106 protein-coding genes and 1 tRNA gene (1 of these 107 cut by a window edge) are annotated in these 114,466 nt (G+C 58.4%); 48 read left to right on the top strand and 59 right to left on the bottom strand.

Annotation, left to right across the window (positions count from 1 at the left end):
* Positions 1-80: the 3' portion of a hypothetical protein gene (locus tag RBB49_RS16880; RefSeq protein ID WP_306144020.1), read on the top strand. It extends 169 nt beyond the left edge of the window; the window shows 80 of its 249 coding nt (coding positions 170-249); its start codon lies off the left edge, out of view; it ends in the stop codon at positions 78-80.
* A gap of 99 nt (positions 81-179) precedes the next feature.
* Positions 180-533: a hypothetical protein gene (locus RBB49_RS16875; protein ID WP_306144019.1), complete on the top strand. Its 354-nt coding sequence runs from the start codon at positions 180-182 to the stop codon at positions 531-533.
* 70 nt (positions 534-603) lie between these two features.
* Here the strand turns inward: RBB49_RS16875 and RBB49_RS16870 are convergent, their stop codons facing one another.
* The 9 genes from RBB49_RS16870 to RBB49_RS16830 all read right to left on the bottom strand — a co-directional run bounded on the left by RBB49_RS16870 (position 604) and on the right by RBB49_RS16830 (position 11,472).
* The gene (locus tag RBB49_RS16870) at positions 604-1,614 is read right to left on the bottom strand and encodes an FAD:protein FMN transferase (RefSeq protein ID WP_306144018.1); all 1,011 of its coding nucleotides are present in this window, start codon (positions 1,612-1,614) and stop codon (positions 604-606) included.
* Positions 1,611-2,159, bottom strand: coding sequence for a nitrous oxide reductase accessory protein NosL (locus RBB49_RS16865; RefSeq protein ID WP_306144017.1), 549 nt, complete (start codon positions 2,157-2,159; stop codon positions 1,611-1,613). Before RBB49_RS16865 ends, RBB49_RS16870 begins: the two co-directional genes overlap by 4 nt.
* On the bottom strand, positions 2,156-2,986 hold the full coding sequence (locus RBB49_RS16860; protein WP_306144016.1) for an ABC transporter permease: 831 nt from the start codon (positions 2,984-2,986) through the stop codon (positions 2,156-2,158). Before RBB49_RS16860 ends, RBB49_RS16865 begins: the two co-directional genes overlap by 4 nt.
* Positions 2,987-2,989: 3 nt before the next feature.
* Positions 2,990-3,895 carry an ABC transporter ATP-binding protein gene (locus RBB49_RS16855; RefSeq protein WP_306144015.1) on the bottom strand — a complete coding sequence of 302 codons (906 nt, stop codon included), beginning with the start codon at positions 3,893-3,895 and terminating at the stop codon, positions 2,990-2,992.
* The gene (locus tag RBB49_RS16850; protein ID WP_306144014.1) at positions 3,892-5,175 is read right to left on the bottom strand and encodes a nitrous oxide reductase family maturation protein NosD; all 1,284 of its coding nucleotides are present in this window, start codon (positions 5,173-5,175) and stop codon (positions 3,892-3,894) included. Before RBB49_RS16850 ends, RBB49_RS16855 begins: the two co-directional genes overlap by 4 nt.
* Before the next feature lie 3 nt (positions 5,176-5,178).
* Positions 5,179-7,089 (bottom strand): TAT-dependent nitrous-oxide reductase, encoded by a 1,911-nt coding sequence (gene nosZ / locus RBB49_RS16845; RefSeq protein WP_306144013.1) that lies wholly within the window; start codon positions 7,087-7,089, stop codon positions 5,179-5,181.
* A gap of 29 nt (positions 7,090-7,118) precedes the next feature.
* Complete coding sequence (locus tag RBB49_RS16840; RefSeq protein WP_306144012.1) at positions 7,119-9,332, bottom strand: NosR/NirI family protein; 2,214 nt, start codon at positions 9,330-9,332, stop codon at positions 7,119-7,121.
* A gap of 130 nt (positions 9,333-9,462) precedes the next feature.
* The gene (locus RBB49_RS16835) at positions 9,463-10,704 is read right to left on the bottom strand and encodes an NnrS family protein (RefSeq protein WP_306144011.1); all 1,242 of its coding nucleotides are present in this window, start codon (positions 10,702-10,704) and stop codon (positions 9,463-9,465) included.
* A gap of 519 nt (positions 10,705-11,223) precedes the next feature.
* Complete coding sequence (locus tag RBB49_RS16830) at positions 11,224-11,472, bottom strand: hypothetical protein (protein ID WP_306144010.1); 249 nt, start codon at positions 11,470-11,472, stop codon at positions 11,224-11,226.
* 235 nt (positions 11,473-11,707) lie between these two features.
* Here RBB49_RS16830 and RBB49_RS16825 point away from each other — a divergent pair, with 235 nt between their 5' ends.
* The gene (locus tag RBB49_RS16825) at positions 11,708-11,941 is read left to right on the top strand and encodes a hypothetical protein (protein WP_306144009.1); all 234 of its coding nucleotides are present in this window, start codon (positions 11,708-11,710) and stop codon (positions 11,939-11,941) included.
* Positions 11,942-12,111: 170 nt separating this feature from the next.
* Here the strand turns inward: RBB49_RS16825 and RBB49_RS16820 are convergent, their stop codons facing one another.
* Positions 12,112-12,375: a hypothetical protein gene (locus tag RBB49_RS16820; RefSeq protein ID WP_306144008.1), complete on the bottom strand. Its 264-nt coding sequence runs from the start codon at positions 12,373-12,375 to the stop codon at positions 12,112-12,114.
* A gap of 537 nt (positions 12,376-12,912) precedes the next feature.
* Here RBB49_RS16820 and RBB49_RS16815 point away from each other — a divergent pair.
* The 8 genes from RBB49_RS16815 (at position 12,913) to RBB49_RS16780 (ending at position 20,271) form a co-directional block, all read left to right on the top strand.
* On the top strand, positions 12,913-13,314 hold the full coding sequence (locus RBB49_RS16815) for a hypothetical protein (RefSeq protein ID WP_306144007.1): 402 nt from the start codon (positions 12,913-12,915) through the stop codon (positions 13,312-13,314).
* A gap of 429 nt (positions 13,315-13,743) precedes the next feature.
* Positions 13,744-14,814 (top strand): putative urea ABC transporter substrate-binding protein, encoded by a 1,071-nt coding sequence (locus RBB49_RS16810; RefSeq protein ID WP_306144006.1) that lies wholly within the window; start codon positions 13,744-13,746, stop codon positions 14,812-14,814.
* 69 nt (positions 14,815-14,883) lie between these two features.
* Positions 14,884-15,705 carry an ABC transporter permease gene (locus RBB49_RS16805; protein WP_306144005.1) on the top strand — a complete coding sequence of 274 codons (822 nt, stop codon included), beginning with the start codon at positions 14,884-14,886 and terminating at the stop codon, positions 15,703-15,705.
* Positions 15,702-16,535: an ABC transporter ATP-binding protein gene (locus RBB49_RS16800; RefSeq protein ID WP_306144004.1), complete on the top strand. Its 834-nt coding sequence runs from the start codon at positions 15,702-15,704 to the stop codon at positions 16,533-16,535. The genes RBB49_RS16805 and RBB49_RS16800 overlap by 4 nt, the downstream gene beginning before the upstream one ends.
* Before the next feature lie 9 nt (positions 16,536-16,544).
* Positions 16,545-17,783, top strand: coding sequence for an agmatinase family protein (locus tag RBB49_RS16795; protein WP_306144003.1), 1,239 nt, complete (start codon positions 16,545-16,547; stop codon positions 17,781-17,783).
* 4 nt (positions 17,784-17,787) lie between these two features.
* The gene (locus tag RBB49_RS16790) at positions 17,788-18,270 is read left to right on the top strand and encodes a hypothetical protein (protein ID WP_306144002.1); all 483 of its coding nucleotides are present in this window, start codon (positions 17,788-17,790) and stop codon (positions 18,268-18,270) included.
* Complete coding sequence (locus RBB49_RS16785; protein WP_306144001.1) at positions 18,267-18,479, top strand: hypothetical protein; 213 nt, start codon at positions 18,267-18,269, stop codon at positions 18,477-18,479. The genes RBB49_RS16790 and RBB49_RS16785 overlap by 4 nt, the downstream gene beginning before the upstream one ends.
* A gap of 142 nt (positions 18,480-18,621) precedes the next feature.
* Entirely contained in the window at positions 18,622-20,271 is a 1,650-nt protein-coding gene (locus tag RBB49_RS16780) for an alpha/beta-hydrolase family protein (RefSeq protein WP_306144000.1), read from the top strand.
* Positions 20,272-20,273: 2 nt separating this feature from the next.
* On the opposite strand, the gene RBB49_RS16775 is transcribed toward RBB49_RS16780, so the two are convergent.
* Positions 20,274-21,215, bottom strand: a complete 942-nt coding sequence (locus RBB49_RS16775; protein ID WP_306143999.1) for a patatin-like phospholipase family protein — start codon at positions 21,213-21,215, stop codon at positions 20,274-20,276.
* Between the two features lie 229 nt (positions 21,216-21,444).
* Between RBB49_RS16775 and RBB49_RS16770 the strand changes: the two genes are divergently transcribed.
* Positions 21,445-22,653, top strand: a complete 1,209-nt coding sequence (locus RBB49_RS16770; RefSeq protein WP_306143997.1) for a mandelate racemase/muconate lactonizing enzyme family protein — start codon at positions 21,445-21,447, stop codon at positions 22,651-22,653.
* 48 nt (positions 22,654-22,701) lie between these two features.
* Here RBB49_RS16770 and RBB49_RS16765 read toward each other — a convergent pair whose 3' ends face one another.
* From RBB49_RS16765 to RBB49_RS16710, 12 genes are all read right to left on the bottom strand, one after another.
* Positions 22,702-23,766: a BMP family ABC transporter substrate-binding protein gene (locus tag RBB49_RS16765; protein ID WP_306143996.1), complete on the bottom strand. Its 1,065-nt coding sequence runs from the start codon at positions 23,764-23,766 to the stop codon at positions 22,702-22,704.
* A 101-nt stretch (positions 23,767-23,867) separates the two neighbouring features.
* On the bottom strand, positions 23,868-24,782 hold the full coding sequence (locus RBB49_RS16760) for an ABC transporter permease (protein WP_306143995.1): 915 nt from the start codon (positions 24,780-24,782) through the stop codon (positions 23,868-23,870).
* Entirely contained in the window at positions 24,775-25,863 is a 1,089-nt protein-coding gene (locus RBB49_RS16755; RefSeq protein ID WP_306143994.1) for an ABC transporter permease, read from the bottom strand. The genes RBB49_RS16760 and RBB49_RS16755 overlap by 8 nt, the downstream gene beginning before the upstream one ends.
* A complete protein-coding gene (locus RBB49_RS16750) occupies positions 25,863-27,374 on the bottom strand; it encodes an ABC transporter ATP-binding protein (protein WP_306144126.1) in 1,512 nt (503 codons plus the stop codon). The genes RBB49_RS16755 and RBB49_RS16750 overlap by 1 nt, the downstream gene beginning before the upstream one ends.
* 93 nt (positions 27,375-27,467) lie before the next feature.
* Positions 27,468-28,478, bottom strand: coding sequence for a xanthine dehydrogenase accessory protein XdhC (gene xdhC / locus RBB49_RS16745; protein ID WP_306143993.1), 1,011 nt, complete (start codon positions 28,476-28,478; stop codon positions 27,468-27,470).
* On the bottom strand, positions 28,475-30,814 hold the full coding sequence (gene xdhB, locus RBB49_RS16740) for a xanthine dehydrogenase molybdopterin binding subunit (protein WP_306143992.1): 2,340 nt from the start codon (positions 30,812-30,814) through the stop codon (positions 28,475-28,477). The genes xdhC and xdhB overlap by 4 nt, the downstream gene beginning before the upstream one ends.
* Positions 30,798-32,279: a xanthine dehydrogenase small subunit gene (xdhA, locus tag RBB49_RS16735; protein WP_306143991.1), complete on the bottom strand. Its 1,482-nt coding sequence runs from the start codon at positions 32,277-32,279 to the stop codon at positions 30,798-30,800. Before xdhA ends, xdhB begins: the two co-directional genes overlap by 17 nt.
* 3 nt (positions 32,280-32,282) lie before the next feature.
* Positions 32,283-32,633, bottom strand: a complete 351-nt coding sequence (gene uraH, locus RBB49_RS16730; RefSeq protein WP_306143990.1) for a hydroxyisourate hydrolase — start codon at positions 32,631-32,633, stop codon at positions 32,283-32,285.
* Positions 32,634-32,725: 92 nt separating this feature from the next.
* Entirely contained in the window at positions 32,726-33,685 is a 960-nt protein-coding gene (locus RBB49_RS16725; RefSeq protein ID WP_306143989.1) for a LysR family transcriptional regulator, read from the bottom strand.
* A 15-nt stretch (positions 33,686-33,700) separates the two neighbouring features.
* Complete coding sequence (locus RBB49_RS16720; RefSeq protein ID WP_306143988.1) at positions 33,701-34,678, bottom strand: quinone oxidoreductase; 978 nt, start codon at positions 34,676-34,678, stop codon at positions 33,701-33,703.
* Positions 34,679-34,771: 93 nt separating this feature from the next.
* The gene (locus RBB49_RS16715; protein ID WP_306143987.1) at positions 34,772-35,488 is read right to left on the bottom strand and encodes a phosphatidylcholine/phosphatidylserine synthase; all 717 of its coding nucleotides are present in this window, start codon (positions 35,486-35,488) and stop codon (positions 34,772-34,774) included.
* Positions 35,489-35,671: 183 nt separating this feature from the next.
* Positions 35,672-36,592 (bottom strand): DUF2182 domain-containing protein, encoded by a 921-nt coding sequence (locus RBB49_RS16710; RefSeq protein ID WP_306143986.1) that lies wholly within the window; start codon positions 36,590-36,592, stop codon positions 35,672-35,674.
* Between the two features lie 202 nt (positions 36,593-36,794).
* Here RBB49_RS16710 and RBB49_RS16705 point away from each other — a divergent pair, with 202 nt between their 5' ends.
* A complete protein-coding gene (locus tag RBB49_RS16705) occupies positions 36,795-37,997 on the top strand; it encodes a UbiH/UbiF family hydroxylase (protein WP_306143985.1) in 1,203 nt (400 codons plus the stop codon).
* A 25-nt stretch (positions 37,998-38,022) separates the two neighbouring features.
* On the opposite strand, the gene RBB49_RS16700 is transcribed toward RBB49_RS16705, so the two are convergent.
* Together RBB49_RS16700 and RBB49_RS16695 are read right to left on the bottom strand one after the other, a co-directional pair.
* On the bottom strand, positions 38,023-38,439 hold the full coding sequence (locus RBB49_RS16700) for a DUF1801 domain-containing protein (protein ID WP_306143984.1): 417 nt from the start codon (positions 38,437-38,439) through the stop codon (positions 38,023-38,025).
* Positions 38,440-38,515: 76 nt separating this feature from the next.
* Positions 38,516-39,469: an AEC family transporter gene (locus RBB49_RS16695; protein WP_306143983.1), complete on the bottom strand. Its 954-nt coding sequence runs from the start codon at positions 39,467-39,469 to the stop codon at positions 38,516-38,518.
* A gap of 223 nt (positions 39,470-39,692) precedes the next feature.
* Here RBB49_RS16695 and RBB49_RS16690 point away from each other — a divergent pair, with 223 nt between their 5' ends.
* The 3 genes from RBB49_RS16690 (at position 39,693) to hspQ (ending at position 42,218) form a co-directional block, all read left to right on the top strand.
* The gene (locus RBB49_RS16690) at positions 39,693-40,658 is read left to right on the top strand and encodes a lysophospholipid acyltransferase family protein (protein WP_306143982.1); all 966 of its coding nucleotides are present in this window, start codon (positions 39,693-39,695) and stop codon (positions 40,656-40,658) included.
* A 93-nt stretch (positions 40,659-40,751) separates the two neighbouring features.
* On the top strand, positions 40,752-41,792 hold the full coding sequence (locus RBB49_RS16685; RefSeq protein ID WP_306143981.1) for a CoA ester lyase: 1,041 nt from the start codon (positions 40,752-40,754) through the stop codon (positions 41,790-41,792).
* Positions 41,793-41,894: 102 nt separating this feature from the next.
* A complete protein-coding gene (gene hspQ / locus RBB49_RS16680) occupies positions 41,895-42,218 on the top strand; it encodes a heat shock protein HspQ (RefSeq protein WP_029065428.1) in 324 nt (107 codons plus the stop codon).
* A gap of 76 nt (positions 42,219-42,294) precedes the next feature.
* Here the strand turns inward: hspQ and RBB49_RS16675 are convergent, their stop codons facing one another.
* A complete protein-coding gene (locus RBB49_RS16675) occupies positions 42,295-42,906 on the bottom strand; it encodes an invasion associated locus B family protein (RefSeq protein WP_306143980.1) in 612 nt (203 codons plus the stop codon).
* Between the two features lie 266 nt (positions 42,907-43,172).
* On the opposite strand from RBB49_RS16675, the gene RBB49_RS16670 reads away from it, so the two are divergent.
* The 4 genes from RBB49_RS16670 (at position 43,173) to RBB49_RS16655 (ending at position 49,123) form a co-directional block, all read left to right on the top strand.
* Positions 43,173-45,044: an extracellular solute-binding protein gene (locus RBB49_RS16670; RefSeq protein WP_306143979.1), complete on the top strand. Its 1,872-nt coding sequence runs from the start codon at positions 43,173-43,175 to the stop codon at positions 45,042-45,044.
* Positions 45,045-45,068: 24 nt separating this feature from the next.
* Positions 45,069-46,700 (top strand): class I adenylate-forming enzyme family protein, encoded by a 1,632-nt coding sequence (locus RBB49_RS16665; RefSeq protein ID WP_306143978.1) that lies wholly within the window; start codon positions 45,069-45,071, stop codon positions 46,698-46,700.
* Positions 46,701-46,944: 244 nt separating this feature from the next.
* Positions 46,945-48,126: a hypothetical protein gene (locus tag RBB49_RS16660; RefSeq protein WP_306143977.1), complete on the top strand. Its 1,182-nt coding sequence runs from the start codon at positions 46,945-46,947 to the stop codon at positions 48,124-48,126.
* Positions 48,127-48,457: 331 nt separating this feature from the next.
* A complete protein-coding gene (locus RBB49_RS16655; RefSeq protein ID WP_306143976.1) occupies positions 48,458-49,123 on the top strand; it encodes a DsbA family oxidoreductase in 666 nt (221 codons plus the stop codon).
* 87 nt (positions 49,124-49,210) lie between these two features.
* Here the strand turns inward: RBB49_RS16655 and eno are convergent, their stop codons facing one another.
* Positions 49,211-50,485, bottom strand: coding sequence for a phosphopyruvate hydratase (gene eno, locus RBB49_RS16650; protein WP_306143975.1), 1,275 nt, complete (start codon positions 50,483-50,485; stop codon positions 49,211-49,213).
* Between the two features lie 139 nt (positions 50,486-50,624).
* Positions 50,625-51,461 (bottom strand): 3-deoxy-8-phosphooctulonate synthase, encoded by an 837-nt coding sequence (gene kdsA, locus RBB49_RS16645; RefSeq protein WP_306143974.1) that lies wholly within the window; start codon positions 51,459-51,461, stop codon positions 50,625-50,627.
* A 378-nt stretch (positions 51,462-51,839) separates the two neighbouring features.
* Here kdsA and galU point away from each other — a divergent pair, with 378 nt between their 5' ends.
* On the top strand, positions 51,840-52,739 hold the full coding sequence (galU, locus tag RBB49_RS16640) for a UTP--glucose-1-phosphate uridylyltransferase GalU (protein ID WP_306143973.1): 900 nt from the start codon (positions 51,840-51,842) through the stop codon (positions 52,737-52,739).
* Positions 52,740-53,151: 412 nt separating this feature from the next.
* Positions 53,152-53,586, top strand: a complete 435-nt coding sequence (locus tag RBB49_RS16635; protein ID WP_306143972.1) for a DUF4864 domain-containing protein — start codon at positions 53,152-53,154, stop codon at positions 53,584-53,586.
* A 22-nt stretch (positions 53,587-53,608) separates the two neighbouring features.
* Here RBB49_RS16635 and tgt read toward each other — a convergent pair whose 3' ends face one another.
* From tgt to coaD, 5 genes are all read right to left on the bottom strand, one after another.
* Positions 53,609-54,760 carry a tRNA guanosine(34) transglycosylase Tgt gene (tgt, locus tag RBB49_RS16630; RefSeq protein WP_306143971.1) on the bottom strand — a complete coding sequence of 384 codons (1,152 nt, stop codon included), beginning with the start codon at positions 54,758-54,760 and terminating at the stop codon, positions 53,609-53,611.
* A gap of 5 nt (positions 54,761-54,765) precedes the next feature.
* The gene (queA, locus tag RBB49_RS16625; protein ID WP_306143970.1) at positions 54,766-55,842 is read right to left on the bottom strand and encodes a tRNA preQ1(34) S-adenosylmethionine ribosyltransferase-isomerase QueA; all 1,077 of its coding nucleotides are present in this window, start codon (positions 55,840-55,842) and stop codon (positions 54,766-54,768) included.
* Between the two features lie 181 nt (positions 55,843-56,023).
* A complete protein-coding gene (locus RBB49_RS16620) occupies positions 56,024-56,497 on the bottom strand; it encodes a peptidylprolyl isomerase (protein WP_306143969.1) in 474 nt (157 codons plus the stop codon).
* Between the two features lie 39 nt (positions 56,498-56,536).
* On the bottom strand, positions 56,537-57,019 hold the full coding sequence (locus tag RBB49_RS16615) for a peptidylprolyl isomerase (protein ID WP_306143968.1): 483 nt from the start codon (positions 57,017-57,019) through the stop codon (positions 56,537-56,539).
* 93 nt (positions 57,020-57,112) lie between these two features.
* Positions 57,113-57,619, bottom strand: coding sequence for a pantetheine-phosphate adenylyltransferase (gene coaD / locus RBB49_RS16610; RefSeq protein WP_306143967.1), 507 nt, complete (start codon positions 57,617-57,619; stop codon positions 57,113-57,115).
* Positions 57,620-57,780: 161 nt separating this feature from the next.
* Here coaD and RBB49_RS16605 point away from each other — a divergent pair, with 161 nt between their 5' ends.
* Positions 57,781-58,197: a phosphopantetheine adenylyltransferase gene (locus tag RBB49_RS16605; protein WP_306143966.1), complete on the top strand. Its 417-nt coding sequence runs from the start codon at positions 57,781-57,783 to the stop codon at positions 58,195-58,197.
* 97 nt (positions 58,198-58,294) lie between these two features.
* Here RBB49_RS16605 and gyrA read toward each other — a convergent pair whose 3' ends face one another.
* Both gyrA and RBB49_RS16595 read right to left on the bottom strand, forming a co-directional pair.
* Complete coding sequence (gyrA, locus tag RBB49_RS16600; protein WP_306143965.1) at positions 58,295-61,135, bottom strand: DNA gyrase subunit A; 2,841 nt, start codon at positions 61,133-61,135, stop codon at positions 58,295-58,297.
* Positions 61,132-61,272 carry a hypothetical protein gene (locus tag RBB49_RS16595; protein ID WP_306143964.1) on the bottom strand — a complete coding sequence of 47 codons (141 nt, stop codon included), beginning with the start codon at positions 61,270-61,272 and terminating at the stop codon, positions 61,132-61,134. The genes gyrA and RBB49_RS16595 overlap by 4 nt, the downstream gene beginning before the upstream one ends.
* Before the next feature lie 77 nt (positions 61,273-61,349).
* On the opposite strand from RBB49_RS16595, the gene RBB49_RS16590 reads away from it, so the two are divergent.
* Positions 61,350-61,985: a MarC family protein gene (locus RBB49_RS16590; protein ID WP_306143963.1), complete on the top strand. Its 636-nt coding sequence runs from the start codon at positions 61,350-61,352 to the stop codon at positions 61,983-61,985.
* Here RBB49_RS16590 and RBB49_RS16585 read toward each other — a convergent pair.
* Entirely contained in the window at positions 61,982-62,359 is a 378-nt protein-coding gene (locus RBB49_RS16585) for a hypothetical protein (protein ID WP_306143962.1), read from the bottom strand. The two genes, RBB49_RS16590 and RBB49_RS16585, sit on opposite strands and share 4 nt — an antisense overlap.
* A 148-nt stretch (positions 62,360-62,507) precedes the next feature.
* Between RBB49_RS16585 and RBB49_RS16580 the strand changes: the two genes are divergently transcribed.
* Entirely contained in the window at positions 62,508-62,840 is a 333-nt protein-coding gene (locus tag RBB49_RS16580; RefSeq protein ID WP_306143961.1) for a TraR/DksA C4-type zinc finger protein, read from the top strand.
* On the opposite strand, the gene RBB49_RS16575 is transcribed toward RBB49_RS16580, so the two are convergent.
* Positions 62,824-63,357, bottom strand: a complete 534-nt coding sequence (locus tag RBB49_RS16575) for a hypothetical protein (RefSeq protein ID WP_306143960.1) — start codon at positions 63,355-63,357, stop codon at positions 62,824-62,826. The two genes, RBB49_RS16580 and RBB49_RS16575, sit on opposite strands and share 17 nt — an antisense overlap.
* A gap of 68 nt (positions 63,358-63,425) precedes the next feature.
* Complete coding sequence (guaA, locus tag RBB49_RS16570; RefSeq protein ID WP_306143959.1) at positions 63,426-64,982, bottom strand: glutamine-hydrolyzing GMP synthase; 1,557 nt, start codon at positions 64,980-64,982, stop codon at positions 63,426-63,428.
* A 233-nt stretch (positions 64,983-65,215) separates the two neighbouring features.
* Between guaA and RBB49_RS16565 the strand changes: the two genes are divergently transcribed.
* Positions 65,216-66,418 (top strand): lipopolysaccharide assembly protein LapB, encoded by a 1,203-nt coding sequence (locus RBB49_RS16565; RefSeq protein ID WP_306143958.1) that lies wholly within the window; start codon positions 65,216-65,218, stop codon positions 66,416-66,418.
* A 43-nt stretch (positions 66,419-66,461) separates the two neighbouring features.
* Here the strand turns inward: RBB49_RS16565 and RBB49_RS16560 are convergent, their stop codons facing one another.
* The 5 genes from RBB49_RS16560 to RBB49_RS16540 all read right to left on the bottom strand — a co-directional run bounded on the left by RBB49_RS16560 (position 66,462) and on the right by RBB49_RS16540 (position 72,102).
* Positions 66,462-67,754, bottom strand: coding sequence for an RsmB/NOP family class I SAM-dependent RNA methyltransferase (locus RBB49_RS16560; protein WP_306143957.1), 1,293 nt, complete (start codon positions 67,752-67,754; stop codon positions 66,462-66,464).
* A 51-nt stretch (positions 67,755-67,805) separates the two neighbouring features.
* A complete protein-coding gene (gene guaB, locus RBB49_RS16555; protein ID WP_306143956.1) occupies positions 67,806-69,308 on the bottom strand; it encodes an IMP dehydrogenase in 1,503 nt (500 codons plus the stop codon).
* Positions 69,309-69,456: 148 nt separating this feature from the next.
* Complete coding sequence (locus tag RBB49_RS16550) at positions 69,457-69,810, bottom strand: hypothetical protein (protein ID WP_306143955.1); 354 nt, start codon at positions 69,808-69,810, stop codon at positions 69,457-69,459.
* 34 nt (positions 69,811-69,844) lie between these two features.
* The gene (locus RBB49_RS16545; protein WP_306143954.1) at positions 69,845-70,555 is read right to left on the bottom strand and encodes an RlmE family RNA methyltransferase; all 711 of its coding nucleotides are present in this window, start codon (positions 70,553-70,555) and stop codon (positions 69,845-69,847) included.
* 2 nt (positions 70,556-70,557) lie between these two features.
* On the bottom strand, positions 70,558-72,102 hold the full coding sequence (locus RBB49_RS16540; RefSeq protein ID WP_306143953.1) for an exopolyphosphatase: 1,545 nt from the start codon (positions 72,100-72,102) through the stop codon (positions 70,558-70,560).
* A gap of 418 nt (positions 72,103-72,520) precedes the next feature.
* Here RBB49_RS16540 and RBB49_RS16535 point away from each other — a divergent pair.
* Positions 72,521-72,594 (top strand) — tRNA-Gln (locus RBB49_RS16535).
* 405 nt (positions 72,595-72,999) lie between these two features.
* On the top strand, positions 73,000-73,572 hold the full coding sequence (locus RBB49_RS16530; RefSeq protein ID WP_306143952.1) for a hypothetical protein: 573 nt from the start codon (positions 73,000-73,002) through the stop codon (positions 73,570-73,572).
* Between the two features lie 67 nt (positions 73,573-73,639).
* Here RBB49_RS16530 and RBB49_RS16525 read toward each other — a convergent pair whose 3' ends face one another.
* The gene (locus tag RBB49_RS16525) at positions 73,640-74,377 is read right to left on the bottom strand and encodes a DeoR/GlpR family DNA-binding transcription regulator (RefSeq protein ID WP_306143951.1); all 738 of its coding nucleotides are present in this window, start codon (positions 74,375-74,377) and stop codon (positions 73,640-73,642) included.
* 155 nt (positions 74,378-74,532) lie between these two features.
* Here RBB49_RS16525 and RBB49_RS16520 point away from each other — a divergent pair, with 155 nt between their 5' ends.
* Positions 74,533-76,950: an FAD-dependent oxidoreductase gene (locus tag RBB49_RS16520; RefSeq protein ID WP_306143950.1), complete on the top strand. Its 2,418-nt coding sequence runs from the start codon at positions 74,533-74,535 to the stop codon at positions 76,948-76,950.
* Between the two features lie 103 nt (positions 76,951-77,053).
* Positions 77,054-77,902 carry a choline kinase family protein gene (locus tag RBB49_RS16515; protein WP_306144125.1) on the top strand — a complete coding sequence of 283 codons (849 nt, stop codon included), beginning with the start codon at positions 77,054-77,056 and terminating at the stop codon, positions 77,900-77,902.
* On the opposite strand, the gene RBB49_RS16510 is transcribed toward RBB49_RS16515, so the two are convergent.
* The gene (locus tag RBB49_RS16510; RefSeq protein ID WP_336623428.1) at positions 77,889-78,629 is read right to left on the bottom strand and encodes an inositol monophosphatase family protein; all 741 of its coding nucleotides are present in this window, start codon (positions 78,627-78,629) and stop codon (positions 77,889-77,891) included. The two genes, RBB49_RS16515 and RBB49_RS16510, sit on opposite strands and share 14 nt — an antisense overlap.
* 243 nt (positions 78,630-78,872) lie before the next feature.
* On the opposite strand from RBB49_RS16510, the gene RBB49_RS16505 reads away from it, so the two are divergent.
* From RBB49_RS16505 to RBB49_RS16485, 5 genes are all read left to right on the top strand, one after another.
* Entirely contained in the window at positions 78,873-79,805 is a 933-nt protein-coding gene (locus RBB49_RS16505) for an ABC transporter substrate-binding protein (protein ID WP_306143949.1), read from the top strand.
* Between the two features lie 117 nt (positions 79,806-79,922).
* The gene (locus RBB49_RS16500; protein WP_306143948.1) at positions 79,923-80,936 is read left to right on the top strand and encodes a glycine betaine/L-proline ABC transporter ATP-binding protein; all 1,014 of its coding nucleotides are present in this window, start codon (positions 79,923-79,925) and stop codon (positions 80,934-80,936) included.
* Entirely contained in the window at positions 80,933-82,918 is a 1,986-nt protein-coding gene (locus RBB49_RS16495; protein ID WP_306143947.1) for a proline/glycine betaine ABC transporter permease, read from the top strand. Before RBB49_RS16500 ends, RBB49_RS16495 begins: the two co-directional genes overlap by 4 nt.
* A gap of 3 nt (positions 82,919-82,921) precedes the next feature.
* A complete protein-coding gene (locus RBB49_RS16490) occupies positions 82,922-83,797 on the top strand; it encodes a phosphotransferase (RefSeq protein WP_306143946.1) in 876 nt (291 codons plus the stop codon).
* An 8-nt stretch (positions 83,798-83,805) separates the two neighbouring features.
* The gene (locus RBB49_RS16485; RefSeq protein WP_306143945.1) at positions 83,806-86,238 is read left to right on the top strand and encodes an FAD-dependent oxidoreductase; all 2,433 of its coding nucleotides are present in this window, start codon (positions 83,806-83,808) and stop codon (positions 86,236-86,238) included.
* Positions 86,239-86,293: 55 nt separating this feature from the next.
* Here the strand turns inward: RBB49_RS16485 and ppk2 are convergent, their stop codons facing one another.
* Complete coding sequence (ppk2, locus tag RBB49_RS16480) at positions 86,294-87,292, bottom strand: polyphosphate kinase 2 (RefSeq protein ID WP_306143944.1); 999 nt, start codon at positions 87,290-87,292, stop codon at positions 86,294-86,296.
* Between the two features lie 249 nt (positions 87,293-87,541).
* Positions 87,542-88,660 (bottom strand): isopenicillin N synthase family oxygenase, encoded by a 1,119-nt coding sequence (locus RBB49_RS16475; protein WP_306143943.1) that lies wholly within the window; start codon positions 88,658-88,660, stop codon positions 87,542-87,544.
* Positions 88,661-88,989: 329 nt separating this feature from the next.
* Here RBB49_RS16475 and RBB49_RS16470 point away from each other — a divergent pair, with 329 nt between their 5' ends.
* The 6 genes from RBB49_RS16470 to RBB49_RS16445 all read left to right on the top strand — a co-directional run bounded on the left by RBB49_RS16470 (position 88,990) and on the right by RBB49_RS16445 (position 94,637).
* On the top strand, positions 88,990-90,102 hold the full coding sequence (locus tag RBB49_RS16470; RefSeq protein ID WP_306143942.1) for a PotD/PotF family extracellular solute-binding protein: 1,113 nt from the start codon (positions 88,990-88,992) through the stop codon (positions 90,100-90,102).
* A gap of 151 nt (positions 90,103-90,253) precedes the next feature.
* A complete protein-coding gene (locus tag RBB49_RS16465; protein WP_306143941.1) occupies positions 90,254-91,366 on the top strand; it encodes an ABC transporter ATP-binding protein in 1,113 nt (370 codons plus the stop codon).
* Positions 91,363-92,385, top strand: a complete 1,023-nt coding sequence (locus RBB49_RS16460; protein WP_306143940.1) for an ABC transporter permease — start codon at positions 91,363-91,365, stop codon at positions 92,383-92,385. The genes RBB49_RS16465 and RBB49_RS16460 overlap by 4 nt, the downstream gene beginning before the upstream one ends.
* Entirely contained in the window at positions 92,382-93,188 is an 807-nt protein-coding gene (locus tag RBB49_RS16455; RefSeq protein WP_306143939.1) for an ABC transporter permease, read from the top strand. Before RBB49_RS16460 ends, RBB49_RS16455 begins: the two co-directional genes overlap by 4 nt.
* Positions 93,189-93,207: 19 nt before the next feature.
* Positions 93,208-93,825, top strand: a complete 618-nt coding sequence (locus RBB49_RS16450; protein ID WP_306143938.1) for a cysteine hydrolase family protein — start codon at positions 93,208-93,210, stop codon at positions 93,823-93,825.
* On the top strand, positions 93,825-94,637 hold the full coding sequence (locus RBB49_RS16445; protein WP_306143937.1) for a hypothetical protein: 813 nt from the start codon (positions 93,825-93,827) through the stop codon (positions 94,635-94,637). Before RBB49_RS16450 ends, RBB49_RS16445 begins: the two co-directional genes overlap by 1 nt.
* 9 nt (positions 94,638-94,646) lie before the next feature.
* Here RBB49_RS16445 and RBB49_RS16440 read toward each other — a convergent pair whose 3' ends face one another.
* On the bottom strand, positions 94,647-95,444 hold the full coding sequence (locus RBB49_RS16440) for an MBL fold metallo-hydrolase (RefSeq protein WP_306143936.1): 798 nt from the start codon (positions 95,442-95,444) through the stop codon (positions 94,647-94,649).
* A 292-nt stretch (positions 95,445-95,736) separates the two neighbouring features.
* On the opposite strand from RBB49_RS16440, the gene RBB49_RS16435 reads away from it, so the two are divergent.
* Entirely contained in the window at positions 95,737-96,669 is a 933-nt protein-coding gene (locus RBB49_RS16435) for a LysR family transcriptional regulator (RefSeq protein WP_306143935.1), read from the top strand.
* Here the strand turns inward: RBB49_RS16435 and RBB49_RS16430 are convergent.
* Together RBB49_RS16430 and RBB49_RS16425 are read right to left on the bottom strand one after the other, a co-directional pair.
* Positions 96,642-98,030: an MmgE/PrpD family protein gene (locus RBB49_RS16430; RefSeq protein WP_306143933.1), complete on the bottom strand. Its 1,389-nt coding sequence runs from the start codon at positions 98,028-98,030 to the stop codon at positions 96,642-96,644. The two genes, RBB49_RS16435 and RBB49_RS16430, sit on opposite strands and share 28 nt — an antisense overlap.
* A 1-nt stretch (position 98,031) precedes the next feature.
* On the bottom strand, positions 98,032-99,456 hold the full coding sequence (locus RBB49_RS16425) for a M20 family metallopeptidase (protein ID WP_306143932.1): 1,425 nt from the start codon (positions 99,454-99,456) through the stop codon (positions 98,032-98,034).
* Positions 99,457-99,752: 296 nt separating this feature from the next.
* Between RBB49_RS16425 and RBB49_RS16420 the strand changes: the two genes are divergently transcribed.
* From RBB49_RS16420 to RBB49_RS16400, 5 genes are all read left to right on the top strand, one after another.
* The gene (locus tag RBB49_RS16420) at positions 99,753-101,279 is read left to right on the top strand and encodes an ABC transporter substrate-binding protein (protein ID WP_306143931.1); all 1,527 of its coding nucleotides are present in this window, start codon (positions 99,753-99,755) and stop codon (positions 101,277-101,279) included.
* Positions 101,280-101,378: 99 nt separating this feature from the next.
* Entirely contained in the window at positions 101,379-102,296 is a 918-nt protein-coding gene (locus tag RBB49_RS16415; RefSeq protein ID WP_306143930.1) for an ABC transporter permease, read from the top strand.
* A 4-nt stretch (positions 102,297-102,300) separates the two neighbouring features.
* The gene (locus RBB49_RS16410) at positions 102,301-103,209 is read left to right on the top strand and encodes an ABC transporter permease (RefSeq protein WP_306143929.1); all 909 of its coding nucleotides are present in this window, start codon (positions 102,301-102,303) and stop codon (positions 103,207-103,209) included.
* Between the two features lie 15 nt (positions 103,210-103,224).
* Complete coding sequence (locus RBB49_RS16405) at positions 103,225-105,246, top strand: ABC transporter ATP-binding protein (RefSeq protein ID WP_306143928.1); 2,022 nt, start codon at positions 103,225-103,227, stop codon at positions 105,244-105,246.
* A 108-nt stretch (positions 105,247-105,354) separates the two neighbouring features.
* Positions 105,355-106,353 (top strand): helix-turn-helix domain-containing protein, encoded by a 999-nt coding sequence (locus RBB49_RS16400; protein WP_306143927.1) that lies wholly within the window; start codon positions 105,355-105,357, stop codon positions 106,351-106,353.
* Between the two features lie 171 nt (positions 106,354-106,524).
* Here the strand turns inward: RBB49_RS16400 and RBB49_RS16395 are convergent, their stop codons facing one another.
* From RBB49_RS16395 to RBB49_RS16370, 6 genes are all read right to left on the bottom strand, one after another.
* Entirely contained in the window at positions 106,525-106,956 is a 432-nt protein-coding gene (locus tag RBB49_RS16395) for a hypothetical protein (RefSeq protein WP_306143926.1), read from the bottom strand.
* Positions 106,953-107,585: an ABC transporter ATP-binding protein gene (locus tag RBB49_RS16390; RefSeq protein WP_306143925.1), complete on the bottom strand. Its 633-nt coding sequence runs from the start codon at positions 107,583-107,585 to the stop codon at positions 106,953-106,955. Before RBB49_RS16390 ends, RBB49_RS16395 begins: the two co-directional genes overlap by 4 nt.
* Positions 107,582-108,307, bottom strand: coding sequence for an ABC transporter permease (locus RBB49_RS16385; protein WP_306144123.1), 726 nt, complete (start codon positions 108,305-108,307; stop codon positions 107,582-107,584). Before RBB49_RS16385 ends, RBB49_RS16390 begins: the two co-directional genes overlap by 4 nt.
* A gap of 27 nt (positions 108,308-108,334) precedes the next feature.
* On the bottom strand, positions 108,335-109,264 hold the full coding sequence (locus RBB49_RS16380) for an ABC transporter substrate-binding protein (RefSeq protein WP_306144122.1): 930 nt from the start codon (positions 109,262-109,264) through the stop codon (positions 108,335-108,337).
* Positions 109,265-109,414: 150 nt separating this feature from the next.
* Positions 109,415-110,425 (bottom strand): PQQ-dependent catabolism-associated beta-propeller protein, encoded by a 1,011-nt coding sequence (locus RBB49_RS16375; RefSeq protein WP_306143924.1) that lies wholly within the window; start codon positions 110,423-110,425, stop codon positions 109,415-109,417.
* 21 nt (positions 110,426-110,446) lie between these two features.
* Positions 110,447-111,571 carry an ABC transporter substrate-binding protein gene (locus tag RBB49_RS16370; protein WP_306143923.1) on the bottom strand — a complete coding sequence of 375 codons (1,125 nt, stop codon included), beginning with the start codon at positions 111,569-111,571 and terminating at the stop codon, positions 110,447-110,449.
* A 192-nt stretch (positions 111,572-111,763) separates the two neighbouring features.
* On the opposite strand from RBB49_RS16370, the gene RBB49_RS16365 reads away from it, so the two are divergent.
* Positions 111,764-112,270 (top strand): DUF3280 domain-containing protein, encoded by a 507-nt coding sequence (locus RBB49_RS16365; RefSeq protein WP_306143922.1) that lies wholly within the window; start codon positions 111,764-111,766, stop codon positions 112,268-112,270.
* Between the two features lie 63 nt (positions 112,271-112,333).
* Here the strand turns inward: RBB49_RS16365 and RBB49_RS16360 are convergent, their stop codons facing one another.
* The 3 genes from RBB49_RS16360 to RBB49_RS16350 all read right to left on the bottom strand — a co-directional run bounded on the left by RBB49_RS16360 (position 112,334) and on the right by RBB49_RS16350 (position 114,363).
* Positions 112,334-112,915, bottom strand: a complete 582-nt coding sequence (locus tag RBB49_RS16360) for a PQQ-dependent catabolism-associated CXXCW motif protein (RefSeq protein ID WP_306143921.1) — start codon at positions 112,913-112,915, stop codon at positions 112,334-112,336.
* A gap of 1 nt (position 112,916) precedes the next feature.
* Positions 112,917-113,759 (bottom strand): substrate-binding domain-containing protein, encoded by an 843-nt coding sequence (locus tag RBB49_RS16355; protein WP_336623427.1) that lies wholly within the window; start codon positions 113,757-113,759, stop codon positions 112,917-112,919.
* Between the two features lie 79 nt (positions 113,760-113,838).
* Complete coding sequence (locus tag RBB49_RS16350; protein ID WP_306143920.1) at positions 113,839-114,363, bottom strand: c-type cytochrome, methanol metabolism-related; 525 nt, start codon at positions 114,361-114,363, stop codon at positions 113,839-113,841.
* Between the last annotated feature and the right edge of the window lie 103 nt (positions 114,364-114,466).

Below are 114,466 nucleotides of genomic sequence, written 5' to 3'. Positions count from 1 at the left end.
GAATTCCCGCCACCTGGTGGGCCGCCAGATGGGTGCGTGGATTGATGGACGAGGCTGACGGGAAGTCGTTTTCGGACTGACGCACGATACCAAAAACCGGTTCGGTAACATCCTGCCATGGCAAGGAGCCGATTTTGACAAACACGCCGACGAAAAGCACCGTATCTGCGCCTGTTGCCTTGTTCGCAATCGTCTTCGGCTTCTTGACAATTCTGTCTGGCGGACTCGTTCTTTTCGGCGGCAACGAGATCACGGAAGCGGCCGGAAACATCGTTCAATTTGTGCTTTGGTTCAATTTCTTCGCCGGTTTCCCATATGTAGCCGCAGGGTTTGGATTGTTGCGAAACCGCCACTGGGCGGTTTGGTTGTCGATCGCTATCCTTGCCTGTTCCGCGACAGTACTGGCTGGCCTGGTTTTGCATATCGCGATGGGGGGCGCCTATGAACTCAGAACACTCGTGGCGATGCTGTTCAGAACGGCCGTCTGGGCCCTGATTGTGCTGACCGCCCGCAGTCGCACATTGCGTCGATGACGACAAAAAAAAAAGCTGTTGTGCAGGAAAAGGTGCCGGTATTGCTATGCGCGGCCCTTTTCCCCTGGTGCTACGCCGACAACCAGGACGTGGACCCATCATCGCGCACGACAAATGCGCGTGCAGGCCGGAAACCTTTCAACGCATGCAGCAGCTGAGTTTCACCGCTGACGAGTGCGGCTGTTGAAAGCGCGTCCGCGAGTGCTGCGCTCGGTGCAACAACACTCGTGGCCGCCAGGCCGGTGTCGACGGGATGTCCGGTTCTTGGATCCAGAATGTGGGAACGCGATCCGTCCGGATCGAATGTCGTTCCTAGGCGTGCCGAGCTTGCAACCGCCGCGTTGGCAAGATGAATTTCCGATCGTGAGCCGGTCAGGAACGGATCTGGGTGAAGCGTGACCGGCCACCCGCTTTCGTCAGGCCCATTCTTTTCGGATGCGGTGCCTCGAGCCGCGATTTCACCGATCTCCACGACCATGTTCACACAGTTTTCCCGCTCCAAAATCGCTGTGACGCGGTCAGTTACAAAACCTTGAGCGATACCGTTGAGTGTCATCGCCATACCGGTCTTCATAAAGCGGATTTCGTCGGGACGGACCCGGACACGGTCGAACCCGACGCAGGCCAACGCCGCTTTGAAGTCGCCAGTCTGATCTCCGGTGGCGAGACGCGCATAATGGCTCCAGAGCGGCTGAACCGTCGGATCAAAAGCGCCTTGCGTAGCGAAGTGTGCGCTTTGCGACAGACTGAGAATCTCCAGCATTTCCAGGGATGGGGCATAAAGTTGCCCGGTGCTGTTCAAGCGGTTCAACTCGCTTTGTGGCTCGTAGAGACTGAATATGCTCTCCAGTCTTCTGATTTCCGCCTCGATCGTGGTGAACAGTCTCCGGGCTCTCCCGGCGTCGTCGTGCAACAGATTGATTTCGGCTTTCGCACCAAGCGCGATCCCGCGCCAGGTGTGAAGCGCAGGTTCAGCACTCGCCTTTTGCAAGGGCAAAACCGTCCCTGCGGCAACCGCCGCGCTGATCGTGATGAAGCGACGGCGGCTCAGTCGTCCAGGTGCAGAAACTGGCTGGTTCATTGCCCCACCCCATCGGCATGATCCGGCTTCAGTTGTGCGTTTGACGAGAGCTCAACCGGCGCCAATACGTAGTCAACAGGGATATCATGGAGGCGAAGGATGCGGCCGCCGTTGGCGGCGGCGAATGCCTTTGCGCCCTCTTCAGTTCCGAACGGTATCGTCTCGGGCGCGCCCATCCCGCCGGTCTGTCTGCTGCCAACGACAAACCAGGCCGCCTCTGCTTCGATCCAGTTTTCAAAACCCGGCTCCTTCCAGCTGCGCGCCACTGCCATGTCGTTGACGTAGATCGCGGCGATGTTTTTGGGTTCTTCCGGGGAATGCATGAAGGCAACCGCATCCCTCACCTGTGTGAACCAGAATGGAAACGGATTTCCGGTGAGATGGATCTGTGCCTTCGGACCGTCGTGCTCAAGGACTGTCATCTGACAGTAGTGCCCCGCGGCCTCGGGTGTCAGGGCAATAGCCGCCGGTTTCACAATCCCAACCTCTTCCTGGCACGCTGCGAGGAGCCCGAGCGCAAGGAGAACAATGAACCTTCGTTTCATGGCGTGATCCTCCGGATGAGTGTGGCCGACGCTGCCAGCGCGGCGCCGGCGAAGACAACCAGCGACACAAGTGCGAATGCAGGATCGAACGGCAATGTTTCCGCAACACCTGCCATGCCTCCAACAAGGTCACTGGCCCCAAGTGCCGCCAGATTGAAGAGCCGAAAAGCATCGGCCGGGTTCAAGAGAACCGCGTAAGGGAAAACCTGCGATGCGAATATGCCTCTCGGATTGGCGACAAGTGCGCCCAAAAGTGCGAGGTCGTAAAGAACAACGAGGAGGAGCCAGGCGGCGATCGCCAATGCAGCGGCCGTTCCCGACTGACGGGTCAGCGCGCTCAGCACGTAACCGAGTGCAAGAAAACAGATGCCGAGGAGCACGGATGTTGCAATCAGCCGTGTGAAGTCTGTCAGCCCGGATAGCGAACCGGTTCCCGATGCCACGAGGACAAGAGCCGTAAGGCCGTAGCCCGCGACTAGAGCAATAGTGAGCACGAACGCATGCCCGATGGCTTTTCCAAACAAGAACTCCGTGCGCGAAATCGGGCAGGAGAAGGTCATGAGCAAGGTGCCGCGCTCGATCTCGCCGCAAACCGCATCAAAGGCGAGCAGAAGCGCGATCAGGGGAACGAGATAAACGGACAGGCTTGCCAGAGAGGCGACAGTGATCGTCAACCTGTCTATTCCAAGTGTTCCCGCCGGCGCGGACCCAAGCAAGGCCAGAGCCAGCGAGAAAACCGCGAGTATCAGTGTGGCCAGCAGGACCCAGCGGTTCCTGATGCCAATCCGGACTTCCTGTTGTGCGATCGTGAGAATTCGGGAGAACATGGCTCATGCCTCCTTTCGCGATGTGTCTGAAAAATGCCGGTACACGTCATCGAGGCTCGGCGCATGTACATCGACATCCTCGACCAGATTGCCGAGCGCACTTATCGCCGAGAGCGTCCGGACCTTCTCGTCCATGCCACAATCCAGCTCCACGGATCGTCCGTTCATTTTTCCTGCCCCGAGATGTTCGGCCACTTCCCGAACCGCCCCCGGTTTCGTCCAGACCTTCAACCTGATCGGAAGGCCGGCCCGGGCTCGCAATGTGCCGAGTTCGTCATCGGCGACGAGTTTCGCCTTTGACAGGATCAGGACCCTGTCTGTCCGGGCTTCCAGTTCCGTCAAGGCGTGAGACGACAGCAGGACGGTCGCGCCCTGATCGGCTATTTCGCCGATCAGTTCGTAGACATTCTGTCTGGAAATCGGATCCAGACCCGTGGTCGGCTCGTCGAGAAGAACCAGCTGAGGCTTTCCGATCAGCGCCTGTGCCAGGCCAAGACGCTGGCGCATGCCTTTCGAATAGGTGTTCACCCGCCGTCTTGCGGCATCGGCAAGACCGACCCTCTCCAGCAACTGAAGGGAACGGGCAACATTCTCGCCCTTCAGGCGCGCATAAAAGCGGATGATTTCCGCGCCGGTCAGAGCGCCGGAAAACGCGACTGACTCGGGTAAGTAAGCTGCTCCCTGCCGGGACACCCTGCTGCCGGGAGAGGACCCGAGAACGGAGATCTCGCCGCCGTCCCGCTTCAGGAAACCCAGGATCATCTTGAACAGCGTGGTTTTCCCGGCACCGTTGTGCCCCAGAAGCGCAACCCGTGTGCCGGGTTCAAGTTCAAACGACACCTGGTCGACGGCGACGTGGCTTTTGAAGCGTTTCGTGACCGAGCGAACAGCAAGGGTAGACCGGGTCATCCCTGAACTCCTGCATTTGGCGTATGGCGAACGGGCGGATGCATCAACGGGGCGTTGTCGACGATCCCGCCCGGCAACAGGGCCGGAAACTGGGACTGCGTCCAACGCAGGAGCTGAACGGCAGGACTGCCGATCAGCAGCTTGGCGGACGGCTGCGTCCACAGAACCTGGTCGACCATGTCGTTAGGCCGGTACGCGGTGTCAGCGAGACCATCGCCATTCATGTCGAATGCAGCGTGGTCGCTCCAGTAGTTGCCGCGCCCGTCCGTGCTCCAGTCGAGCATTCGGCTGCCGACATACTTCACCTGTGTCCTGTTGCGGACGAAGGCATTGCCCTGGAATGTGTTCCTGGCCGATCCCGCCGTGAAATGGATGCCGATCGGACAGCCTTCAAAGTGGTTGTCCGATACGCTGTTCTTGTTGGCGTTGTACATGAAGAGGCACTTCTCACCGCCACCGGACACAAGGTTGCCCGAGATCCTTGCCCGGTTGGCGTAGTTCAGCATGAGGCCGTGGTTGCGATCGCCGATCGAGACATTGTTGCGAACCGTCAGGCGGTCCGAAAACATAAGCGCATATCCAATGTCGTTGCCTTTGGAGACATTGTCCTCGATCACGCCGCTGTTGCCGTGCATGTAGTGGACGGCGAACCGGAGTTCCTCGAAAAGATTGCCGCGGAAGGTGTCCCTATGGCTGGTATTGACGAAGACACCGTCCCGGCCGAAACGGATGGTGTTGAATTCCGCAAGCAGATCCGGTGCATTCCAGACATAGATGCCGTTGCCGCGCTCGTTCCGGCGCAAATCTCGCCGGCCCTCTATGAGATTGTTCGAGACAATGGCGTTGCGCGCGCCGTGAACGTCCACTCCGGTCAGATTGTCGATGATACGGTTGTTTCGAACGACGGCGCCGTGCGCCTTCTTGGTCAGCTTGACGCCGGCATCGAGCGTTTCATGTGAGAGTCCTGACCCGGTCAGGGTCAGCCCCTGGATCGTCGCACCCGGCACGGTCACGGTAATTACGCTCCCCTCGCCGTTGCCGACGATACGGGCCTTGCCGCCACCGTCGAGCGTCACCGGCCTGTCCACCGTCAACGGGCCGGCATGATCGCCTGGCGCAAGCCGGAGGATGTCCCCGGCTTGCGCGTCTTGCAGGATTTGCTGCAACGCGCCCTCCCTGGCCGGAACTGTCCAGTCTGCAGCTGCCAGCGGTCCACAGCCCGCAACAACTGTACAGACCGAAGCGATGCCGCGAGCCAGAATTCGCAGGGCGCATTGCATGTCTCAAGCTCCCCTGGGTTCAACAAACATGCGACCGCGCATCTCCATGTGGAGCGCGTGGCAGAACCATTGGCAATAGAACCAGTGGACGCCCGGCCGTTCGGCGATGAACGTGACCGACGCGGTCGCCTGGGGCCCGACTTCCATCGCGACACCGTAATTCGCGAGGCAGAAACCGTGCGTCAGGTCATCGATATCGTCGATGTTGGTAACATAGACCGTGACCTCGTCGCCCTGCTTCACCGTGAATTTCTCGAGGCTGAATGTTGGCGCGACGGAGTGCATGTAGACGCGCACCTTGTTGCCGTCACGAATGACATCGGCAGCGTATTCGAGGTCGACACCGTCCGCTTCGGCCTGCTTGATGGCATCCACGAAGCTCGGATCGGAGCGGTCCCAGACAATCGCCGGGTTCACCTTCGAGCGATGCACGATAATGCTGTCATGCGGCTCGGCAAAAGTCGGGCCGTCGTGAACCACCGTCATTTCGTCGCCCGATATGTCGATGAGCTGCTCATTCTCCGGTTTCAGCGGACCGACGTTCAAGAAACGGTCCTTGGAGAATTTATTCATCGAAATCAGCCATTTGCCGTCTGCTTCTGCAGTCTCGCCCATAGATGTGGAATTGTGACCCGGCTGATAATGCACATCGACCTTGGATATGATCGGATCAACGGCTTCACCCGCATAGGCCTGAATGGCCTTGTCCATGTTCCATTTCACCACCTGGCTGTCCAGGAACAGCGTCGTGAAACAATTGCCCTTGCCGTCAAACGCGGTGTGGAGCGGCCCGAGGCCCAGTTCCGGTTCACCGACGATTGCCGAGCGCGGGTCGGCATTGTCGTCGAACAGCGCATCAAGTTTGGTGACATCGATGATCGACACTGTCGGAGACAATTTGCCATTGATGACAATGTGCTTCTTGTCCGGCGCAGCGTTGCAGCCATGCGGGCTGTTCGGTATCGGGATGTAGCGCGTGAACTGGGACTTGGCTTCCTTGCGTCCATCGACGACCGGAACACCCTTCATCTCCTGGTAGTTGCCAGCGGCAACGGCTTCTTCGATCGCCTTGATGTTGAAGACGACGCAATGATCCAGTTCGTTTTCAGTCATCTCGGCAAGGTTGGTGCCCATTTCCGAGTTGTAGCTTGTTGAGAACGCATATTTGCCCTGATAGTCCGCGTCCGTGTTGTCCAGGTTGCCGGAAACGATCACCTGCCAGGCAACTTTCATTTCGTCGCCGTCGATGGCGGTGAAGATGCAGGCATACTGATCTGGATCGTCCAGAATGCTGCCATCGTTGACGAGCGGAGCTTCGTGTTCACCGTTGGCAAAGATGTAGCCGGTGCGTGGATACTTTTGCGGGCGCATGCCGTGGATGTCGTGCGCATTTGGGATCTCGATGATCTTGTCGCACTTCATCGTGGTGCAGTTGATGCGCGCAACCCGCGTGTTCGCCTTGTCGTTTGCAAAGATGTAGCGGCCGTCATATGTGCCATCCGTGAAGGACATGTGCGGGTGGTGCAGATCGCCGTTGTCATAGGTGACCTTGCCCTGCGCCGCCAGATAAGCCTTCGTTTCCGGCAGGAGACCTTCCGTGAGAACCTTCAGTGATTCATTGGTCTGGCCCCAACCCGTTGCCGAGCAGCGGTTGAAGACCGGAATACGCATCAGTTCACGCATGGACGGAACGCCCAGAATGCGAACTTCGCCAGTCTGACCAGAGGACCAGAAGCCGTAGTACTCGTCGAGTTCACCCGGCGCCATTTCGAATTTCTGATGATCGCCTTGAGCCAAGGCGGGTTGGGCTCCGGTCACGGCAACAGCACCCATTCCGGCCACGACGGCCGTTTTCGCGGTTCCTCCCAAAAGGTCCCGGCGGGAAACGCCCATATGGTTTTCTTTCTCCTTCATGGCTGATCTCCTTGTTTGCCCTTTGAAGGTTAGACAACCGGCTCCGGCGTGACCGTTTTGGCCGTCGCCTCCGGTTTTCCAAGCCCGGTCTGCTTTTCGAAACGCCGCCTCTTGGCGAGCTTCTTGATGCAAACGGGACATTTCTGATCGTGCTGATAAAGAACCTGGCAATGCAGGCAGTTCAGGCACTCGTTTGGATTGATGTTGCCTTCCGGATGGATGGCCTGGACCATGCACTCCTTGGCGCAGCGGTGGCACGGATTGCCGCAGTCGCGGTAGCGCTTGAGCCAGTCGAACATTCTGAGCCGCGCAGGAATCGCGAGAGCCGCGCCGAGGGGGCACAGATACCGGCAATAAAACCGCTCGATGAAGAGACCGGCTGCCAGCAGGGCCACGGCGAACAGAACAAAGGGCCAGGCGCGCTGGAATTTCAGGATGATCGCAGTCTTGAAAGGCTCGATCTCGGCGTACTGCTCCGCGCCGTCCAGCGAATAAAGCGACAGTCCGAAGAGACCCAGGAAGATCATGTATTTGAGCGGCCAGAGGCGCTCGTGCAGACCCCACGGCATTTCGATCTGCGGGATCCGGACCAGTTTCGCGAGCCTGTTCGTCAACTCCTGGAGTGCACCGAAGGGGCAAAGCCAGCCGCAATATGCCCCGCGGCCCCAGAACAGGAGCGCGGCGGCAACGGAGAACCAAAGCAGGAAGACCAGCGGATCCATCAGGAATGCATCCCAGCTGAACTGGCCGGTCAGCGAGGAAAAGAACGCCATCACGTTGACGACCGAAAGCTGGGCGTTCTCGATCCAGCCAAGCCAGACCAGCGTGAACGTCAGGAACCCGATCCGGAACCAGAACGTGAAACGCTCGTGCCGGGTTACCTGCATCTGGAAGAAGAAAACCAGCGTGAGTACGATGATGGCGGCAGCCAGGATGGCAATATCGGTCTGGCGGTCCTTCCAGATCCGTTGCCAGAGCGGAGCGGCGTCCTCATCACCGGTCAATGACGCGGTGGCAACCGGCAGATCCGTCTGCTGTCCTGATGCCGAAACCGGCACCTCTTTCAGGTAGCTGTCCGGCAACCGGTATCCGAGGTCGAATGTCAGGAACACCTTGTCAATCGGCCCGACGGCACGCTGGACGAGGAGCTGGAGCCGAAAGTCCCTGGCGGGATCAAACCCGATATCGGCGGGAATGACGAAGAGGTCCATCTCGACAAAGGCGGGCGCGCCGTCCGCCGCGATTTCACCAACGCGGGCGTGCTGCTTGTCGAAGAACCGGGCTGAAACGTCGTCCTGGATCATCTGGATCCGGTCGAAGATGCCGCCCCGGACATACCCGGATCCCTTGAAGGAATAGCGCCCCCGCGACATCACGAGGAGCGCGTGCTCGCCGTCCTTCAGGCGTTTCTTGAGATTGGTGTATTCTGCGTCGCCTAGTAGAGAAAGACCGATTGTCGGAACGTCCGCAAGCGCCACATAAAGATCGATGAACGTATCGGTGTCCGGCCCCATTTCCGGGCGTGAAATCGCACGCCGGTCGCCCTGCTGCGCAAATGCGTCATTCACCTGCGCGACGTCCAACGACATTCGGCGCACGGATCCGTCGCCTGTCAGCGTCATCCAGTCAAGAATGTCCTGCCGTCCGGTATCTATCTCTTTCTTCGGCCCCGCCTCGGCGACTTGTGGCGCAAGACCGCCAAGACCGAGCAACCGGGCCACCTTCAAGCCCGCACGGACGATGGAGTCGTCGATCACCATGATGGTCACGGTTGCACCGGAAATGATGTCGAGTTCGTGCGCCGAACCGCCGCTTGCTGCTTCCGCCTTGAGATCGAGCCCGGCGTATCCTTCCGTGACGGCCCTGACCTTTGCCTCCGGTATCCCGATCAAAACGATCGGTTCGGAGTGTTTGACCAAGCGGACACCGGTCACAACCGCGTCCGGATCAACGCCCACAAGTGTATGGATCGGTTTGCCGGAATAGCCGGTGGTGGACACAAAGTCCGACGTCAGGAAAACCCAGCCGACGGTATCTGCCCCCTTGAGGGCCGGCACGACAGGCACGTCGTCTCGAAGCGGCCCGAAACTGTCCGCTCCCGGAACCATGTCTCCGGGCGATACCTTTTCAAGAAAGCGCTCAATTTCCGCGTCCGCCGCGCTGGCCACGGGCGCGGCCGCAATCGCAAGCGTCAAACAGACGGCCAGCCAGACGTATCGGAGTATAAAAGAAAGAGGATGCACGCTGAGCGCTCCCGCAAAGGTCAATCATGACGTTGGAGCGATTTTCGGGTTTCCACCCGGCGAGTGTCTTGACGATAGTCAAGCGCGGAAAAATTTGACCACGAAGTTCATGTTTCGAGGTGGTGCACGGTCACGTGTCGTGCGCGTCCGGGTGCCTCGGAGCCCTCGGCATCAGCAGGATCGGCGCGTAGATCCAGACAAAGAGAAAAAAAGCGCCAACCCAGAGCGCACCCGAGACAAGCATCACCGGAAAGTAGTCGAAAGCGAGCGTGCCGAAAGTGCGCACAAGTGCGGACGAAATCAGCACCAGATACGCCCACGCGATCGGCCGGGCCACCTTGAGCGGGCGTCCGCTGTGTCCCAGGGACGCGCGGGTCATCATGGCAAGCGTCATGCTGCCGATCGCACCTGCCGCCAGCAGATGAAGCGCTGAGGTTTCGCTCATGACGCCGAGAACAAGCGTGCTGCCGTAAACAAGATAACCGGTGGCGAGCAGCAGGAATGCGATATGTAGAATCCAGAGGATCGGAGCATGGCGCACCGCCCACCCGCGCCAACCGGCCAGGCGCAGCAGATTGGCGGCACCGGCCGCCAGGCAGAGCCAGCCAAGTACCGGAGATGGCACAAACGGAAAAGCGGCCAGCGTCGCCAGCGCGGCGAACAACATGCCGCTGCGTTCCAGCCAAATGCCCGACTGCGGCAAATCACCCTCATAGCCCTCCTTATTGAGGGCGTTGCGCGTGAAAGCCGGAACGACCCGTCCGCCAACGATGCAAATCATTGTTGCGCTTGCGAAAATTCCGATCCGGATACCTGATTCCGCATTCCCGCCTGCCCATCCGACCCAGTCCAGATGCATCAGCAGATTGCCGCCGAACAAAGCGCAAAGCAGAAACAGAAAGATCAGGTTGCGAATTTGTGACTTTCGCGCGAGCCGCCCGATGATTGCTGTGGCCAGGACCGGGATGAATGCCAGGTCGATCACCGCAACGATGACCGGATCAAAACTCGCCGAAAACCAGACAGCGAGACGGCCCAGCAACCAGATGAAGCCGCTGGCCATCACGAAACCTGCCCCTGCTTCCCGCGTTCCGGTCCAGTTTGGTACGGCCGTGTTGAAAAACCCTGCCATCACGGCCGCCGTGTATCCGTAGACCATCTCGTGTGCATGCCAAAGGTGCGGTGCCATCGACATGGGTTGGAATATGAACGCGCCACCCGCCGCGTGCACGCCCAGCCAGACTGTCCAGGCGAGCATGGCAAAGATCGAGAAGAGACCTGCTGAAAGAAAAAAGAAGCGAAACCCGGTCGTCAGCACAGTTGGAAGCCGATGCAGATGTTTGGCGTGTTGCGTGTGTGGGACTGCGGCCATGCTTGCGTCTTCCGGCACGTTTTCCTGCTATATGATCACCGGCTGCGCGACTGAGCAGTCCCGGGCCGGTTCGTATCTTCACAGGACTGGGCATGGCAGGTCTTGACTATCGTCAAGTTGACCGAAGCCATAGCTTAAAAGTCTGGAAAGACGGGCCATTCTCTTTCCGAACCCTCACGCCGATATGTGAATTGACCTGGGAAAGACTGCAGCACAATTGCCTAACCCAGGTTCCGGTTGCGTTGCACGCATTGCATACAGAGTGCTACCCAAAACGCCCCCGGGACGAGCTAGAGTTTTCGATTAACTGAGGTACTCCCCGTCTTTGGATCGCCCCGTGTCGGAATTTCAGGGGGTCTGGCTCAAAGGGCTGATGCCGCCGATGAGCCTTTCATGAGCGATATCGGCGGCTTGTTGCCGATCGCGCTGTGGGGCAGAATAGGCCTAACCGACCAAAAGGTATGATGAGAAGCAAGTTTTTGCTTTTACATGTGTGTCGCCTAACCCAACAATTTCCTCTCACAAAAACTGCGCAAGAAGTTTCCGGAGCGCGTCCTTGTGTTCGTTGCAGAAGGTGTCTACGGCGTCCGGGCCGTCTTCGTGATGGATACCGACGATCTCCCGGTCTCCGACCGTGTCGGACATGACGTGCGCCTGTGTCAGGTCGGGAATGTAGTGCCCGTCGTCGTCCTGTTTGGCCGGACGCAGAAAAAACTGTCCCTGCCGGATGCCCATACCTGCATCAATCACGTATTTGGTTCCGGTCATGGAGAGCCTTCCGGCGGGGCGTTGGAAATCCACTTCAAGCAACAACTGTTCTTTCACCTGCGCAGCATGTCCCAGGCGCCACCGCAAAAATTACAGTGTTCTGTTTTTAGGGCGGTTCTCGTCCTGCCGTTAAGCTAATTGCGCAGACTGTATCAGAAACCGAGACAGACTCGCGTTATGCAATTTCTAGGTACATACTTCTTTTGTGCAATCGAACTGGCAATAAGCTGGAAACATGTGCCTCAGCGAAGAAATCTCGGATCTCGAAAAAGCCCTTTACGACAAGCTCGCGCCGGGCAGGCACCAGATCAAAGTTGCCATGCTCGTGGCGCTTACGTTCGACGGCAAGACAATATCTTCGGATGAGATCGTCAACGCGGCCCTGGAGCGTCTGGTGCGGCGGGCAGACATTGAGTCTTTCGGAAACATTTTCAACTGGCGCCGCAGTGAAATCAGGCGTCTCAGCTAGCACCCAGAGCACTTTCCGACCAAATGGGATCATTTGATGAGGATATCCTCACCCGTTGTGAAACGCATTCAAGCGACAGTCATCTGGTTTGGCCGCAAAAAGCTCCAAAACGTCAAAAACCCTGAAAGTCGATAACACGGACGCGCCCTGTCGGCGCGCCCTCTTCTTCTTCAGCGAGCAGGAAGCTTGTGCTCGCGGACCGCATCGATCGCGCATTCGAGCCCCTCGCCATAGGGATGGCCGTGCCAGTTCGCACGCTCCTTGATGATGCCGGCAAGGATCTCCTCCGTCGTATCATGAGGGTCCTCGGTGGTGGCGCTCACGCGGCTCGTCAAAACGCCCACGATCTGGGCCAGGCCATTGAGCAGTCCCATCCTGAATTCCAGATCTTCCCAAACGATCTGCCCTGCACTGGGTCTGTCGGTCTCAGTCATAATGTGAATTCCTTTGTGGGTTTCAGGTCATCGGCGCGCGTTAGGGCCGTCCGTTGCGCGTGTTGCCGATTTCCCTTTGCAAGTCTTCCGCTGCGCAGGCCTCTGGTAACGGGCAGCCGGCAGGCGGATGGTGTGTGCTTCCCCACATGGCACAATTTATAGGTGTATCAGCAGCATTGGCGTTCCGCAACATGGCAGATCGTCGGGATTTGCGCACAAAAACCGGGGGGCAAAAGCCGGCTCCCCGCTACTTTGGGCGCCGATAACTGTCAGAAATTACTAAAGATTTGAGAGTCTCTCGGCTATCGTCGGTTTTGGGGTCGAGAACCCGGGCATGGTTTTGGCAAGAAGAATGCGATTCAATATCGTCAGAGTTTTCCTGAAAAGGATCAGCGAAAAACAATCAAAAAGTGTATCAATCGATTATCCTGCAGCTTTAGGGTGTTAAGCACTTTTCAAAAAATTGCTTGACGGTCGAGGCGATTCTTCGGTTTCGTATTGAAAGATCACACGTACCCCATCAACCGGTTTGCAGATATGACGCTTAATGTGCCGGTATCTCACGGCGAATTCTTTGATCGGCTGACGATCCTGGAGATCAAGCGCGAGAAGATCACTGATGCGGCCAAGCTTGAGATTGTCAAGGAAGCCCTGGCTGAGTACCGGTCCATCGTGTTTTGTTCAGTGCCCCGGGCCGCGGAAGTGTCTGCTCTCACGGACGAACTCAGGCAGGTCAATACTGCCCTTTGGGATCTGGAGAACCTTCTCAGGGAATTTGTCCGGCGGGGTGATTTCGGGACCGCCTTTGTGGAAGGGTCGAGCGCTGTCTTTAAGGTCCGGGACCGCCGCGCGGAGATCAAGTCCGAGATAGACAGAGTGCTCGGGTCCGACTTCTGCGAGATCAAGGACGACCAGCGTTCCGCAACGGGCGACAGTTGATCGCGGATAATCTTCGTTGCCGGCCTGTCCGGATCACGCTGATTGAAAAGTGCCCAGCAGTGCCTTTTTTTTAGACAGATCCGGTTTGCGGATCTTTCCAGTCTTGGACAAAGTGATTGCGCCTTTCCGGTAACACTCTGTTTTTCATCGCGATTTCGAAGGCTGGGAGCAACTGGCATCCAGATTGCTACGGATGTGGTGTGCAGCGCGCCTAGGGATCCGGTCGACCACGACGCAGGACCAAGAGGCGCAAGCCGGACAAAAACGGTCGTCGACCGGCATAGTCCGGTGACACGGCGGGACAAAAACCCGGGAGACTACTGCACGAGGTTTCGCGCGCGCGAACCTGCTCCCGGCCGTGCGCAAGAAACTCATGATTACAGCCCAACAGGTTCCTTCCGGCGGGCTTAAGACAGGAGACGCGCACGAATGTTGAAATCCATAGCCAAAGCTTCCCTCCTCGCGGCTGCGTTGACAATGCCGCTGTCCGTTGCATCGGTTCAGGCCGAAGAAAAGAAAGACTTCAAGGTCTGCTGGTCCATTTATGTCGGCTGGATGCCCTGGGGCTATCTTCAAGACAGCGGTATCATGAAGAAATGGGCCGACAAATACGAGATCGACGTGGAGATCGTGCAGATCAACGACTACGTCGAATCCATCAACCAGTATACGGCCGGTGAATATGACGGCTGCTCCATGACCAACATGGACGCATTGTCGATCCCTGCCGGTGGCGGTGTCGACACGACCGCGCTGATTGTCGGCGACTATTCCAACGGCAATGACGGCATCATCCTGAAAGACAAGGCCGAGCTTGCCGACATCAAGGGGCAGACCGTCAACCTCGTCGAACTGTCGGTCTCTCACTACCTTCTCGCCCGTGCGCTCGACACGGTGGGATTGGCCGAGAAAGACCTGACAGTGGTCAACACGTCGGACGCCGACATGATTGCCGCCTATGCGACAGCGGACGTGACTTCCGTCGTGACCTGGAACCCGCTGCTTTCGGAAATCGAGGCGCAGCCCAATGCCACCAAGGTTTTCGACAGCGCCGGAATTCCCGGCGAAATCATCGATGTCATGATGGTCAACACCGAAACGCTTGCCGACAATCCTGCCTTCGGTAAGGCGCTTGTCGGTGCCTGGTATGAGCTGATGTCGATCATGTCGTCCGACAGCGAAGAAGGGATTGCCGCACGCACGGCCATGGCAGAAGCGTCGGGCACGGACCTTGCCGGCTATGACGCGCAGCTGGCGACAACCAAAATGTTCTACACGCCTGCCGAGGCCGTCGAATTCACCAAGGCGGCCGAACTGCCGGCCACGATGAAATTCGTTGCCGAGTTTCTCTTCGACAAGGGCATTCTGGGTGAAGGCGCGCCGAGCCCGGAATTCGTCGGAGTGGCTTTCGCTGACGGCTCGATCTACGGCGATGCGAACAATGTGAAACTCCGGTTCGACCCGAGTTTCATGCAAATGGCAGTGGACGGCGCGCTCTAAGCGGTCCGCACCGACAATGACCCGGCCGTCGGGGCCGGGTCACCTGACCGCTCGCTGCAAGGACCTCCCATGCGCATTATCAACCGCAGACCGTCCCGGGTGACCGCCCTTGCCCTCGGCATGGTGCCGTTCGTCGCGACGATCGTCACATATGCGATCGCAAGCCATTACCGGCGGCTGGAAAATCCTGCCGACAAGCTGCTGCCTTCGATCGAGCGCATGGGCGAAGCGTTCTGGCGCATGGCGGCCGTTCCCGACCGGCGGTCCGGTGATCTTCTCTTGTGGGTCGACACGTTCGACAGCCTGTGGCGGCTTGGAACCGGGATGGCCGTTTCGACACTGCTGGCCCTGTGTCTCGGGATTGCGATCGGTTTCATTCCGCACGTGAGAAGCACGCTTGCCCCTTACCTGGCGACATTCTCCCTGATCCCGCCAATCACGATCCTGCCGATCCTCTTCATCACCTTCGGCCTTGGAGAGGTTGCCAAGATTGCGCTGATCGTGATCGGAACCGCTCCGGTCATGATCCGCTCGACCGCCCAGGCAGTTCTCGATATCCCGCGCGAGATGATCATCAAGGCGGAAACGCTCGGCGCGTCGGTCTGGCAGATGATCACGCGGCTTGTCCTGCCCCAGGTTCTTCCCAAGCTGATCACGGCGCTCCGGCTGGGTCTTGTGCCTGCGTGGATCTTCCTGATCTCGGCCGAGGCCATCGCGTCGACAACCGGTCTCGGATACCGGATCTTTCTTGTCCGGCGTTATCTCGCCATGGACGTGATCCTGCCTTATGTCGTGTGGATCACCCTCCTCGCCTTTCTTCTCGACAGGCTGCTCCTGCTGATTTCCAGACGCGCCTTCCGCTGGCATCACTTGGGGAGCGACGCGCTATGACGACGCCTCCTTGCAAACTCTCCGTAAAGAGTGTTTCCAAATTCTACGACGGCACGCCGGTGCTCGAACGTGTCGATCTTGATGTCGAGGCAGGTGCCTTTTGCACGATCGTCGGTGCGTCCGGCTGCGGCAAATCCACCTTCCTGCGCATGCTGCTCTCTCAGGAGCATCCGACCCGTGGATCGATTCAACTGGACGGTAATGATCTTCCCGAGGAACCGACACCCGACCGGGGTATCGTTTTTCAGAAATATTCTGTGTTCACGCACCTTACCGTTGCCGAGAACCTTATCCTGGCCCAGGAGTTCCAGACCTCGCGTCTTGCGGGGAAGCTGTTCGGCTCGCGGAAGCAGGCAGCCCTGTCGGACATCGAAGACCTGCTCGAGCGGATCGGGCTTTCCGCTGCCGCCGACCGCTATCCGGCACAGCTCTCCGGCGGAATGCAGCAGCGTCTTGCGATCGCACAGGCATTGATCAAGAAACCCAGCATTCTCTTGCTGGACGAACCGTTCGGCGCGCTCGATCCGGGCATCCGGCTGGACATGCACGAGTTGCTTCTCAATCTCTGGCGCGAACTCGGCATGACCATCTTCATGGTGACCCACGACATTCACGAGGCCTTCAAGCTGGGCACGCGGCTGCTTGTCTTCGACAAGATCCGGCACGACCCGCAGGCACCGGAAGCATTCGGGGCGACGATCACCTACGACTTGCCGCTCGAAGCTCCCGAGATATCCGACACGGCGGTTCAGCCGGACGACATCGCCGAAACCATTGGTGCCGGCGCATACCGCAATCCAGTCAACAATTCACAAACCAACCCCTCATGAGGAACGTCCATGACCATCTTTGATCCTTCCGGTCCGACGACACGGCACAAGGCTGCCGGGACCGCCACACGGCGGCCCACCGAACGGCATCACCATCCCGATTTCGACAAGCTGCAACTGCGCGGCTGGAAGTCCGCCGAAAAGGAAGGCACGTTGCCGAGCGCCGCCTGGGAAAAGGAAAAGGCATGGGCCCTGCGCATGGGCCTTACCGGTTCGGACAGCCTGACCGACAAATCGATCCCGACCTTTGCACGCGGAGAACTGCCGCACTATGCGGGCATCAACACGTTTCTGAAGGCACCTTACGTGGAAGACGTGACCCAGGTCGGTGCTTATGATGCGGCCATCATCGGCATTCCCTTCGACGGTGGGACGACATACCGGCCGGGAACACGCTTCGGTCCGCAGGGCGTTCGCAAGATTTCAGCGCTCTACACACCCTACAACTATGAAATGGGTGTCGATCTGCGCGAACAGATGACGCTGTGCGATGTCGGCGACATTTTCACCATCCCGGCGAATATCGAAAAGACCTTTGACCAGATCACACGCGCGGTTTCCCATGTCGCCTCGTCCGGTGCCCTGCCAATCATGATCGGCGGCGATCATTCCATCGGTTTCCCATGCGTGCGCGGCATTGCCGAATGCACGTCCAAACGGATCGGCATCGTTCACTTCGACCGGCATATCGATATCCAGGAAAAAGATCTCGACGAGCGCATGCACACAACCCCCTGGTTCCACGCAACGGACCTGGTGAATGTGCCGGCGGTGAACCTGGTCCAGATCGGCATCGGCGGCTGGCAGGTGCCCCGCGAAGGTGTCGAGGTTGCCCGCGAGCGCAACACCAACATCTTCACCATGCGAGACGTGGAAGAACTCGGCCTTGCAGAGACAGCCGCGCGGGCGCTGGAGCTTGCCTGGCAGGACGCCGATGCCGTCTATATTTCCTTCGATATCGACAGTGTCGATTGCGGCTTCGTGCCGGGAACCGGCTGGCCGGAGCCGGGCGGCTTCTTGCCAAGAGAAGCGCTGGAACTCGTTTCTCTTGTTGCAAAGGAAGGCATTTGCGGGCTTGAAGTGGTCGAGGTTTCACCGCCTTACGATTGTTCCGATATAACCGCGTTGCTGGCAACGCGCGTCATCGTCGACGTGCTCGGCACGCTCGTTTCCCACGGCAAGATGGGTTCTCACAAGTCGATCATCGACAAGCCGGTTTCGATCCCGGCCGGTCCGGATGTGGGGTAAGCCGATGCCGCATGATCATCATCACACCCGCAGTCATGATCACCATCACCACGATCACGATCATCATCATCACCACCATGGCCACAATCACGTGGGCGCGGATCATCTCCACTCGCATGTCCACGGTGCGTCCGACGCCGAACGGGCCGACGAACTGCAGGCCCTTGCCACAAGCTTCATCGACGGGTTCCGGTCAGCTGAAGACAAGACGAGCTACCTGAGACTGGCAGGTGTTCCTTTTCATCAGGCCGGCAAGGATGGTCTTGTTCAGCACCTCGTCGATGCAAAGATCGTTTCCAACTGGCAGATAGGCACCGCCTCCCCGGCCTTTGCCTCGCGTGAACTGGTCTACATGCCGTTCCCAGGTACGATGGTTTCGGAACGCGAAACCATGACGTTCACCTACGTTTCGCTGACCGAGCGTCTCGACATGGACTTGATCGATATCCTCACGAACAGACTGAAAACAGGAGACATCGCAGAATGAAACACCTCGTCACCGCAACGGCCCTTTCCCTGATCGCATCCCCTGCCCTGGCACATCCGGGTGACCACCACGAGGTCTCGGGCTGGTCCGAAGCCGTTCAGCATCTTCTGAGTTCTCCGTTTCACCTGGCGCTGGTCGCCGGTGCGATCGTGCTCGGGTTCGGCCTCCTGAAGGTGCGCTCTTCAAGACGTCGGTCCCAAAAGCACTGACTTCAACCGATTCCGGGTGGAAAACCCGTTTCCACCCGGGGTCGCACGGCGCCTTCGCAAAAACTCGATAGACAAGAGCGCATCTGTCGTGCTCATTCCTTGGGATCATCCGTCACATGCGTGATTTGGGACCGGGAAAGACATGGGGTTTGTGCAGGTCATTCGGAACGGACTGTCGGCGACCGCTCTTGTTGTTGCGGTAAGCTGCTTCGGGGCATCCCTCACGCCGTCCCTGATGCCGCGGGATCCGATGATACAGGCCGCGCTCGCGGCCGTTGCGGCCAGTCTCGGCTACGAAGTCGCGCTGCTGGTCCGCGCTCTTTGGCGCTACATGGAAATTCCGGACATCAAGGGTCGTTTCTTGTGGGTCTGGTGGGCCACGGCGCTCCTCATGAGCACCGGCATCCTTGTCTACTCCCTGTCAAAGGCCGCCTCCTGGCAAAATGCCACCCGCACTGCGGTTGATCTGCCGCCGCTCGATACAGCCGCACCCTTTTTCATTTTTGCCGTTGGCGGACTGATGTTTCTGGGCTTCTGGGCGGGCTTCAGACTGGCCGGTGTGCTCAGACGGTTCGTTGCCCGTCAACTTGACCGGATCGTGCCCCAGAAGGTCGGCGTGGTTCTTTCGATCGCCCTGGTGGGCTGGTTCTTCTGGGCACTGATCGACGGGGCGCTGGTTCGGTCCACCCTTCGGGCGGCGGATGCATCGTTCGAAGCGGCCGATGTGCTGATCGAGCCGAACATCGCGCAACCGCAGGACCCTTCTAAAACGGGCAGTCCGGCCTCGTTGGTCAAGTGGGACGAGATGGGACGTTGGGGACGCCATTTCGTGGCATCAGCTCCGGGTGTTCCGGAAATCTCCGAATTTCAGGACGGACCCGTTTTGGAACCCGTCCGCGTTTATGTTGGCCGCAGATCGGCTGATACAGCGGAAGCGCGGGCTGACCTGGCGCTTCAAGAGCTGATCCGCGTCGGCGGGTTCGACCGGTCCGTGCTCATCGTAATGGTACCGGTGGGCACCGGCTGGATGGACCCGGGTGCACATGACACGCTTGATTTCATGCTTGCCGGCGATGTCGCGACCGTCTCCGTGCAATATTCCTACCTGACCAGCATGCTCGCCCTGCTCGCGCATCCGGATTACGGCGTTGCCCAGTCCCGGGCCCTGTTCGACAGGATTTACGACTACTGGACCACGCTGCCGAAAGACAGCCGGCCCCAGTTCTATGTCCACGGTCTCAGCCAGGGTGCGTTCAATTCCCAGGCGACGCTCCCCCTCTTTGACATGCTGGGAGATCCGATCCAAGGAGCCATGTGGGCAGGGTCACCTTTCTTTTCCAGGTACTGGACCGAGGTGCGCGATCAGAGGAACGAAGACAGTCCGGCATGGCGGCCGACATTCGGCAATGGCTCGCTGGTGCGCGTCATGGATCAGTATGGCGGCCTTGACGGTGATTACCGGCCCTGGGGGCCGATCAGAGCCGTCTTTTTGAACTATGGCAGCGATCCTATTGTCAATTTCACATTCGACAGCGCGGTGCGCCCGCCGGCCTGGCTCAATCAGCCGCGCGCACCGGATGTTTCCGAGCGGCTCTCGTGGTTTCCCGTGGTGACGATGTTACAGCTCGCGCTGGATTCCATGTTCGCACTCGATGTGCCGAGGTTCGGCCACTATTACGTTGCGCCCGATTACATTGACGCATGGGCGGCTGTCGTGGAGCCGAAGGGTTGGTCAAAGGAGCGTGCGGACCAGCTCAAGGATATCTTCTCCAGACGCGGCCCTGCGTTCTGAACTCAGGTCTTCTCCAAAAGCGCTCCGAGTTCCCTCTTGAAGACGTCCTTGGCGGGCTCCGCTGCCTTGAGAATGTCTTCGATCTTGAAGAAATCCATCGTCTTGAACCTGCCGATCGGGGGCTCGATCAGGAGATCGGGCCGGGAGCATGCGAGCTTGGCGGCCACAAGGGAATGCAGCGTGATGGAAAATGAACCGATCCACGTGTCGAGACCGCTTGGGAGGCCACTCTTGTGTGAGTAGTCGCTGCCTGTAACGTCGATGCCGACGGTCAGGAGATCCTTATTCTGAAACACATCAAAGGGCGTCGGATTGACAAAGCCACCGTCAATCAGAACACGTCCCTCCAGCTCGACGGGCGTCAGCAGCATCGGCAGAGCTGAAGAGGCTGCAATTGCCGGCAGCAACTGGCCGTCTTCAAGCACGACCTGAGACTGGGTGTAGAAATCCGTTGCGATGATCTTGAGCGGAATTTCAAGTTCATAGAAGGTTTCGGCCATGGTGTTGGGAAAGACGGTCTCGAACAGAATGATCGGATCGATAATCGCGGGACGTACCACGTTGAACAGCGACGACCATGTGCGGCCGTCCTTCAGAAAGAGCTTCTGGAAGAGCTGGGTTTTTTTCGTGAAAAGCTCGACCGCGAATTCCCGGATTTCAACGCCGGACATGCCACCGGCATAAAGACCGCCAAGGATCGACCCCATTGAGGTTCCTGCCATTTCGGCCGGTTTGACGCCGAGCTCATCAAGGCCCTCAAGGATCGGGATATGGGCGAATGCCTTTGCGGCACCGCCTCCCAGAGCGAGTGCAAACCGGTCGGAAGGCTTTCGATCTGCGGTGCCGCCGGAGCTGTCCGATGTGGCCTGGGCGTGTTTCATGGTCTGAAGCGTTGTCCCTCCGGCAGCGATCGCGCCGAGCATGAGTTCGCGTCTTTGTATCATCGCTTGTCCTTCGCCACGCAAGAGCCACCGGGTAAGTGTTCTGGGCACGCGGTGGCCCTGCCGAGACGCCACCCGTACTCAATAGGTAGCTATCGCGCGCCCGGAATGCCAGCCGATATCGCCGCAACCGGCCTTGCAACGCGGCGGGACTTTGCAACAATGCTCTCGTGTTCCGACTGTCAGGGTCAGTGCATCGGATTTGAACCTCTTTTGAGAACAGGACAGTGCCTTGAAAATAGTAGCCGTTGAAACCCTGCGCCTTGAAGAGCATCCCAATCTGCTGTGGGTGCTGCTTCGCACCTCGGATGGTCAGACGGGGCTCGGCGAAACCTATTTCGGCGCCGGTCCCAGCGAAGCCGATGTGCATGACCGCATCGCTCCCATCCTTCTCGGCCAGGACGCGCGCCGGATCGAGTTTTTGAACATGAAGATGCAGCCTTACGTCGGCTTCACCGGAACCGGTGCCGAGATCAGGGCCGTTGCCGCCGTCGACGTTGCGCTCTGGGATCTTGCCGCCAGGTCTGCAGGCGTGCCGCTTGTCGACCTTTTGGGCGGACGAACACGTGAGCGGATCGCAGTCTACAATACGTGTGCGGGCCCTGCCTATGTTTCCAAGACCGCAGCCGTCAGGCCGGACAATTTCGGGACTGACGAAAGGTCCGGTGTCGGCGTGCTCCACGATGATCTCAATGGCTTCCTGAACCATCCAGAAGAGGTTGCCGCTTCCCTCATGGAGATGGGCATCTTTTCCATGAAGATCTGGCCATTTGATCTCGCTGAAGGCGCAGCGGACGGCATCGATATTTCACTGGCGGATCTGAAAAAAGGGCTGGAGCCGTTTGAACACATCCGTAAGGCCCACGGCGACAGGATGCGGCTGAAAGCGGAGTTGCATGGTCTCTGGAGCCTGAATGCGGCCAAGAAGATCGCACACGTCCTGGAACCTCTGGATATCGACTGGATCGAGGATCCGGTGTGGATGGACCGGACCGAGGACATCCGGAAACTGACGGAGAGTTCGCCGGTGCCCTTTGCCGGCGGGGAAACGCTCGCAAGCCTTGGCCAGTTCAAGGCGTTGATCGAGGACGGCGACATTTCAACCCCGATTGTTGATGTCACCTGGGCCGGCGGCGTCACCATTGCCCGGAAGATTGCGGCTCTTGCAGAAGCGCGCGCGCGTCCTGTCGCCTTTCACGATTGCTCCGGGCCGGTCACGCTCGCGGTTTCAACGCATCTGGCGCTTGGTCTCAGGAATGTCAGAGAGCAGGAAATTGCCCGGGGCTTTTACTACAACTGGTATCAGGATCTGGTCGACGACCTGCCGCCTATCGAGAACGGCATGATTTCGGTGAATGAAAAACCTGGGCTCGGAATGGATCTGAAGCCCGGTCTTTTCGCACGTGAGGACGCGATCCACCGGGTTTCCGGTTTGGATTGATCAGAAAAAACGGGCCGGATCGTGTGATCCGGCCCGCCATTGAAAAGCTTACTCGGGAAGCTTGTCGTCGATGCCCTGGACGTACCAGTTCATGCCGAGAATGGCACCGTCATCCAGCCTGACGCCATCTTCGGCCGCAACCGAGCCATCCTGCTTGGTGATCGGCCCGGTAAACGGTTCCCAGCCATCCTTGATCTTGGCTTCCGTTGCCTGTGCCATTTCAACCACGTCGGCGGGGAGGTTCGTGTAGGGCGCCATCACGACGTGACCTTCAGCCAGTCCTTCCCATGAGCTGTGTGTGTGCCAGTTGCCGTCAAGGACTTCCTGAACACGCTCGATATAGTAAGGCGCCCAGTCATCGATGATCGCGGTGTACTGCGCATCCTTGGCGAAGTTGATCATGTCGGAGGCCTGGCCGAAGCCGTGCACGCCGCGTTCCTGTGCCACTTGCAGCGGAGCGGTGGAGTCTGTGTGCTGCGTGATGATGTCCGCACCCTGGTCGATCAGGGCCTTGGCGGCGTCTGCCTCTTTACCCGGATCGAACCAGGTGTTCACCCAGACGACCTTGACCTTGAAGTCCGGATTGACGGACTGGGCTCCGAGCAGGAAGGCATTGATGCCGGCAACAACTTCCGGGATCGGGAAGGATGCAATGTAGCCTGCGGTTCCGGTCTTGGATTGCTTGGCGGCAATCTGGCCGATGATGTAGCGTCCCTGGTGGAACTTGGAGTTATAGGTGGCGACGTTGTCAGCCGTCTTGTAGCCGGTGGCGTGCTCGAACTTCACATCGGGAAACTTCTTCGCGACCTTGATCGTCGGGTTCATGTAGCCGAACGAGGTGGTGAAGATCACGTTGCAGCCTTCACGGGCAAACCGCTCGATCGCGCGTTCCGCATCCGGTCCTTCCGGCACGCTCTCAAGATAGGCGGTTTCGACCTTGTCGCCGAATTTTTCTTCCACGGCAAGACGGCCCTGATCGTGCTGGTAGGTCCAGCCGAAGTCGCCAACCGGGCCGACATAGACGAAGCAGGCCTTGACGTCGGCCGCATTCGCGGCGGTTCCAAGCGTCGCAAGTGCGAATGCTGCGACCGTGGTCTTCAAAAGAGATTTCATACGAGTAGTCCCCTCTTGTTTGATCTCTTGTCTTTGCGATCTTCTTTTGGGCCCAGGCCGTGATCGCGTTCAGGCCAGGACCGTTGCTTTGTCCGGCCGGTTTAGCGGTCCGGTACGAACGGTTTCCCCAGACATGCCGGAGTGTTCACCAAAGTCAATCTGCGATTTGCCGATATCAGAACGAGAACCAGAATTGTTGCCAGATACGGCAGGCTGGACAGGAGCTGCGACGGTATATCGAACTCCAGTGCCTGTGCATGCAGGTTCAGGACACTGACGGCTCCGAAAAGATATGCCCCGATGACAACGCGCAGTGGCAGCCAGGAGGCAAAGACGACCAATGCAAGGGCGATCCAGCCCCGACCCGCCGTCATGTTTTCCACCCACTGCGGCGTATAGGCCAGCGACAGGTATGCCCCTGCCAGTCCCGCGCAGGCGCCACCGAACAGGATGGCTGCGAAGCGGACCCTCACCACAGAATACCCAAGAGCATGCGCAGAGCCGTGATTGTCTCCGACGGCTCTCAAAACCAGCCCGATCCTTGTCCGGAACAGACCGTAGGCGACGACGGCCACAAGAACGAAACTCAGATAGACCAGCGCGTCCTGCTGGAAGAACACCGGACCGAAGAACGGCAGTTCGGAGAGGACGGGAATATAGAGCTGCGGCAGGTCGAGACCGGGCACGCCGATAAAGGCTTCCCCGATCATGCCGGAAAGACCGATGCCAAGGATCGTCAGTGCGAGACCGGTTGCGACCTGGTTTGCAACAAGAAACAACACGAGAACGGCAAACAGGGCAGACATGGCCATGCCGGCGGCGATGGCTGCTATCACTCCCAGCGAGCCCGAGCCGGTCTGATTGGCAACGGCAAACCCGATCACAGCACCCATGATCATCATGCCTTCCACACCCAGGTTGAGAACGCCGGAGCGTTCCACGACGAGTTCCCCGACAGCGGCGATCAGAAGCGGGGTTGCAGCGGTGATGACCGTCAGAAGTACGGCTTCAAACATGGGAGGCCTCCGCTGATGTCGAACGCTTTGTGACCATGCGTATGCGGTAAAGGATCAGTGTATCGCAGGCGAGAACGAAAAAGAGCAGCAGGCCCTGGATCACGCTGGCAATCTCGTTTGAAACGCCCATCGCCGACTGAACCCCCTCGCCGCCGATATAGGACAGGGCGAGCACGAACCCGGCAATGATGATGCCGATCGGATTGAGCCGCCCGAGAAAGGCGACAATGATCGCCGTGAACCCGTAGCCCGGCGAAATCGACGGCAGCAGCTGGTTCAGCGCGCCTGAAACCTCCATGGTTCCCGCAAGACCGGCCAGGGCACCGGCGAGAGCAAAGGAAAACAGTGTCAGACCCTTTGCGGAAAAGCCTGCGAAACTGCCTGCGCGCGGGCTTTCACCCATGACCCTGATCTCGAAGCCTTTCAGGGTCTTCGCAAGCACCACGGCCAGAATGACTGCAATGGCGATCGTGATCGGTGCGGCCAGGCTCATCATGCCGCCAAATACCTCGGGCAGCGTCGCTGCGTCCGAAAAGATACGGGACTCGGGAAAATTGTAACCGCCGGGGTCGCGCCAGGGGCCGCGGACAAGATAGTCCAGAAGCAGTCCGGCGACATAAACCAGCATCAGGCTGGTCAGGATCTCGTTGGTATTGAAGCGGGTCTTCAACAAGGCGGGTATCAGCGCCCAAAGCGCACCGCCGATTGCGCCAAAGAGCAGCATGAGCGGCAGCGTCGCGGCATTTTCAAAGGACGGAAACAGCACCGGCAACACGGAACCGAACAATGCGCCGACGACGAACTGTCCCTCCGCACCGATGTTCCAGTTGTTCGAAAGGTAACACACGGCAAGACCACACCCGATCAGGATCAAGGGCGTCGCCTTGTCGATCGTTGCTTCCAGCGACCATTGCTGCGTCAAGGGCTCAATGAAAAATTTATATAATCCAACCAATGGATTATGCCCGGTTATTGAGAATATGATTGCAGCGGAAAGGGCGGTGAGAGTCACCGCAATCAAAGGCGAAAGCAGGGCCATTGCCTGGCTGTGCTCTTTTCTTTTGACAAGTTCGAGACGCATCAGGCCACCTCTCCCTGCGTTTCGGCACCACCTGCCATCAGCAGGCCAACGCGCTCTCGTGTCATCTGCGCGGCCGGTTCCGCTGCAGACAGGAAGCCGCGGGAAATGACGGCGATCCGGTCGGCAATTTCAAAGATCTCATCAAGATCCTGGCTGATAACCAGAACGGCGGAACCGGATCTTGCCAGGTCGATCAGCGCCTGACGGATCAGCGCCGCGGCGCCGGCGTCGACGCCCCATGTCGGCTGGTTGACCACCAGGATGCCCGGCTCGCGGTCCAGTTCCCTGCCGACGACAAACTTCTGAAGGTTGCCGCCTGAGAGAGACCTGGCTTCCGGGTCGTCGTGCGACATGCGCACGTCGAAAGCCTTCTTGATCCGCTGTTCCAGATTGCCGGCCTCCGCGTTGGATACGAAACCGCCGCCGACAAGCCTGTCACCGGTGCTGTGGCGCGTCAGGACGATGTTTTGAGAAAGCTTCATGCCCGGCACGGCACCGTGACCAAGACGTTCTTCGGGGACAAAGGCCGCATTCTGCTTGCGCCGCCAGGTGATGCTCTTGTTGCCGCATGGTGTCCCATCCAGAAGCACCATGTCCGGCGAAACGCGCATTTCACCTGAAATCGCATCGAAGAGTTCCCCCTGCCCATTGCCGGCGACACCGGCGATGGCAACGACTTCTCCCGCTTTCAGGTCCAGGGATACTCCATTGAGGGCTGTCGCAAAGGGCGTTGCCGCCGCTGCGTTCAGTTTTTGCAGCGTCAAACGCGTCTGACCAACCTGTGCCTCTCCTTCTCCGGAGCTGACCGAGGCGACATCAGCGCCAACCATCATGCTGGCAAGGGACGCTGCCGTTTCCTTTGTCGGATCACATTCACGCACCACCTTGCCGTGCCGCAGGATCGTGGCGTGGTGACAGATCCGTTTCACCTCCTCCAGCCGATGACTGATATAAAGAACAGCGCAGCCCTCGTTTGCCAGGCGCTGCAGGGTGACGAAAAGCTGGTCCGCTTCCTGCGGCGTCAGGACAGAGGTCGGTTCATCCATGATGATCAACTGCGGTTCCTGAAGAAGGCAGCGGACGATTTCGATGCGCTGGCGGATGCCGACTGGCAGGTCGGCAACGATATCGCCGGGGCTTAGCGGCAGTCCGTAGTCTCTAGAAACGGTCTCAACCCGCTTCGCCAGATCCTGCATCTTGCCGGGGTTGGGCAGTGCCAGCGCAATGTTTTCGACCACGGTCAGGGCTTCGAACAGCGAGAAGTGCTGGAAGACCATACCAATGCCGAGTTCTCTTGCCGCCGCCGGATTGTTGATCGAGACCTTTCGACCATTCCAGGAGATTTCGCCGGCATCGGGGTCGAGAGACCCGTAGAACATCTTGACCAGCGTCGATTTTCCGGCGCCGTTTTCTCCGAGCAGTGCGTGGATTTCGCCCTTGTTGAGAACAAGATCCACATTGTCATTTGCAAGGATATCACCGAAGCGCTTGGTCAGCCCGCTGGCATTCAGCAGCGTTTCCCTGTCAGATCTGTGTGTCGACGCATTACCGTCGTGATCCGGACTGCCTGTTTCTGCCACGTTGTCCCCCACCTGAATGCCGCCTTATTGACCATGTGTCATGTTTTGCGCAAGGCCCGAACTGGTCGTTTCCCTTACTTGTCCCGCCTCGATCCGCTCTAGAAGATCCACTGCTATGCCGGCGGCAATCGCTGCAGGATGCTTTGACTTTATTGTTGTTTTTCCAATCGGACAGATCATTTGCGTGATCAGGAGATCGTTCAATCCCCTTTCTTTCAGTCGCTTGATGAACCTGGCGCGTTTCGTTTTCGAGCCGATGACCCCACAATAGCCAAACCGCTGCAGCAACAAGGCCCGCGCCATGATTTCCTCGTCGAGAGCATGGGAATGGGTCACTGCGAGCACGAAGGTGCCGGACGGCAGGTCATCAAGTGCGGACGCTGGATTGTCGAGCGCAACTTTCGTCACATTGGCCGGTACGGCGCCTGGGAACTGATCTGACCGGCTGTCAATCCAGGTGATGGAAAACGGGAGCGGTGCAAGCGCCAGGACGAGCGCCTTGCCGACATGCCCTGCCCCAAACAGTGCAAGCGGCGTTCTGGCTTCCCCGAAACGTTCAATGATCCTGGCTTCGGTCTTGTCAGTGGATTCGAAAAGTGAAAAGGGGTGCGTGACGGGCTCTTCCAGAAGACGGCGCGGACCAACGCACCCGTCCCGGAGTTCGGCGCTCGTGGCGAAAACCTGTCCGCTATTCTCGTGCCGTGCCAGCAATTCGGCTGTCTCAGCATAATTGGCCGTCAGAACTTCGATCGACAGTTTGGCGCGACCACCGCAGCACTGTCCGAGGTCCGGGCCCAGTGCCACGGTCTGCATGTCGAGAAGCGCAACGTTGTCACCGGCAAGCCTTGCCGCCTTGCGGATGATTTCCAGTTCCAGCGTACCGCCACCAATCGTTCCGAAGAAGGAAGCGTCCGGCCGGACCACCATGCGCGCGCCTTCCTCGCGCGGCGCGGAGCCGTCGACGTCCACGACCGTCACGAGAGCACATGAGCCGCATGTCTTCAGACTGTCGGAGATGTGTGCCCAAACCTTCATGCACCCGCCTTCCTGCGGCGCATGTCCTGTACGGCGCGCATGATGGCCTCAGGCGTTGCCGGCGCATCGAGGCTCGGCACCTCGAACGGGGCAAGACTCGCAACGGCATCGTTGATGGCGCAGAAAACGGAATTTGCCAGCATCACCGGGGGCTCGCCGACCGCCTTGGAGCGATAGACCGTGTCCTGAGGATTGCCTGTACTTTCATAAAGCTGCACGTCGAAATGATCCGGTATGTCGGATGCCGTCGGGATCTTGTAGGTGGACGGTGCGTGGGTTCTCAGCCGTCCCTCCTCGTCCCACACAAGTTCTTCAGTCGTGAGCCAGCCCATGCCTTGAACGAAACCACCTTCGATCTGCCCAAGGTCGATGGCGGGGTTCAGCGAATGACCGACATCGTGGAGAATGTCGACGCGATCAACAATCATCTCGCCGGTCATCGTATCGATGGTCACTTCCGAACAGGCCCCGCCAAAGGCGAAATAGTAAAATGGCCGTCCGGAAACGGTTTCCCGGTCCCAGGTAATGCCGGGGGTCGCGTAGAAACCGGCGTGAGACATCTGAATGCGCCCGGTGTATCCCTGCCTGGCGACTTCGGCGAGTGTGTAACTCCGGTCTCCCACGAGAACCTTGTTGTCGCTGAAGAGAACCATGTCCGGGCCGCATTGATGCGTTTCGCACAACATGGAAATCAGGCGCGACTTGATCTCGCGCGCCGCGATTTTTGCAGCCATCGCATTGAGGTCCGTGCCTGAAGACGCGGCGGTCGGTCCGGTATTCGGGACCTTCGACGTGTTGGTCGCCGTAATCACGACCTTGTCCATCGTCACGCCGAACTCTTCGGCCACAACCTGCGCAACCTTCTGGTAAAGCCCCTGCCCCATCTCGGTGCCGCCATGGTTCAGATGGATCGAACCGTCCGTGTAAAGGTGGACGAGTGCACCGGCCTGATTGAGATGCTTGAGCGTGAAGGAAATGCCGAACTTGACCGGCGTCAGGGCGAGCCCTTTCTTCAGCACAGCGTTGTTTTCGTTGAAAGCGCTGATCTCTTCACGCCTGATCCAGTATTCGCTGCGCGTCTCCAGCGTCGAGATGAGATCGTGCATGACCTCGAACTCTTCAACCGGCATGCCATAGGGAGTAACGTTGCGTTTGCCGTCGTAGAAATTCAGTTTGCGGACCGTCAGCGGATCCTTGCCGAGGCTGATCGCGATCGCGTCGATCAGTCTCTCTGCAGCCAGCATGCCTTGCGGTCCGCCAAATCCACGGAATGCCGTGTTGGAACAGGTGTCGGTCCTGAGGCGGCGCGAACGGATCGAAGCGTCCGGATAGAAGTAGCTGGAATCGGCGTGGAACATGGTGCGGTCATTCACGCCAAGCGACAGGTCGGCGGAGTATCCGCAGCGGGCCAGGAACTCCAGATCGACAGCCCGGATAAGTCCCGTGTCATCGTGACCGACCTTCCAGTTGACCTTGAAGTCGTGACGCTTGCCGGTCATGATCATGTCGTCGTCACGGTCAAGACGGACCTTGCAGGTCTTTCCGGTTTTCCGGGCGGCAAGCGCTGCCAGCGCCGCCCACTGGTTTGCCTGGGATTCCTTGCCTCCGAAGCCGCCGCCCATTCGGCGCACTTCCGCCGTGACGGTTGCGTCCGGGACACCCAGAACCTTTGCCACCGTGTGCTGGATCTCGGTCGGGTGCTGCGTGGAGGACAGGACCAGCATGCCATTGTCCTCCTGGGGGGTGGCCATGGCGACCTGTCCCTCCAGATAGAAATGTTCCTGGCCGCCAATGTTCATCGACCCGGACAGTATGTTCTTTGATGCCTGCAGGCCGGTCTCAGGCGACCCTCTTCTGAACTGGTAGTCCGGCAGGACCGTCGTATCTGCGGCAACAGCGTCATCCGGTGTCAGGATCGGCGTGATCGGGGCAACGTCGATCTTGCCCTTGAGCGCGGCCCTGCGTGCGATATCCCGGGTTTGCGCGACGACCGCGAACGCCACCTGGCCGAAAAACAGGATTTCGTCTTCGGCCAGAACGGGATCGTCGCCGAAGGCAGACGAGCAGTCATTCGTTCCGGGGATATCCTCGGAGGTCAGCACTGCAATGACCCCGGGTGTTGCGCGCACCTCGCTCAAGTCGAGCGAAACCAGTTTTCCCCTGACCGCGTGTCTTGCCCAACCGGGAGCCACATGCAGCGTGCCCGTCGGCTCGATGGCATCGTCGATATAGGTCGCGGTGCCCGATACATGCTTCTCGGCGCTGTCATGCGGCAGCGCCTTACGCACCGTCCTGAGGGCAATCGGTTCCTGCTTGCGGTCAGGCTGCACGGTCATTGTCAGCCCCTCGCCTCGATGAAATGCGAATGTCACCCGGTGCCGTTCCGCTGATCTCCATCAGCGCCTTGGCCAGGAGCGCCCTCGCCGTTTCCATTCGGTAACCTGCACTCGCGCGCATGTCGCTCAACGGATCGAAGTCGGATAGCAGCGCCTTCATTGCCTCGCCCCACGTTGAGGGATTGTCGAGCTCTGCACCGGACAGGGCCTTTTCGGCGTTTGAGGCACGCATCGGCGTCCCGGCCATGCCGCCATAGGCGATCCGGGAAGCCACGATGTGGCCCTCTTCCACCGTAAAACGGAACGCTCCCATCACCGAGGAGATGTCCTGGTCGAATCTCTTGGATATCTTGTAGCAGCGGAACGCCTGGTTGGCCGAAAGACGGGGGACGAAGAGACCGGTTACAAACTCGCCCGGCTGCCGGTCCTGTCTGCCGTATTGGAGGAAAAAGTCTTCCAGTGCAATCGCCCGCGAACCTTCGGCCGATTGCAGTTCAAGCGTGGCGCCGAGTGCGATCAGGGCCGGCGGCGTGTCCCCTATCGGCGAACCGTTCGCGATGTTTCCGCCCACGGTGCCGGATGCACGCACCTGCTTCGAGCCGATCCGTCTCCAGAGTTCACCGAGGTCCTGGGAGATCCCCGTGACGGCCCGCTCCGTTGCCGTATAGGTGGCCGTTGATCCGATCAAGACGCCCGAAGGGCTGTCTTCAACACGGTCCAGGCCTTCTATCCGCCCGAGCCAGATCATTTTCGGCAGTTCGCGAAGATGCTTGGTGATCCAGAGGCCGACATCGGTGCCGCCCGCGATCAGCGTTGCGTCCGGGTGCTGGCCGTAAAGCGCTGCGAGACCGTCCAGAGAGGACGGGGCGGAAAAGAAACCGTCGCCGTCTCCCACGAAGATGTCGCGGCTGTCGGCGAGATACTGAAGCTGTTCTCTTGTTTCATTGGCGCGCCAGGTGAAGGCATCATCGGTTGCCCGGAAACACGTTTCGAGCGCCGCGTCGACGATCGGGCGATAGCCTGTGCATCTGCACAAGTTGCCGGCGAGCCAGTCCGTCACGGTCTTTCGGGTCCTGGTAACATCTTCCGCGTGATAGAGCGTGAACAGCGACATGATGAAACCGGGCGTGCAGAAGCCGCACTGGGAGCCGTGCAGATCCACCATGGCCTGCTGCACCGGGTGGAGCCGGTCGTCCTGGGCCAGGTCCTCGACCGTCACCAGTTCAGCGCCGTCGACCATGCCGAGCAGCAGAATGCAGCTGTTCACCGGCTGGTAGACAAGCTTGCCTTTCACAAGGCGGCCAAGAGCGACCGTGCAGGCGCCGCAGTCGCCTTCGCCGCAACCTTCCTTGGTGCCGGTCTGTCCCTGGCGAAGACGCAGGTAGTCGAGAAGGGTCTCTGTTGCCCCCACACTGTCCAGTTCGACGATTTCGCCACGTCTGAGGAAGCGGATCGTATCGCGCATCTTTCAGCTCCCCCTGTATGTCGAATAGCCGAAGGGGGAAAGCAGCAGCGGTACGTGATAGTGGCCTTCGATCTCCGCGATACCGAAGCGAATGGGAATGATGTCGAGAAACAGCGGATCGGGAAGATCCTGTCCCGTTGCTTTCAAATAGTCACCGGCATAAAATCTCAGTTCAAAGGTTCCCGTTGTGAAAGCATCGCCGTCCAGGATGGGACCATCCACACGGCCGTCGGCGTTGGTTACATGAGACGAGATCAAGACAGATGCGTCTTCGTCACGCCAAAGCTCAATCTTGAGCCCGCGCGCGGGCCTTCCCAATGCAGTGTCGAGTACATGCGTCGTCAAACGACCCATCAACATTCTCCCTCGTGTGACCAAGCGTCACAAAACCTTGACAAAAAATGTGCCTTAAAATGCCGCGGAACCAAAGCGCTCATTTGAGACCTTTATGATGCTGTTTTGGCATCAATTGAAGGTAGATTGTCCTTCATGGTCAACACTGCATGGTCAAAAAACATTCCAGGTGCAAGAGCCAGCGCCCTCAAGGACGAGGTTATCACACAGAGCCGGTCCGCCTGCAGGGGCGCATCCGTAAGCGGCCTGAAGACCAGAGACCCGGTCGCGAGATCGTCCTCGCAGCCGATCATTGTCTGGAAGCCGATCACGTCCTCCTCGCGCGCGAGAGCCCGCATGAGACGCAGCGAATTTGCTTCCACGTAAGTTCGCGAGGCACCCGGTATCCGGCTTCTGACAAGATCCAGACGCGTGCGCAGGGACAATCCTTCCGCCGGCAGGGCAACCGGATATTTCAGACAGTCATGAAGACCAAGCGCACCCTGATCTGCGAGCGGGTGACCGGGTGACATCAGGGCCCCAATCACAAGTTCATGCTCGAAAGCTACCGTCAGCGCCGAGTTTTCAGGCGGGTCGAATGTGAAACCGACGTCTGCCTCGGCGGCTTCCACTTTGGCCGCGGCCTCCTGCGAGGAAGACACGGAAACGCTGACATGAATGCCCGGATACCGCTTTCTGAAACCGCTGATGAGCGCAGGAAGCAGTTTTTCAGATACACTTTCGACACTGGCTATCGAGACCGAGCCGCGCCGCAGGCCTTTCAAAGCATCAAGCTCGGCGACCGTGCCTTCAAAATCGGAGTAGGTCCGGCGAATATGCGCAAGAAGCAGTTCGCCTGCCTGAGAGAGCCTTATGCGCCGTCCAACCCGATCGAAGAGCTGCATTCCGAGCGCATCTTCGAGCCACAGGATCTGGCGGTTGACCGCTGAAGAGGCAACGTTCAGTTCCCGCGATGCCGCCCGGATCGACCCGGCCTCTGCAGCTGCCATGAAGTATCGCATGGCGGGGCTGTAGAGGTTTCGGGACAGCTCCTGTGCCCGGCCACTGAGCATCGCGCCTGTTCCCTCTTACGGTATGAGAACGGTTGTGCCCGTTGTCTTTCTGCCCTCAAGATCCTGGTGCGCCTGCACTGCGTCAGCCAGCCTGTATTCCTGGTTCACCCCGATTTTCACGATGCCCTTTTGCACAACGTCGAAGAGTTCGGCCGCCGTTTTTTCAAGCGCTGCGCGGGTTGCGATGTAGGTGAACAGGGTCGGCCGGGTCGCGAACAGCGAGCCCTTTTGTGCAAGAAGCGCCAGATTGAAGTCCGTGATCGGTCCGGAAGATTGTCCGAAACTTGCCCACAGCCCGCGCGGTTTCAGGCAATCCAGCGAGCCCGGATAGGTGTCATTGCCGACCGAATCGTAAACGACGTCGCAACCTTTGCCGTCCGTGATTTCCTTCACCCGTTCGACAAAATCTTCCGTCCGGTAGTTGATCATGTGCTGATAGCCATGCGCCTTCGCGAGTTCGATTTTCTCCGGCGATCCCGCGGTTCCGATGACAGTCGCGCCGAGATGGGCTGCCCATTGCCCGGCAATCAGCCCGACACCGCCTGCAGCGGCGTGAAACAAAAGGGTGGTTCCGGGTCCGACCTGGTAGGTCTGGCGCAGCAGGTACTGGGCGGTCATGCCCTTGAGCATCATTCCGGCTGCGGTCTTGTCGTCGATCCCGTCAGGCACGATGACAAGACTGTCTGCGGAGATGATACGCTCCTGCGCGTAGGATCCGATCGGGCCGGCATAGGCAACACGGTCGCCCGGGCTCAGATGGGTCACGCCCTCCCCGACCGACTGAACAATGCCCGCGCCCTCGTTTCCCGGAGAAAAAGGCGTGCCGGCCGGGGCCGGATAGAGGCCGGAGCGGAAATAGGTGTCAATGAAGTTCAGACCGATCGCCGTATGCCGGATGCGCGCCTCACCCGGACCGGGTTCTCCGACTTCGACATGTTCCCAGCGCATGACATCGGGGCCACCGGTTTCGTGAACGCGGACTGCCTGAACCATTTTTACCTCCGGGAGGCTTCGCGCCTCGTGTATGGGTCCTCATGTGAGGCACACTAACGGCTCCGGAACGAGGGGAAAAGGCAAATCTGGTGGTTAATCAACACGATCCAGCAGTTGCTGGACCGCCGAGACTGAAAAGAGATAAATGCTCGAAACCGTGAAGATAACGGCGAGGCTTCCACCCAGCGACATGTCGTTGATGATCGCATAAGCGGCCAGTCCCATCCAGCCGAGCGTCACCGGAAGCGTGACGATCCGCCAGCGGCGAACACGCACGGGATGCACAAACCTGATCGGTGCGAAGGTGAGCGCGCAGCACAGGATCACAATGGCAATCGTGAATGCCTGCGACGGCGAAAGGACCATCAGACCAAAAACGACCATGTTCCAGCCGGCCGGGAACCCCTTGAAGGATCCATCAGGCGTTTTCATGCCGTTGTCTGCGAAATAAAGAGCCCCGGTAAAGACGACCAGACCTCCACAGATCCAGTTCCAGGGCTGGGACAGCATGAGGCTCCAGGACAGAGCGAATGCCGGGAGGAAAACGTAGGTTGCGTAGTCGATGACAAAGTCGAGCGAGGCTCCCGACCATCGGGGAAGACGTTCGGCTATGTTGTATTTGCGTGCAAGCGGCCCGTCGATCCCGTCGACAAGAAAGGCCAGGCCGAGCCATGCGAACATTTCGGCCCACTTGCCCTGAGCACCTGCCAGCAGCGCGACCAGGGCGATGGGTGCGCCGGACGCTGTCAACACGTGAATCAGAAACAATGCGGGTTCGGGCGCTGCTTTGCCCGGGGTTACGTCCGTCACGGGATTTCCTCACACTAGATGCAGCGCGGTGCCATCTGTTTTGAACTGCTAAAGGAAGGCACCGGTCTTTGCCCCCGATCCGCCTCTGCTAACCGCGCCCGGGGACTATTATTGCAATCGTATGACAGTGTGAACCGAAAAAACAGCCCTTGTCGCAAATCTCCGGAAAAGCAATTTCCAGCCTCAGGCGTAAATCAGTCCGACCAGGAGGGTCGCCCAACCGATCAGGCCGGCTCCTATCAGCCTGGGTAACACCCTGCTCGGAAATGTCTTTTCCAGTGCCATTATGCCTCCCAGTAGGGCGATCCAGACGACATTCATCAGGCCGACCGCAAACATGACTGTCATGACGGCCCAGCAGCAGCCCAGGCAGATCAGTCCCTGCTCGAGACCTTCGCGATAACCGTTCACAAGTCCGCGGCCGGTCTGATCGCCGGAGAATGTCCAGCGCGGATACCAGCAACGCTGCAGGCACGCGGTCTTTGCCGGCGTGAACTGGTAAAGACCGGCTGCAAACAGAACGGAGGTCGTCAGGGCAAGACTGGCCGGCGCCATCATGTCACTCAGGCCGCCCGCGATGGAAAGCCCCCATTGGGCAAAAGTGGCGACAACGGCATAACCGAGCCAGATCGAGAGATACCCCAGCACAGCGGCAATGGACGGAGCGGTCATGGCGCCCGCGTGCACCGGACCGCGTCGGAGCCAGGCATGATAGGCCCTGATCATGGGAATGGCTGTCGGGAGCATCATCGCCATCGACATCATGGTCCACATCAGGAATACCTTGACCAGGTCGTATCCGGTCATGTCTGGCCCCGGCATGCCGAATGTGGCCCCTGCCGGCAGGCAAATCACCGCCAGGGCTGCCCGGGCTTCCGCAGACAAGCCTGCGAATATGTTGAAGTGATTGAAAACACCCATGCCCGGCCCGGCCTCGGTCATGTCCATCGCCGGTACCATGTCCGCAATCATGACAAGCAGGTAGCTCCAGCCGGCAAGGCTGAGCGCAACGACGAACAGCAGTACGAGTGGCCAGCCGCGCCGATTGATGCCGGTTTCAGGCTGCTGTGTCAGAGTGTTTTTTTCCGTCGCTGTTGCTGTCATCGGCTCCGTCGGTCGCACTTGTCGATATCCAGAGTGCCAGTGTAAGGCCGCTTTTCGATAGCGGATTTGATCTTGCGCATACAGAGCGCGTTTTTCTGTTGCGAAATTCGGTTCCCGGCAAGCCTGCGTGGTTTCGCCCCGTTGATTATATGGCGGAAAGGCGCATGTTGTTGCAGTGGAACGGGAAACTCAGGCAAGAGATATGTCAAAATCCGATCAGTCGAGTGTACAGGACATTGTTGTTGTCGGCGGCGGTCCATCCGGCCGAATTGCCGCAATCGGACTGGCGCAGCTTGGCTTGTCGGTTTCACTTGTCGCTCCGGTTCCAAATGGGCCGGACGGCCGCACGACCGCGCTCTGGCAACAATCGATTTCCTTCCTGGAGCGCATCGGTGTCTGGGACGAACTTTCACAAAGCACGGCACCTCTTGCAAAGATGCGGATGGTTGACGACACGGGTGGACTGATCAGAGCACCCGAAGTCATTTTCGATTCTTCCGATCTTCAGCTAAACGAATTTGGATTCAATATTTTGAATGACAAACTGAATGCGGTACTTGAAGAAAAATGCGGCGCTGAAGACACACTGACCGTCATCCCCGAACACGCTGTTTCCATCGAAACATCGTCAGAGCATGTTCACATCCGAACGGCGTCGGGAGAGAGCCTTCGTGCCCGTTTGGCGGTCGCGGCCGATGGACGAAAGTCAGTGCTTCGCGAAGCGGCCGGGATCGAGGTGAAGACCTGGACCTATCCTCAGGTCGCGGTCGTTCTCAATGTCGAGCACAGACTTCCGCATAGCAGCATATCGACGGAGTTCCACACGAAAACAGGACCGTTCACGCTCGTCCCGCTCCCGGGCAACATGTCTTCCATTGTCTGCGTCGAGACGGAGGAAGGTGCCGCGAGATTGTGTGCGATGGAAGCGGACGCGCTCGCGATGGAACTTGAGCGCCGGGCGCATTCGATCCTTGGCTCTTTCAAGCTGGCTTCGTGCGTGAAGAGTTTTCCGCTGAGCGGCATGAACGCGCACCGCCTTGTGGGCGAAAGAATTGCCCTGATCGGCGAAGCAGCCCATGTCTTTCCGCCCATCGGCGCACAAGGCCTGAATCTGTCGCTGCGCGACATCATAGACCTGACGGCAGTGATCGAAGGCGCACGGCTCAGGAACATGGATCCGGGCGACAATGCCATCCTTCAGCACTACGAGAAAAAGCGCACACGCGACATCGCTACCAGAACCAATGCCGTCGACATACTCAACAGATCGCTGCTGACGCCGTTCCTGCCCGTCCAGGCCGCCCGTGGCCTCGGACTTTACGTTGTCGACAGGATCGCGCCGCTCAAAAGGTTCCTGATGCGCGAGGGCATGGCTCCGGCATCCGGTTTCCGGCGTCCGGGATGATCAGATCACCGGCATTGGGCGTGTATCAGGAGGTTGTCCGCCGCGTCTTGTCGAGATGATAGCGCAGGGCCATCGACACCATCTGGCTGATCTCGGCTTCGGGAAGCGGCTCATCCGCGCGGAAATGAACGCTTCTGTTGCCGCCGTAGCAAAGATGCGGATAAAGCACGCGCCATTCCGATACCAGGGAAGTCTGGCAATGGACGAAGAGGACCACGTCCGATGCCTCCGACCTGTCCTTGTCGATCCGGATCGTTGTGCCGGTTTTCGGTTTTACCGTCACAAAGCTGGGCTGACCCCATTTCAGGGTTTCCTGCAAGTCCCCGACAGCCGCGTTCTTCCGGGCCGTTTCCAGAATTAGCCGGCGAAGTTGCAAAAGGCGCTGCCGGACTGGTGGTGCGTAGTGACCATAGATTTCGTCTGATTGTGTTTCTTCGTTCATTTTTTGCAACGATCACCTTGAGGCTTGCATGTGTCCCATCGTGGTCCGCTGGCCCTTTTCTTTCAAGAGCAGCGTGTTACCCGATCGGCAAAAATCCGGTCGTGATGGCCCAGATGAATGCGGTCACCGTGATGATCGAGACCGCCGTGCCGACAAGCACGAAACTCGATGCGCGCTGGACATAGGTTCCATATTGCTGCGCGATAACAAACACATTTGTTGCCGGAGGCAGGCAGGACATAAGGACGGCCGTCGCAATCCAGGTCGGATCGAACCCGCCAAGCCAGGTCAGAAGCAGAAAGACAAGGAACGGATGCAGCAGAAGCTTGACCGACAGGATCAGGGGCAGTTCGACCGGAACCCTGCCCATCGGTCTGAGCGCAATGCTGACCCCCATCGCAAACAGGGCGCATGGCGCAGCCGCGTTGCTGAGATAGAGCAAAAGGGTGTTGATCGCCTGTGGCGGACGCAGTTCGAGCGCTGCCGCCGTGACACCGGCGATCGTTGCCAGAATGAAGGGATGCGTGAAGATCTTGATGGCAATCTGCTTGAGCGTTCCAAGAATGGACTCGTTTTCGGTGCCCGCAAGCGCCATAAGCAAGGGAGCCAGGGTGAACATGAGCGCGTTGTCGAAGGTCAGGATCAGCGCCGTCGGGACGGTGGCCTGCTCTCCAAGGACGGCCAGCGTCAATCCGGGACCCATGTATCCGATATTGGAATATGCGCCGGCGATTCCCAGGATGGTCGATTCCCCGATGCTGCCGCGCGTCACGACGACGCCGATGCAAAACGAGACCGCGAACACGATATACGTGGTGAACGTCGTGGCAGCGATGTAGGAGACGTTCGCGAGCTGTTCGAACGGTGTCTCGGACAGGAGCCGGTAGAAAAGCGCGGGCAAGGCCAGATAGATGACGAAAAAATTCATCCAGGCGAGACCGGACTCGGGCAGGCGCTTAATTTTTCCGGCGCCGAAACCCAGAATGATCAAGCCGAAAAACGGCAGTGCCAGACTTATGACTTCCAGCATTCAAAACCTGTATTCTGACGGTGCGGCACGCACGGGTCGTTGATCGAAAGAAGCTTGCATCTCTCATTGAGCTTGGATATGGACGCCTCACTTGCGGAATGCGCCGTATCCCGCATACCAATCAGGTCTGAACGGGTACCGCAAGGTCTCAAATTGGCCAAAATGACCTGAACAGAACCCATATGCGGACTGGGCTATAAAAACCGAAAGTGACCGCCCCGATATGTCGCGGAAAAAAAGACAGAGGAAACACCCGAAACGGTTTGCGATACAGAACCGTATTGAAGGTGTGATCCTGAATGCCGCTGTGTTTTTGTTCCGGCTCATTCCGGTTGACGCGGCATCTTACCTGATGGGCAAGGGCTGGCGGCTGTTCGCCCCGTTCAACGCCCGTCACAAGCGGGCGCTTGAGCATCTTGAGCGCGCATTTCCTTCCATGAGCGAAGGTGAACGAGCCCGGGTCGTCAGCGGCATGTGGGAGAATCTCGGACGGGTTGCCGCCGAGACGTTTCACATCGACCGGCTCTTGCGGCAGGACTACCGGTTTGAAGCCGTCGGGGACGAAACCACCAATGCAATGCTCGACGGAAAACAGGCGTGCATTCTTGTGTCGTTCCACAGCGGCAACTGGGAACTGTGCGTGCAGCCTGTCGTCAGGCGCGGCGTTGACATCACCGGGGTGTACCAGGCCCTGCGGAACCCGAAGGCGGACGAGGTTGTTCGAAACCTGCGCAAGGACCTTTATCGCGGCGGGCTTTTGTCCAAGGGACCGGAGACAGCGCGCAAGATCCTGGCGACGCTGAAAAGCGGAGGCATCATTGCGATGATGGGAGACCTGAGGGAAGCGCGCGGCGTTCAGGTGCCGTTTTTCGGGCAGATGGCCTATGCGAACACGGTGCCTGCCTCCCTGGCAAGATCGTGCAATGTGCCGATCGTGCTCGGCCGTGTTGTTCGTGAAAAAGGCGTTCGATTTCGTGTGGAGGGCCAGGCGATCACGGTCCCGCACACGGATGACCGGCAGGCAGACATCCAGGTTGCCACAGCGCAAATGCACGCGATCTTCGAGGGATGGATCACGGAGCATCCGGAACAGTGGATGTGGATCCACAAGAAATGGGCGCCACCGGGCAAAAGTCTTCTGCGGAGGCAGCAGAACCGCGCCGCTGCCGTGAATTCGTTCAATAGCTGAGCAGGTGCGCGCTTCTTCACCTATCGGGTAATGGTTGCAGCGCAGCATAGGCGCTATAGCTTATGAGACGGACAGCAGGAGGAAGCCAGTTTCATGAAAGCACCCAGTGCATTTTACAAGCCACTCGCTATTGGCGCCCCTGCCCCGTTTCGTGAGATACCGGTCCGGCTGGAACGGATGATCCACTTCGTGCCGCCGCATATCGAGAAGATGCGGGCCAAGGTTCCCGATCTCATCAACAAGGTCGATGTGGTTCTCGGCAATCTGGAAGATGCCATTCCGGCAGATGCAAAGTCGGATGCCCGTTCCGGCTTCATCCAGATGGCGCGCGACAATGACTTCGGCTCAACGGGCCTGTGGACGCGAGTCAACTGCCTGAACAGCCCCTGGTTCCTGGATGACGTTCAGGAGATTGTCCAGTCCGTCGGCGACAAGCTTGACGTCATCATGCTGCCCAAGGTCGAAGGCGTCTGGGACATACACTATCTCGACCAGTTGCTTGCCCAGCTGGAAGCGAAGGCCGGGCTTTCCAAACCGATCCTGATCCACGCCATCCTGGAGACGGCGGAAGGGGTCAAGAATGTCGAGCAGATTGCGTCCGCGAGCCCGCGCATGCATGGCATGAGCCTCGGGCCGGCCGATCTGGCCGCTTCAAGAGGCATGAAGACGACGCGCGTCGGTGGCGGCCACCCGGACTACGCCGTCCTTTCCGACGGCGACAGCGCGGAAACACGGTCTGCGTACCAGCAGGATCTGTGGCACTATACGGTTGCCAAGATGGTCGATGCCTGTCTCTCGAACGGGTTGAAGCCCTTTTACGGGCCTTTTGGCGATTTTTCTGACCCGCAGGCCTGCGAAAGCCAGTTTCGTAACGCGTTTTTGATGGGATGCCTGGGTGCCTGGTCGCTTCATCCGACCCAGATAGAGATTGCCAAACGGGTGTTTTCTCCCGATCCGCAAGAAGTCGCCTTCGCGCGGAAAATACTTGAGGCCATGCCGGACGGTACCGGCGCGGTCATGATTGATGGTAAGATGCAGGATGACGCGACGTGGAAACAGGCCAAGGTCATTGTCGATCTTGCCAGGCTCGTCGCCAGCAAAGACTCCGGCCTTGCGGAGGTATATGGTTTTTAGGAAATCGCAAGGCCTGTTGTATAGACTTTAATATTACAATGCTTGCAAGCCGGCGGTCGACACGCTATCCCGGCAAGGCATGCAGCAGGCGGACGAGTACCCATGCGAACGGCAAAATTTAGAATAGGTCAGGTCGTCCGGCACCGGATTTACCCTTTCAGGGGTGTGATTTTCGATGTCGATCCGACATTCAGCAACACGGAAGAATGGTGGAACGCCATTCCCGAGGACGTGCGGCCGGTTCGAGACCAACCCTTTTATCACCTGCTTGCGGAAAACGAGGAGACGGAATACGTCGCCTATGTCAGCGAACAGAACCTGGAGCCCGACATGACCGGGGAACCGGTGCGCCATCCGCAGGTTGAGGAAATCTTTGAAGAACAGACAGACGGATCGTATCTGCCGCGCAGCGTCGAGATCCACTGACGCGCGAATGATCCCGAATACAAAAAAGGCCGGAACGATTGTTCCGGCCTTTTCTTTGTTTGCTGTGCAAGCCTGGTTACTGAGAGGCCTTCTGGGCGTCGATCAGTTTCTGGCGCGCGTCATCGGCCTTCTTCTGCAGTTCACTCTGCAGCTCTTCCTGGCGCTTCTGCAGCTCGGCAAGATCCATCGGCTCGCCGTCATACACCTTTGTGAAGCCGATCAGGGTCATCTTGAAGACGATTTCCTTGGCCTGCTGGTTGTACGGCGATACGCGCATCTCACCGCCCTGCTTCATCGCATTGATGAAGGTGTCGTCGATTGCCAGCTCGGCATAACAGGCGTTCGGAGCACAAATGCTGTACTTGGCCTGAACCGGCTTGCTGTCGTCGATCTGGATGCGCAGGCCGGGCTGGATGAGAACTCCGGTCGGAACGGCGACCAGAAGTTTCTTGCGTGCCTCGCCTTCTGTTTCCTGGATCGCGATGTTGCTCAGGAACTGACCCGTGTTCGTGCGCAACTCAATCGAAATGAAGCAGATTTCCTTCTGCGTCTGCGGATTGGTGTTGCATGCCTTCGTCCAAGGGCTCTTGTCTTCCTGGGCGATTGCAGGAGCAGCTGCAAAAGAAGACACGGCCACGAATGCAGCCGTGGCGCATCCGAACAATCCTCTTTTTAAAACACTCGTCATTGAAACGTCCTCAATCGTGCTTATGCGAATTCTTTGCGTTGTTCTGAGGCATTCCGGAAGCATCCGCAAGGCCCGTTCGAACAATTGATCCGTGAATTGCATGGTAAGGCACCCAATTAGGGCAAGAGGGTGGCCGATTTGCAACGCAAAGCTCCAGTTCGATTCAAATCTGTATATCTGTGTCTTTGTGGCTGGTGCCAGGCGCGTTCAATGGAAGCTTATGCTAGGCTCGAAAATGAGAATCAAAGGGATCTCCGGTGATGGTTATGCGTATTCTTGACCTCGTCAGGACGGTAAATTGTCTTTTGAGCAAGTCAAAGGGCCGTTTCGTCCTGACCTTTGCGGTGGCGTTCATGCTTGCCAACCAGGTCGCGGCTTCTGATGAAACCGTGCCCTGGACACATGCGATTTCGATGCACGGGACCCCTGCCCTGGCACCCGGCGAACCCTTTCCCTATGCCAATCCGGATGCGCCGAAGGGCGGGACGATCAGTCTCGGTGTACAAGGCACGTTCGACAGCATGAATTCGTTTATCGTGCAGGGCGGATGGACATCTGCGCGCGGCATGAGGGAGCGCCAGTTCGGCAACAACATCCTGGAAAGCCTCATGGTGCGGTCCTACGCCGAACCGTTTTCTCTCTACGGGTTGATCGCGCAACGTGTCCGCATGCCCGAAAGCCGGGAATGGATTGAATTCGAGCTCAATCCGGATGCGAAATTCTCTGACGGATCGCCAGTGACGGTCGAGGATATTGCGTTTTCGCTGGATATTATCCGGGACAAGGGACGTCCCCCGTACCGCAACTGGTATGGCGCCATTGTCGAGAAGGAAATAACGCCTCCGAACCGGATCAAGCTGGTTTTTGAAAACGGTGACAACAGGGAACTTCCGCTGCTGATCGCGCTTGCGCCGATCTTTTCCAAGAAAAACACGGATGCGGAGAATTTCGACAAGTCGTCGCTGACGCCGCCCGTCGGGTCGGGGCCCTATACGTTCAAGACGATCCAGCCTGGAAGGCTCGTCGTTTATGAAAAGAACCCGGACTACTGGGCCAGGGACCTTCCGGTCAAAGCCGGTTTTGACAACTTCGACGAGATCCGGATCGAATATTTCAGGGACGAGACCACGTTGCAGGAGGCCTTCAAGAAAGGCCTCGTGAACGCGCTGCAGTTCCGCGACCCGGCCCGTTGGGCCAAAGGCTTCGATTTCCCCGCCGCACGCGATGGCGACGTTGTCCAGATGTCCATTCCAAGGGGTGTTCCGGCACCGATGCAGGGCATTGCCTTCAATACGCGCCGTGAGCAGTTCCAGGACATTCGCGTTCGCAAGGCCCTGCGGATGCTGTTCGATTTCAACTGGGTGAACCGGAACCTTTACTACGACCTTTTCTCCCGCACGGCCGGCTACTGGGACAATTCCGAACTGTCCGCCATCGGACGTCCTGCAAGCGATCGTGAACGTGAACTGCTGGCTCCCTTCCCGGATGCCGTTGCCCCCGAGGTCATGGAGGGTTCCTGGAGACCGGCGGATGCGGATGGCTCAGGCCGGGACCGGAAGGTTCTGCGCGCCGCCTTGTCGGAGCTGAACAATGCCGGGTATGCGCTCAAGGACAGGAAGCTGGTCAGCGAGGCCACCGGGCAGCAACTGGCGTTTGAGATCCTGGCCAAGAACGAGGACGAGGAAAAACTCGCGCTTGCCTATATCAGAACCGTCGAACTGCTGGGCATTACCGTAAACGTGCGCAGTGTCGATCCTTCACAATTCGAGGAGCGCCGCACCAAACGGGATTTCGACATGGTGTTCAACACCTGGTACGCCTCGCTTTCGCCGGGCGCGGAACAATACGGGCGCTGGAGTTCCCAATCTGCGGACGCCGAAGGTTCGTTCAACTTCGTGGGCGCCAAGGAACCGGCCATCGACGCATTGATCGATGAAATCGTGGGCGCCCGGAGCCGCGAAGAATTTGTCGACGCCGTGCGTGCCTTCGACAGGGTTCTGATCTCCGGTGCCTATGCGGTCCCGCTCTATCATGTCTCCGATGACTGGGTCGCGCACTGGACGAAGGTTTCTCCGCCTCAGAACAACTCTCTCTATGGTCATGAATTTGACACGTGGTGGACATCGGCAACGCAATAATCGGACCAACGGACGAAGGAAAACATGAAAGTCACGCAAGAACACCTCGCCAAGGAGTACCATGAAAGCGGAGCCTGGTCCGATGTGCCGCTTGATGAACTCTTTCGCAGAACGGCAGCAGAGCATCCCGAGCGTCTTGCGCTGGTGGACGCGCCTGACAGGGCCGCCTGGACCGGAGGCGAACCGCGCAGCCTGACCTACGCTGAAGCCGATCGGGAAATCGACCGTCTTGCCGCGTTCTACACAACCGTCGGTCTGTCAGCCGACCATGTCATTGGTATCCAGGCACCCAACACCGTGGATACCGTCATCGCTTTTCTCGCGGCGTTGCGCGCGGATCTGATCGTTTCGCCGCTGCCGCTTCACTGGCGGCAGAAAAACGTTCTCGAAGCGCTGAATTCCATCGGTGCCAAAGGCTTCATTGCCGCGGACCGCATCGAGACGCGGGATGTCGGAACCGCTGCGCGCGACGTTGCGGGCGACCTTTTTTCGCTGCGCTTTGTGTTCGGGCTCGGCAAGGACGTGCCGGACGGCCTGATTGAACTTGCGCCGATGCTGGCGGAGATGGGGGACGGGCTCGACTTCGCGCCGCAGGAACGTCCGGATCCTGCCGATCATACCGCAACGATATGCTGGAGCCGGAGCGGTGAGGAAAACGTACCGGTAAGCCGGTGCCACAATCATTGGATATCCGCCGCGCAGATGGTGATCAGCGAGGCGGACCTTCAGGAGGGCAGCACGATCCTCGTTCCCTATTCGCTCAGCGGCCTGACGGGGCTGGGCGGAGGACTGGTGCCCTTTCTGGCGACGGGCAGCACGCTGCATCTGCATCACCCCACATCACTTGCCAACCTGGCCACACATGCCAACGATGTCGGCGCCGATATCGTCATGACACCGGGTCCTCTGGCACAGACCCTCGACCGCAAGCTCGCCAATGCGGAAACCACAATCCTGGCCGCCTGGAACATTTCCTCGCCGCATCCGAACACGTTCGTTGCCAAGCGCCCGCTCGTCGACGTTCACATTGCCGATGAGTTTGCGCTGGTTGCCAAAGCCAGGGGGCCGTCGGCAAAGGTCAAGGCGACCGCCTTGGGAAAGCATGACGGGTCGAACGGGTGTGAAAGCGGGCCAGCCCTTCTAGAAGTCGCAGTAACGGAGGAGATCGAGGCACGCCTGCCGACACTTCTCGTCAAGGGGCCAATGGTCCCGGAAATCGGCTGGCGCACGATCAACGGAGATCAGAGACGTGTCCGCTGGGAGGGTACGGGCTTCCTGAATACCAACATCAAGGTAGAACTTGTGGAAGACGGAATCTCCGGTTTCGGGATACCCGGCGCCTACGCTCTTGGAACCGGCAACCTGGAGACGATCGACGTTGTCTACTCAAATTATCCGGGAACACGAGAGGCGGCTGCGTTCATAGTCGAGGACCCTGTGCTCGGATCGAGACTCTACGCGGCTATTGTGCCTGATACCGCCACGGTGCCGGATGCAGCGTCGTTTTTTGCCTATCTCGACGCCGAAGGCGTCGATCTTGCCAAGATCCCGCATCGTGTCCTGATCCTGCAATCGTTGCCGCGCAACCCGGATGGAACAATCTTCCGGGAAAAACTCACGATGCGAACACAGAGGTTGCCTGCGGCGGTGGCATAAGTGAAGGCTTAAGCAGTCCGCAACCTTTCCAACATCTGCTGGTTGATCGAATCTGTGTAGTAAGGGCATCATGTTGCACACGAACAAGCACGAGACGCTCTTGAATCCTTTTGAGTGATACGGGGTCAATTGATGGAAGCAACAAGGTTCCCATCCAGGGAGCAGAGCACGTCTGGCCGGCCAACCCGAGAACCGGGGCAAGTTGCTCCGTCTCATTCAAAGAGGCTCTAGGTGGGGACTGGGCATGGATTATGAAACGTCGCTTTCGTGGCGTGGACCTTACTGGTATGCGGGCCGGCGGCCAAAGCGCAACAGCAATGGCGACGCGCCCGAAGATCTTGATGTTTCGCTCCTGAGGATGTTCGAGCGCAGTGCTGTTCCGCCGACAGCGCTCCCCGCGGCCGTCGTGATCGATATGGAAGCGCTTGGAGACCATGATCCCCATGACTTCCTGAAATGGCTGTTGCCTCACGTAAAGGCCTTGCCGTGTGATGTGCCGATCTATGTGCTGACCGACGGGGGCAGCAGTCTTCCGCAGGACATTCAGGCCACGGCGATCATTGATCGTGTGGTTCCAGACGATGTGCTGCTCATGCTCATCTGCATTCATCAACGCGCCTTGATGCGGTCCGAGGAAGCTCAGCTACGACGAAAGATTTTCGGACGCATACCGGGTTTCGGATCGGCCCCGCATCATACCGGTGGCAGCAGCCTGATGGTTGTCGGTCTGAGCGGCCGCTTTCTTGAATGGCAGGATGCCAGTGACGAGAAGGTCGAGGTTGTCGGTGCTTTCGACGGAAAGATGGCCGTTGAATACATGTCCATGCGTGCGTTCGATGCCGTTGTCATCGACGCCGCATTCGAAGACGCGATCGACTACATCAGGCAAATCAGGAGAGATGCCAGGTTTGCAGGTCTGCCGGTTCTCGCGGTCTGCGAAGACGAAGAGGATTCAGCGCTTTTGTTTCGCAATGGCGCCTCGGATGTCATCATCGGGCAAAACTGCAAGGAAACACTGACGCAACGCATGATCACAGCCCTTCGTTTCGGCAAAAGACGGCGGCTGGCCGACAGAATTCTGGCCGAAAGCCAGATGTGGCTGCGGCAGCAGATCATGGATGGCGGCCTCGGACGGGAATACTATGCCAACTACCTGAAGACCTGCAGCGATGCGCTCGCGGCTCGCGGGTTGGATCTCTGGGAAATGCGCCTGGAACCGGCAAGTTTCGGGATCGAGATCACGCCTGAAACGGATATCGACGAAATCTACACGACCCTGCTTTCAATTGCCGACGCAACCAGCCGTGACGAAGATCTGGTTTGCCTGGTCAAAGATCTCGGACCGGTCGCCGTTCTGAAAAATCAGGCCGGCACCGTCCGGTTGCAAAAACGAATTAGCTCTATCTTGAATCATACGGTCCGTTAGAGCGCGTTTGAATAATCGGGATCACATGAAACGCTGGTCTGGGGTGGCGGCCAGAGGCGCTCCACGCAGCAATCATCTTGACAATTTTCGGAGCGCACGGCCGTCCGGGGAGCCTGAAACCTGGGCCAAAGCAGCCGACCGGGTCCGGCTACAGCACGGCAGGCTATCCCGGCACCTCTGCCGATGTGCTGCGTTCCTCGTCTTTGATATGAACCGTGATGGCTCGCTCAGATGCCGCTGTTTCATTCAAAATGGCTTTTTATTGAAAAAACCGGCTTGGCATTCGAACCCAAATCACTAGTGTCGGACAAAAGAACAAATCGGGTCTGATATGAACGAAACCGCTCCGCTTTCCGTCGATGTCGTCTCGGACGTCATGTGTCCATGGTGCTTTATTGGCAAGAGGCGGCTTGAAGCGGCTTTGAAGTCTGTGCCCCAGTTGAACGTCGAGGTGCGCTGGCACCCGTTCCAGCTGGATGCGACCTTGCCGAAAACCGGCAAGGACCGGCAGCAGTACCTCAATGACAAGTTCGGAGGCCCGGCGAATGCCGCGTCTGTCTATGACCGGATCAGGGAAGCAGGGCAACTGGAAGGAATTCCGTTTGCATTCGAGGACATAAAACTATCGCCCAATACGCTTGATTGCCACCGCCTCGTCTTGTGGTCGAGGGCCGACAATGTCCAGAGCGATGTCGTGGAAAGGCTTTTCAAGGCCTATTTCCTGGATGGTGAAGACCTGACCAAGGCCGAGACACTGGTGAGGATTTCGGAAGAAGCCGGGATGGAATCCGACCTGGTTGAACAGCTTCTTGAAACGGAGACCGATCTGGACAAGACAGAGGCGCAAATCGCAAAGGCGCAGGAATCGGGAATTACGGGCGTGCCCTGCTTCATCATCGACGGACGGTTCGTGCTGGCCGGTGCGGAAAGAGCGGAAACGATCGCGGCCGCCCTGTTGCACGCCGAGGAAACACGTTCCGACCCGGAAGCCGTCTGATCCGGTAAAGTCCGGATAAAGGAATGGAAAAACCCCGCCGTTTTCAACAGCGGGGTTTTGTGTTGCCGGAACAAGGTCGTTGCGGGATCAGCCCTTGAGGATTGAGCGGCCCGCGTAGATGGCCTGAGGGCCGAGTTCCTCTTCAATACGGATAAGCTGGTTGTATTTCGCAAGCCTGTCCGAACGGGCCAGTGAACCTGTCTTGATCTGACCGCAATTCGTGGCAACTGCCAGATCTGCAATTGTCGAATCTTCCGTTTCGCCGGAACGGTGTGACATGACGGCCGTGTATGCAGCCTTGTGCGCGGTTTCAACCGCATCCAGCGTTTCGGACAGCGTACCGATCTGGTTCACCTTGATCAGGATCGAGTTTGCAACGCCCAGGTCGATGCCCTTGCGAAGACGCTCCGAATTGGTCACGAACAGATCGTCACCGACAAGCTGACACTTGTTGCCGATCAGGTCCGTGGTCGCCTTCCAGCCGTCCCAGTCGTCTTCCGCAAGTCCATCCTCGATGGAAATGATCGGATAACGGGATGCGAGGTCGCCGAGATACTGAGCCATCTCTTCAGGAGCGAGTGTCTTGCCTTCGCCTTCAAGAACGTATTTGCCGTCCTTGAAGAACTCGGTCGATGCGGCATCAAGCGCCAGGTAGACGTCGTCACCGGGCTTGTAGCCGGCGGTCTCGATGGCCTTCATGACGAAACCGATTGCAGCATCGGTCGATTCAAGGTTCGGAGCGAAACCGCCCTCGTCGCCGACATTGGTGTTGTGTCCGGCCGCATTCAACGCCTTCTTGAGCGTATGAAAGATCTCCGAGCCCATGCGAACTGCTTCGCCGAGCGTTTCCGCGCCGACGGGCATGATCATGAATTCCTGGAAATCGATCGGGTTGTCGGCATGGGCGCCACCATTGATGATGTTCATCATCGGAACCGGGAGGGTTCTGGCCGAGGTGCCGCCGACATAGCGGTAAAGCGGCAGACCGGATGCCTGTGCCGCAGCCCTTGCGACAGCGAGCGACACGCCGAGGATCGCATTTGCGCCCAGCCGTGCCTTGTTGCTCGTGCCGTCAAGATCGATCATGGCCTGGTCGATCTGGAGCTGATCCTCGGCGTCGAGGCCGCCAACCGTTTCAAAAATCTCGCCGTTTACCGCTTCAACGGCTTTCAGAACGCCCTTGCCCATGTAGCGATCGCCGCCATCGCGAAGTTCGACGGCTTCATGTGCGCCTGTTGAAGCGCCTGACGGCACCGCGGCGCGGCCAAAAGATCCGTCTTCCAGAAAGACATCGACCTCAACTGTTGGATTGCCTCGGCTGTCGAAAATCTGACGTCCGACAATATCGATAATGGCGGTCATGGACTAACTCCTTGTCGCATGGACATTTGCTGGCATGTGCCGATGAAGTACCGGCGCGTTTCTGGCCTCGAATTCGGCTGATGGTCTGGAGCTGCGCTCCAGTAATTCACGCCTTGGCCCGGCGTGCTATTTCCTGTTCCTAAGCACTGGTTTTGATTACGGCATCAATGGCCTTGAGCTGGCGAAGCAAGGCTTCAAGGTCCTTAAGCGGCACCATGTTGGGTCCGTCCGAGGGCGCCTTGTCCGGGTCAGGGTGTGTTTCGATGAACAGGCCCGCAACACCGGCAGCCACCGCAGAGCGCGCCAAAACCGGAACCATTGTCCTGTCGCCGCCGGTCGAGGCGCCCTGTCCGCCAGGTTGCTGAACGGAATGGGTGGCGTCAAAGACAACAGGCGCTCCCGTTTGAGCCATGATGGGCAGTGCACGCATGTCGCTCACAAGCGTGTTGTAACCGAAGCTGGCGCCTCTTTCCGTCAGCAACACGTTCGGATTGCCTGACCCCGTCACCTTGGCCAGCACATTCTTCATGTCCCAGGGGGCGAGGAACTGGCCCTTCTTCACGTTGACAGTCTTGCCTGTTTGCGCCGCCGCCACCAAAAGATCCGTCTGCCGGCACAGGAAAGCAGGGATCTGAAGAATGTCGACCACCTTCCCGACCGGAGCGCACTGGTCGGCCGCGTGGACGTCCGTGACAACGGGAAGGCCGAAGCGTTCCTTCACTTCAGCAAAAATCGGCAAGGCGTCGGAAAGGCCGATACCGCGTCCTCCCGACAACGATGTGCGATTGGCCTTGTCGAAGGACGACTTGTAGACCGTCGCTATGCCGACGTTTTCCGATATTTCCTTGATGGCCGCTGCGCATTCGAGTGCGTGATCGCGGCTCTCCAGTGCACATGGGCCGGCAATCAGAGCAAAAGCCGCATCGTTGCTGAACGTAACGTTTCCGACCTGAACTTCCCGGTTCGCCTCAGTCATTCTCAACCTTGCTGTAAAGGGGTGCGCCATGCGTACCTGCTTTCATCGAAAACAGGCGTCTGCCCAATTCGGGTGTTCCATAGCGCTCTTTTGAAAAAGCTGCAACCTTCCGTCTTGTGCACTTCTTTTGTGCTATTAAATCGATTGAAAAGGCTGTGTTGCCTAATATATTTATGTCGCAATTGTCCTGTATGTGTATTTCAATGAAACCATAGACATTTTTTAATTTTGAGCTGGTCCTGAAACTTAACCGCGATGAAATTGTTAGACGCTATCATCCAACATATACCCGCTCAGAACCCTGAGTTTATTGTCTGTTTTGTACTTTCGTGAGCAGATTGGCATACAGTCGTCTGTCAGTAAGAGTGAGAACGCCACATGAACAAACCCATTCGCAAAGCAGTGCTTCCGGTTGCCGGTCTCGGCACGAGGTTCTTGCCGGCCACCAAGGCGGTTCCAAAGGAGATGCTGACGATCGTAGATCGGCCGATCATTCAATATGTGGTCGATGAAGCGCGCGCTGCCGGGATCGAGCACATTGCCTTTGTGACCGGCCGCAACAAGCACGTCATCGAAGATCATTTCGATATGGCTTACGAACTCGAGGACACTCTGAAGGCGCGGAAGAAAACCGAAGCTTTGGAGTTGCTCGAAAAACACAGGCCGCAACCGGGATCAACCAGCTTTACCCGCCAGCAGGCACCGCTTGGTCTCGGACACGCGATCTGGTGCGCGCGCGACATCATTGGCGACGAGCCGTTCGCGATCCTGCTGCCAGATGTGATCATCAAGTCAAAGGTCAGCTGCCTGCGGCAAATGGTGGACCTTTATGACCAGACGGGCGGAAACATCATCGCCGTTGAAGAGATCCCGGAAGATCAGACGCATCAGTACGGCATTGTGGAACTCGCCGAGCGGATCAATGCTGCTTCGAGCGAAATCTCGAATATGGTGGAAAAACCCGCACCGGGCACAGCACCATCGAATCTGATGATAACGGGCCGCTATATCCTTCAGCCGGAGATTTTCGATCTGCTTTCCGAGCAGGGCAAGGGTGCCGGAGGCGAGATTCAGCTGACCGACAGCATGATTTCCCTCATGTCGAAGCAGAAATTCGCGTCGCTCAAATTCGAAGGACGCAGCTATGATTGCGGCAGCAAATACGGCTTCCTGAGTGCAAATATTGCCTTTGGAATGGATGATCCGAAACTCGCCGATGATCTGCTGCCGTTCATGAGAGACATCGTCGAGGGTCAGCGTCAGGTCGCAGCCGAATAGACCGGGCGATTCCTGGCACAGTTGAAAACAGAACAGCCGGTTCGCTTGGCGAGCCGGCTGTTTTTTTGTTCTCGAGTCCTATCCAGTTCGTATTATTTACAATCCCTTTTTGTGGGAGGCGCCGGGAGATTTTGTCACCCTGAGAAACAATGAAGAACAGTCTGTTCCGGGCATGAAATCCGCCTATTCTCAAAACTGATTTCGTCTACAAAACGTTGACCGTTGATTCCATTGGTCTTGTCCTCACCGACAGCGCTTTGAACTCCCAAAGAAAACAGAATAATTCAGTTGTCACGAACCGAATGCTTCTGCTTTTTTTGCCGTTTCGCCGTGGACAGCTTGTCGGTCACTCGATCCGGTGGGCGAATTGCGCCGTATACTTGGTCATGTTCCAGAGAAGGAGGCATCGACCATGGCGAATTCCAAATTCCTGACGTCCCTGGCCGGATTGAGCATTGCCGGGTTCCTGATGGCAGGATCTGCAGCGGCGCAGGACACTCTCGACACGACGGCTTTCCAGGGGATTATCAAGGATCAGATGAGCGCATTTGCAGCCGGGAATGCACAGGCGGCTTTTTCGTTTGCTACAAACTCTCTCCAGAAAAGATTTCAGAACCCGGAAATCTTCATGAAGATGGTCAAGCAGGGTTACCAGCCGGTCTACAGACCACAAAGTGTTACGTTCGGCCAGACCAAGATGACCAAACTCGGCCCAACGCAAGAGGTCTATGTCGTCGGTCCGAAGGGCAAGAACTGGCTCGCGCTTTACAGCTTTGAACAACAGGAAGACGGAACCTGGAAGATCTCAGGCTGTTACCTGACAAAATCCGACGGTTTTGCCGCCTGACGTCCTCGCCGGGCAAGGCTGATCAAACGGGCGCGATATCTCCGCGCGCCCAGTTTTCCTTGGTTTGCGCATAGAAGTCGGCAAAGCTGCCTGCTTCGATCGCGTCGCGCATTCCCTTCATGAGGTGCTGGTAGTAGGCAATGTTGTTCCAGGTCAGCAACATGCCCGCCAGCCCCTCGCCTGCCCTGACGAGATGATGAAGATAGGCGCGGCTGTACGTATTCGCGGCCGGGCATTCGCTTTCCTGGTCGAGCGGACGCGGGTCGTCCTGATGCCGTGCGTTCTTGAGATTGACCTTGCCGTATTTCGTATAGGCCAGCCCGTGACGTCCTGCGCGCGTCGGCATCACGCAATCGAACTGATCGATCCCGCGTTTGACGCTTTCCAGTAGGTCATCCGGTGTTCCAACGCCCATGAGATAACGCGGTTTGTCCACGGGCATGACGGGCGTTGTGATGTCCAGCATGGCCAGCATGACGTCCTGAGGCTCACCGACTGCGAGCCCCCCGACCGAATACCCTTCGAACGACAGTTTTCCAAGTTCTTCCGCCGACCGGATACGCAGGTCGGGCTGATCCCCGCCCTGGACAATGCCATAGAGACCCTGACCCTTCTCAGGGCCTTTCATCTCTTCAAATTGCTTGCGTGAGCGTTCCGCCCACCGCAGCGACAATTCCATCGCCCTTTGAACTTCTTCCCTGGGGCTCGGCAGACGGATGCATTCGTCGAGCTGCATCTGGATGTCCGACCCGAGCAGGCCCTGGATCTCGACCGACCGTTCGGGTGTCAGATGATACTTCCGGCCGTCAATATGGCTTTGGAACCGAACGCCGTTTTCGTCGAGCTTGCGCAGCTGAGCAAGCGACATGACCTGAAAGCCGCCGCTGTCGGTAAGGATCGTATGCGGCCAGTTCATGAATTTGTGCAGCCCGCCGAGTGCGTGTACGCGCTCGGCAGTCGGGCGCAGCATCAGGTGGTATGTGTTCCCCAGCACCACGTCAGCGCCGGTTTCCCGGACCTGACCGGGATACATCGCCTTGACCGTGCCCTGTGTTCCCACCGGCATGAAGGCAGGCGTGTGAACGATCCCGTGCGGGGTCGTGATCTCGCCGCGGCGCGCTGCGCCATCGGTTGCAAGCAGTCTGAAATCGAATTTCTGTTTCTGCGCGGACATTGTGATCAGCCTTGCTCCGATGTTGCGGGAAACAGGAGTGACGCATCGCCGTAGCTGTAAAACCTGTATTCCATTTCTATCGCATGTGCATAGGCGGCCCGCATCGTCTCAAGCCCCGACAAGGCCGACACCAGCATGAACAGTGTCGAACGCGGCAGGTGGAAATTGGTCATCAGCGCGTCGATGGCCCTGAACCTGTAACCGGGTGTAATGAAGATCGAAGTCTCTCCCGCAAAGGGCTGAAGTGTCCCGTCAGCCTGTGCTGCGCTTTCAAGGATCCTCAAGGATGTTGTGCCAACACTCACGACCTTGTTGCCGCGCGCTTTCACGTCCCTGAGCGCCCCTGCAGTCGTGTCAGACACTTCGCCCCACTCCGCATGCATCTTGTGATCGTCCGTGTCGTCGGCCTTTACCGGCAGGAAGGTTCCGGCACCGACATGCAACGTGACGATGTGTTGCTCAATTCCCCGTTCGGAAAGCGTGTCCAGCAAGTGCGGTGTGAAATGAAGACCGGCCGTCGGGGCAGCGACGGCGCCGTCCTTCTCGGCGAAAATCGTCTGGTAGTCCTTTATGTCCTGCGCATCCTCTGCCCGTTTTTGGGCAATATAGGGTGGCAGCGGCACGTGCCCTACCGACGCTACGGCAGCATCGAGATCCGGTCCGGAAACATCGAAGCACAGCAATACCTCGCCTGCATCCGACTTTTCCGCGACCCTCGCCGTCAGCCTCGCCCCGGTCTTCTCAAATTCGATCAGATCGCCGATCTGAAGCTTTTTTGCCGGGCGTGCAAAGGCACGCCATTGATCGGGTGCAGAACGCATATGCAGCGTCACGCTGACGCCAGCCGAGATCTCGCCCCTCACGCGCCGGCCTTCAAGTTGGGCGGGAATGACCCTGGTGTCATTGAACACCAGGGCGTCGCCAGGCTGAAGGAGCATTGGCAGGTCCCGGACACCCATGTCGGACATGACCTGCTGCGTGTCAGGACGCACAACAAGCATGCGCGCTGCATCACGCGGCTTCACGGGCCGCAACGCGATGCGTTCATTTGGAAGGTCAAAATCAAAGTCGTCGACGCGCATGGCGGTCAATTCAATCCGGTGTTCAGGTGAAACAGGCTGTCACGGTTGCTCACGCGCCTGGCGGCATCCGTTGTTCGCGCTCTTAGCGTTGCGACGTAGCAAGGTCAACCTGCAGACAGCCCTCAAAACAAAGCAGCGCAGACGAGCGGTCCGCGCTGCCAAAAATCGTCTTTCGCGATGATCAGGCCGCGTCAGCGGCAACCTTCAATGACACGATGTTGTCCGGATCAACGACCGGTTCGCCGCGCTTGATCTTGTCGACATTGTCCATGCCTTCGACCACTTCGCCCCAAACGGTGTACTGCCCGTCGAGCCAGGGCGCGTCCGTAAAGCAGATGAAAAACTGGCTGTCTCCGGAATTCGGATCCATGGCGCGCGCCATGGAGCAGGTTCCACGAACATGCTTGTGGTTGCTGAACTCGGCCTTCAGTTTCTGACCCGAACCGCCGGTACCCGTGCCCTGCGGGCAGCCGGTCTGCGCCATGAAGCCGTCGATCACCCGGTGAAACACGATACCGTCATAAAATCCCTCACGCACGAGTTCCTTGATCCGGGAGACATGTCCGGGTGCGAGGTCGGGTTTCATTTCGATGACAATCGGTCCCTGGCTCGTTTCCATGAGAAGGGTGTTCTCGGCATCCTTGATTTCTGCCATGTCTGACTCCTTGGGTCTTTAAGTCGGGCTTGTTCTGAATTATTGCGCGTCTGCAGCAACTTGCATCTTGACGATCTTGTCGGGATTCGCAGGCGGTTCACCGCGCGTGATATTGTCGATAAATTGCATCCCGTCAACGACTTCGCCGAACACCGTATATTTGCCGTTCAACCAGTCGCCGTCATTGAACATGATGAAAAACTGGGAATTGGCACTGTTCGGGCTGGCGGCGCGGGCCATGCCGAGCGTGCCTCTTCGGAATGGTGCATTGGTGAATTCCGCGGCCAGGTCAGGTTCTTTCGAGCCGCCGCTGCCGGTGCCCGTCGGATCGCCAGTCTGTGCCATGAACCCGTCAATCACACGGTGAAACACGATACCGTCGTAAAAGCCTTCGCGGGTGAGTTTCTTGATCCGCTCAACATGCTGTGGAGCCAGGTCAGGGCGCAGCTGAATGGTGACGCGACCATCCTTGAGGTCGAGAAACAGCGTATTTTCAGGATCTTTGGCCTGCGCATTGGCCATGGCCGGAAGGAATGCGATAGACGCCAATACGGCGAAAACTGCGAAAAGACGTGACACTGGAAGCTCCTAAAGTTCAGGTCTGGGAAACTGGAATCAACTTTGCGGACTTGTTACGCGCCGAAGCGGCGATACGACCGGTTCCGGCACAAATTCTGAAATTTCGCCGCCCATTTTCGCGATTTGCCTGACCAAGGTGGCGGTGATGTGGCGCACAGTGGGCGATGCCGGCAGAAACACTGTCTTTATGTTCGGTTCCAACGTGCCGTTCATGCCGGCCATCTGCATTTCATAATCCAGATCGGTGCCGTCTCTCAGTCCGCGCACCAGACAGGTTGCGCCCTGTTCGCGCGCCGTCTTGATGACCAGGTTAGAAAACGAAATCACATCAATGCGCGCGGCTTCTTCCCTGGTAAATTCAGCCCTGGCAGATGCGTGGATAAGGTTCTGCCGTTCCTCTAAAGAAAAAAGCGGCTTTTTTCCAGGATGAATGCCGATGGCGACAACGACCTTGTCCGCCAGGGCGAGAGACTGACGCAATATGTCCATATGGCCATTGGTGACGGGATCGAAGGACCCCGGATAAAGCGCGATACGTGTCATGGCCATCTCCATACTCCGCCAACAGGCACGTCACAAGAAAAACCCACAAAATCAGCTTTTTTCCAATTGAGGCACTTTTTGTGATTGCCGTCACATAAGACTTTTCCGCAATGGTCCAAGGTGTCTTCATCACAAACAAGGCGTGAGCAGGAGCCAGGATGATGAGGAGCTACGTTACACAAGGCGCAACCGTTTCGAACAAAGCGGGCGCATCGTTTGCATTTCAGGGCAAAGCGGCGGACGTGTCCGTCCAGTTCAAGATGGCAGCAGTGTTCGCACTCGCGCTGCTGACGATGGTTGCCGCAGGCATGATGAGCCTGTATCCGAGCAACGCCTCTCAGGCTGACAACCTGACGAGCCTCGCGACACAGGGCCTTTCCGCGACCAAGACGGACCGGATTGCCGCTTCCACAGTTTCCGAAAACTGCACCTCCCAGGCATGGGGCGCGTGGAGCGAAGAATGTGCCGCATCGCTGACAGGCGCTTCGAAGGTTCGCAACGTTTCCTTTGTTACTGTTGAACAGAAGGCACCGACTGCAAACCAGACGATCCTGGCACGCTACCCGACCACGAACTAAATCTTAAAATACCTCCCAGTTTTCTCCCCCGAACGGCAAACAGCGGCGCAGGTTCCACCCTGGCCGCTGTTGTCGTTTGAACATCCGGTTTTGCGCGTTAGCTCTCCGGTGCCCCGTCGTCTCCACCGTCGTCCGCCTTGTCGGGAGTGGAGGTCGAGCCGCCGTCACCGTCAGGCATGTCACCGGCTTCACTGTCACCTGCAGCTTCCTCGGCCTCGTCGTCGAAGTCGTCATCATCGACTTCGGAAATGCCCTCGACGGCAACGACCTTCTCATCCGAGGCGGTCTTGAAGACGATCACACCCTGTGTCGCTCGGCCTGCAATTCGAATGCCGTCGACCGGGCAGCGGATGAGCTGGCCACCGTCGGTTACAAGCATGATCTGGTGGCTGTCCTCGACCGGGAATGAGGCAACGAGACCGCCATTGCGATCATTGACCGCCATGGCCGTGATGCCCTTGCCGCCCCTGCCCGTCACCCGGTATTCGAATGAGGAGGTCCTCTTGCCGTAGCCGTTCTCGGAAACCGTCAGGATGATTTGTTCGGCAGCACTCATCTGAGCGTAGCGTTCCTGGGGCAGATCTCCGGCGATCACGCCCTCTTCGTCCGCTCCATTGCCATTTTCGTCCGCCTCCCCGCGCATTGCCCGGGACAGTTTCAGATAGGCTGCACGCTCTTCCGCGTCGACATCGATGTGATGCAGGATCTGCATCGAAATCACCCGGTCGGCATCAGCCAGGCGGATACCGCGCACACCGACGGAGTTTCGTCCCGCGAAGACACGAACGTCCGTAACCGGGAACCGGATGCACTGCCCGGAATTCGTGGTCAGCATGACGTCATCATGCTCGGAACAGGTATCGACGCCGACAATGCCATCGCCGTCTTCCAATTTCATCGCGATCTTGCCGTTGCGGTTGATGTTGACGAAGTCGGAGAGCTTGTTCCTGCGCACCGTGCCGCGCACAGTGGCAAACATCACGTCGAGATTGGCCCAGCTATCCTCATCTTCCGGCAAAGGCAGGATGGAGGTGATCTGCTCTCCCTGTTCAAGCGGCAGCATGTTAACGAGGGCCTTGCCGCGCGAGGTCGGCCCGCCAAGCGGCAGACGCCAGACCTTCATCTTGTAGCAGATCCCCCTGGAGGAGAAGAACAGGACCGGCGTGTGCGTGTTGGCGACGAAGAGACGGGTTACGAAATCCTCGTCCTTCGTGGCCATCCCCGAGCGGCCCTTGCCGCCGCGCCGCTGCGCCCGGTAGGTCGCAAGCGGAACACGCTTGATGTAGCCGCCATGGGACACGGTCACGACCATATCCTCACGCTGGATCAGGTCTTCATCGTCAAAGTCGGCCCCGCCCTCGATGATTTCGGTTCGGCGCGGCGTTGCAAACTCTTCCTTGATTTCCAGCATCTCGTTGCGAACGATTTCCTGGATACGTGCGCGCGACCGGAGAATGTCGAGATATTCGGAAATCTCGGCACCGATCTTTTTGAGCTCTTCGTCGATCTCGTCCCTGCCGAGAGCCGTGAGGCGCTGCAGACGCAGGTCGAGGATTGCACGGGCCTGTTCCTCGGAGAGTTTGTAGGTTCCGTCTTCCCGGACCTGGTGACGCGGATCGTCGATCAGCCTGATCAACGGTTCGACATCGTGGGCCGGCCAGTCGCGCTCCATGAGCTGGGCACGAGCCGTCGCCGGATCCGGCGCGGTCCGGATCAGGTGGATGACTTCGTCGATATTCGCGACCGCGATTCCGAGACCAACCAGGATATGAGCCCGGTCTCTCGCCTTCTTCAGAAGATAGCGCGTGCGGCGGCCGACAACTTCTTCCCGGAAAGCCACGAAGGCCTTGAGCATGTCCGAGAGGTTCATCTGCTCCGGTTTGCCGCCGTTAAGTGCGACCATGTTCGCGCCGAATGACGTCTGCAGCTGGCTGAACCGGTAAAGCTGGTTCAGGACAACGTCGGGAACCGCATCGCGTTTCAGTTCGATCACGACCCGCATTCCGGAGCGGTCACTCTCGTCGCGGATATCCGAGATCCCTTCAACGCGTTTGTCACGCACCAGTTCGGCGATCTTTTCAATCATCGTCGACTTGTTCACCTGGTAGGGAATCTCGGTGACGATGAGTGCGTTTCGATCCTTGCGGACTTCCTCGATATCAACCTTGGCCCGCATTGCGATGGAGCCACGGCCGGTTTCATACGCGTTTCGAATGCCCGAACGGCCAAGAATAATCCCTGCTGTCGGGAAATCGGGCCCCGGCACAATTTCCATGAGCTCGGCAAGGGTCATGGCCGGGTTTTCCATGATAGCGATCGCCGCGTCGATCACTTCGCCCAGGTTGTGCGGAGGGATATTCGTCGCCATCCCGACGGCAATGCCGCCGGCGCCGTTGACCAGAAGGTTCGGGAACTTAGCCGGGAGAACCACCGGCTCGGTTTCGGAATTGTCGTAGTTTTCCTGAAAGTCGACCGTGTCCTTGTCGATATCGTCCAGGAGTTTGTGGGCGACCTTTTCCAGCCGGCATTCCGTGTAGCGCATGGCCGCTGCGGGATCGCCATCGATCGAACCGAAATTGCCCTGTCCGTCAATCAGCGGCAACCGCAGCGAAAAGTCCTGCGCCATGCGCACAAGCGCTTCGTAAATGGCGCTGTCGCCGTGCGGGTGGTACTTACCGATGACGTCACCGACAACACGTGCGGATTTGCGGTAGGGCTTGTTCCACTCGTAGCCGTTTTCGTGCATCGAATAGAGGATGCGACGGTGCACCGGTTTCAGTCCGTCTCTGACATCTGGCAGCGCACGCGAAACGATTACGCTCATCGCGTATTCGATATAGCTGCTCTTCATTTCGTCGACGATGGAGACCGGTTTGATATCAGACGGAAGACCGTCCGACGGGGTGTTGTTATCCTGATCGGACAAGGAAGATCTCATTTCATTGTTATAGCTGCGTCATTTATAGCCGATTCAAGGGCACGGGCCAAATCTGCCGCGCTTTTTCGTAATAGGTTTTCATCATATTTTTCAATGGTGTACGAAGCATATTCACAGGCAGCAAAAATGATTTTCATGCAGCCACTCGAAGTGATGCCAAATCCCCTGTAACAAGGCCGAATCCTGGCCCTCAATTCTGCATCGGAGGCTGCGAATGCTGGACTATTTCATCAACGCGTTTGCCATGTTGTTCGTGACGATCGACCCGGTCGGTCTTGCTCCGATGTTTCTTGCCGTGACCGCCGGAATGAGCGCGTCAGATCGGCGCAAGGTGGCGATAAGGGCAACTGCTACGGCTGCAGGAATCCTGTTGATCTTTTACGCTTCCGGACAGACCGTTCTGAACGTTCTCGGCATTTCTGTATCGGCATTCCGCGTGGCCGGCGGCATTCTCCTGTTTCTCATCGCGATCGAGATGGTCTTCGGCAAGAGACAGGAGCGAAAGGCGGAAACAGCGGAGAAAGCGGTCGAATCCCAGGGGCACCACGGAACGGTCAACGAAGTCGCCATCTTCCCGCTCGCAATTCCGCTCATCTCCGGGCCCGCGACCATCTCGGCCATTATCCTGCTTTCGAGCCAGGCACCCGATACGGTTGCCTATGCGGGCCTCGGCGGCGTCATTGCGGTGATCCTTTTGAGCTGCCTCGGCGCGTTCTTGCTGGCGGACAGGCTGGAACGGCTTCTCGGGGAAACGGCGCAGCTCGTCATCACGCGCCTTCTCGGTGTTCTTCTGGCTGCACTTTCCGTGCAGTTCGTTGCCGATGGCGTGCTGGTTCTCCTTGACCGTTAGCGTGGCAAGGTGAGCCTGTATTCCTGTTCTGCAACGCCGTGAACGCTGTCGCGGGCGCGAATAACCACCTCTTCGACTTCGTCGGGTATTTCAACGCCGGACAGCGATCGCGTAAACGGCTGTTCCTCGACATGCGGATGCAACAGGATACGCTCTCCGAGAAGTTGTCCGTCCGGCGTGAATACCTGCCACAGATCGGCATAGTGATCCCACCCGGTGTCGCCGTGTTTCAGCGTCACGGAGAAAGTCCAGCTGCTTCCTGACTGACGCGCCGTCGCGTCGACAATTTCCACATCCCCGGCATTCGCCGGGATCACACATGACGCAGCAACAAGAACTTTTGCGCCAAACAAACCCAGTTTTCGAAACGGCATTTCTGAACTCCCACGCAGGACGCGCCATACTTGCAAATTCCGGTTTCAGGCACAAAGTCACGAGTGCGTCATCCACGATTACCTGGCTGGAATGGCCGGCGCTTGCAGCTTTTGCCCGAAGTCTTCATGCTGGCACGTGGAGGATCCCATGCCGATTGACGAAGACCTTGTCCGCAAAAAGCTGACGGCGATGAAAATCGAGCTGGAAGCCTATAGTGACATCTCGGAGGAAGCGCGTGCGCCCGTGACGCTGGATCAGCAATCGGTCGGTCGTCTGTCGCGCATGGATGCACTGCAGGGCCAGGCGATGGCGCAGGCCTCAGAGAGACAAAGGCGGGCCGATATCCAGAAGATCTCGGCTGCGCTTCACCGGCTGGATGCCGGGGAATACGGGGACTGTGTCGAATGTGGTGAGGAAATCGCCGAAAAGCGGCTGGAAGTCGATCCGGCTGCCGCCTTCTGTATCAGGTGCGCGCGGTAGTCAGGGAACCGGCGTGATGCTTCAACGACCGCAAGAAGGCATAAACTTCAGTGCTGACCTTAAGGATCGGGAATGCCTGGAGCGTCTTTTCGGTCCACATCCTGTCGGGATTCAACACGTCTTCGAGGCCGCGGAGCGTGTTGCTTTCCTCAGCCGAAAGCACAAAGCTCTTCGTTGAGCGGAGCAACAAGAGCAATTCATGAACCCGGCGCATGACCGACAAGGCCGCGCCCATGCGCTCCTTGAGCGCGGGATCTTCGCGCCAGTGCCTTCCGTTGAAGACTTCGCGTGTCACACGCTGGCCGGCTCCATGGCAGTCATACGCAATACAGCCCCCGAAACCCATTTCCAGGCGATCGTCGAAGATGCGGCAGTGGTCGCTCTCGTCCAGGTTCGGGCAAACTTCGCAGGCCGCCTTGTCAATTCCGAATGAATCCGACTTGTCGAACGCGAAAACAACGCAGCAAAGCGCTGCACAGCTTTCGCAATTCGCGGACAAATCCGGTGGAGGTTTCATTGCCATTTCCCGTTGGACGCTCCGGGCGGGTGCTCAATGCTGTCGCAAATCACGGACACGCCGTGTCCTCACTCCCATTCGATGGTGCCGGGAGGTTTGGATGTGATGTCGTAGGTAACCCTGTTGATGCCCTGCACTTCGTTGATGATCCGGGTCGCAGTCTCGCCCAGGAACTCGTGCGTGAAGGGATAGTAATCCGCTGTCATGCCATCCACGGAAGTCACGGCCCTGAGCGCGCAAGCGTAATCATAGGTCCGGTAGTCTCCCATGACGCCCACGGTCCGGACCGGAAGAATGGCGACGAATGCCTGCCAGATCTCATCATAGAGCCCGTGTTTGCGGATCTGATCGATGTAAACCGCGTCGGCCTTGCGCAGGATCTCAAGCTTGTCCCGTGTGATCTCTCCCGGACAGCGGATCGCAAGCCCGGGACCGGGGAACGGATGACGCCCGATGAAGCTTTCCGGCAGGCCGAGTTCGCGGCCGAGTTCCCTCACCTCATCCTTGAAAAGTTCGCGCAGCGGCTCAACGAGTTTCAGGCCCATTTTCTCCGGAAGACCGCCCACATTATGGTGCGATTTGATGGTCACGGACGGACCGCCCGAGAAGCTGACGCTTTCAATCACATCCGGATACAGGGTTCCCTGCGCAAGGAATTCCGCACCCTCGATCTCATTGGCGTATTTCTGAAAGACGTCGATGAACAGCTTGCCGATCGTCTTGCGCTTCTGTTCCGGGTCGGAAACACCCTCCAGTTCGTTGAGAAACAGATCGGATTCATCGGCGTGAATCAGCGGAATATTGTAGTTGTCCCGGAACATGGTGACAACTTCGCTAGCCTCGTTCAGGCGCAGGAGGCCGTGGTCGACAAAGACGCAGGTCAGTTGATCGCCAATCGCCTCGTGGATCAGAACCGCGGCGACCGAACTGTCGACGCCTCCCGAGAGGCCGCAAATGACCTTCTTGTCACCCACCTGCTCGCGGATCTTCGCAATGGCATCATCGCGATAGGCTCCCATGGTCCAGTCGCCCTTGAAGCCCGCAATCCGAACGAAATTTTCATAGAGCTTCTTGCCGTTCGGTGTGTGGTGAACCTCCGGATGGAACTGGACCGCGAAAAAATTCCGGCCGGTATCGGCGGTGATGGCGAAAGGCGCGTTGGGCGAGGTCCCGTAGACGTCGAAACCCGGAGCGATTTCACTGACATGATCACCGTGGCTCATCCAGACCTGTTCCTTGTCTGCATCGAACCAGCCATCGAGCAAAGACAATCGTGTCCGGGTGGGCGTTACATAGGCGCGCCCGAACTCGGCAGTGCCGTGACCTCTTTCGACCTTTCCGCCGAGACAATGCATCATCACCTGCTGTCCGTAGCAGATACCAAGGATCGGGATGCCCAGTTTGAAAACGCTCTCCGGTGGCATCGGGGCACCGTCTGCGAACACCGAGGAAGGGCCGCCGGAAAAGATAACCGCTTTCGGCGCGAATTCCGTCAGGAACCCGTCGGTCACGTTCTGAAACGGGTGAATTTCGCAATAGACGTTGAGCTCTCGCAAGCGCCGCGCGATCAGCTGCGTCACCTGGGAGCCGAAATCGATGATGAGGAGGCGGTCGTGATGTGTCATGGCCAGCTTCTAACCGGTCTCTCCGGGAATGAGAACCCGGATTCGTCGGCATCGGTGTTGTCGCACATCTTTTTCGAACCCGCACAAATCGTTGCCCGGAATGCGACAAGCCTGTGTACGGAGGAATTTCCGTTTTGACCCTTGCGATGTCGGTCAACTAAGCTCTGCAGAACATTTTTTAATGCGGTTTCTTGAAGTCAGCCAAGAGCCGACCCTCACAGCTCGGAAACCAAATGACCGCAAATGCAAGATCAGCATTCGAAGAAGGCCTTGCGCTGGAGAAATCCGGTGAACTCGACAAGGCGCTGGTGTCGTATCTGCGGGCACAGGAAATGTCTCCACAGGACACGGAAATCGCCTATCGCGCCGCCGCCGCGCTCCTGCAGGCCGGATATCTTGAAGAAGCACAGTCCCAGTTGCGCCGGATCGTCTTCACCGAACCGGATAACCTGGATGCGCGCACGAGCCTGGGAAACTGTCAGCTTCTGCTCGGCGACCTCGAAAACGCGGCACAGAATTTTCAGGACGTGCTCGACCGTTCACCCGACAACCGGAATGCCCTTTTTGGCCACGCCACGGTCTGCCTGAAAGAAGGCCGGGCGGAAGACGCTTCGCCAAGCGTTGAGAGGCTCACCTCCCTGATGCCGCACTCTCCCGCCGTGTTGACCCTCCAGGGTGAAACGCAGGCAAAGACGGGACAGGGCGCGGCCGCGATCGCGACCTACCGAAAGGCGCTGAAGGCCGACCCGATGCAGCCGGGCGCCTTGCTGGGACTTTCGGAGGTGCTGCTCAGGCGCAAGCGTTACGACGAAGTGATTGAGCTTACCATCAGGGCCAACGAGAGCGCGCCGACCGATCCGCTTGCGCTGGAACTGCTTTCGGATGCTCTCGCCGGCAAGGGCGAGTTGCAGGACGCTCTGCTTGCGGCCGAAGCCGCACTCAAACTTCATCCCGCTTCGCAGTCCTGCCTCGTGCGGATGAGCGTATTGAACCGTAAACTCGGACACCACGTGCAGGCGCTCGACAATGCCTTGAAGGCGCATGACCTGGGCAAGGAGGCACATGATCCGCTCAACGCGATCGGGGCCGTCCTCGCCGCCTTGAAATATGCCGATGAAGCAAGGTCGGTCCTGACGGGCCTTACCGCCGGCAAGGGTTTGGACGCGCATGTGCGCGATACGGCCAGGAAGCTGGTCTCTGCCGCATCGCTCGCTTCCTCACGATCCGAAGAGACCAACTCTCCTGCGGGCAAGAGCGCGGTGTCAGAAAGACGGGCTGCTCCGGTGCAAGCTCATGCAGAGGAAACCGTTCCGAAGGGCGATTCTGCGCAAGACGCAGCGGTTGAAACACGGCAGACAAATGAAAAAGGCTTTTCCGCGGATGGTAACGAGCGCGCCTCGAGCGTTCTCGGCCTGCAGCGACGCGACCTGACATAGTGCCTTACGCCTGAAAACGCCCATCGGCGCGGATCCCGGCCGGTCAGGTCCTGCGCTTCAGCAATGCCACGAAGAAACCGTCAGTATCCGTCGAGGCTGGTGTGAACAGCATCTCGCCTCGGGGTGAAGCATATTTGGGCTGAGGCTGCCCGGGAAACAGGTCCTTCCAGGCTTCACTCAGTGAAACAAGCTCAAAATCCTCGTTTTCCTTCAGGAACCAGTCAATCTGGTGCTGATTTTCCTGGGGAAGCAGTGAACAGGTTACATAGGCCAAACGGCCGCCCGCTTTGACGTAATCACGTGCCCGCTGAAGAACGGTTCGTTGATCCTCTATCCTGTCACCCAGGGCCTTTTCGGCCAAACGCCATTTGGAGTCCGGCCGGCGGCGCCAAACGCCTGTTCCCGTGCACGGGGCATCGATGAAGACAAGATCCATCTGGCCTTTCAGGTCCTCCAGCGTGGACGATGCCGGGTCTCTAACCTGAATGTTTCGAACGCCGGCCCGCTTCAGCCGGTCATGGATCGGCGCCAGCCGCAATCGGTCCGCGTCATAGGCATAAAGCTGACCCTTGTTCTGCATCGATGCGGCCAGTGCCAGGGTTTTGCCGCCGCCACCGGCGCAGTAGTCCAGGACCTGTTCGCCCGGCCTTGCCTGGGCCAAACTGGCGGCCAGTTGACTGGCCTCGTCCTGCAGTTCGAACCAGCCCTTCTGAAATCCTTCTTCGGCCTGGATGTGCGGAAGACGTCCCGGTCCGGGCTTCGCAACGATACGCGCGCCAATTGGTGAAAGTTTCGTCGCGGCGGCTCCGGTATGGGAGATTCGCTTCAGCACCTTGTCCCGGTCCGCCTTCAGCGTGTTGACCCGAAGATCAATCGGTGCGCGGGTTGCAAGTGCGTTTCCCTCCCGCACGGCATCGACGCCGAAAAGGGCTTCGAATTCCGGCCAGACCCACTGGGGAATGTCTGCCTGGTCCCAGAGCGTCATTTCAGCAGCGCCGTTGCCCGCCAGAGACTCAGTCTCGCCAGCTGTCAGCGGTTCCGGCGCATGCCGGTCCTGCTCCAGGACCTGCGCGAGTGCCTCAAGTCCTTTTTCCCAGGTCAGAGCGTACGTGGCCAGCACAACAGCCCTCGGGGAGGTGTCCTTCATAAGAGCCGCCAGCGATGCCCGGTTGCGCAAGGCGTCAAAGACGAGATTGCCGATCGCGGTGCGGTCGCCAGATCCGGCGAACCGGTGCGATGTTCCCCAATCCTTCAAAGAGGCCTGAACCGGCCTGTGGCGGTTCTCGACTTCGGTCAGGACTTCAATTGCAGCCGCGAGGCGTCCGCCGTCTTTCATATTGCCACTCGGTCCTTGTCCCGTGTCGCTGGCACGACCGGAAAATCAAACTCAAACGCTGGATGGATAGTTCGGGCTTTCACGTGTGATGGTGACATCGTGCGCGTGGCTTTCCCTCAGGCCTGCACCTGAAATCTGGACGAAGCGTGCTTTTTCCTGAAAGTCGAGGATGTTGCGGCCGCCGACATATCCCATTGCCGCACGCAAACCGCCGGCGAGCTGATGAAGCACGCTTCCGAGCGCACCCTTGTAAGGCACCTGTCCCTCGATGCCTTCGGGAACGAGTTTCAGGCTGTCGCGAACCTCGGCCTGGAAGTAGCGATCAGCCGAGCCGCGCGCCATGGCCCCCACCGATCCCATGCCGCGATAAGACTTATAGGACCGGCCCTGGTGGAGATAGACTTCGCCCGGGCTTTCTTCTGTCCCGGCAAGTAGCGATCCGACCATGACAGACGCGGCACCGGCGGCAATGGCCTTGGCAAGGTCGCCCGAATACTTGATGCCGCCATCGGCGACGACCGGGACACCCTGTTTGTCGGCTTCGTTGACGGATTCCATGATGGCGGTCAACTGCGGCACGCCGACACCGGCGACGATGCGCGTTGTGCAGATCGAGCCAGGACCGATCCCGACCTTCACGGCATCAGCACCGGCGTCGATCAGTGCCTTGGTCCCTTCGGATGTCGCAACGTTGCCGGCGAGAACCTGGACCGAATTCGACAGTTTCTTCACCCTGCCGACCATATCCAGAACTTTTTGCGAATGCCCGTGCGCGGTGTCTACGACCACCATGTCGACGCCTGCATCGACCAGCCTCTCGGCGCGGGCAAAGCCTTCTTCACCAACACTCGTGGCAGCGGCGACGCGCAACCGGCCCTGTGCGTCCTTGGACGCATTGGGGTTGAGCTGCGCCTTTTCCATGTCCTTGACCGTGATGAGACCGATGCAGTTGCGTGCGTCATCCACGACCAGCAGTTTTTCGATCCTGTTTTGGTGCAACAGCCGCTTTGCCTCGTCCTGACTGACGTTGTCGCTGACGGTTACGAGATTGTCGCTCGTCATCAGTTCGCGGATTTTCTGCTGGTTATCGGAGGCAAAACGCACGTCGCGGTTGGTCAGGATACCAACCAGTTTGCCCGTTGCCTGGCCCCCGGTTCCACCATTTTCAACAACCGGCACGCCCGATATACCGAACCCTTTCATCAGGTCCAACGCATCCTGCAGCGTCGCATCAGGCCCGATGACCAGCGGATTGACAACCATGCCGGACTCAAACTTCTTCACCATCCGGACTTCTTCGGCCTGCCGGTCGAGTGTCAGATTGCGGTGAATAACGCCGATTCCGCCCGCCTGTGCCATGGCTATGGCAAGCCGGCCCTCCGTCACGGTGTCCATGGCGGATGAAAGGATCGGGATGTTGAGTTCCAGCTCGCGGGTGACCTTTGTCTTCAGGTCTACCTGACCCGGCAGAACTTCCGAATGGCCGGGTATCAGCAGCACATCATCGAAGGTCAGTGCTTGCTGCCCGGTCGATGGGACAAAAAAGGATGCCATGGCCAATTCCCCTTTAAAATAGCTAGAGACGCAGTCTTGAAGGTGAAGACTGCGTCTGGCGAGTCGCTTCGGCTGTGCCGGAGAAGTTGGCGCGGGTGAATAACACGCAGGTGACAGATTGCAAAGTGGAATTCCCACCCCGTTTACTTCAATCCGCCGTCCCCTGCGCCAGCGACCGCTTCACCGCGTTGCTCAAGTAGGCGTATTGACGGGCGTTGGTGTCGGCAAAAGCCTCGTCACGCGTTGACGGCACGTCGTTGTAGTCGATCGGTTCGCCGAACTGGCTTTCCGTGAAATCGTGGCGCTTTCCACCAATGCGATTGTAAAAATGCCAGATCGAGCCGTAGCGCGTCTTGAGGATTTCCGCTCCCAGTTCATCGCTGGCAACAAGTGCGGTGACGCCGCATTGTCCGGCTGCCGGATTATCGGCGCTCCACAATGAGCTGGACTCCGAACTCCACGCGATTTCAAGCGCCTGAGCGAATTTCCTGATCTTCTGCATTCACGTACTCCGACGAGACGACAGTCTCTTTCGATCAATCCAACGAACCGATGTCGCTGCCGCGAAACCCTTTTGCGATCACGTAGAGCTCCGGACTTTCCTTCCGGCTTGCCGGAGGCTTCAGATGCGCGACCGACTTGAACTCGCGCTTGAGTTCCTGAAGCAAGGCGTTTTCCGTTCCGCCCCGGAAGACCTTTGCCAGAAACGACCCGCCCGGGACGAGGTTTCGTCTTGCAAAGTCGATCGCGATTTCGAACAGATGGGTTGTTCTGAGATGGTCAGTCTGTTTGTGCCCGGTTGTTGGCGCCGCCATGTCCGAAAGCACGACATCCGGTTTGTGCCCGCCGAGAGCTTCCATCAGCGCTGCCGGAGCATCGTCGTCGAGAAAATCCTTCTTCAGGAAGATCGCACCGCGGACATGATCCATGTCCAGGTAATCGATACCGACCACTTTCGGAGCATCAAGGCTCGACTGAACGCGTTCAACGGCAACCTGACACCAGCCACCGGGAGCGCAGCCGAGATCGACAACGCGATAGCCCGGTTTGAGCAGCCGGTGCTTGTCGTCGATCTCAATAAGTTTGTAGGCGGCCCTTGACCGGTATCCGTCGGCCTTCGCGCGGCGCACATACGGATCGTTCAACTGCCGCTCCAGCCAGCGGGTCGACGATTCCCGCCTGCCGGCTGCGGTCTTGACCTTCACGTGCAGGCCGCGGTCGCCGGATCCTTTTTTCGAGCGGCTCATAGTCAATCCCTCCAGCGCCGTCTGTCCTGGCGCTTGCGCTGCGAACGGTGTGACCAGACACCGTCAGCTGCCATCAGTTCGGTCAAGATGCCTTCGCGCAGCCCCCTGTCGGCAACGCGCAGGCGCGAGCAACTCCATCGCCGCCTGATCGCCTCCAGGATCGCGCAGCCGGCCAATACCAGGTCCGCCCGATCGGCACCGATGCAGGGATTTTCAACGCGCGCCTCATACGGCATGTCTCGCAGCTGATCAATCATCCTTGCAACGTCGTCATCATCGAGCCAGGTTCCGTCGACCTTGCGCCTGTCATAGCGCGGCAGCCCCAGATGAACACCGGCAAGCGTCGTCACGGTTCCGGATGTGCCGAGCATGTGGACGCGTCCCGTACCTATGGCTTCGGACAGCGTGTCGGCGAGACTGAAGGCGGACAGATGATCGGCCGCGTCATCGACCATGGCCTCGAATATTTCGGGGGTGACATGGACACCGCCATGGCGCTCGGCCAGATTGACGACGCCGACAGGCAGTGAAATCCAGGACCGGATGAAACGCGTCAGCGCATATCCGCGGGCACCACAACGGTTACGCAGGTCGAGCCAGACAATTTCAGAGGAACCACCGCCAATATCAAACAGGATAACACCGTCTGCCTGGTGATCGACAAGCGAGGCGCATCCGGCGACGGCGAGACGGGCCTCGGTTTCCCTGTTGACCACTTCCAGTGCCAGGCCGGTTTCGGATCTGACACGTTCGATGAACGCCGCACCGTTCTCCGCAGCCCTGCAGGCTTCCGTCGCGATCAGCCGCGACCTGAGGACGCCGCGATCGGCCAGTTTCCTGTGGCAGTTGTCCAGGGCATCGATGGCACGGTCCATCGCGGCAGAGCTGAGCCGCCTGTTTGAACCGACCCCTTCACCGAGCCTGACAATGCGCGAATAGGCATCAACAACCCGAAATCCGCGTTCTTCCGGCCGTGCGATCAGAAGCCGGCAGTTGTTGGTGCCAAGATCGAGGGCCGCATAGAGAGGTGCCCGTGCCCCGTTGTTCCGCGAACGCCGTCCCCGTGTGCCCTTGTCCGCATTGGTCCTGGCCTGCTGCGCGGACGGAGGAGACCGATGGCCCCTCGCCTCCTGGGCCTTGCTGTCATCCTTGAGGGGCGGCGCAGAATGGCCGTTTGCCTGCTCCGCGTTGACGGCGGTCTGCCCTGCGTTTGCATCCGGTTTCGGACCGCGACCGTTTTTGGCATTCCTTGACGCCTGCCAACGGCGTCTGCCACGCCGGTTTGCGGCCTTTTTTCCCTTTGGACTGGTGACCGCGTCGGCCGACTGCGCCTGGCCCGCGGGACCTGCGGCGTGTGCAGCGTTACGCCCGTCCGTGTCCGAGCGGCCGCGGCTCCGTTTCTTGCGGCGCTTCGCACCATCCCGCTCGACAGGAGGCGCACCATCCTGTGTGGATTGCGTATGTTCGACGTGTCCGGAATCGTGACGCAGCTGCCCAACATCTGCCTTGTCACCCGGCGATGCAGCAGACCGTTGTTCGGTTGCCACTCCGCCCTTCGGACCCTGACCGGACCGGCGCTTGCGCCTCCGGCGGTTTGGTCCGCTGAACTCGGATCGAGTCCCATTTTTCCCGGACGCGTCAGCGGTACGTCGCCCGATTCCGGGCGGTTCCTGACCTGACTCAGTCACGTTTTTGCCTTTCAGGCCTCAAGGTTCGGGCTGTTTTGCCAGCTGTCACCGTGGCCATATGTGTCGTTGCCAAAACTGTATCAGGTTGCCCGGCGCTGGAAAAGCTTTCAGTCTCATAATCTTGCAGCCGGCCAGCATCTCGCTTTCCCGATTTCACAAAAAAGTCGAAAACGACACTTGAAATGGCGATTGTGATGGATGTATATGCGGCACACTCAGTATGCGTGACACAGTGAACGCGCCCACTGACCAATGGCCCGGCTCAAGCGAGCCTCATTGGGGAATAGGTTAACGGTAGACCCGCGGACTCTGACTCCGTTAGTCCTGGTTCGAATCCAGGTTCCCCAGCCAATTTTTCTCAGAAAATCGATACGTTCCAGCCAGCCGGCCGGCCCTTTTGGACAAGCCCGAAGCAGCAGAACAAACAGCGTTTTCACGCCATACGAAATCCGGCGCTGTTTTCCGTTTATTCCGATATGCGCCTTTGCGCTGATCTCTTGCCAATCTGTCAAAAGCCAAGGTCCGCGCATGGACCACGCGTGATGGAATCCGCCTGCACGATATGCCGGGAATGCGACGGATAACTACAACTGACGTAGGTGGAGCTCTCTCAGGTTGAGTTGTTCAGAGCTGCAGGTCACTTTTTGAGGTTCGACGCTATTCTTAGGTTTGAAGCACAGCAAGATTAGAATATGGTTAGAACATTGAGTGACTAAACATAATGAATGGCGATTCTTCAGGGGAGCATACGAAACCATGGGTTTATCTGATGACATTTACAACACACTTGAGACCACCTTCACTGACCCGTTTGCAGGCGCGCGTTTGCAGAAAAAGCACTTCGATAGATGGAAGCGGGATTGGGAGGCAGGACACAGCAAGAGCGATATGAAGGTAAGAGAAGTGCTGCAATGGGGTAGCGCTCTCGTAGGCAAGATAGACACCTACAAAAATCTCAGCCCTCAGCTGATGGAACTCTCAAATCAGACGTCAGAGCTAAGACGAATTTTCAAGAATCTCGACCAGGGATTCCAGATGGGAGACAAGTTCGTCGCGGCTTACAAAGACGCGAACCGAATAATCATTGCCATGGAGGCGATCGAGAATCTCGGACCTCAGGGAAAAAGGAATTCCAAAGCGTTGGCTCTCGCTTACGGCGACATGATTTACGGCTTCGCCTGCATAGTCGAGAAAAACAAGATAGTTGGCTTTTATGCCAAACCCTTGAAGGAAATCTCGAAAGTCGTGGCCGGAACCAATGAAATTTTTGGAACTGCAAGACCCATGTGGAGGGGCTATGAGGACCTGGCCAAACAAATCCGTTGGTAGTGGTCGTATCATTGGCTGAGCCGGCGAAGGCATGGCCTGTATCAAGGCCCGCATAACTCAGGGATGATCAAGGAAACCGGATTTCCAGGTTCGCGAAAAGCCCTGCGAAGTCGTCAGGGGGCGCCCTGTCGGTGACGAGGTAGTCTCCGGGTTTGAGTGTCGGCTGGCGTAGTGCAGGCTTGCGCATTTGCGGCTCGAACTTGGAGTGATCGACCGCCATGATCGCCTGCCCTGCATTTGCCAGCATCGCGCTCGCGATATCGACCTCGCATTGTTCGTGAACCAGAAACCCCTTGCGGGCATCGACCAGCGAAGCCGATAGCAGCACATAGTCCACCTGCATCCGCTCGATGACGTCAAACGCCGACCTGTCAAAGGAGGCGCCGTCATGGTCCCGCAACTGGGTTCCCGCCATGGAGACATTGTTGCCGGGGATCATGGCAAGCGTACTTGCCACGTAGGCCGAATTGGTGACAACGGTGAGCTCGCGCCGGTTGCGCAGTGCCTGAGCAACGAATCCGGACGTTGATCCGGTATCGATGGCGATGCTGTCACCATCCTGGATGATCTTCACGACCTCCCCGGCGATCGCAACCTTGGCTTCCCGGTTCAGGTTCATGCGTGCCAGATACGGCAGATCCGCCGCCGATTTGGTCGAGACCAGCGCACCATGAACCTTTTGCAACGCGCCCCGGTCGACCAGAGGCCGCGAAACCCGTCGGATGGTTTGATCCGACACACCGAGAATACGCGACAGTTCCTGCACGCTGACGGTGCCGCGCATATCGACGGTCTGTAGGAGCATTGTTTCGTATTTCGACATGAAGCCTGTTTACACCAAAGTTTCTGGCCGAATAAGTCTATTTTGCACCTGCAATTCAACAAAAATCAACATTCCTATTGTGACTGTGTTGAATTTTGTTAGCATTTGTGCCGATTGACATCATGCGGACCAGCACAATGATCCAACATTCGGCCAAACACCTGATCATCGGCGGCGGCATCATCGGCTGCTCGATTGCCTATCACCTGACCCGGATGGGGGAACGGAACGTGGTTCTCCTAGAACGTGCTGCCCTGACCGAGGGAGCGACATGGCACGCGGCGGGACTGGTTGGACAATTGCGCTCCTCACGCAACACGACCCGCATGCTGAAAAAATCAGTCGAAATGTACGACCGGCTTCAAAACGAAGAAGGACTGCAGTTCGACTGGAAGAAAACCGGATCTCTCAGGCTGGCCGCAACCCGGGAACGCCTGCTGGAAGCAAAGCGCCTGGCGACCATGGCGCGCAGTTTCGATCTGGAGATGGAAATCATCACGCCGGAGGAGGCCAAGGACCTCTTTCCGCTGATCGAGGCACGGGGTCTGGAAGGCGCGGCCTTCATACCGACGGATGGCTATGTCGACCCTGCCTCGCTCTGCCAGGCCGTAGCGGGAGCTGCGCGCCGCCAGGGGGCCGACATCCGCCAGGGGGTCGAAGTCCGTGACTTTTCCGTCGTAAACGGCCGGATCACGGCAGTTGAGACAAGTGAAGGTGCTTTCGAGGCAGACACGATCATCCTTGCGGCCGGCATGTGGAGCCGGGAACTTGGTGCGAAACTCGGTATCCGCGTTCCTGCCTGTGCGGTCGAGCACCAGTATATCGTCACCGAGCCTACCGGTGCGGAAGTCGGACATTTTCCGACGCTGCGCGACCCTGAGAGACTGGTCTACTACAAGCCGGATGTGGCCGGACGGCTGGTAATTGGCGGCTATGAAGAAGACACGCTGCCCTTCGGGGATCAGGGCATTCCCGGTGCGTTCGTGCGCCAGCTGCTACCGGAAAATCTCGACAGGTTCCTGCCGCTGGCAGATCTTGCCAGTCAGGTGACCCCTGTTGTCAACGAGGTCGGCATCCGCCAGGTCATCAATGGCCCGATCCCCTACTCCGCTGATGGTGATTTCGTCATGGGCTGGCAGCCCGGCTTCGACAACCTGATGATGGCGACCGGGTTCCTCTATGGCATCGCCGCCGGCGGCGGTGCCGGGGAAATGATCGCCGAGTGGGTCGTTGACGGCCGCCCTTCTCTCGATCTCTGGCCGCTCGACGTGCGGCGATTCGGTCCGCATCACGGCACAAGGAGCTTCATGTATCCACGCGCCGTCGAACACTATGCCCACCACTACAAGAAGCGATATCCGGGGCAGGAACATGAGAGTGCCCGTCAACTGCGCCTGTCCCCACTTTACCGGAAGCTCAAGGACCAGGGGGCGGTTTACGGCTCCAAGAACGGCTGGGAACGGCCGCTCTGGTTTGCACCTGAAGGTGTGGCACCCGTCGACCAACTCGATTTCCTGGAGCCCGGGTGGAAAAAATATGCCGCCGAAGAACACAAGGCCGTTCGCGAGCGGGTCGCCCTGATCGACCAGTCGAGCTTTTCCAAATTCGAGATCGTCGGCGCGGATGCGCTTGCGACGCTGCAACGGCTCGCGGTTTCCAATATGGACAGGCCCGTTGGCGCGGTCATCTACACGCAGCTCTGTAACGAGCGCGGCGGTGTCGAGGCCGATGTCACGATCATTCGTCTTGGGCACGACCGGTTCTACCTTGTGACCGGTTCCGGGTTCGGCGTTCATGACAGCGACTGGATCAAACGAAACCTGCCCGCAGGTTCGTCGGTGCATATCATAGAGGTCACAAGCGGATACGCCGTCATCAACCTTGTCGGTCCAAGATCGCGTGATGTGCTGGCAGCCGCGTCGGAAAACGACGTTTCAAATGAGGCAATCCCCTTTGCCATGATGAGGGAGATTGTAGTCGGCGCAGCTCCGGTCCGTGCCGCGCGTATCGGTTATGTCGGCGAGCTTGGCTACGAACTGCACGTTCCAACGGAGTTTGCCGCCCATGTCTATGACACGCTCCGGGCTGCGGGCAACGTTCACGGTATTGCCAATGTCGGCTACCGGGCCATCGAGAGCCTCAGAATGGAAAAGGGCTACGTCTACTGGTCCGGAGATATCACGCCGGACTACACCCCCATGGAGGCGGGTCTGGGTTTCCGGGTGCATTTCAGGTCGAAAGGCGATTTCATCGGGCGCTCTGTTCTGGAAGCGCAGAAAAACAATGGAGTAGACCGGAAGCTTTGCACATTCATAACGAGCGAACATCTGCCGCTGACCGGTGGAGAAACGATCCTGCTGGGTGACCGGGTTGTCTCCTCGGCAACCTCTGTCGGGTATGGCTACACTGTGGAGCGGACGATCATACGCGGTTATCTGGACAAGGCGCATTGGAACAATTCAGTCTTCAGCCTGGAAGTCTTCGGTGAGCGGCATCCGGTCACTCGGGCAGAGAGCCCGCTATACGATCCGGAAAACAGGGCACTCAAAGGATAGGCACTCAAGGGAAGGATGGGGGAACATGACGGAACACGCTGAAAAGGTACTTGCTGCTCTACGCACCGCGCCGCAATTTGCAAGCGTCACCTCTGCCAGGCACATGACCCGCCTCGGCGGGCTGACCAACCTCGTGCACCGTGTGGATCTCGAAGATCAATCCGTCATCGTGCGCATCCCAGGTGAGAACACGGAGGAATACATCGATCGAAGCGTTGAAAAGGTCAACGCAGAGGCGGCCGCCCGCGCTGGTGTCTCCGCCGCGGTGCTCTACGCTGATGCTTCGTCCGGGATCATGATCACGCGCACGATCGACGGGATCGAGACGATGACGCCCGAACTCTTCAGGTCGCGCGGCGGCTCACCGGGCCGGGCCGGCGTGGCACTGGCAAAGCTGCATGCATCGGGGGAAAGCTTCCGGTTCCGCTTCGAACTCTTCTCCATGATCGACGACTATCTCAAGGTTCTGTCGACAAAGGATGTTTCCCTTCCGGACGGATATGAGGACGTGGTGGCGGCCGCGATGCCTGTTGGCGAGGTGCTGGCTTCTGCGGATCTTCCGCTTGCCCCCTGCCACTGCGATCCCTTGTGCGAAAACTTCCTCGATGACGGCGAAAAGATGTGGATCGTCGACTGGGAATATTCCGGCATGAACGATCCCCTTTGGGACCTCGGTGACCTTTCGGTCGAGGCGGGCATGTCCGCCGATCAGGATGCGGAAATGCTGGAAGCCTATTTCGGCCGCAAACCAACGGCGGCGGAAATGGGCCGGGTCGTTATCTACAAGGCGATGTGCGATCTGCTCTGGACCCTGTGGGGGCTTATCCAACTGGCGGACAACAACCCTGCCGAAGATTTCTGGGCCTATGCCACGGGGCGCTTCGAGCGTTGCCGCAAACTGATGCAGGATCCTTCTTTCGACGGGCACGTAGCTGCCGTCAGGGCCGGTTGAGCAGATCCAGCAACTCGGCGTGCAAACGGGGCGTGGCTGCGGTTACCGTCCGTCCGTCTGATGTCATTGTCAACGGATTGCCCTGCCAGTCGGTCATCAGACCGCCGGCTGCCTCGACCACCGCTGAAACGGGCAGATAGTCATAAGGCTGGAGGTCATAATCAACGACAGCATCTGCGAGGCCGCGGGCGACCAGGGCATGCGGATAGCAATCAGCAGCCATCCTGCGCAATTGTCCGGAGCGAACAAGACGCCCAAACACCGCCGGTTCTGCGACTGCGAGCTTGTCACCCTCGTTGATGAACAGGCGGGCCTCCTCCAGTGCCGTAAAGGAACTTACGCGGATCTGCTGGCCATTGCACGCAGCGCCCATTCCTTCGCCGCCGGCATAGACTTCGCCGAGTGCAGGCATGCGGATCACGCCGAGTTTCGGATGTCCTTCCACCAGATATCCGAGCAGCATGCCGAACAGCGGCAGCCCCGCGATGAACGAACGCGTTCCGTCGATGGGATCGATGATCCACATCGCAGTCCCCTCCCCGGTCTGTCCGTATTCCTCGCCGAAGATTGCCTCTTGCGGGAAATGGTTCTGAAGACTGTCCCTGAGAGACCTTTCGGTTGCCTTGTCTGCCCGGGTTACCGGGCTCTCGTCGGCTTTGATCTCAATCTCCGGATCACGCCTGAAAAAGGAAAGGGCCACGGACGCGGCAACGTCAGTCATCGCCACGGCCTTTTCCAACCTGTTTGAATAATCCGGCATTCTGAGAATTCCCGAAAGCTGAGGATTTTGTCGTCCGATTGATCATCGAATGCTCAAAATGTATCCAAAATCCACAAAAGTCGAACGTAAATGTTGCTTTTTGTTGATTTATACTGACAGTCTATGAGGGTGTTGTGCCGAGTTGGCAGCTGCTCAGGGGTGTGACGTCAGGGCAGTCATGCATTGGCAATTTCAGACGGGGAGATAAATATGAAGCGCGTTTCATTGGCACTGTCCGCTATGCTGGCCGTCGCGCCTGCGCTCGCAGCCGAATCCAGCGATCCGATCAAGTTGACACTTCACGACTGGTCCGGTCAGTTGATCACGACCAAGCTGATGGGTGAGATCCTGAAGGAAGCGGGGTACAACGTCGAATACGTTCAGGCCGACTACATCGCCCAGTTCGCCGGCTTGAAAACGGGTGACCTGCACGTCGCGATGGAAATCTGGGAAACCACGGGCCGTGAGGCGATGGACGAGGCTTTCGCGACGGGCGACGTCGTCAATCTCGGTGAGACCGGCCTGCAGGCAATCGAGGAATGGTGGTACCCCGCCTACATGAAGGAACGCTGCCCGGGTCTTCCAAACTGGGAAGCGTTGAAGGATTGCGCTGAAGAATTCGCAACACCGGAAACCGCGCCCTTCGGACGCTACCTGGGCGGCCCGGTGACCTGGGGCGGATTTGACGAGGAGCGCGTCGAGGCTCTCGGGCTGGACTTCGAAGTGGTACACGCCGGAACGGATGCCGCCCTGTTCGCGGAACTGGAAGCGGCCTATCAGCGCCAGGACCCGATCATGCTCTGGGTTTATGCACCGCATTGGGCGCCCGCGAAATACGACGGTGAATTCGTAGAGTTCCCACCGTTTTCGCCAGAGTGTTATGCCGATCCGTCTGTTGGTGTGAATCCGGATGCGGCCTATGACTGCGGCAAGCCGCGCGGCCCGATCTGGAAAGTTAGCTGGGCGGGTGTCGGCGACAAATGGCCGGGCGCCAAGAAGGCGATCGAGAACTTCAATCTTTCAAATGCCGATTACGGCGCCATGGTGACTGAAGTGGACCTCAACGGAAAATCCGTTGAAGACACGGTCGCGGCGTGGATGGCGGACAACAAGGACACGTGGTCGGGCTGGATTGCCAAGTAAGACCGTCCCATACTTCCGGCACGCATCGATCTGACACCGATGCGTGCCGGACACTTGTCCGGATAACAGCCAAGAGAGTTTCCCAAATTTGGGGAAACAACCTCCACCGAGGACTGGATGACGACGCCCGTAATTCTCGATTGCCGGAACGTATGGAAGCTCTACGGCGCACAGGCCGATACGTTTTTAAACACCAACTCCAGCCCCTCCTCCGCCGATCTCGAAGCCGCCAATCTTATCGGCGCGGTCAGGGCGGTGAATGTCCAGATCCGCAAGGGCGAGATCTTCGTCATCATGGGGCTTTCCGGCTCCGGCAAGTCGACGCTTGTCCGGTGCATGTCGCGGCTTGTGGAGTCGACGGCGGGCGAGATCCGTTTCGAGGGCAAGGACCTGCTTAGCGCCAGCGAAGAGGAACTTATCCAGATCCGGCGCAAGAAGATGGGCATGGTGTTCCAGCAATTCGCCTTGCTGCCGCATCTGACGGTCCTGGAGAACGCAGCCTTCCCGCTGGATATTCAGGGCGTTGACAAGAAAACGCGCGAAGCAAGGGCGCAAGAAGTCGTGGAACTTGTGGGCCTCAAAGGACGTGAGGGCTATTTTCCGCGAGAGCTTTCGGGCGGGCAGCAGCAGCGCGTCGGCATTGCCCGCAGCCTGGCGGCCGAACCGGATATCTGGTTCCTGGACGAGCCGTTTTCCGCCCTCGATCCGTTGATCCGGCGCGAGATGCAGGACGAGTTCCTGAGGCTTCAGAACATTCTTCACAAGACGATTGTCTTTATTACACATGACTTTGACGAGGCCATAAGGCTCGCCGACCGAATTGCGGTCATGAAGGACGGGATCATTGAACAGGTGGCAACGCCTGAAGACCTCGTCTTGCAGCCGGCGACCGATTATGTCGCCGAATTCACCCGCCATGTCAGCCGTGCGAAAGTGATTCGTGCCGCATCGGTGATGGAGCCGATAGACGGCGACAGTTTCGCCGGTGACGTGTCCCACGACGCCGTGATCGAAGCCATTGCCGACCCGGTCGAAGCCTCTGACCTGCCGCACAAGGTGCTGGAAGACGGCAAGCCGGTTGGACAGATTTCCCGGAAGGCGGTCATCGATGTGCTGGTAGGCCGAAGATGATTGCACGCGCAGCAAAGTCCGGCTGGCTGTTCTGGGGTGCGCTTTTCGCTGCCACCTGGCTGCTTTCGACCTACTCCTTTCAGCTTTACAAGGCGCTCGACGCCCGCTGGATCGTGCGCTACCCGAAAGGCTGGGAGTTTCCGCTTGAAGACCACATCAGTGCGTTTCTCGACTGGCTTGTGGAGAGCGCCGGCTTTTACTTCTTTTCGTTCCGCGACCTTACCCGGGCGATATCCGCGCTGATCGAAGCTCCCTACCAGATCCTGCGCAATCTGCTGGTTGAAGGGTTCACCAGCGGCGTCGGCGATGCAGCTGTCCAGGTCGCCCCGGCGCTCAGCTGGATCGCGGTGATCGTGACGATCATGGCAATCGGACACTATGCGCGCGACTGGTTCCTGTCCGTTCTCGTCGGTGCCTGTTTCCTGTATCTGGCTGTTTTCGGGCAATGGGAAAGCGCGATGGTCACGCTTGCCTCGGTGCTGATCTCGGTCCCGATCGGTGTCGTCGGGGGGCTCTTCCTCGGCATCCTGGCCTATCGCGTCAGCTGGTTTGAGCGCATGTTGCGACCGGTTCTCGACCTGATGCAGACCGTGCCGGTCTTTGCCTATCTCGTTCCCATCCTGATCCTGTTCGGTTTCGGTCCGGTCGCGGCGCTGGTTGCCACGGTGATCTATGCCATGCCGCCCATGGTTCGCGTCACCATCATAGCGTTGAACTCGGTACCGACCGAAGTGATCGAAGCGGGCCGCATGGCCGGTTGCCGCAACCGGCAGATGATGTGGAAGGTTCTTGTTCCCTCTGCGGTGCCGACGCTGATGGTCGGGGTCAACCAGGTGATCATGCTGACGCTGAACATGGTGATCATTGCCTCCATGATCGGTGCCGGCGGCCTTGGCTTCGATGTCCTGTCGAGCCTGCGGCGGCTTGATATCGGCGGCGGGATCGAGGCCGGTCTCGGCATTGTGGTCATGGCGATCGCCCTCGACCGGGCAAGCCAGGCCTTTTCCGAACGCAGCGCGCGCCATCCGCTGGAAGGCAACATCCTGCAGCGCCACCCCTGGACCGGAACCGTCTTCCTTGTGATCGCGTCCACTCTGGTTCTCGGCCGGTTCGTGCCGGCGGTCCAGACCTATCCGGACGCCCTGACCATTACGACCGGCCCGTTCTGGTCGAATACGATGGAATGGATCAACGTCAATTTCTTCGATACGTTCGAGGCCATCAAGACCGTGATCCTGCAATGGCTGCTTCTGCCGGTGAAAAAGTTCTTTGCGGGCATTCCATGGGCCTGGGGTATCATCGCGACCGCTCTGATCGCCTGGCGCGTCGGCGGCTGGCAGATCGGCGTGCTCGCAGCTCTCCTGATGACCTTCATTGCCGCCTCGGGTCTTTGGCCCAAAGCGATGGTGACGATCTACCTGTGCGGCGTCTCGGTTCTCATCGCAACGCTCATCGGAATCCCGCTCGGCATCTGGGCGGCGGAAAGTCCGCGGGCCGGACGCATCATTCTGGGGGTGATGGACACGCTGCAGACACTGCCGAGCTTTGTCTATCTGATCCCCGTCGTCATGCTGTTCCGGGTGGGTGACTTCAGCGCCATGATCGCCGTGATCCTCTATGCTCTCGCCCCGGCCGTCCGCTATGCGGCGCATGGGCTCAAGGAAGTCCCGCCGCCGCTGATCGAAGCAGGCCTGATGTCCGGATGCACGAAACGGCAATTGCTGTGGCGCATCAAGCTGCCGCTGGCCACGCCGCATCTCTTCCTGGGGCTGAACCAGACGATCATGCTTGCATTGTCGATGTTGGTGATCACGGCTCTTGTCGGCACAAGGGATCTCGGCCAGGAAGTCTATATCGCGCTGACAAAGGCAAATGCCGGACAAGGCATCGTTGCCGGCCTTTCGGTTGCCTTCATCGCCATCATCACCGACAGGATCATCAACGCGCTCGCAGCAGGTCAGCGCGAAAGGTTGGGGGTTTAACACATGTCCGAAACTGCCATTGCCCGCGCTGCCGCGCTTTCCTGTTTTGCCGATCCCCAGGACATAACCGCTCTCGGGGGCGGCATCACGAATATCAATCTTTTCGTGCGGGACGGCAGCCGCCGTTTTGTGGTGCGGCTCGGCGATGACATTCCCGAGCACGGGGTCATGCGCTGGAACGAACTCGCGCTCAGCAGGGCTGCAGAAATGGCCGGCGTATCACCGGCGGTTGTTCACCAGGAGCCCGGAGTTCTGGTGCTGGATTTTGTGGAAGCCAGAACCTTCGAGGAAGTCGATGTGCGGGATCCGGCAAACCTTGCAAAAATCGTCGATCTGGTTGCCAGAGCGCATCGGGAGCTTGGCATTCATCTCACAGGACCGGTGCTCGCCTTCTGGCCGTTTCAGGTGAACCGGACCTACGCAACACGCCTGAAAGCCGACGGTTCTGCCCATTCCGGTTTGCTCCCTGGACTGATGGACACGCTGTCGGATCTGGAAGCGGCCGTAGGACCGGTCGATCTGGTCATCGGGCACAATGATCTTCTGGCCGCCAATCTGCTTGATGATGGTGAACGGCTCTGGCTGATCGACTGGGAATATGGCGGTTTCAACTCGCCGCTTTTCGATCTTGCCGGTCTTGCCTCCAACAACGGGCTGAGTGAAGCCCAGGAAAACGCGATGCTCGAACAGTATTTCGAAGCACCGGCAGACAGGTACCGGCGCGCCTACACCGCGATGAAATGCACCTCCCTGATGCGCGAAACGCTGTGGTCGATGACGTCCGAAATCCATTCGGATCTGGATTTCGACTACGCCGCATACACAAGCGAGAACATGGAGCGGCTGAATGCCGCCCTTTCCGAATTCCGTGAATTGTGAGAGCCCTCATGACACTCCCCTCTTCTTCGAAGATCATTATCATCGGCGGCGGCATCGTCGGCTGTTCGACGGCCTATCACCTGGCACAGATGGGTCAGGAAGTTCTGCTGCTGGAAAAGGCAGCTCTTACATCCGGTTCCACCTGGCATGCGGCGGGTCTGGTCGGTCAGCTTCGCTCCAGCGCCAACATTACTCAGCTTCTGGGATACTCGATCTCGCTTTATGACCGGCTTGAAGCCGAAACAGGACAGGCGACAGGCTGGAAGATGAATGGCGGCCTTCGTCTTGCCTGCAACGAGGAACGCTGGACCGAGGTGAAACGTCAGGCGACGACGGCGCACAGTTTCGGCCTCGACATGCATCTGCTGACGCCGAAGGAAGCGCAGGAGCTGTGGCCGCTGATGGACATCGGCGATGTCGTCGGTGCCGCCTATCTGCCGACGGATGGACAGGCGAGCCCTTCCGACATTACCCAGGCGCTCGCAAAGGGTGCGCGGGCCGCCGGCGCTAAGCTTGTCGAGAACATGCCGGTTCTTCAGATCCTGACCGAACGCGGAAAACTGACCGGTATTCGCACCGCACAGGGCGATGTTGCCTGCGAAAAACTGGTGCTGTGCTGTGGACAATGGACACGGGAACTGGCGGCAACAATCGGCGTCACCGTGCCACTGGTTTCCATCGAACACCAGTACATGATCACGGAGAATTTCGGGGTCCCCTCCAACCTTCCGACATTGCGCGATCCGGACCGGCTTACCTACTACAAGGAAGAAGTTGGCGGTCTTGTCATGGGCGGGTACGAGCCGAACGGTATTCCCTGGGCAATCGACGGTGTCCCGGACCCGTTCGACTACCAGCTTCTGGACAGCAACTTCGATCATTTCGAGCAATTGATGGAGTTGTCGCTGCCACGCGTCCCTGCGCTGGAAAAGGTCGGCATCAAGCAACTGGTCAACGGGCCGGAAAGCTTCACACCGGACGGCAACTTCATCCTCGGCGAAGCGCCTGAAATGGAAAATGTCTTTGTCGGGGCGGGTTTCAATGCGTTCGGGATCGCAGCCGGCGGTGGCGCTGGCATGGCGCTGGCCGAATGGGTTGCCAAGGGAGAACCGCCCTACGATCTCTGGCCGGTCGATATCCGCCGTTTCGGACGGCCGCATACGGATACCGACTGGGTCAGAACCCGCACGCTGGAAGCCTATGGCAAGCACTACACCATGGCCTGGCCGTCGGAGGAACACGACAGCGGACGCCCTTGCCGGCGTTCGCCGCTCTATGACCGGCTGAAGTCAGCCGGAGCGGTCTTCGGCGAGAAACTTGGCTGGGAACGGCCGAACTGGTTCGCCGCTGCGGGCGAAGAGGCACGTGACATCTACACGTTCGAGCGGCCGAACTGGCACGGCCCCGTCGGGCGTGAGCACAAGGCGGCGCGCGAAGCCGCCGTTCTGTTTGATCAGACGTCTTTTGCAAAATTCATCCTGAAAGGACCGGATGCCGAAGCCGCACTGAGCTGGATCGCTGCCAATCGTGTCGACAGGCCGGTCGGTTCGATCATCTACACCCAGATGCTGAATGACCGCGGCGGCATCGAGTGCGATCTGACCTGCGTGCGCACGGCCCTTGATGAATATTACATCATCACCGGGACCGGCTTTGCCACGCATGATTTCGACTGGATCAGGCGCAACATCCCCGAAGGACTGAATGCCCAACTCGTCGACGTCACCTCGTCAAATTCCGTTTTGTCGCTGTTTGGACCGAAGGCGCGCGAGATTCTTTCCAAATGCACCCGCGACGATGTCAGCAACGACGCATTTCCCTTTGCACAGGCAAAGCGGATCGGAATTGCCGGTTGTCCCGTGCTCGCACTGCGCATCACCTATGTAGGCGAGCTGGGCTGGGAGCTGCACTTGCCGGCGGAATATGCGCAGACGGTTTATGACGCCTTGCATGAAGCGGGAGAACCGTTCGGGCTCCGTAATGCGGGCTACCGTGCAATCGAGACCTTGCGCCTTGAAAAAGGATATCGTGCCTGGGGATCCGACATCGGGCCGGACCATACACCCGACGAGGCCGGTCTTGGCTGGGCCGTCAAGATGAAAACCAATGCCGACTTCAAGGGGCGCAGTGCCGTTCAGGCACAGCGCGAGAACGGCGTGAAGAAACTGCTCGCGACGTTCACGACAGACGGTGACGTTATCCTGTCTGGCCGGGAGACGATCTATCGCAACGGTGAACGGTGCGGGTGGCTGAGCTCCGGCGGCTATGGACACACGCTCGGCCGGAGCATCGGGATCGGCTATGTCCGGCATCCGGACGGCGTTACCAGAGACCATGTCCTTGCCGCGGACTATGAACTTGAGGTCGGCACGGAACGGGTTAAGGCCGACGTCACGCTGGCACCGCTCCTCGATCCGAAGATGGAACGGGTCAAGACCTGATACCCCGGCATCAGCGGCGGTGCGCAGCGATCTGTGCACCGCTTCGCTGCGCGACCTACTCGACCTTGAACTGCCTGGTTGCGTCGAAATCCTGCAGGGTCTGATAAAATGTGTCCGCCGGCCCGACGATTTTCGGATCTGCATCCAGATTGATTTCCGTGTCGGCAGCCGGATAGGACATTGACCGGATGAAGTATCGCATGCAGTTCAATCTGGCGCGCTTCTTGTCGTCTGACCGGACGACCGTCCAGGGCGCGTCCGCTGTGTGGGTGTAAAAGAACATGCTCTCCTTGGCTTCGGAATAGTCGTCCCACATGTCCAGGGACTGGACGTCGACCGGGCTGAGTTTCCAGTGCTTCAGAGGATCGCTGTTGCGCGACTGAAACCTGCGCAGTTGCTCCTCCCGGCTGACCGAAAACCAGAACTTGAAAAGCCGAATGCCGCTTCTGACGAGCATGCGCTCAAATTCCGGAACCTGGCGCATGAATTCCATGTATTCGGCCGGCGAGCAGAAGCCCATGACTTTTTCGACACCGGCGCGGTTGTACCAGGACCGGTCAAACAGAACGATCTCACCCTTCGTGGGCAGATGCTTCACGTAGCGCTGAAAGTACCACTGGCCCTTCTCTGCTTCTGTCGGCTTTTCGAGAGCGACAACGCGTGCACCGCGCGGGTTCAGGTGCTCCATGAACCGTTTGATCGTGCCGCCTTTTCCGGCAGCGTCCCGTCCCTCGAAAATTGCGATGATACGCTGACCGCTGTCCTTGACCCAGTTCTGGACCTTCAACAGTTCGATCTGAAGCTCCTGTTTTCGTGCTTCGTATTGAGCCCGGTTCATGCGCCTCTTGTACGGGTAATTCTCGGGCAGGCTGGCCCTGTTGCCCGTCGATATCGAACGCTCATGCAACAGCAGGGAATGGCTCTTGTGGACGGTAGACGCGTGGCCTGCTTTGGCGTGCGTGCTCTTGCTGGAGGAACTGGCAAGAGATGGGTCTGCGCCAGAGGTCGCTGTTTCCCGGTCTGGTGAAGGGGCCGATGTCACTGTCTGGTCCATGATGTGCCTTCCGTCGGTAAGGTGAGCCGTCTTCGGGAACGCGTCCATGTTTCCGCAAGCAACCAGATACCTTTGGCGAACCCGGGCAGGACCAAAGACCAAAACGGAGCTAAGCGCATTGACCTCGGGCAAAAGACACGGTGTTTTCTGCATCGTCACGAAGACGATCACATGAATCTTGCCGCGCATGTGCGCAACAACGGTCGAGTGTCTTTAGAGGATAGCCGGCAGAAATGCCGGCCATTTCGGCTACGGGCTTGAGATCGCTTTTGCCGGGCGTTTGAACGGGTTCGCGTCGGGCACGGCGAAATCCAGCTCAATCTCCCCCTTGTCGACAGCATCCGATATGTACCGGAAAGCGCCGACGGTCATGCGCATCAGGTGATCGCCGGCTTTGATTGGCGGATATTTGGCCGTGGTCTCGGGTGTCTTGAATTTCGGCAACGGTTCAACGACGGCGTCATAGTCCAGACCAAAGAACAACGGCATGGAATAGCGCTCCTTGCCCGTATTGACGACGCGGTGCTGCGTGGACTTGTAGAGGCCGCCCGACCAGGTCTCGAAAATGTCGCCGATATTGACAATGAAGGTTCCGGGGATTGGCGGGGCCTCCATCCAGTAGTCATCGGTGTTCAGCACCTGGAGACCGGGGCCGCCCTGGAGCAGAATGGTAAAACACTCAAAGTCGGAGTGGGCCTCGATACCGACGAAATCCTTGCTCGCCGGGACGTCATTTTCCAGATACCGCAGGAGACGCAACTGGGATGTCGGGCAGTTGACGTTTTTTCTAAGCGTGCCCGCTTCAACGCCCAACTCGAGTTCCAGTGCGCTCAGGAGCTTCAGCCCAAGGCCGAAGACGGCGTCATAGTAGCGTGAGATCGTCTCTTTCCAGCCGGGCAGATCCGGCCAGACATTCGGGCCGGTCATCCGCCAGCCGGCCAGATAATCCGGATGATCAGCCGGCGCTTCAAACGACATGTCCCAGGCTTCATTGAAATTTATCGTTTTGGGAAAGGCACTGCCGTTTTCCTCAAATGGCACGTAGCCACGATGGTTGGTGCTGTAACCGCACCAATATTTCATCTTGAAGCGCCGGGATTGGGTGTGGAAAGCTCGGGACGCTGCGAAGGCATCGTCAATCAGGGCCTGATCGACGCCGTGGTTCTTGATGTAGAAGAATCCGGACGTCTTTGCAGCCTTACCAAGTTCCCTGGCCACGGCTGCCAGAGCCGTCTGATCGCTGGTGTGGAGCCCCGAAAGGTCAATAACCGGCAGGGAAACGTTGTCCGAACTCAGCGCGATCTGGTCCTCGGTACCATCATGATCCGCCTCCCGATCAAGCGTCCTTTGGTCCAAGAGATCGCGCATCATAAGGCTCCGGCGTTTGACATGACAACGAGACAACGGCTCTTCAGCCGACCCATCCTGATCGCTGGATCGACGTGATCGGGATGTTGCAGACGATATCACCTGAACCATTTTGCACAATAAATGTGTATGTAGAAAAATTAGGCAAACCGCCTATCAATCGCACATGCCTTTTGTGCGAAAGATTGATATATTTCCTAAGTATCTGTTTTTGTTTTTCTTTTTGTTTGGCATGCAATGTGCTTTCGAAGAGGCATGCCTCAAACTCAATGAGGTTCCACCAAGATTGGCGAGCGAGGGGCCGCCGGAAATTGAGAGGAACACGCTGGATGACGCAGAATTTCAAAACGCGGAGCGCAAGCAATCTGACACGCCGCACGATCCTGAAAGGCGCAGCAGGAACCGCAGCTCTTGCAGCCAGCGGCTCGATGCTGGCGATGCCGGCAATCGCTCAGGCACGCTCTATAAAGATCGGCTCTTACGGTGGCTATTTCGAAGACAGTTTCAAGAAATACGTTTATCCGGCATTCACCGAGGCAACCGGCATCACGGTTGAGTCGGTCACACAGCCGAATTCCAGCGACTGGCTGGTGACAATGCAACAGGCAGCGGCATCCGGAACGGTGCCTGCAGACGTGTCGCTCTATGGCAAGGACACCATGATCAAGGCGACCCGGATCGGCGACATGCTGAAGCCGCTGGACGCTTCAAAAATCCCGGGGGTGACCAATCTGGATGCCGAATTCCTCTATGAGGGTCCGGACGGTCTCGTCGGTGTCGGCTCGATGGCGTGGTTCAACGCCATGGTGATCAATCCGAACGAGGTCACACCTGCCCCGACAAGCTGGAAGGAATTCTGGGAAAACCCGGCATTCGAGGGTTCGCTCGGGATCTCCAAGAAAATCGACGGACGTCTGCTCGACATCACGGCAAAGACGTTCTTCGACGGCGCCGAGACCTTGATGAGCGAAGACGGTATCGTTGCGGTTCTGGACAAGGTTGCCGAACTCAAGCCGCACGTGGCGCTTTGGTGGTCTGCTGAAAGCCAGATGGAACAGGCAATGAAAAACGAGGACGTGATCGCAGGGTCCTACTATCTGGACGTTGCAAACATCATGGCGTCCGACGGATTCCCGATCAAGCCGCTGTTCCCCGCCGAGGGCAACCCGATCGGATACGGGTCCTGGTGCCTGAGCCCGCTTTCGGAAAAAACCGGCGAAGCCTACGAATTCATGGCGTTCTCCAGTGATCCGGCAACGCAGGCACTGATGTCACGCAACATCGGAACCGCGCCGCTGGTCAACAGGGAACTGACTGATCTGACGGATGAGGAATTCGCATTCGTTTCGGGGTCGCCGATCATCACGCCGGCTTATGAGTCCTATCTCGACAACGAGACGTTCATCAAAGAGCGGTGGGACGCAATGCTTGCCGGAGCCTGATGTTCCATGATTGAGGCGGGGAATACGGAAGCAGTCCTGTTGATCCCGCCTCCTTTCCAACACGCGTCAGGTTCTGTGCTCCGCCGCTGGTTTTCGCCGCGTGCGACAGCATGAAACTCACTCAGAAGAACGTTTCGAAAGTAACAGCTTCATGGCCGGACTGGTCTTAAAGGATGTCAGAAAGACATATGGCGAGGTAACAGCGCTAAAGAATATCGACCTCGTCTTTCCGTCGGGCAAGCTGACGGCGCTACTGGGGCCTTCGGGATGCGGCAAGACAACCTTGCTGCGCATAATCGCCGGGCTGGAAACGCCAACCAGGGGAAATCTTTCCCTCAATGGCGAAGACATCACCACCCTGCCGGCCAACAGGCGGAAATTCGGCATGGTGTTTCAATCCTTTGCCCTCTTTCCGCATTTATCGGTGGGCGAGAATGTTGCCTATAGCCTGACGATTTCAGGCGTCGAGAAAAAGACCCGCTCGAAACGCGCGCAGGAGCTTCTGGACCTCGTGCAGATGGCTGACTTCCAGGACCGGCGCATCGGACAGCTGTCCGGTGGCCAGCGTCAGCGCGTTGCGATCGCGCGGGCGCTCGCACAGGAGCCCCAGGTGTTCCTGCTTGATGAGCCCATGTCGGCACTCGATGCGCAACTGCGCGAAACCATGCAGGTCGAACTCCGCCTGCTGCAGCAGCAACTGAACATCACCACGATTGTCGTTACCCATGATCAGCGGGAAGCCATGACGATGGCAGACGAGATCGTCGTCATGAGCAATGGGGTGTCCGAACAGATCGGATCGCCGACGGATATCTATCAACGCCCCGAAACCCCCTTTGTCGCTTCCTTTATCGGCAAGGCAAATTTCCTGGATGGCACGGTTCGCGGCGGACGCGTTTTCGTTGGAGATAGCGCATTCGACCTTGAAAAACCCGCGCCCTTCGTCGACGGCTCACCGGTGCAACTCGTTTGCAGACCCGAAAATGCCGAACTGTGCGCCGCTGACACCAATGCTTCGAACATCCTGACCGGTCCTGTCTCCTTTGTCAGGGATGTCGGCCCGACACGGGAGGTTTTCGTTGAGACGGATGCGGGACGGATAATCTGCGAAATGCCATCGTCAGACGCCACGCCCGTGACTCAGGGAGAGGTAACGGGCATCAGGTTGAAATCGCACACCTTGTTCTGCTTCCCCAGACCTGACCCGGGCAACCTTGAAAAGACGGTTGAGGAAGCCGGGCGACGCGAGAACGTTGCGGCATGAGCGACCTGGCAGCAGCGTCATCCCTGGTACACGCCCGCGACGGAACACGTCTTAAAGGTCAGGAAGGCCCTCGGGCCGACGCGGTTCAGTCAATCGGTGCGCGGCCGATCATCATGACCGTGATCGCCGCCTTTCTCGTGTTTGTATTTCTGGCACCGATCCTGCTTGTCATCGCGGTCAGTTTTGGCGAGAAGATAGAAGGAGCAAGCTGGGTCTGGGCCTTTGATCCAAGCAACTATGCGCGGGTCTTCGTGGGGATCGGCTGGCCGGATCAGATTACGCTGCTCTATGCCTACAAGCTCGGCTATACCCTGGCTTATGCGGTTCTGGGTTCACTGATCGCAATCGCGTTTGCCTTTCCCTTCACATACTTCCTCAGTCAGTGTTCGCGCCCGGCTCAAGCCGCCTGGCTGGTGTTCATTCTGGCAAGCCTTTCCATGTCGGAGGTCTTCATCGTCATGGGCTGGGACATCATGCTGTCCAACCGTTCAGGCCTGCCTGCCCTTTTCAAGGCCACGGGCGTGACGGCGTGGCTGAAAGACACCGGATGGCTTGCCGTTTTAAAGGACTGGGGGCTGGCGAACCCGCGCAATGTGAAATTCAAGACCTCGCAGCTGGCAACCGTATTGACCATGGCCTATCTGGTCTGGCCCTACGCCGTCATATTGCTCTATGCGCCACTCTCGCGGATCGACCGCTCGATGATCGAAGCGGCGCGTACGATGGGAGCGGGATCGTTTACCGTCATGCGTACGGTTGTTGTGCCGGTGGTTCGCATCCCGGTCATGGGCACCCTGCTGCTGCTGTTCGTCTATCTGCTTGGCGCCTATGTGACCGTCACCTATTTCGCGGAACCGGCACACCAGACGCTGCCGGTCTCGATATACGAGGCAATCCGCGGAGCGACGCTCAACGCACCCTTCGGGGCCGCACAGGCTGTGGTGCTGTTGAGCACGGCCGGCGTGTTCATTCTTGCGAGCCTCTGGCTCGGCCGGCTAGCGGAGAACCGGGGCCGATGAAAGCCACGTTCAAGAACGGTTTCATGCTGCTATGCGCTGCCTATATCAGCCTTCCGATCGTCATCGTATGCCTGTCCGCCCTTAATGGCGGCCGTTCCATGCTGTTTCCGCCGAAGGATCCGACCTTTGCCCGGTTCTACGAATTTTTCGTCTCCGAACCGGTTTGGCTCCGGTCCATGGAAAACTCGATCATTGTCGCACTGGCAAGCGCGACACTTGCCGTCTTGATTACCTGGCCGATCGCCTATGACCAGTGGAAGCGCAACACGGCGTTCTCAAAAGCGCTCACCGGGCTTGCCGGATTGCCCTTTGCCTTGCCGCCGATCGTCTTTGGTGTCGGTCTCAGCTTCCTGTGGACCTTTGCCGGCGGGCTGGGGAACATCTTCACAGGCATCCTCAGCCATACGGCCCTGCTGGCCGCGCTACCTCTTGTGACGATTTCGATCGGATTGCAGTCGATCGACAGGTTTCACCTGGACGCCGCCCAGACCATGGGGGCAGACGAGCCGACAATCCTGCGAACCATCATTCTGCCGCAGACCCTGTCCTATACCTTGTCCGGTTTCTTCTTCGTGGTGGTGTTGAGCTTCCACGAGTTTATCGTCATTTTCTTCGTTTCCGCCTCCGCTTACAGCACGGTGACGCTGCAGATTTTCAACTCACTGCGCAACGGCTTCACGCCGACCATGGCTGTCGGCGCGATCACCTTCCTCCTGGTTTCGATCGTCGTTTTCAGCGCCGTTGCGCGCTACGGCGACCTGCCCCGCCTGCTTGGCGCCGACCCGGCGCGCAAAGACAATTGATCTGAGAAGGACAAAAGCCATGGCAAAACAGCCCCTTATTGTCGGTAATCCGGTCCTGCTGGTGATCGACATTCAAAAAAGCGCGTTTCTTGAAAACTACGATGGCGGCATTCCCAAAATGTCCGCCTATACAAATGCCATGCGCCAGGCGCGAACGGTGATCGACGCTGCGCGCGCAAGCGATATTCCCGTAGTCTTCTTTCAGGAAGCGCACCGTCCCGACATGGTGGACTTTGGCCGCGAGCTCGACGGGACGGAGGACGTGCATTGCGTCGAAGGACGCGAGGGGACGGAAATCGCCGATGAAATCGTCGGTCTCAAACCCGATGACTACGTGATCAAGAAACGGCGGTATTCATGCTTTATCGGCACCGATCTCGATATCCTGCTCCGGGGTCTCAAGGCCGACACGCTTATCATGGTCGGCGGCCTCACAAATGTGTGCGTCCACTACACGTTTGCAGACGGTCATCAGAAGGACTTTTACTGTCGTGTCGTGAAGGATTGCGTCGGCGGCTCCGATCCGGAAGCACATAGTGCAGCCCTCGACGCGATGGAATACCTGCAGACAGGAGCCGTGCGTTCATCCGATGAGATCATTGCCGCATTCCGTTCACACGCGAGTGCGGCGGCCTGATGGAAAACGGCTCTGATACGACTGCGGATCCTGTTACGGATACCGAGATCAAGGGTCTCTGGCGGCGCGCTTACCTGAAGGCCCCGGCAAAGTTCCCGGATTTCGAAGACCATGACACGCAGGTCTACTGGTTTCAGGCGGAAGGTCTTTACGCCGATGTGCGCATTCCGGCACGATTTTCAGAAGGCGTGCCTGCGGCCAGTCTTGCCGAATTCTCGGACGAAGAATTGCGCGCGCTCGCCGAAGCGGAGGGGTTCGCCGGTTGGGCGGCAGTAGTCGACGGTGTCTGTACCTGGCAGAGGGCGATCAACTTGCAGGGGCCGGAAACAGGACGAGATATTGGTCGCCTGGAACGCGCCCCGCGCGGTCTATTCGAATACGGCGTTGATGCCGATTTTGTCGAATTGTGGCTGGACCGGCAAATGGACGAAACCGCACCGCAAGGCCGGGTGTTTACATGCGATGGCGGCTTCTGGGGATTTCTGATCACATCAAGAACGCGGTTTCTTTTCGCCTGCGATCGGCCATCCCGTAAAAACCTGGCGCGGCCATGGCGTTCAGCGCTTGCGCAGGCGCTGGCAACTGGCGACCGGGAAGAGCTCACCGATCTGTTCCAGGCGGAGTACAGTTTCGGCCGGATTGTTGATGGAGCGGCGGTCATTGATCTGTCGAGCCATCCCAATCGCGTTGGCGCCTTGTTGTGCGATGACCTCCATGCCACGCACAAGACGCTTGCCACCCTTCATTCACGTTTCGACGGCAAGGCGCGCAAGCGGCACTGGACCGTTGCCGAACTTAACGTATTTTCGTGAAACGACCTCTCAAACGCCCCAGATCCGGAAGTATTTTTCCACGATCTCGTCAAGGCGTTTCCTGTCAAAACTGGGATCGTGTCCTCCGTGGACGATGGTGATATCGAGCGCCTGCAGCTTTTTCATCGTCACCACGTAGTCGTCAACGCTCATGCCCGGACCGTCATAGATGAGCGGGCCATCATAGATCGCATCTCCGGCGAACAGGATCCCGGTTTTCTCCTCAAACAGAGCGATGCTTCCCGGCGAGTGCCCCGGCACATGCAGGACAGTGAACTGCCGGTCTCCCAGATCGACGGTATCCCCCTCTTCAAGCAGGCCCGTGGCGGGCGCGCCTTTGAGTTTGTAGGAGGCCGGGTCATACCCCCCGTGGGGCAGCGCGTTGATCAGCAGTTCATCAAGCGGCGGATAGCCCGAGGAAGCGAAGAGCTCCAGCAGCTTCGGATCGATCTCATCGCGAATGATCGTGTTCATGATGGAAGGGGCCGCCATCTCACCCGCTTCGATCGGATGTACGAGACGGATATCAAATTCATGGACCCCGCCAATATGATCGATATGCGTGTGGGTCGACACACAGACGATCTCGGAATGCGGCTTGGCCGAGAGCGGGTCGACATAAGGCGCGATCGGGACGATGCCCATCCCCGTGTCTATGATCATGTCGCGTTCGGCGCCGCGCACGAAAAACATGTTTGCCTGCTCCAGAACATGAACGTGCGGTTCCAGCAGCATGTCCGTCGTGTCGTCGACCCTGGAGATCGAAAACCAGTCCGGTGCTATCGGATAGTGAGAAACATCGGGCATTTTTGCTCCAGTGGTGCGGGCGCGGGACCTGGAACCGGTCCGTGACCCGAGGCCGGACATTGCGCATAACCCTGACGCGGCCTGTTTGTAGCGAATTGAATATCGAGGCCAGCCAAACGATCAGCACCCTGCCACTCTAAACAATTGAAACCCCTGTAAAAGGGCAATTAATGGCCATTCCTGACGCTAAATTGAGCAGAGCAGGTCCCCTTCCCGCCATTCCGTATTCGGAGTAACTTTCAGGGACGAACAAAACCAAAAGACATGTGTGACCGGTTTGCAGAAGAAGAACTTGAATTCCGTTGACTTGAACCTCTTCAAGATCCTCAACGCGATGATCGAAAAGCGGAACGTCACTCTGGCAGCCCAGTCGCTCGGCATGTCGCAACCCGCCGTAAGTCACGCGCTCAACCGATTGCGGTCGTTGTTCAACGACGACCTTTTCGTGCGCACACCCCAGGGAATGCAGCCAACGGAACGATGCCTGGCGGTTTCGGAAAAAGTTTCCGTAAGTGTGGCCGAACTTGTCAACGTGATCCAGGCGGATGAAGACTTCGATCCCTCTGAGGCCAACGCGATCGTGCGCATCGCGATGAGCGACCTGCTGACCGGACTGCTTCCCGGGATGCTCGTGCCGAAGATGAACCGGATTGCCCCGAATATCGAGTTCCGCTTTCTCCCGGCCCTGGGTCTTGCGAAAGAGGTCGTGGAACAGAGCCTTCATTCCGATCTGGACGCCGGACGCATCGACCTGGCCTTCTTCTGGGACTACGATGTTCCCAGCCGTTATTCCTGGCACAAGCTCGGCGAAGTTGACTACGTATGTGCCGCGTCCAAGGAAAATGCGCGCTTCGAAAAAGAGCTGGACGTCGCATTTTACGAAGCTGCACCACATGTCAGCACAACGACGATCGATTCCAATCGGACGCGTCTGGACCAGCAGATTGTCGATATGGGGCACAGCCGAAACGTGAAACTGCGCGTGCCGCACTTCGCTGCGGCAATGAGCGTCGTGTCCGCCTCGGATATGATCACAAGCATACCCCGTATCATTGCGCCAATTGCGCGGGCCCGGTACGGGCTTGTCGTACGGGAATTGCCGTTCCAGTCTCCCGTGCGCCATCTAAACCTTGTCTGGCACAAAACACGCGACGGTGACCCGCTTCACAAATGGTTGCGGCAGGCTGTTTCGGAAAGCTATCGCGAACTCAGCGATGCCGCCTGACCGCTCGAAAAGCCGGAAGCAATCAAGCCGGCGACGGATGGCAAGGCATCGATCGCCCGCAGACCTGACCAGAGCACTTCGGTTTGTCCGGCGTCGAGACGATCAGTGCAGCAATTCAGGAATTTTGCCAGGTAATCCTGTTCGGTGAACGGGTCGGCTATCGTGCCCTTTGCATAGGAGCGCCTGGCGGACACTTCTTGCCCGTTGTTCAGGCGCACGGTGACCATATGCTCCAGCGGCTGGGTTATTGGCACGGATTTCTCGTCTATTTTCAATATAGTTACGTGAACTTTCTCCAGTTGACTCTGAACTTCCGGTCGGTGCACGGCATCATTGTGGAGATCATCCAGCCAGAACTTCCCGCCCAGCAGGAAAGCGATCATCGCATAGGGAAGAGAAAAGCGCGCCTCCATCCCGTCACGAGGACGGTCGTAACGCAGGTTCTGGCGATTGGTCGTTCCAACGGAGACGTCGATACGCTCGATATCCGCGAGGTCGAAATTGCCGCTCCGTTTCAGGTCCTCAACGGCGTCCAGACCCTTGTGCGCCGATGCGCAACAGGCGTGCCTTTTGGGCGCAAGTCCGTAGGTCTCGACTGCGCATGACGCGTGCAGGCTCTCAAGGACGTTTTCATAAGCCGGCTTATCGTTGCCGCTATGCATCGCCAGAAAACCATGGGGCCCATCCAGCGCGTCAGCAGACCCCCTGATGCCGGACGCCGCCAGCAACGCCGCTTCGACGGAATTCCGCGCCGCGAAACCGCAATGAAGGGATTTCGTCATGGTCCCGAACTGCGCCTTGGTTCCCGCAGCCATGCTGCAGGCGATGCTCATCGCATTGGCAATTTCAGACCTGGATAGGCCGATCATATGCGCGGCGGCACCGGCTGTGGCGATTGTGGAAAGGGTGCCTGTCGCGTGCCATCCCGCAAGGGTGTGGCCCCGTCCCATAGCGCTGGCAATGGCCGCCTGAATTTCCAGGCTGTGCAGGTAGGCGTCAACGACCTGCCTGCCGCTGCAGTCGTGCTCCTCGGCCAGTGCAAACAAGGCAGGGACCGCCTGCGCCGAGGCATGTGTCAGCGCGGGGTAAAAGTTATCGTCAATTTCCAGGACATGGGCAGCAGTGCCGTTCACGAAAGCAGCCGTGGATGCGGAACACGCGTGCGCGCCGAAGACCGGCGTCGCCTTCCCGGAACCTTCCACAAGGCACGCTCCAGCGGTCCTGCCAACGACGTCATGATCGGACGCAGCCACGATGCAGCCAACCGTATCGGCGATACCAAACCGCGCCCGTTCGAGCACTGTTTCACTCCAATTGCCCGGATGACCCGTGATCCAGCCGGCGATTCCCCCAATCAGCATGTCAGCCTTCTCCCTCGCCTTCCCGTCCAATGTCCCAGAACAGTCCCGTCATGACCCGGATCGCGCTGAGACAAAGATCAATCCGGACATGCTCGTTCGGTGCATGTTGCGAGCAGTCAGAGTAGGAATGCGGCACCCAGACCGTCGGCATTCCAACGATCCCCTGGAATGCATGGTTGGGCAGCGAACCACCGATACAGGGGATCAGGTCCGGCGTCTTTGCCTCCGTCCTTTCCAGGGACCGCATGGTTTTTTGTACCCATTGATTGTCCGGGTCGGTGGTTGTTCCGCGCCACCATGTACTTCTGGCGGGGCTCAGGACCACATCCTCAAAACCGTGGGCATCGAGATGTGATCGCAGTGCCGGAAGGATGGTTTCCGGGTCCAGTCCTGCCAGGAAACGCAACTGACACCGTGCCCAGGCCATCGGCGCGATAGCATTGACAGGGCGCTCGGGAGATCCGGCCTTGATGGCAAGCACCGCGAAATTGTTCCACGCCAACACGCGCTCAGCCGGTTCAAGGTTTGTTTCGCCCCAGTCTGCGTCCATTCGGGAGACACCATCCGACTGCAGGATCGGGCAATCCTTCAACAGACCCCGAATACGCTCCGTCGGTGGTTGCGGACGCCATGCCTGGATTAGGATACGGCCATGGTCGTCAGTGATCGTGGAGATCGCATGCGCCAGCCGGATGACCGGATCCTTGATCGAACCGCCCCAGTTTCCGGAATGCCGCCCTCCGTTGCGATACCTGATTTCAAGATCGAAGTTGAAGTTGCCGCGTGAACCGAGCGCAACTGTTGGCCTGTCTGTCCTTATGCGTGGACCATCGCTGGCAATCAGGAGATCGGCGGCCAGTTCGTCCTTGTGCGTCCGGCAGAACGCTTCAAGCCCTGGCGAGCCGGACTCTTCCTCCATTTCCAGCAGGATCTTGCAATTGAATCCGAGCCGCCCCCGTGTGGCCAGAACCTGGCGCAGAGCTGCAATGTTGATCCAATGCTGTCCCTTGTTGTCCGCCGTCCCGCGTCCATACAGCCTTCCATCCGCTTCCTCCAGCTTCCAGGGTGACCTGTCTGCGTCCCACTCTCCCTCCTGCCCCGGGACAACATCGCCGTGGCCGTAAAGCAGCACTGTCGGCAATTTCGGGTTTTCGATGCGCTTGTAGATTGCCAGCGGGCCCGACCCCGGGTCGGGGTTGTCATAAATCCTTGTCTCAAAACCAAGTTCCGCCAGTTCCGGCGCGATGATATCGCTGAGGTAGATCTGTTTCTGAGCCGCATCACCCCGCCTGGATGTCTCCGTACGGCAGGCAACGAGGCGCTCCAGATCTGCCTTGAACCGAGCCTCTTTTATGTAAAGCGCGGCGGATGCGACCGCGGCTTCACGGCAGCGAAGATCGGATTTCTGATCGGGTCTCGGTAGCATTTGGGAAAGATCCAGTCGCTTTGGTAGGCAACGTCCGTGTTGCGGGCGTCAATGCCGGTTCGGCACAGCCTTGTCGAATGGCTCGATCCTGTTCCCAACCGTTGACCGAAGTTTATGAAGACCGGGCGAAATCCGTGAAATGAATTTTTTCTATTTCCCTTATGCACAAGGTGCATGAGACGGCCTTCGTCATTATTCTTTTTATGCATGTTTGAAATACAAAGCATGCATTGGACACATTAGCTCGCGCGGACCTAGCGTAGTGAGGACAAAAAAATCACCAAAAAGAGGGTCCGATGAAACTCAGGTCAACACTTCTTGCGGCTACGCTGATTTCCTCCCTTGCGATGCCCGCATTCGCCGACAAGGCCAGCGACACGCTTGTCGTCGCCGCCAACAAGGAGATACAGACGCTGGACAGCCTGTATTCGACGGCACGTGAGAACGTCATCCTCTCCTACCTGACCTCGGATCAGCTTGTCGTCAGGGATCCGGAAACCAACGCATACCTGCCGGCGCTCGCGTCCTCCTATTCCTATGTCGACGACAGGACGGTGGAGTTCGTTCTGCGCGACGGTGTGACGTTTCACGATGGTTCACCCGTTACGGCTGAAGACATCGTCTTTTCTTTCGATTGGACAGCGAGCGAAGCAGCCGCGACCAAGCGTGGTGCGTTCATACGCGGCTGGTTTGAAAGCGCCGAGGCGCTGGACGACAAGACAATACGCATAACCGCCAAAAAGCCCTACCCGCTCATGCTGCGCGACATTGCCATGTTTGTTCAGACAAGGAAGGCAGGCAGCTATGGCTCGGCATCAGAACCGGACACAAGTGCCCTGACGCAGGAGTTCAATGGCACCGGACCCTATCGCGTGGTCGGTTTCGACATGGGCGCAGGTGTCACGCTGGAGAAGTATGACGGATATTACGCCGACAGCCCCAAGTCCACCGATGGCGCGAAAACCATCGTCATCCGGCCAATCCCCGAATGGGGTACTGTCTCCGCCGAGATGATTTCAGGCGGCGTGCAGTTCTCCTACACGGTTCCCGACGACACCGCTCAGAACCTTGGAACCCTGCCAATGGTCGACCATGTTCCCGGTCCGACAACACGAATTGGCTTCCTGATCCTCGATGCCGGAGGCGTGACGGATCCCGAAGGTCCCATGACGCATCTCAAGGTGCGTCAGGCAATGAACCACGCCGTCAACAAACAGGCGATCGTGGATCACCTTGTGGGCGGTTCGAGCGTGGTGATCAACGCGTTGTGCTACGACGGGATGTTCGGTTGCACCCAGGACGTCACGACCTATGAGTATGACGTTGAAAAAGCAAAAACGCTTCTTGCGGAAGCCGGCTATCCAAACGGCTTCGAACTCGAGCTCTGGGCTTACCGCGACAAACCTGTAACGGAAGCCGTCGCCGCGGATCTCGCAAAGGTCGGTATCAAGGCGAACATCAATTACGTGAAGCTTTCGGCATTCTCCAAGGCACGCGCCGCTGAAGAGGCACCGTCCATGCATGGCACCTGGGGCTATTATGCCACGCCCGATGTCGGCGCGATTACCAACCACTTCGCGGCAGGTTCGAACCGCAACCTGAACCGGGATCCGGAACTTGAGGCGCTCTTTGACGCCGCCTTGTCGACCATTGATGACGAGGAACGCGCCGGTCTCTACGCACAGGCACTCAAGCTCTCGGCGGACATGGCTTACCACGTGCCGATCTACCGGTTCTCCGAGAACTATGTTGCCGGCAAGGACGTTGCCTTCACACCTCCGTCCGACGGCCTCGTGCGCCTGAACGAAATCACCTGGAAATAGGTCGTTTCAACCCGGGGGTCCCAGTCGTTGGGGCTCCCGGGCCCGATCCGTTCAGGCAAAGGTCCTGAGCCGCAAACCGGGTAACGAGGGAGACAGGACGTGTTCAAATTCATTCTCCGAAAACTGGGAATGGGACTTCTGGTGGCGATCACGGTTTCGCTGGCAACCTTCCTGATGCTCAACCTTGCCGCAGATCCGGCATCGATGGTCGCCGGCGAAGACGCCTCACCCGAAGCGATCGAGGAACTGCGCGTGCAATACGGTTTCGACCGACCGCTTGCTGTTCGCTACGTGGAATGGATCGGCAATGTCTTTACCGGAAACTTTGGCGAAAGCTACTATTGGAAGCGGCCTGTCTTCGACCTCTTCCTGGAACGGGCGCCGGTTACACTGACACTCGCATTCAGTGCCTTGACGATCACCACGGTCGTGGGACTGCTGCTTGGTGTTCTGGCCGCGCTCAATCCCAACGGATGGCTCGACCGTTTTGCGCTTAGCCTTGGAACTGCGGCCCAGGCTGTCCCCAACTTCTGGCTCGGTCTGATGATGATCATTCTGCTTGGGGTGATGTTTCCGATCTTCCCCGTTTCCGGCGACACGAGCTGGAAACACTTTGTCCTCCCGTCCTTTGTTCTGGGCATGAGCGCAGTGCCGCAGGTTCTGAGGCTTACGCGCGCGGGCATGATCGATGTGCTTGGGTCCGATTACATCAGAACCGCACGCGCCAAAGGCTTCGGTCCGGGCCGGATCCTGTTTCAGCATGCTATGCGCAATGCGCTCCTGCCGGTCGTGAGCGTGATTGCGATCCAACTGGGCTACAAGCTTGGCGGTTCGGTGGTGACGGAGTCGGTCTTCGCCCTCAACGGGCTGGGGCGTCTTGCCTATGAAAGTATCCTCGGCGCCGACATTCCGACCGTGCAGATGCTGGTTTTCATCTTCGCTCTCATCTTCATCTTTCTGACCGTTGCCGGAGACGTTTTCAACGCCTGGCTCGATCCTAGACTGCGTCTGGAGTGACAAAATGACTGCTGCAAGCACCAGTCCGCAACAGATGGCCGGCGACATCATCGATCTCACCCCCAGGGAGCGGATGATCAAAAAGGCCAAGTCCCATCGTGGTCTCCAGTTCGGTGGCGCAGTTGTCCTGACCATGACCCTGGTGGCGCTGCTGGCCCCCGTCATTGCACCCTACTCCCCGTTTGAGCAGGACCTGGCGAAGCGGCTTATCTCTCCTGTCTGGGCCGAGGGTGGCAGCTGGGAGCATATCTTTGGCACCGACCAGCTCGGCCGCGACTATCTCAGCCGTCTGATCTACGGTGCCCGCGTTTCCATGGGCGTGGGTTTCGGGGCGGCGCTGCTGGGATGCGTCCTTGGCGTGACCATCGGCCTCGTCGCTGGATATCTCGGTGGAAGAGCCGATCGGGCGGCTTCGTTTCTGTTGACCTGCCAGCTGGCGCTGCCCTCCCTTCTCCTGGCGATGGCTCTTGTCTTCTTCGTCGGTGCATCGATCACCACACTGATTGTCGTTCTGGGGTGTCTGCACTGGTCCTACTACATGGTCGTAACGCGGACGATGACCCGGCAAATCCGTGAACTGGAATATGTCTTTGCCGCGCGCAGCATCGGCAGCACGGACCGCCAGATCCTCTTTTACGAGATTCTGCCCAATCTCTCGAACCAGATCATCGTGGTTTTCTCTCTGGAGATGGCAGTCGTCATCATCCATGAGGCTGCACTTTCCTTTCTCGGCGTCGGCGTACAGCCACCGACCGCTTCCTGGGGTCTGATGATCGCCGAAGGCAAGGAGGCAATGTACTTCAAACCCTACCTTGTCGCGATTCCCGGTGCCGCCCTGTTCCTTCTGGTGCTGGCGGTCAATCTCCTGGGTGACGGAATTCGCGACATCACCGCCCCGGAAGGCCGTAACTGAGGCAGGAGACAGACAATGAGCGCCCTACTCGAAGTGGAAGACCTGTCCGTCACGCTGAAGCTGGCAGAAGGCGATTTGACCGCCGTTTCCGATATTTCCCTATCCGTTGAAAAGGGAGAAACACTCGGGATCGTCGGCGAGTCCGGTTCCGGAAAATCCATCTCTTCCCTCGCCGTGATGGATCTCCTTCCCAAGGGCACCGTCCGGAAAGCATCAAAGATGCGTTTTGGCGAAACAGATCTGCTGTCCGTGACCCCATCGCAAATGGCAGCCTTGCGCGGCAACAGGATCGCGATGATCTTTCAAGAGCCCATGACGTCTCTCAACCCGGTCTACACGATCGGACGGCAGATGACTGAACTCTTGATGCTGCACAAGCACGTCTCCCGTGCGGAAGCGCGCGACCGGGCAGTCGAACTTCTGGAAAAAGTCGGGATAACCGCCGCCAGAAGCCGCTTGTCCCAATACCCGCATCAGCTCTCCGGCGGCCTCAGGCAGCGCGTCATGATTGCGATGATGCTGATGTGCGAACCGGATCTGATCATTGCGGATGAACCGACGACGGCCTTGGACGTGACGATCCAGGCCCAGATTCTGACCCTTCTGCGCAGTCTGCAGCGTGAAATGAACATGGCCATGATCATCATCACGCATGATCTTGGTGTCGTTGCCCGGGTGTCCGACAAGGTCGCCGTCATGTATGCGGGTCAGATCGTGGAGACCGGCAAGGTCGATGAAGTCTTCGGAAAACCGCTTCACCCCTACACGCAAGGACTTCTGGAGAGCATTCCGATCCCGGGTGAAATCAGTCCGGGCGAAGAACTGGGTTCCATCCCCGGGCTCGTGCCCTCGCTCAAAACCAACTTCCGGGGATGCCGGTTTGCCAACCGCTGCAGCCAGGCGTTCGAAAACTGCCACACGACACTGGTGTCGCTCAACGAAACAGCGCCGGGCCGCCAAAGCCGCTGCCTTCTGACACCGGAGGCAGCCGCGCAGGCATTCCGGTCCGGAAACGGACCCAAAGATGCCGCCCCGACTGGCTATGGCGCGGATGTCGACATATCCGGTGCTCCCGTGCTCTCGGCCAGAAACGCCGAGTGCGTGTTCCGGATCAAACCCAACATGTTCGCGCAGCCGAAACAATTGCGCGCAGTCGACGGTATCTCGCTCGACCTGCACCGGGGTGAAGTCGTGGCGGTCGTGGGTGAAAGCGGGTGTGGGAAATCGACACTCGCCCGCATGCTGCTCGGCCTTCGCAATCCCTCATCGGGGAGCATCACGCTGAACGGAGAAAACATATCGGGTCTTTCCAATGTCGAGAAATCCCGGCGTGTTCAGTCCATTTTTCAAGACCCCTATTCCTCGCTCAATCCGCGCAGAACGATTGGCGAGATCATTCGCAGGCCGCTGCAGCTGCACGGTTCAGGTACCGCAGCAGAGCAGCAGGAAATGGTCGAAACAATCATGGAACGCGTGGGCATTCCGCGACGGCTCTATCACAACTATCCGAACCAGCTGTCGGGCGGTCAGCGCCAGCGTGTCGCAATCGCCCGCGCGCTCATCCTGAAACCGGAGATCGTTGTTTGCGATGAACCAACGTCGGCGCTCGATGTCTCGGTTCAGGCGCAGATCCTGAACCTGCTTCTGGAACTCAGAGAGCAAATGCAGCTCACCTATCTGCTGATCACGCACGACATGGCCGTTGTCGAACACATCGCAACGCGCGTGGTGGTGATGTATTTGGGACGTGTCGTGGAAATCGCGGATGCACGGACACTCTTCGGCAGTCCGCAGCACCCGTACACAAAGGCCTTGCTTGGCTCTGTACTCACACCCGAGCCTGATGCGGACGTTCCCGATATCGAGCTTGGCACATCCTATCCAAATCCGATCGACCCGCCGAGCGGGTGCACGTTCCACCCGCGATGTCCGGTTGCGACCGACTTGTGCAAACGCTCCGCACCCGAACTGCGCCACATCGGCCGAACAGAAACCGCCTGCCACAACGTTGCGGCCGAAGTGATCGCGGCCGAATAAGCTGCAGGTGTTCAACGGCTTGAGGCAGCCAGGGGAGTTTTTTCGAGACCTGACAGCGGGCGTCTCCATCAAAACCGGGAGAATTGTTCCGCTGCATAGAGAGTTGCGATGACCACTATGTTGCATGACCTGGAAACCGCGAAACGTTTCAATCGGATCCTGAACTGCGCGGGGCGTCAGGACCTTGAGCAATTCGTCTCGCTTCTGGACGAAAGAGCAAATCTCGTTCAGTTGAGTGCCGGTCCGTTTTCCGGCTCAGCATTCAAGACGGATTTCCCCCTTGTGTCAGTGCAGTTGGAACGCTGCAATCAGGATATTGAAAAAGAAGTAAGTCTCGGCAAAGACGAACTGGCTTTCACCATCTGCGTCCCTACCGGAAATGCCGACATTTCCCGCGATCGGATCATGCAGGCAAGAGACTGCGTCATTGTTCAGACACCAGGATGCAAAAATGTCTCGATCCTTCCGGCCGGAACCATGCAGCTGACAATCAAGGTCAGCAAGAGCGCCTTTCTGGAGCATCATCTTCTATGTCCACAAATTCGCGACTGGCTAACAAAGACGAATGGGAAGGTGGAATTTCTGCACTCCGAACGGTTTGCATCCCGATTGCGCGATGTCGGCGGCACGGCTCTGGAAATCTCGGCAAACGATGAAACACCGGCGCGCCTTGAGTTGATCGGACGGAGTTTCGTCTTGGGACTTGTCGGTGCACTGACACTCGAATGGTTGTCGAAACAATCCGTACCGAGATATCAGAGGACGAAAGCGTTCAATTGTTTCCAGACGGCAAGGAACATTGTCCTGGAGGGGATCGGTGAGGCAAGCGATCCCTGGACCGTCACACTTGAGCGGCTGGGTTCGCGGCGCACTGTTGAAAAGGCCTTTGCAAAACTCATCAACATGGGCCCAGCCATGTACGCGCGCGTTTTGCGGCTGAACAACGCCCGCCGCAAGATACTTGATGACGCCAACACGGAAAAAAGTATCGGCGATATCGCCGCCGAGGAAGGTTTCTGGGACTGGAGCCGCTTCACCGCCTATTACCGGAAGCAATTCGGCGAACTCCCTTCCGTCACGCGCAGTAAATTCTTGCTTTCAAAATGAGCGTCGAAAGCGTGCTGCCGCATGAATTTGCGTGCCCGGAGTCCCTGCTCTCGCAAACGTTCGCATGCAGGTGCCGCACCCGGGTATGAACAGCCGCGGACGCGCCCGGGTTCGAGCAAAAAAGAGGAAATGAAGAGCACCCGATCAAAAATCCGGTGCCCGATAGCTCTTCTACTGGATCGTGATTTCGACCCGCTGGTTTTCGCCTGTCGAGCCGGGCTGGCGCAGGAAGTAGCGTCCGGGCTTGATCGCCAGAAACTCAATTTCCATGGTTCCGGCATCATCGAACTCGACGCTTTCCAGTCCAAACGGCCGAACCTCCAGCCCGTTGATCACAACCTCGTTGACCCAGATCGCGCGGAAGAAACCAGGCCCTTCAAGCGCCAGTTCCGCGCTTCCGTCCGAGACGATTTCGACCTCGTACATCGTGCCGGACTTCAGGACGAGTGGTGCATCCGCGATGGGTTTGCCCGATGACAGGATCAGGTCGGGCAGTTCCTCGCGGTTCGACTTGTCGAGAATTCCGGCGAACCCGAAGTCATGGGCCACGGCGGGCGCCGACAGGATGCTCAATGACATAAACAGTCCGATAAGTTTCTTCATGATGCTTTCTCCCTTTGCTTTTCTCGTCTGTCTTCGTTCCGAACGACCGTCGCCGGCGTTCCTGCAAGCACCAGCGTTCGGTCTGCCAATGCGTTAGCTTCATCCGTGCTGTGGGTGACAAACAGGGTCGACGGCATGCGTTCCCTGATCAGCCTCCGCGTCAGTACGATCATCGCCGCTGCGGTGCTCCCGTCGAGGGAAGCAAACGGCTCATCGAGGAGCAGCAGTTCCGGACGCCCGGCAAAGGCACGCGCAAGCGACAGGCGGCGCTGCTGCCCGAGTGACATCTGCCGGGGAAAGAGCGCGGTGTGTTCGGCCAGGCCGACCTTGTCCAGCATTTCGCGGGCTGCGGGTTCGGACATTTCCGGATGCACAATGAGGATGTTGTCGATCGCAGACCGCCACGCGAGGAGCGTCGGCTCCTGAAAGACGAACGCCATCTGATCGGGACGCCGGACAACGCCTTCGTAGTCCTGGTCCAAACCCGCGACAAGACGAAGTAACGTCGATTTGCCAATCCCGGATTGTCCAAGAATGGCCACGCATTCCCCCTTGGACACCTCGAAAGAAATGTCTTTCAAAATGGGCGTGGTTCCGAAGCCTTTCGCAATTATGTCGACAGAAATCATGCCTGCCTCCAGGCCCTCACCCTGCTTTCGGCGGGCTGCACCAGAAGCCATTCGACCGCGAGCATGAAGGCAATGAAACTCAGCGAATAGACAAGCACCATGGTTACATCGAAAAGCTGGAAATAGAGGTGGATCTGGAAACCGATACCGTTGGAACGCCCCAGAAACTCGACAACGAGCACCACCTTCCAGATGACTGCCAGTCCCGAGCGGGCCGCGCCCGCGATGTAAGGTGCGAGCTGCGGCAGAACGAAATGGTGCAGAAATGTTGTGCGTCTCACCTGATAGACGCGTGCCATGGCTTTCAAATCCGGATCGAGCGCCCGCGCACCCTCCCGAATGACCGTCGCAACACCCGGTATCTTGTTGAGAGCGACAGCTGCAACGGCGGCAACATCGGTCAGTCCGATCCAGAGGTAACACAACACGATCAGGACAAGCGCCGGCAGGTTCAGAAACACGACCAGCCACGGGTCAAGCCAGCGATCGAATCCGGGATAGGTTCCCATGATCAGTCCCAGACCGAAACCGGCAGCCATGGCAATAGAGAACGCAGCGATCACCCGCAGGATTGTCGCGGACATGTGCTCAAGGAGCTCACCCGAGCCTGCTTCCTGCAAAAACGGCCTAACCAGATCGAGCGGTGATGGAAGAACCGTGGGATCGCCACCTAGCGAGGCAAGAAGAAACCAGGCCGCCAGGAAGGCAACGAGGGAAACAATTCGGACCACGGAGACCGGCACCTGATTTCACTCGAGTTCGACGAAGAGGCCGGCCGGAAGTTCACTGACCTTGCCGACGAGTTTTTCGCCGCCAAGACGTCTCATCAGAACGAAGAACGTGGCCGCGCTGTCTTCGTTGACGTTGCCCGGTGCAGGAATGCCCGAACGGAAATCGCGGCGAAGGATTTCAAACTGTGCGTCTGTCTTTGCATTCATGCGCGGCCGCAAGATGTCCCAGGCCGCGTCATCGGTAGCGAGCAGGTTCTTCGCCTTGCGGGATGCCTGGTAGAATGACTTGGCAATCGAGGGATTGGCTTGAAGATAGCTTTCCTTCAGAACATATCCGAGCAAAGGTATCTCCGCATCCAGTCCAAGAGACGTTGCCGCCGTTTCAACGGAGATCAGTTCACGCATCCCGGACGCTTTCATCTTGGCCAGGAAGTGCCAGAAATTGATCGCACCCGCCGTTTCGCCCTGCAATGCAGTCTTGAAAATGAGCGGAGGTGCGCCGAATACCTGTTCGGTTTCCCCGGCAAGGTCGAAGCCGTATTCCTTCTGGGCATAGGCTTGCAGGATCAGCCAGCTCTTGTCGACCGGCCCGCCCGCAATGCCGATTTTCTGTCCCTTGAGGTCTGCCAGGGTTTGTGCAGGACTGTCCTCCGGCACCACGAGCCCGCCGACGGCCCTGGAATACGGGATGAAAACATAATCCTTGCCGGCAGCGCGCTGACGGGCGGCCCAGATCCAGTCGGCAACGGCAACATCCGCCTCGCCTCCCGCCAGCGCAACACGTGTCGCGCCATTGTCCGCGAACGGCTGGACACTCAGTTCAAAGCCGAACTCAGTGTCAAAACCATAGCGCTTGATGGTATCCAGTTCCCAGTTGACCGTCCCGATTTTCAGGACAGCCGCACGCAGGACCGGCTTGTCCGATGCGAAAACACCTCCCGCGAGCATGGTGCAGATTGCCAGGGCGGCACCGACATGTCCGAGGCACGAAAGGAGCCCCCTGAACAGTCGTCGGCCTCCCGATGAAAGAGCCGGGCAAACGGCATCGATTGTTCTTAGCATCATGGTCTCCCGGTTCCGCGTGTCAGGTCCGTCCGGTCAGTCTGGTGCGACGACGACGCCCCACGGCTGCTGCCCGACCTGGATGGATTTGACCGCTTCCTGTTTCGCAACGTCGATGACGGTTATGTCGTTTGAATTCCCGTTGGTGGTCAGCAGGTACTTCTGGTCCGGCGTGAACGCGAGCTGCCAGACGCGCTGGCCGACAAGGACGTATCGAACGACCTCGTTGCTGGCGGTGTCGATGACCGCGACCCGATTGGCGGGCCCGAGGGCAACAAACAGCCACTTGTTGTCGGCGGTAATCCGCATGCCGACCGGCTGAAGCCATTCCGGCTGAACACCGGCGACCTCGAAGCCGATTTTTTGGGTCAGTTCCGGACCGGTTTCGCCATGCATGTCGATGACAGACACCGTGCCGCCGATCTCCGAACTGACGTAGAGCGTTTTGCCGTCATTGGTAAAACGCGCATACCGCGGCCGCTGATCGACAAGGATGTTGTGCTTTATCTTGTAGTCTTCGGTCGCGATAAAATGGGCCATGTTCGTCGTTTCTGACGTGTTGACGACGAAGCGGACATCGGGGCTGATCGCCATCCCTTCCGGTTCGACACCAACGGGCACTTCCGCGACGATCGTCTTCTTTTGCGTATCCACCACGGTGACGAGATTATCGTCCTCGTTGGAGACATAGAGCTTGGCTCCGTCCGGACTGATCACGAACAGTTCCGGATCGGGCCCGGATGGCAAGGACCAGAGAAATTCGTATGTGTGCGCATCGAAAACCTTGATCGTGTCATCGTCGGAGGCACACACATAGAGATGATCGCCGTCCGGGCTGATGCCGATACCTCTCGGTCTGTTGCCGGCCGGAAACTCGGTGACCTGCTCCCAGGTGCCGCTGTCGATCACGGTGACCGTGTTGCCCTTTTCATTGCTCACGTAGATCTTGTTGGCGTATGCCGAAGGAGCCAGAAACACGCCTGGCGACAGACATAAAAAGCCGGCCAGAAGCGTTACCTTGGCGGCGAGAGTCGATGGTGTGAACATGGCTTCGTTCCTCGTTTCGCGTCAGTTGGCAAACGCCGAACAGGCGCTTTCCGGTTCATCGATGCCAAGGCTGTCCAAAGGAGACCGGTGATGCAGAAAGCCCTCCTGAGGCGACACACTGACCGTGATCTTGCTGTCCGTCAGAAGAACGGGTTGCCGAAGCTGCCCGTTCCAGGGCCTGAAGGTCACCTTCTGACCCTTGAACGCGGCCAATTCGAATGCATCGCTCAGGATGTAGTCGCGAAGAACGGCAACATCGTCGCTTGAAGACCGTGAGACGGCTTCCCCGATCACGCGAAACGCGACCCAGACGTTGTAGTCCTCTGGGCGCACATACCTGCCATTCTGTTTTTCGAAACGCCTTTGAAACTGCGTGGCGCCCCAGGCCTCATGCGCTGCGTGGAAACTCACCGGCCGCAGCCCTCCCGACCCGGCGACAGGCCGTGGCGTCCAGGTATGAAACGGCAGATAAAGTGCAAATACATCGCTTTCATCGACGGCGAGGACCACGTCGTGGTCCTCGGTTTCCTGCGTAAACACGGGGATCTGGCGCTGCACGAGGACATGCCCGCTGTCGGAGCGGCGCGACCCGCCGGTGTCCTCGAAAATGCGTTCTTCGACAATTTCGGTGCCGAATTTCATTGCGGAACGCCGGTAGGCTTCCGCGAGCTGTTGATCGTCCGGGTTGGAGCCTGATATCAGCAGCCAGCGTGTCCATTTTTTCCAGACCAAAAACTGTGCGAGCGCGTCGGTGAGCATCGCACGGCTGGGCGCAACATGAAGCAGGTTGGAACGGCAGCTCTCGCTTCTGAGCGCTACCTCGGGTGCGGCAGCGTTGAAAATGAGAGCGCCCGCTCCTGCCGCGTCCGCCACTTTCAGAACGTCGTTGCCGTGGCCGAGAACCACGATCATCGAGATGCCGTTCTCAATCAGATCCGCCGTGTCCGCTTCCAGCTTATCCGGTGTCGTGGACCTGGTTTCGAAGGAAAAGCTGTGCCCCAGAAACGAGCCGGTCGTCTCGTTGTCCTGATTGCCGAGCGATGCTCCCGCGAAGCCCAGATTGTCGGGCTTTCTGTCGAAGCGAGAGACAGGGGCAAGAACCGGATAGTCGACGCGGATCACACCAACGTTGACGTCCAATGCCAAGGCTGAGCCAAGGTTCGCGGAGCCGATCAATCCGGCTGCAATACAGAGGCAACGAGAAGCTGCTACAATCAAGGAGCGTATCATGAACTGGTCCGATCCGTTCTTTGACTGATTTTGCCAAACTGGATCTGGAAGCAAAATCGATACTTTAGGATCGATTGTTGTGCATTTTTCATTCCGTAAACTGATGTGATGAAACAGATCATTGCAGCCTTGGCGTGTATGATGATGATGTCCGCAGCCCTGGCCGAGGATCTTCGGCCTGGTGGAAAGGTCGCCTTCCTGGGTCTCGGTTTTGTGGATCTGTCGACCGAAGGTGCCTACAACGGTGTTCGCGAGGACGAGACCGAGCGTCTGACCATGATCAAACAGCTTGTCGAACAGAGGTTCCAGAAGGAGGGCCTGATCCTCCTCGACCTTTCACCGATCGAGAGCAAGCTTGAGAGCATTGCCAATCCGGGCCAATGCTACGGCTGCGACATCCGGTTCGGCAGGACTCTCGGCGCTGACTATGTCGTGGTTGGTGCCGTCCACAAGGTTTCAAACCTGATTGTTTCCATGAACCTGTTCGTGCGCGATGTCCGCACCGGTGAAACCCTGCGTGCAAAGGCCGTCGACATCCGGTCAAACACCGACCGATCCTGGCAGCGCGGCATGACCTACATTCTGAAGAATGGCATCTTCCAGGAATTAAACTGACGCTACCGGCTATTCCGAACAGGTCCGTCGGTCATTCAACCTGAACCGGGCGGCCAATTTTCGTCACTCGGATCGCTCTTCCGGTTCGACCCTCTCGAGCGGATACCCTGCCGCCTCCCAGCCATCCGTGCCTTCCGGATACCAGTAGATGTCCGTGTATCCGTACTCGATCGCCCGCTTGGCAGCATTCCAGGACATCCAGCAGTCCGCACGGCAAAAGATTACGACCGGGTTTGATTTGTCGCCATCCGTGATGGTCTCAAGACCCCGTCTGAAATAGTCCGCATCAACGTCGGGGATCGTCTGGTATCCCACATTCGGCAACCAGATGCTGCCCGGAATGCTGTCTCTCGGCTTGTCGCGCCAGACGGTTCCTTGCGGGAGTTTCGCTGGTTTGGGCAGGCGCGGCAACACATCGACAAAACCCACCTCGCCACCCTTCCAGACCTTATGCGCCACATCCGTCGTCAGGACCGTTGCACCGGTCAAGGTATCCGGAACAGGCGCGCGGTAGGGCTTGCCGCGATACGCCTCAGGTTCCGCAACAACTTGTGCCGCAAGCGGATTGACAAGAGTGAGCACGGCAACGCTGACAAACCATATGAGCAAACCGCGCCATACCTTTGGAAAGATGACAAGCACCATGTCAGTCCCCTTTCAGCGTTTCGGTGCCCATGTCATCCAGAAGGGGCACGCCGGCTTCCAGAAGTATGGTGTTTATTTCGTTCCTGTTTCTGCGGATGAGGGAGTTGAGTTTGCGTTGCCAGACCTTTTCGCCCGGCCGCACGCCCATCGTGATCCTGAAAAAGAGGCGTGGCGGATGCGCTTCGTTGATAAGCGGCGTGATCTGGAACTCCGGAAAATCGGACTTGACCAAAGGCCCGCCGATTGGACCCCAAAGGACCGCTGCGTCGATGTTCCCTGCCCTCAGGTCCTTGAGCATGTCGAGGGCCGGAGATTCGACACGCCGGTCGACAAACAGGTGATACGGTTTCGCCTTCGCGATCAGACCGTTCCGCGCCAGATGCGATGCCGGTGGCGATCCTGCCACTATGCCGAGCCGCTGGCCTTTCAGCGACGCGTCGGTGAGTGTTTTCACGTTTGCAAGGTTGCCGTCTTTCGGCACGATCAAGGCATAGGCAGATGTCATGTAATGGTTGGTGTTCAGAACCAGTTCGTGTCCCTGGGCATAGCCCATGATCACGTCGCACCGGTTTGCCCGCAACGTGTTGCGCACGAACCCGGTCGCCATGGGAAACCAGGTATAGGCGACGGGTCGCTCCAATTTCGCCGCGAACAGTTCGGCCAGCCGGTTTTCAAATCCCGACCCGTTTTCATGAGACAGGGGAAGGTTGGCGGGATCGGCACACACGCGAAACTCGGATCTGGAGACAAGGTCCGATGTCTGTGCAGCAGCGCTGCCTGCACCTTCGACCAGCAAACCAACAGGCGCCGACAACGCCGCGGCGAGCAAAGCGGATCGCAGCAAGCGCGTCTGCGGACCGGACCGCAGGCGGGGCAAAGTGCAATCCGGTTCCGGTTTCTGAACGCATGGCTGGCCCGACCTGCTAACCGAGGCAGGCATTTTCCTGCTCCCGGATGTCATCTGACTTTGCTTCTTTCTTTCCCGGCCTGCCGCGTGCCACCATGTCCGTGCCACGTGCTTTCAGATAGACATAGATATCGTCCAGGTAGCACATCACGTTTGGATTGGTGCCGAATGCGGGCATCACCGAATTCGCGGAGGCGTTCACTTTTTTCCGCCCGTTCGTAACGACATCGACAAAGTCGTAATAGTCCATCTCGATGGCGGATACCTTCAGGGCAGGTGCATAGGTCGACCCTTCTCCCTCCGGGCCGTGGCAAACGTGACATTCGGAATGATATCGGCGGAACCCCGAATAGGTCAGCCAGTCGACGGTGCCGTCTTCCTGGATCTTGTATGTCGGGATATCGTCATCGGTAAAATACCGCCCCCCCTCTTCATAAGCCACCGCAACAAGCGCTTCATCGAAGCTGTCCTCTCCGATTGCAACAGCGGCTGTTGTCAAGATGCAGAGTGCTGCTGCCGAGATGCTGGTGAGACTGTTCATGCGCATCAACTGTCCTTCAGGGCTGGCTTGCCGAGTGGCCTCGGCTGCGGCTGGAGTGTGTCGCTCCGGCGGTGTTTCGCTTGAATTCGGGCGGAGGCGGGGG

Origin of the sequence: Roseibium sp. MMSF_3412 (assembly GCF_030733265.1) — a bacterium.
Taxonomy (GTDB): Bacteria; Pseudomonadota; Alphaproteobacteria; order Rhizobiales; family Stappiaceae; genus Roseibium.
The sequence above is the reverse complement of the archived record's forward strand: the minus strand, read 5'-3'. Positions and strand labels throughout refer to the sequence as shown.

Excerpts from the sequence above, each read along its gene's own strand:
- RBB49_RS16870 (WP_306144018.1), bottom strand. The coding sequence starts at position 1,614 with ATGAACCAGCCAGTTTCTGCACCTGGACGACTGAGCCGCCGTCGCTTC.
- RBB49_RS16865 (WP_306144017.1), bottom strand. The coding sequence starts at position 2,159 with ATGAAACGAAGGTTCATTGTTCTCCTTGCGCTCGGGCTCCTCGCAGCG.
- RBB49_RS16860 (WP_306144016.1), bottom strand. The coding sequence starts at position 2,986 with ATGTTCTCCCGAATTCTCACGATCGCACAACAGGAAGTCCGGATTGGC.
- RBB49_RS16855 (WP_306144015.1), bottom strand. The coding sequence starts at position 3,895 with ATGACCCGGTCTACCCTTGCTGTTCGCTCGGTCACGAAACGCTTCAAA.
- RBB49_RS16850 (WP_306144014.1), bottom strand. The coding sequence starts at position 5,175 with ATGCAATGCGCCCTGCGAATTCTGGCTCGCGGCATCGCTTCGGTCTGT.
- nosZ (WP_306144013.1), bottom strand. The coding sequence starts at position 7,089 with ATGAAGGAGAAAGAAAACCATATGGGCGTTTCCCGCCGGGACCTTTTG.
- RBB49_RS16835 (WP_306144011.1), bottom strand. The coding sequence starts at position 10,704 with ATGGCCGCAGTCCCACACACGCAACACGCCAAACATCTGCATCGGCTT.
- RBB49_RS16830 (WP_306144010.1), bottom strand. The coding sequence starts at position 11,472 with ATGACCGGAACCAAATACGTGATTGATGCAGGTATGGGCATCCGGCAG.
- RBB49_RS16825 (WP_306144009.1), top strand. The coding sequence starts at position 11,708 with ATGTGCCTCAGCGAAGAAATCTCGGATCTCGAAAAAGCCCTTTACGAC.
- RBB49_RS16820 (WP_306144008.1), bottom strand. The coding sequence starts at position 12,375 with ATGACTGAGACCGACAGACCCAGTGCAGGGCAGATCGTTTGGGAAGAT.
- RBB49_RS16815 (WP_306144007.1), top strand. The coding sequence starts at position 12,913 with ATGACGCTTAATGTGCCGGTATCTCACGGCGAATTCTTTGATCGGCTG.
- RBB49_RS16810 (WP_306144006.1), top strand. The coding sequence starts at position 13,744 with ATGTTGAAATCCATAGCCAAAGCTTCCCTCCTCGCGGCTGCGTTGACA.
- RBB49_RS16805 (WP_306144005.1), top strand. The coding sequence starts at position 14,884 with ATGCGCATTATCAACCGCAGACCGTCCCGGGTGACCGCCCTTGCCCTC.
- RBB49_RS16800 (WP_306144004.1), top strand. The coding sequence starts at position 15,702 with ATGACGACGCCTCCTTGCAAACTCTCCGTAAAGAGTGTTTCCAAATTC.
- RBB49_RS16795 (WP_306144003.1), top strand. The coding sequence starts at position 16,545 with ATGACCATCTTTGATCCTTCCGGTCCGACGACACGGCACAAGGCTGCC.
- RBB49_RS16790 (WP_306144002.1), top strand. The coding sequence starts at position 17,788 with ATGCCGCATGATCATCATCACACCCGCAGTCATGATCACCATCACCAC.
- RBB49_RS16785 (WP_306144001.1), top strand. The coding sequence starts at position 18,267 with ATGAAACACCTCGTCACCGCAACGGCCCTTTCCCTGATCGCATCCCCT.
- RBB49_RS16780 (WP_306144000.1), top strand. The coding sequence starts at position 18,622 with ATGGGGTTTGTGCAGGTCATTCGGAACGGACTGTCGGCGACCGCTCTT.
- RBB49_RS16775 (WP_306143999.1), bottom strand. The coding sequence starts at position 21,215 with ATGATACAAAGACGCGAACTCATGCTCGGCGCGATCGCTGCCGGAGGG.
- RBB49_RS16765 (WP_306143996.1), bottom strand. The coding sequence starts at position 23,766 with ATGAAATCTCTTTTGAAGACCACGGTCGCAGCATTCGCACTTGCGACG.
- RBB49_RS16760 (WP_306143995.1), bottom strand. The coding sequence starts at position 24,782 with ATGTTTGAAGCCGTACTTCTGACGGTCATCACCGCTGCAACCCCGCTT.
- RBB49_RS16755 (WP_306143994.1), bottom strand. The coding sequence starts at position 25,863 with ATGCGTCTCGAACTTGTCAAAAGAAAAGAGCACAGCCAGGCAATGGCC.
- xdhC (WP_306143993.1), bottom strand. The coding sequence starts at position 28,478 with ATGAAGGTTTGGGCACACATCTCCGACAGTCTGAAGACATGCGGCTCA.
- xdhB (WP_306143992.1), bottom strand. The coding sequence starts at position 30,814 with ATGACCGTGCAGCCTGACCGCAAGCAGGAACCGATTGCCCTCAGGACG.
- xdhA (WP_306143991.1), bottom strand. The coding sequence starts at position 32,279 with ATGCGCGATACGATCCGCTTCCTCAGACGTGGCGAAATCGTCGAACTG.
- uraH (WP_306143990.1), bottom strand. The coding sequence starts at position 32,633 with ATGGGTCGTTTGACGACGCATGTACTCGACACTGCATTGGGAAGGCCC.
- RBB49_RS16725 (WP_306143989.1), bottom strand. The coding sequence starts at position 33,685 with ATGCTCAGTGGCCGGGCACAGGAGCTGTCCCGAAACCTCTACAGCCCC.
- RBB49_RS16720 (WP_306143988.1), bottom strand. The coding sequence starts at position 34,678 with ATGGTTCAGGCAGTCCGCGTTCACGAAACCGGTGGCCCCGATGTCATG.
- RBB49_RS16710 (WP_306143986.1), bottom strand. The coding sequence starts at position 36,592 with ATGACAGCAACAGCGACGGAAAAAAACACTCTGACACAGCAGCCTGAA.
- RBB49_RS16705 (WP_306143985.1), top strand. The coding sequence starts at position 36,795 with ATGTCAAAATCCGATCAGTCGAGTGTACAGGACATTGTTGTTGTCGGC.
- RBB49_RS16700 (WP_306143984.1), bottom strand. The coding sequence starts at position 38,439 with ATGAACGAAGAAACACAATCAGACGAAATCTATGGTCACTACGCACCA.
- RBB49_RS16695 (WP_306143983.1), bottom strand. The coding sequence starts at position 39,469 with ATGCTGGAAGTCATAAGTCTGGCACTGCCGTTTTTCGGCTTGATCATT.
- RBB49_RS16690 (WP_306143982.1), top strand. The coding sequence starts at position 39,693 with ATGTCGCGGAAAAAAAGACAGAGGAAACACCCGAAACGGTTTGCGATA.
- RBB49_RS16685 (WP_306143981.1), top strand. The coding sequence starts at position 40,752 with ATGAAAGCACCCAGTGCATTTTACAAGCCACTCGCTATTGGCGCCCCT.
- hspQ (WP_029065428.1), top strand. The coding sequence starts at position 41,895 with ATGCGAACGGCAAAATTTAGAATAGGTCAGGTCGTCCGGCACCGGATT.
- RBB49_RS16675 (WP_306143980.1), bottom strand. The coding sequence starts at position 42,906 with ATGACGAGTGTTTTAAAAAGAGGATTGTTCGGATGCGCCACGGCTGCA.
- RBB49_RS16670 (WP_306143979.1), top strand. The coding sequence starts at position 43,173 with ATGCGTATTCTTGACCTCGTCAGGACGGTAAATTGTCTTTTGAGCAAG.
- RBB49_RS16665 (WP_306143978.1), top strand. The coding sequence starts at position 45,069 with ATGAAAGTCACGCAAGAACACCTCGCCAAGGAGTACCATGAAAGCGGA.
- RBB49_RS16660 (WP_306143977.1), top strand. The coding sequence starts at position 46,945 with ATGGATTATGAAACGTCGCTTTCGTGGCGTGGACCTTACTGGTATGCG.
- RBB49_RS16655 (WP_306143976.1), top strand. The coding sequence starts at position 48,458 with ATGAACGAAACCGCTCCGCTTTCCGTCGATGTCGTCTCGGACGTCATG.
- eno (WP_306143975.1), bottom strand. The coding sequence starts at position 50,485 with ATGACCGCCATTATCGATATTGTCGGACGTCAGATTTTCGACAGCCGA.
- kdsA (WP_306143974.1), bottom strand. The coding sequence starts at position 51,461 with ATGACTGAGGCGAACCGGGAAGTTCAGGTCGGAAACGTTACGTTCAGC.
- galU (WP_306143973.1), top strand. The coding sequence starts at position 51,840 with ATGAACAAACCCATTCGCAAAGCAGTGCTTCCGGTTGCCGGTCTCGGC.
- RBB49_RS16635 (WP_306143972.1), top strand. The coding sequence starts at position 53,152 with ATGGCGAATTCCAAATTCCTGACGTCCCTGGCCGGATTGAGCATTGCC.
- tgt (WP_306143971.1), bottom strand. The coding sequence starts at position 54,760 with ATGTCCGCGCAGAAACAGAAATTCGATTTCAGACTGCTTGCAACCGAT.
- queA (WP_306143970.1), bottom strand. The coding sequence starts at position 55,842 with ATGCGCGTCGACGACTTTGATTTTGACCTTCCAAATGAACGCATCGCG.
- RBB49_RS16620 (WP_306143969.1), bottom strand. The coding sequence starts at position 56,497 with ATGGCAGAAATCAAGGATGCCGAGAACACCCTTCTCATGGAAACGAGC.
- RBB49_RS16615 (WP_306143968.1), bottom strand. The coding sequence starts at position 57,019 with ATGGCCAATGCGCAGGCCAAAGATCCTGAAAATACGCTGTTTCTCGAC.
- coaD (WP_306143967.1), bottom strand. The coding sequence starts at position 57,619 with ATGACACGTATCGCGCTTTATCCGGGGTCCTTCGATCCCGTCACCAAT.
- RBB49_RS16605 (WP_306143966.1), top strand. The coding sequence starts at position 57,781 with ATGAGGAGCTACGTTACACAAGGCGCAACCGTTTCGAACAAAGCGGGC.
- gyrA (WP_306143965.1), bottom strand. The coding sequence starts at position 61,135 with ATGAGATCTTCCTTGTCCGATCAGGATAACAACACCCCGTCGGACGGT.
- RBB49_RS16595 (WP_306143964.1), bottom strand. The coding sequence starts at position 61,272 with ATGAAAATCATTTTTGCTGCCTGTGAATATGCTTCGTACACCATTGAA.
- RBB49_RS16590 (WP_306143963.1), top strand. The coding sequence starts at position 61,350 with ATGCTGGACTATTTCATCAACGCGTTTGCCATGTTGTTCGTGACGATC.
- RBB49_RS16585 (WP_306143962.1), bottom strand. The coding sequence starts at position 62,359 with ATGCCGTTTCGAAAACTGGGTTTGTTTGGCGCAAAAGTTCTTGTTGCT.
- RBB49_RS16580 (WP_306143961.1), top strand. The coding sequence starts at position 62,508 with ATGCCGATTGACGAAGACCTTGTCCGCAAAAAGCTGACGGCGATGAAA.
- RBB49_RS16575 (WP_306143960.1), bottom strand. The coding sequence starts at position 63,357 with ATGAAACCTCCACCGGATTTGTCCGCGAATTGCGAAAGCTGTGCAGCG.
- guaA (WP_306143959.1), bottom strand. The coding sequence starts at position 64,982 with ATGACACATCACGACCGCCTCCTCATCATCGATTTCGGCTCCCAGGTG.
- RBB49_RS16565 (WP_306143958.1), top strand. The coding sequence starts at position 65,216 with ATGACCGCAAATGCAAGATCAGCATTCGAAGAAGGCCTTGCGCTGGAG.
- RBB49_RS16560 (WP_306143957.1), bottom strand. The coding sequence starts at position 67,754 with ATGAAAGACGGCGGACGCCTCGCGGCTGCAATTGAAGTCCTGACCGAA.
- guaB (WP_306143956.1), bottom strand. The coding sequence starts at position 69,308 with ATGGCATCCTTTTTTGTCCCATCGACCGGGCAGCAAGCACTGACCTTC.
- RBB49_RS16550 (WP_306143955.1), bottom strand. The coding sequence starts at position 69,810 with ATGCAGAAGATCAGGAAATTCGCTCAGGCGCTTGAAATCGCGTGGAGT.
- RBB49_RS16545 (WP_306143954.1), bottom strand. The coding sequence starts at position 70,555 with ATGAGCCGCTCGAAAAAAGGATCCGGCGACCGCGGCCTGCACGTGAAG.
- RBB49_RS16530 (WP_306143952.1), top strand. The coding sequence starts at position 73,000 with ATGGGTTTATCTGATGACATTTACAACACACTTGAGACCACCTTCACT.
- RBB49_RS16525 (WP_306143951.1), bottom strand. The coding sequence starts at position 74,377 with ATGCTCCTACAGACCGTCGATATGCGCGGCACCGTCAGCGTGCAGGAA.
- RBB49_RS16520 (WP_306143950.1), top strand. The coding sequence starts at position 74,533 with ATGATCCAACATTCGGCCAAACACCTGATCATCGGCGGCGGCATCATC.
- RBB49_RS16515 (WP_306144125.1), top strand. The coding sequence starts at position 77,054 with ATGACCCGCCTCGGCGGGCTGACCAACCTCGTGCACCGTGTGGATCTC.
- RBB49_RS16505 (WP_306143949.1), top strand. The coding sequence starts at position 78,873 with ATGAAGCGCGTTTCATTGGCACTGTCCGCTATGCTGGCCGTCGCGCCT.
- RBB49_RS16500 (WP_306143948.1), top strand. The coding sequence starts at position 79,923 with ATGACGACGCCCGTAATTCTCGATTGCCGGAACGTATGGAAGCTCTAC.
- RBB49_RS16495 (WP_306143947.1), top strand. The coding sequence starts at position 80,933 with ATGATTGCACGCGCAGCAAAGTCCGGCTGGCTGTTCTGGGGTGCGCTT.
- RBB49_RS16490 (WP_306143946.1), top strand. The coding sequence starts at position 82,922 with ATGTCCGAAACTGCCATTGCCCGCGCTGCCGCGCTTTCCTGTTTTGCC.
- RBB49_RS16485 (WP_306143945.1), top strand. The coding sequence starts at position 83,806 with ATGACACTCCCCTCTTCTTCGAAGATCATTATCATCGGCGGCGGCATC.
- ppk2 (WP_306143944.1), bottom strand. The coding sequence starts at position 87,292 with ATGGACCAGACAGTGACATCGGCCCCTTCACCAGACCGGGAAACAGCG.
- RBB49_RS16475 (WP_306143943.1), bottom strand. The coding sequence starts at position 88,660 with ATGCGCGATCTCTTGGACCAAAGGACGCTTGATCGGGAGGCGGATCAT.
- RBB49_RS16470 (WP_306143942.1), top strand. The coding sequence starts at position 88,990 with ATGACGCAGAATTTCAAAACGCGGAGCGCAAGCAATCTGACACGCCGC.
- RBB49_RS16465 (WP_306143941.1), top strand. The coding sequence starts at position 90,254 with ATGGCCGGACTGGTCTTAAAGGATGTCAGAAAGACATATGGCGAGGTA.
- RBB49_RS16460 (WP_306143940.1), top strand. The coding sequence starts at position 91,363 with ATGAGCGACCTGGCAGCAGCGTCATCCCTGGTACACGCCCGCGACGGA.
- RBB49_RS16455 (WP_306143939.1), top strand. The coding sequence starts at position 92,382 with ATGAAAGCCACGTTCAAGAACGGTTTCATGCTGCTATGCGCTGCCTAT.
- RBB49_RS16450 (WP_306143938.1), top strand. The coding sequence starts at position 93,208 with ATGGCAAAACAGCCCCTTATTGTCGGTAATCCGGTCCTGCTGGTGATC.
- RBB49_RS16445 (WP_306143937.1), top strand. The coding sequence starts at position 93,825 with ATGGAAAACGGCTCTGATACGACTGCGGATCCTGTTACGGATACCGAG.
- RBB49_RS16440 (WP_306143936.1), bottom strand. The coding sequence starts at position 95,444 with ATGCCCGATGTTTCTCACTATCCGATAGCACCGGACTGGTTTTCGATC.
- RBB49_RS16430 (WP_306143933.1), bottom strand. The coding sequence starts at position 98,030 with ATGCTGATTGGGGGAATCGCCGGCTGGATCACGGGTCATCCGGGCAAT.
- RBB49_RS16425 (WP_306143932.1), bottom strand. The coding sequence starts at position 99,456 with ATGCTACCGAGACCCGATCAGAAATCCGATCTTCGCTGCCGTGAAGCC.
- RBB49_RS16420 (WP_306143931.1), top strand. The coding sequence starts at position 99,753 with ATGAAACTCAGGTCAACACTTCTTGCGGCTACGCTGATTTCCTCCCTT.
- RBB49_RS16410 (WP_306143929.1), top strand. The coding sequence starts at position 102,301 with ATGACTGCTGCAAGCACCAGTCCGCAACAGATGGCCGGCGACATCATC.
- RBB49_RS16405 (WP_306143928.1), top strand. The coding sequence starts at position 103,225 with ATGAGCGCCCTACTCGAAGTGGAAGACCTGTCCGTCACGCTGAAGCTG.
- RBB49_RS16400 (WP_306143927.1), top strand. The coding sequence starts at position 105,355 with ATGACCACTATGTTGCATGACCTGGAAACCGCGAAACGTTTCAATCGG.
- RBB49_RS16395 (WP_306143926.1), bottom strand. The coding sequence starts at position 106,956 with ATGAAGAAACTTATCGGACTGTTTATGTCATTGAGCATCCTGTCGGCG.
- RBB49_RS16390 (WP_306143925.1), bottom strand. The coding sequence starts at position 107,585 with ATGATTTCTGTCGACATAATTGCGAAAGGCTTCGGAACCACGCCCATT.
- RBB49_RS16380 (WP_306144122.1), bottom strand. The coding sequence starts at position 109,264 with ATGCTCGCGGGAGGTGTTTTCGCATCGGACAAGCCGGTCCTGCGTGCG.
- RBB49_RS16375 (WP_306143924.1), bottom strand. The coding sequence starts at position 110,425 with ATGTTCACACCATCGACTCTCGCCGCCAAGGTAACGCTTCTGGCCGGC.
- RBB49_RS16365 (WP_306143922.1), top strand. The coding sequence starts at position 111,764 with ATGAAACAGATCATTGCAGCCTTGGCGTGTATGATGATGATGTCCGCA.
- RBB49_RS16360 (WP_306143921.1), bottom strand. The coding sequence starts at position 112,915 with ATGGTGCTTGTCATCTTTCCAAAGGTATGGCGCGGTTTGCTCATATGG.
- RBB49_RS16350 (WP_306143920.1), bottom strand. The coding sequence starts at position 114,363 with ATGAACAGTCTCACCAGCATCTCGGCAGCAGCACTCTGCATCTTGACA.